Raw genomic sequence first — 114332 nt, 5'->3', positions numbered from 1 at the left:
GCAGCAGCTCCACGGCGTAGGTGAACGACTCCAGCGCCTCCGACCAGCGGCTGGCCTGCGCGCAGATCCGACCGGCCAGCGCGGCGGCCCGCAACCGCTGGTCGGCGGGGGCGTTGTTCTGCTCCGCCGCCTCCATGAGCACCTTGCGCGCCCACCGGTAGTAGCGGCGACGACCGCTGCGCTGGTACAGCGACTGCAGCGCGCGCCCCTGGTGGATCGCCGCGTTCGCGCGCTCGGGAGCGTCCAGCGGCATGGCTTCGAGCGCCTGCTCGAACAGCTCGATGGCGGTCTCGATGTCGCGCGTCCTGGCCGTCAACCGGAACCGGTGCGCCGAGACGATGCCCAGCTGCGTCCACGCGGTGTACTGCGCGGCCGGGCCGCACTTCGCGGCTTCCCGCGCCAGTTCGGCCGCGCGGTCCAGGTCGACGCTGTCGCCGCTGTGCTCGAAGCGCTCGATCAGCGTCGCGATCAGCGCGTTGAGCGCGGCGCCGCGCTGATCGGCGGCTGCCGCCTCGGTCGCCGCCTCGCCCGCGGTGACGGCGGTGTCGAGCACCTTGGCGTCGGCGCCGTGCAGGAAGTGCCTGCGCAGCAGGGTCGCGTAGCCGGTGAGCGCGATGGCCCGGTTGGTGTCGTCGGCGGACATCGCGCGCACCGCCGGGGCGATCGGGCGCAGCACCCGGCGCAGCTGGCTGGCCTCCCCGCTGGCGTCGACGTGCTCGACGGTGGTGGCGGCCAGGTTCCAGATCGCGGTGCCGAGCAGCGGGTGGCCGGTGTCGAGCACGCCGAGCACCCCGACCACCTCGCTGATCGCCGAGTTGAGGTCGGTCAGGTCGCCGTGCTCCCGGAACCGCAGCCGCAGCGCGCGCGACAGCTGGCACAGCGCCGCGCGGCGCGGATCGCCGTCAGCGAGCGCCCCGGCACCCGAGCCGAGGTGCTTGATCGCCTCGTCCAGGTCGTCCAGCGAACCGCCGCGCTCGTACCGGCGCAGCAGCGCGCCGCCGAGGTTGACCAGCAGCTCCGAGGTGGCCGCATCGTTGGCCGGGGAGATCCGCGCGGCCTCCCGGAACACCTCGACCGACTCGTCGTCGGAGGCGGCCGAGCCGGCCAGCTGGGCGTGCAGCTTGAGCGCGTTGGCCAGCCTGATCAGCGCCATCGCGCGCCGCTGGTCGCGGCGCGGGGCCTGCTCGACGGCTTGGCGCGCGACCCGCACGCTCTCCGCCGCGTGCGCGGCGCTCTCGGTCTTCGCCGCGAGATCGGCCAGCGCCAGCGCCAGGTTGCACTGGTAGAGGATCCGGTCGCGGTCGGTGTCGTGGGCGGCGGTGGTGGCCGACCGGTAGTAGCCGATGGCGTCCTCGAGATCGGCCAGCTCACCGGTGCGCAGGTGCGTCAGCTGAGTCGCGCTGCCGAGGTTGTTGAGCACGCCCGCGCGCGCGGGATCGCTCTCCCGCAGCACGCCCGCGGTCGCGCGGAACACCTCGGTGACCCAGGGCAGCTGCTCGAAGTCGAGGGTGGTGACGATCTGGTTCATCGCCGCGATCGCGTCGGCGTAGCGCTGCTCGGCGCTGCGACGCGGGTCCGGCGCCGAGATCGGGGGTTCCGGGGCCGGGGGCTCGGGAGTGGCTTCCTGTTCGTCGGTGAACCAGCTGGAGCGGGTGCCGCCGCGAGCTCCTTGCCCTCCGGTCCAACGCTGCAGCCCGCCGAAACGCTCGTTCGCGCGGTTTGCATCGTCTGTCATCGGTTGTTCTCCTGTGGCTTGCTCACCGGGGCACCGTTCGGGGAGTTCGGTGGCGTAACACGCTACCGGCGGGCGCAGCCGCCGAATAGACCATGTGCGCCACCCGAGATCGCTCCGGTGGGCGTCCGCGGCGCGATCTCCCGATCTCCGAACCTACTCGGCGAGCGCGCCCCGGGGTTCCGGTTGAGATCATTAATACTCACGGCTAACACGCAGTGCAGAGATCATTTCCCGACCGGGCCGGACCGGTCGGCGCCGCGGCGGTCGCCGGGCCGGACGCGGCGCGGAATCGGGTTGATCGGCACCGGTCACCCCGGGTGCCGATTCCGCGGCTCAGCGTGCTCGACTGCAAATCGGCCTCCCGCTCCGAGATCGCGAATTCGCAGATCGAATTCGCGGTTGTCGATGACCAGCGGTGCCGATGTGAGCACACGGGGTGAGAAGTCGAGGACGGCTTCGCCGGATTGACTCCGTTCGGCGCAGTCGCTCCCGGGAATGCGGAAGACCGGTTCCGGTGTTGAGTCCCTCGTCACCCGCACGGCCGCCCCCAGTCGATTCGCGAGGGAGTGTCAAGGGCCGTTCGGAGGGGTGTCGGGAGTGTCGGGAAGAGGTGCCCGGGGGCACCGCTCAATGGTGCTCTGACCTGCTGAAAGCAGCTCCCCGGCGGTCACGAGCGGTGATCGTGTTTTGCGCCACGAGGGTGATCGGAGCGTGATCTCTTGACTGGCGGCGCGCTGGGGTTCACTCTGGTGCTCAACGCGGGGCTGGGCCGCCATCGGTGGGCCCCCTCGACAGCTGGCGAGGTTCCGGCTAGACTGCTACTTTGCGCTGCCCTCTTTCCGTCTACTCGTGCACCGGGTCGTAGGATTGCGGGCGCCATTGCACCCTTGACAGCTGTGTTAGCGGACTGTGCGTTTAGCTGACGCGCGCTTTGATGACGCGGCTGTAGCCAGTTCAGAGTCCCGGAAGGACGCATCTTGGCAGTCTCCCGCGCGACCAAGGTCTCTGCAGCTTCCAACTACACGTCGGGGATCCCTGGGGCACCCAAGCGGGTCTCGTTCGCGAACATCCGCGAGCCGTTGAACGTGCCGAACCTGCTAGACCTGCAGATCCAGTCCTTCGAATGGCTCGTCGGCAACGAGGCCTGGTTCCAGCGCCGGGTCGACGCCGGCGAGGAAGTTCCGGTTGGCGGCCTTGAAGAGGTCCTCGGCGAGATCTCCCCGATCGAGGACTTCTCCGGATCGATGTCGCTGTCCTTCTCCGACCCACGCTTCGACGAGGTCAAGGCCTCCGTCGAGGAGTGCAAGGACAAGGACATGACCTACGCCGCGCCGCTGTTCGTCACCGCGGAGTTCACCAACCACACCACTGGCGAGATCAAGAGCCAGACGGTGTTCATGGGTGACTTCCCGATGATGACGGACAAGGGCACCTTCATCATCAACGGCACCGAGCGGGTCGTGGTCTCCCAGCTCGTGCGGTCCCCCGGCGTCTACTTCGACCAGTCGGTCGACAAGACCACGGACAAGGACGTCTTCAGCGTCAAGATCATCCCCAGCCGCGGTGCGTGGCTGGAGTTCGACGTCGACAAGCGCGACACCGTCGGCGTCCGCATCGACCGCAAGCGCCGCCAGCCGGTCACCGTGCTGCTGAAGGCGCTGGGCTGGTCGGCCGAGGCGATCCGCGAGCGGTTCGGCTTCTCCGAGACCCTGATGGCGACCCTGGAGAAGGACCACACCGCAGGCACCGACGAAGCGCTGCTGGACATCTACCGCAAGCTGCGTCCGGGCGAGCCGCCGACCAAGGAGAGCGCGCAGACCCTGCTGGAGAACCTGTTCTTCAAGGAGAAGCGCTACGACCTGGCCCGCGTCGGCCGCTACAAGGTCAACAAGAAGCTCGGCCTGGGCATGCCGTACGAGACCGGCGTGCTGACCGAGGAAGACATCGTCACCACGATCGAGTACCTGGTCCGCCTGCACGCCGGCGAGACCGAGATGCCCGCTCGCGGTGAGGGCGAGGGCGCCACCGTGCCGGTCGAGGTCGACGACATCGACCACTTCGGCAACCGGCGCCTGCGCACCGTGGGCGAGCTCATCCAGAACCAGGTCCGGGTCGGCCTCTCCCGCATGGAGCGCGTCGTCCGCGAGCGGATGACCACCCAGGACGTCGAGGCGATCACCCCGCAGACCCTGATCAACATCCGCCCGATCACGGCGGCGATCCGGGAGTTCTTCGGCACCTCGCAGCTGTCCCAGTTCATGGACCAGACCAACCCGATCGCGGGCCTGACGCACAAGCGCCGGCTCTCCGCGCTCGGCCCGGGCGGTCTGTCCCGCGAGCGCGCGGGCATGGAAGTCCGAGACGTGCACCCCTCGCACTACGGCCGGATGTGCCCGATCGAGACGCCGGAAGGCCCGAACATCGGTCTGATCGGCTCGCTGGCGACCTTCGCCCGCGTCAACCCGTTCGGCTTCATCGAGACGCCGTACCGCAAGGTCGTCGACGGCCGGGTCACCGACCAGATCGACTACCTGACCGCGGACGAGGAAGACCGCTACGTCAAGGCGCAGGCCAACGCGCCGATCGACGACGAGGGCAACTTCATCGACGACCGCGTGCTGGGTCGGCGGAAGGGCGGCGAGGTCGAGCTGCTCGCCCCGACCGAGATCGACTACATGGACGTCTCGCCGCGGCAGATGGTCTCCGCCGCGACCGCGATGATCCCGTTCCTCGAGCACGACGACGCCAACCGCGCCCTGATGGGTGCGAACATGCAGCGCCAGGCGGTGCCGCTGCTGCGCAGCGAGGCCCCGCTGGTCGGTACCGGCATGGAGCTCCGCGCCGCCGTCGACGCCGGTGACGTGATCACCGCGGAGAAGGCCGGTGTGGTCGAGGAGCTGTGCGCCGACTTCGTGACGATCATGGCCGACGACGGCACCCGCCGCTCGTACCGGATGAACAAGTTCTCGCGGTCCAACCACGGCACTTGCATCAACCAGAAGCCGATCGTCAACGAGGGCGACCGCATCGAGGTCGGTCAGGTCATCGCCGACGGCCCGTGCACCCAGAACGGCGAGATGGCGCTGGGCAAGAACCTGCTCGTCGGCATCATGCCGTGGGAGGGGCACAACTACGAGGACGCGATCATCCTGTCCCAGCGCCTGGTGCAGGACGACGTGCTCACCTCGATCCACATCGAGGAGCACGAGGTCGACGCCCGCGACACCAAGCTGGGCGCCGAGGAGATCACCCGGGACATCCCGAACGTCTCCGACGACGTGCTGGCCGACCTCGACGAGCGCGGCATCATCCGCATCGGTGCCGAGGTCCAGGGCGGCGACATCCTGGTCGGCAAGGTCACCCCGAAGGGCGAGACCGAGCTGACCCCGGAGGAGCGCCTGCTGCGCGCGATCTTCGGCGAGAAGGCCCGCGAGGTCCGCGACACCTCCCTGAAGGTGCCGCACGGCGAGACCGGCAAGGTCATCGGCGTCCGCGTGTTCAACCGCGAGGACGACGACGAGCTGCCCCCGGGCGTCAACCAGCTGGTGCGGGTCTACGTCGCGCAGAAGCGCAAGATCCAGGACGGCGACAAGCTCGCCGGCCGCCACGGCAACAAGGGCGTCATCGGCAAGATCCTGCCCGCCGAGGACATGCCGTTCCTGTCCGACGGCACCCCGCTGGACATCATCCTGAACACCCACGGTGTGCCGCGACGGATGAACATCGGCCAGGTGCTGGAGACGCACCTCGGCTGGATCGCCTCCCAGGGCTGGTCGATCGACGGCGACGCCGACTGGGCCAAGCGCCTGCCGGAGGAGCTCTACGAGGTCGAGCCGGGCACCAACACCGCGAGCCCCGTCTTCGACGGTGCTCGGGAGGAGGAGATCACCGGTCTGCTGGCCTCCACCCTGCCGAACCGCGACGGTGAGCGCATGGTCGGCGGCGATGGCAAGGCCCAGCTGTTCGACGGGCGCAGCGGCGAGCCGTACCCGTACCCGACCGCGGTCGGCTACATGTACATCCTCAAGCTGTCGCACCTGGTGGACGACAAGATCCACGCCCGGTCGACCGGTCCGTACTCGATGATCACCCAGCAGCCGCTGGGCGGTAAGGCGCAGTTCGGTGGTCAGCGCTTCGGTGAGATGGAGTGCTGGGCCATGCAGGCCTACGGCGCCGCCTACACGCTGCAGGAACTGCTCACCATCAAGTCCGACGACGTGGTGGGCCGCGTGAAGGTCTACGAAGCGATCGTCAAGGGCGAGAACATCCCGGAACCGGGCATCCCGGAGTCCTTCAAGGTGTTGCTGAAGGAGCTCCAGTCGCTGTGCCTGAACGTCGAGGTGCTCTCCAGCGACGGTGCCGCGATCGAGATGCGCGACAGCGAGGACGAGGACCTGGAGCGCGCCGCGGCCAACCTCGGCATCAACCTGTCGCGCAACGAGTCGGCCTCCGTCGACGACCTCGCGCACTGACCCTCGCCGCCGGTCCGCGGGATCGCTCCCGCGGACCGGCGTCCGACCCAACCCTGGCACTCCTGCCGCTAGCCGGCAGACCCTTTCGACCAAGGGAGAAGACCCGACGTGCTTGACGTCAACTTCTTCGATGAACTCCGCATCGGCCTGGCCACGGCCGACGACATCCGCCAGTGGTCGTACGGCGAGGTCAAGAAGCCCGAGACCATCAACTACCGCACCCTGAAGCCGGAGAAGGACGGGCTCTTCTGCGAGAAGATCTTCGGCCCGACCCGGGACTGGGAGTGCTACTGCGGCAAGTACAAGCGTGTCCGCTTCAAGGGCATCATCTGTGAGCGCTGCGGTGTCGAGGTCACCCGCGCCAAGGTGCGCCGCGAGCGGATGGGCCACATCGAGCTGGCCGCCGCCGTCACCCACATCTGGTACTTCAAGGGCGTCCCGTCCCGGTTGGGCTACCTGCTCGACCTGGCCCCCAAGGACCTCGAGAAGATCATCTACTTCGCGGCCTACGTGATCACCGGGGTGAACACCGAGCTGCGGCACAACGACCTGTCGACGCTGGAGAGCGAGATCAGCGTCGAGCGCAAGCGGGTCGCCGACCAGCGCGACTCCGACCTGGAGGCGCGCGCCCAGAAGCTCGAGGCCGACCTGGCCACCCTGGAGGCGGAGGGCGCCAAGAGCGACCAGCGCCGCAAGGTGAAGGAAGGCGCCGAGCGCGAGATGAAGCAGCTGCGCGACCGCGCGCAGCGCGAGCTCGACAAGCTCGACGAGATCTGGGACACCTTCACCAAGCTGGAACCGCGCCAGCTGATCGCCGACGAGGTCCTGTACCGCGAGCTCTACGACCGGTACGGCGAGTACTTCACCGGCGGCATGGGCGCCGAGGCGATCCAGTCGCTGCTGTCGACCTTCGACATCGGCGCCGAGGCCGAGCTGCTGCGCGAGACCATCCGCAGCGGCAAGGGCCAGAAGAAGCTGCGCGCGCTCAAGCGGCTCAAGGTCGTGGCGGCCTTCCAGGCCACCGGCAACGACCCGAGCGGCATGGTGCTCAACTGCGTGCCGGTCATCCCGCCGGACCTGCGTCCGATGGTGCAGCTGGACGGTGGCCGCTTCGCGACCTCCGACCTCAACGACCTGTACCGCCGGGTGATCAACCGGAACAACCGCCTCAAGCGGCTGATCGACCTCGGCGCGCCCGAGATCATCGTCAACAACGAGAAGCGGATGCTCCAGGAGTCCGTCGACGCGCTGTTCGACAACGGCCGTCGCGGGCGTCCGGTCACCGGCCCGGGCAACCGGCCGCTGAAGTCGCTGTCCGACCTGCTCAAGGGCAAGCAGGGCCGCTTCCGCCAGAACCTGCTGGGCAAGCGCGTCGACTACTCGGGCCGTTCGGTCATCGTGGTCGGCCCGCAGCTGAAGCTGCACCAGTGCGGTCTGCCGAAGGAGATGGCGGTCGAGCTGTTCAAGCCGTTCGTCATGAAGCGGCTGGTCGACCTCAACCACGCGCAGAACATCAAGTCCGCCAAGCGGATGGTGGAGCGCCAGCGCCCGCAGGTGTGGGACGTGCTGGAAGAGGTCATCGCCGAGCACCCGGTGCTGCTCAACCGAGCACCCACGCTGCACCGCCTCGGCATCCAGGCCTTCGAGCCGCAGCTGGTCGAGGGCAAGGCGATCCAGCTGCACCCGCTGGTCTGCGAGGCGTTCAACGCGGACTTCGACGGTGACCAGATGGCGGTGCACCTGCCGCTGTCGGCCGAGGCCCAGGCCGAGGCCCGGATCCTGATGCTGTCCAGCAACAACATCCTGTCCCCGGCGTCCGGCCGCCCGCTGGCGATGCCGCGCCTGGACATGGTGACCGGCCTGTACCACCTGACCAAGCAGGTGGACGGCGCCAAGGGCGAGGGCCTGGCGTTCTCGTCGGTCGGCGAGGCCATCATGGCCTTCGACCGCGGTGTGCTGGGGCTGCAGGCCAAGATCAAGATCCGGCTGAAGGACGTCGTGCCGCCGCGCGGGAACACCCCGGAGGGCTGGGAGCCCGGTCAGCCGTGGCTGGCCGAGACCACCCTGGGCCGGGTGTTCTTCAACGAGCTGCTGCCCGAGGACTACCCGTTCGTCGACGACCTGCTGCCGAAGAAGAAGCAGGCCGCGATCGTCAACGACCTCGCCGAGCGGTACCCGATGGTCACCGTCGCCCAGACGCTGGACAAGCTGAAGGACGCCGGCTTCCACTGGGCGACCCGTTCGGGCGTGACCGTGTCGATCACCGACGTGGTCGTGCCGCCGAACAAGACCGAGATCCTCGACAACTACGAGGCCAAGGCCGACCAGGTCGAGAAGCGGTACCGCCGCGGTGCGCTGTCCTACCAGGAGCGCAACGCCGAGCTGGTCAAGGTCTGGACGGCGGCCAAGGACGAGGTCGCCGAGGCGATGGAGACCAACTTCCCGGAGGACAACTCGATCAGCACGATCGTGAAGTCCGGGGCCGCCGGTAACATGACGCAGGTCGTGCAGCTGGCCGGTATGCGTGGTCTGGTGTCGAACCCGAAGGGTGAGTACATCCCGCGCCCGATCAAGGCGAACTTCCGCGAGGGCCTGTCCGTGCTGGAGTACTTCATCTCCAACCACGGTGCCCGCAAGGGTCTCGCCGACACGGCGCTGCGCACCGCCGACTCGGGTTACCTGACCCGTCGTCTGGTGGACGTCTCGCAGGACGTCATCGTCCGCGAGACCGACTGCGGCACCGAGCGCGGCATCAAGATGCCGATCGCGGAGCTGCTGCCGGACGGCAAGCTGCTGCGCGACCCGCACGTCGAGACCAGCGTCTACGCCCGCACCACGGCCGAGGACGTCACCGACGCCGACGGCAACATCGTGCTGGCCCGCGGTTCGGACCTGGGCGACCCGGCGATCGAGAAGCTGCTCGCCGCCAGCGTCACCAAGGTCAAGGTCCGCAGCGTCCTGACCTGCGAGTCCGGCGTGGGTGTCTGCTCGGTCTGCTACGGCCGCTCGATGGCCACCGGCAAGCTGGTGGACGTCGGCGAGGCCGTCGGCATCGTCGCCGCCCAGTCGATCGGTGAGCCGGGCACGCAGCTGACGATGCGTACCTTCCACCAGGGCGGTGTCGCGGGTGACGACATCACCACCGGTCTGCCGCGTGTCCAGGAGCTGTTCGAGGCCCGCGTCCCGAAGGGCAAGGCCCCGATCGCCGACACCTCCGGCCGGATCCGGATGGAGGACAACGACCGCTACTGGAAGATCACCATCATTCCGGACGACGGCGGCGAGGAGATCGTCTACGACAAGCTGTCCAAGCGGCAGCGGCTCGCGGCGATCTCGGTGGACGGCAGCGAGCGGCAGATCGCCGACGGCGACCACGTCGAGGTCGGTCAGCAGCTGCTCGAAGGTGCCGTCGACCCGCACGAGGTGCTGCGCGTGATGGGCCCGCGCGAGGCCCAGCTGCACCTGGTGCGCGAGGTGCAGGAGGTGTACCGGTCGCAGGGTGTGGGCATCCACGACAAGCACGTCGAGGTCATCGTCCGCCAGATGCTGCGCCGCGTCATCATCATCGACTCGGGTGCCACCGAGTTCCTGCCCGGTTCGCCGGTGGAGCGCTCGGTGTTCGAGTCGGAGAACCGCCGCGTCGTCGCCGAGGGCGGGGACCCGGCCTCCGGCCGCCCGGTGCTGATGGGCATCACCAAGGCGTCGCTGGCCACCGAGTCGTGGCTGTCGGCGGCCTCCTTCCAGGAGACGACCCGCATCCTCACCAACGCCGCTATCGAGGGCGCGAGTGACAAGCTGGTCGGCCTGAAGGAGAACGTGATCATCGGTAAGTTGATCCCGGCCGGTACGGGCATCAACCGGTACCGCAACATCCAGGTGCAGCCGACGGAGGAGGCGCGGGCCGCGGCGTACGCGATCCCGTCCTACGACGACAGCTACTACACCCCGGATGTCTTCGGCGCCGGCACCGGTGCGGCCGTCCCGCTGGACGACTACGACTTCGGGCGCGACTACCGCTGACCCGTGGTTGAGCCGAAGGGCCCCTGTCCGACTCCTCCGGACAGGGGCCCTTTGCCGTCCCGGGATTTCCCGCAGGCGAGCAGAAGTGCTGGTCAGGTGCGGCGGGACGTCCCGGCCCCAGGACGGGACGCGATCGCCTTGCGCTTCGCGCCGTTCGCCCAGCACGGTCGAGAAGAGCTCGCCGACCGCCGCGAGCTCGCCGGGAACGCCGAACGTCTGGGGATTCGATGACGAGAACATCTGACCGCTGGGTGCTGGCCTTCGACAGCTCGTGCCAGGTCTGCCGGAACACGTCCCGCGCCGTGGCCGGCGCGAGTGGTGACAAGCTCGAAGTGATCCCGCTGGCGCACCCGCACGTGCGCGAGTGGCGCGAGCGGGCGCTCGGCGCGGATCCGGTGTGGGCGCCCACGCTCATCCGCGTCGGTGCGGGCGAGGTCCGCGCCTGGGTCGGGATGCCGCTGGGGTTCGCCCTGGCCCGGCACCTGGGCCTGCGGTCCACGCTGGCGGTGGTCGGTGCGCTGGGCCGGGCGCGGCGGAAGCGGCTCGGCGCCCTGCCGCTGATCGCGGGCCTCGCGGTGGTGGCCGGTCTGACCAGGCTCCGCTCGCCCGGTGGCGGGAGTGATGACGACCCGGATGCCTGGGTGGCGGCCAACCGGGAGCAGCTCCCGCAGGCGTACGCGCAGGTCGTCGAGCACCCGATGGCCTACCGCCGGGCGATCTTCAACGCCTCGCCCGCGGCGACCAAGGCGCGGCTGTGGACCGAGCACCTCCAGCACTACGGCGAGGCGCACCCCGGTCTGTCGGACGACCAGGAACGGGTGCTGCGGCGCGCCGTGGCCGTGCTCGGCGACGAATCGCTGCACGCGCAGCCGATCTCGGACGAGCAGGAGCGGACGCTGGAGGACCTCCGGAACGAGGTGAACGCCCTCTTCGAGGGGGAGGCCAAGGCGCTCATCGCCACCCTCGGCCCGGTGGAGGTCGAAACCGCCAGGAAGACGGACTGCCAGTGCAGCACGAAGAGCGACTACTGCTGGATGGGGTGCGTTCCCAGCGACGACTGCCGCAGGGTGAGCGGATGCGGCACGGGCTGGGCCTACACGTGCAACGGGTGGTGCGAAGGCCCCTGATGCGCAGCTGAGCCGAAGGGTCCCTGTCCGCCGGGCAAGGGACCCTTCGCCGTCGCTCGAAACAATACAGGTCTGTCGTGTATTGTTTTTGGTATGAGCTCGAACGACGAAGCGCCTGCCGCCCGTTCTCCCGGGCGGCCGCGGAGTGCCGAGGTGGACGAGGCGATCCTCGACGCGGCGATCGACCTGCTGGTCGAGCAGGGCGTCGGCCAGGTCAGCATCAAGCAGGTGGCGCAGCGGGCCGGGGTGACCCGGGATGCGGTGTACCGGCGGTTCCCGGACCTGACCGCCCTGCTGGTGCGGGCGGTGGAGTGGGAGTACCGCGACGCCGAGCCGGTGGAGTGGCCGGACCTCGACAGCATGATCGCGGGCCTGGCCGGGCAGCTGAGCCGTCCTCGCGACCGGAAGCTGTTCCGCCGCCTCTACGCGGCGGTGGACGACTTCCCGGCGCTGCTGCACGCCTACGCCGAAGCGCACGGCCGACGCCGCGTGGAGGCGGCGCTCGCCGCGCTGGCGCGCGCCCAGCGGCTGGGCCAGCTGCCGCCGCACGCGGATCCCGTTGTGCTGCAACAGGTTCTGGCCGGTGCCGCGGTGCACTACGTGAGCGTCACCCCGGACGACAGCGGGGAAGAGGCGATCAGGGCCTACTTCGCCGAGGTCCTCCAGCAGGTCGGCTACCGCCCCGCGAGCGAAGGAGAGCACGGCGATGAATGACAACCCCCGGATAGCCCTGGCCGGCATGCCGGCTCACGGCCACCTCAACCCGAGCCTGCCGATCGTTCGCGAGCTGACCAGCAGGGGCATCGGGATCACGTACTACACCGGCGGCGAGTTCCGGGAACCGGTCGAGGCGGCGGGCTGCGAGTTCCGCGAGTACCCGCGCGGCGTGTTCGGCTCGGCGACCATCGCGGAGGCCACCCGGCTCGGCGGCCCGGTCCGGGTGGCGGGCGAGGTGCTGAAGGCCGCCGAGGAGTTCGTCCCGTTCCTGCTCGCCGAGTTCGAGGCCGAGCGGCCCGATGCGGTCTTGTTCGACTCCAACGCGCTCTGGGGCCGGATGGCGGCGGCGAAGCTGGGGCTGCCGATGATCTCGCTGATGACCACGGTCCTGATCGGAACCAAGGAGCTGCCCGGCATGACCTTCCGGGAGTGGAGCCGCATGCTCCGCGAGGTCATCCCGAACGTCACCGGTCCGATCGCGACGCGGCGGCGGGTGCAGCGGCGGTTCGGCAAGGAGACCTACCCGTCGGGCGGCCTGCCGATGCGCGGCGACCTGACGATCTTCCCGGTCCCGGAGTGGATGCAGCCGCCCAGCCCGAGCATCGACGAGACCTGCCACTTCGTCGGGCCCACGATCTCCGCGGCAGGCCAGCGCCTCGACCCCGAACTGGCGAGGTTCCTGGACGGCCCCGGCCCGCTGGTCCTGGTGTCGCTGGGCACGCTCCACACCGGCACCGAAGCCTTCTTCCGCACCTGCTTCGAGGCGCTGGGCGACCTGCCGATCCGCGCCCTGCTCGCGACGGGAACCCGCTCCGACCCGGCCCTGCTGGGCGAGCCGCCGGAGAACACCCTGCTCCGCCCGTCGGTGCCGCAGCTGGAGGTGCTCCGGAGGACGGCGGCCTTCGTCACGCACGGCGGGATGAACAGCGCCCTGGAAGGACTCGCGTGCGGAGTCCCGCTCGTCGTCGTCCCCCAGCAGGCGGAACAACTCCTCATCGGCAAGGCCATCGCCGACCGAGGAGCGGCCACCGTCCTCCGCCAGAGCCTCTCCGACCGCCCGGTCCCACCGGAAGAACTGCGCGCAGCGGTCCGCCGAGCCCTGACGGACGCGACGCACCGAGCCGCAGCCCGACGACTGGGCGCCACCCTCGGCGATGCAGGAGGAGCCCCGGCGGCGGCCGACCACATCCAGAACTTCCTCAAGACCACAGCGCCCCGCTGAGCGGTCGCGCACCGTGCCGTCACGTCGCGGTGGCGGGCGTGGCGGGAAGCATCCGGAGATGCCGCTAGCGCGGAGGTTCTCCCGATTCCGCGTTCCAGCGGGTGCCCAGGGGCCATTCCCGTTCGGGGCGGTGGGGGTGGATGCCGACGACCGCCAGGGGCGGCAGGTCGTCGCGCAGCTCCAGCCACTGCTCGCGGGTCAGTTCCAGGAAGCGCAGGCCTTCGAGCTCGGTCACCGCGGTGAGGTCCGCGATGGAGGCGTCCGCGATGTCCAGCGCCCAGAGGCGGGGGACTGCGCGCAGCGGGGCCAGGTCGACCGGCTGCGCGGCCGACACCGACAGCGAGCGGAGTTCCGGATGACCGGCCAGCCCGGCGAGGTCGGCGGCGCCCAGCTCGAGTTCGAGGTACTCGACCGGGCGGTCGCGCAGCGGGCTCAGGTCGAGCGGGCCGCCGCCCGACAGCGACAGCGAACGCACGTTGGGGATCGCGGCGAGGAAGGCGAGGTCGGCGACGTCGGACACCCTGACCTTCTGCACCCGGGGGCGCGCCTGCCCCGTTTCGGCGCCGACCGAAGCGGCGTCGGTGTACCAGCTGCGCTCGCGGTCGACCGCAAGACCGTTCGGCAGGTCGGCGTCGATCCAGATGCTCTTGTCGTGCACGCGGTAGTCGCCGCGTTCCAGCGCCTCCACCTGGCGGCGCAGCAACGTGGTCACGGAGTCGGCGACGTGCAGCGGCCCGTCCGAGTAGTCGACGCCGATCGCGATGACCTGCCCCGGGCGCCCCTCGGGGCCCGGGTCCATGTCCACGGCGAGCCAGTTGCCGCCGGTGTCGTCGGCGAACGGGATCCAGCCCGGTCGCAGCACCGATCGCCGGACGGCGTTCGAGGGCTCGGAGTCGAAGACCACGCGGCGCTGCGGCTCGTACTCCCAGTCCAGGACGAGCAGCCAGTCCTCCTCCTCGTCGCCGAGCTCGTCCAGCGGGTGCCACGGGTGCCCGTCGAACACGGAGTTGATGACGTCGTCGCCGTCGCCGTCGGCGACGCCGTAGAGCGCGCGGAGGTCGGGCGGGAGCGCGAAGCCCAGGCGCTCTTCCGCGGCGTCGAGGTCCTCTTCGGTCGCGGGCTCGGGAAGTTCTTCCTCGAAACCGAGTATCTCCGCCACCCGCCGCCGGTACTCGTGGAAGAGGCGCACCGCCTCGTCCGGATCACCGGCGGGCACCGCGTTCGCGGGCCCCTCCTGCTCGTCGCCCCTGTCGGGCACGAGGAATTCGTCGTCGATCTCGTAGAGCGTCGGTTCGCTCGCAGTGGGAAGTGCGGTCATGATCGGAAACTAGTGGTCACCTCCGACGCTGTTCGGCGCATCGGTGTGAGGTGGGTGGTTTTGGTGTCGATCGGGGCTTTTGCCCGTTACGGTGTGCGGCGGCAGTAATGACCGCGTCGATGGGGATTGGCCGTGGTGAACCAACAGGGCGAGATGGTGCGTCCGGCGCATCCGCCGACGGCGTTGTTGCTGGGCATCACGGCTGTGCTCGGCGTGGCCGCGGTGCTCGCGGTGGTCTGGGTGCTCGGGCCCGGGGCGAGTTCGCACGGCTCGGTGACGGCGACGCGTGCGCTGCTGGTCGCTGTCGGCGGGCTCGTCAGCGCCGGCCTGCTGATCGGGGTGTGGCTGGGCAAGAAGGGCGCGCGCAGCGCACTGTTCGGCGTCGAGGTGTTCCTCGGCTTCGTGGTGCTGCTCGCCGCGTTCGTCAGCATGGCCGCCGGAAGTGGTGTCACGGCGGCGTTCCTGCTGGGGTTGGGCACCGGCGTGCTGCTGCTCCTGTGCGCGCTGCTCGTGCGGTCGAGGCCGGTGCGGGTCTGGTGCGAAGGTGCGCCGTGGAGCCCGCAGCCGGTGCAGGGCGCCTTGGCTCGGTGGGCGCAGCAGCGCGGTTGGCAGGTTGCCTGGAACGTGCCGCGGAGCGTGCTGAACCAGCTCCGAGGACAGCCCTTCCACGAGTACCGCCGCAAGGACGTCCCGGTGCTGATGCGCGGTGTTCACCGGGGAGCTCCGGCGATGGCCCTGCAGATCGACTTCCGGCGCCTGCGCTCGGTGTCCACCGGGCCGTCGTACTACTCGCCCGGGATCGATCGGCAGCTGCAGCCCAGCAAGACGGTGGAGCGGAGGTCGACGAGCAGCATCGTCGTCGTCGAGCTGCCGGGGCCGGTGCCCGAGCTGCTGGTGGGGGCCGAGCGGGAGGTGCTGGGCGATGTCGAAGGCCTGTTGTTCTGGAACCGCTCGCACCGCCCCTTCCAGGGGCGCGCTGTCGGCCAGGTGCCGACCGAGGGCCCGGCCGTCGCGCTCCCCGAATCGGGCGGCCACGTCGGCGACTACTGCCTGTTCGACGCTGATCCCGGGTACGCGCACGCGATCCTGACGCCGCAGCGGGCGACCTGGTTGAAGGGCAACCGCTGCGGACCGGTGTTCTTCCGGCTGTCGGGGCGCAAGCTCGCGGTGTGGTGCAGCGGCGGGTTGGTCGACGTCGCGGTCGTGGACGAACTGCTCGCGGTCGCCGATGAGATCGCGAGCTGGATTCCGGCTGCGGCCTACCGGGATCCGGCGGGCGCGAAGGCCGACCAGCAGCACGTTCCGTTGGCGCAGCTCCGGATTCCCGCCGGTTGACCCGCGCGGCGCCTTCCACCGCAGGAAGGCGCCGCGCAGCGGGTCACCAGTTCAGGTTCCCGCTGATCGTCTCGTCCGCCGGGACGTCGCTGAAGCCGCCCTCCTCGGCCTGCTTCTCCAACTGGTCGGCGGCCGAGCCGAGACCTGCTGCGGTCCGGTTGAACGCGGACATGCCCAGGTCCTTCATCGTGTACTTCGGCGGGGCCGCTTCGGGAGTCTCCCGGGTGATGTCCGTGTGGCCCTGGCTGTTGACGAACGTCTGGGTGCCGTCCTCGCCCGTCGTCCAGATGTTGTCGTCGCCGTCGACGGTGTACCCGCGAGCCTCGGCCTGCTCCTTCATGCCCTTGCCGAACTGGTCGACGAGCTTGCGCTCGGTGGCGGTGTCCTTCGTCTGCTGGCCCAGTGCTCGGCTGCCGTCATCGGCGACGCTCTCGCCGCCGTCACCGCCGGACCCGGGGTCGGTGATCTGGTTGACGCTCTCGATGATGCGGATCGTGTCCAGGATCGCCTTGATCGCCGTGATGGCGTTCATGATCTGGCCGATGATCCGGGTGATCCGCTGGATCTGCTGCGCGGCCCTGGCGCAGGTGATGCCCGCCTGCGCGGTGGTCACCGCCGTGGCGGCGGCGATGGAACCGCCGAGGGTCGGGCCCGCCGAAGCCGTCGCCGTGATCCAGGTGGTGATCGCCCAGGTCAGGAAGTCGGCGAGGATGCCCTTGATGACGCCTTCGGCCGCTTCCATCATGGTGCCGCTCATCTGCAGCAGCTGCGAGATGTTGTTGGCCTGACCGCCGGTGGCCTGCACGCCTTCGATGAAGTCGGCCATCTTGGTGCGCAGCGCGTCGGCGGCTTCGCCGTCCCAGCCGGCCAGTTCGCCGTCCAGCGTCTCGGTCAGCGCGGTGGCCAGGGCGTCGAGTTCGCCCTTGATCCCGCTGAAGGCCTCCGCACCGGCGGCGAGCGCTTCGCTGTCGCCGGTGACCAGCTGGATCGCATCCCGCACCGGCGCCACGAAGTCGATGACGAACTCGACGCCGGTGCCGATGAGGAAGCTCATCGGGTCCAGCGCGAAGCTGGTGGCGCTGCCGAGGAAGCTCGCCACGTCGACCCGCACCGCTTCGACCTCGCCCTGCCCGGCATCGTCACCGGGGCCGATGAGGTCCTTGACGAAGGGCAGCTTGCCGAACGCCGAGAAGTCGACCGGCCCGGCCGACATGTTGATCGCGCTGTTGTCCATCGCGGCTTCGAGGTTGGTGGGCATCAGCGGTCACCCCCGGCGTCGACGCTGATCCGGTTCAGGCTCTCGGCCAGTTCGCGGTCGGTGTTCCGGTAGTCCCGGCCGCACGCGCTGATGTCCTCGCCCGCTCGGGTCAGGCCCTCGGCCATCTCGTCGAGGTGCTGCTGGAACTTGCTCAGGAGCTCGGTGTAAGCGCTGTAGGTGGTGGCGCTGCCGAGCAGGCCCCAGGAGATCTGCGGAACCTCCGCCGCGGTCGCCTTGTCCTTGATGGACTTCGCGTCGCCGGACAGCGCGCCGACGTTGTCGCCGCAGCTGGTGATCGCGTCCGGTCGTGCTCTGTATCCGGGCACCGGTCACCGCCCGCCGTCGAGGAACGAGTCCGGGTAGTCCTCGTCATCGACCGGTGCCGCGGACCGCGGCCGGTCCGCGTCGCGGTTGAACAGCTGCTCCTGGGTGCGGAGCACCTGCTCGCGGACGTCGCTGTCCGGCACGTACTCCTGCACGATGTCGGCCTGGCGGCGGGCCGCTTCGGCGACCGCCTGCCGGAGCGTGCTCATGACGGCGCTGGACAGCTCGCCGGGCGACTTGCGCATCGCGTCCTGGGTGAACTGGATGTCGAGCACGCCGCCCGCGTTCGCGATCACGGTGACCGAGCGGTCGGGGGCGGTGCTGCTGACCTGCAGTTCGCTGATCCGCTCCTGCATCCGGCCGAAGTCGCCCAGCTGCTCCTCGGCCCGGCGTCCGGCTTCCTTCAACGCCTCCAGCTTGCGTTGCAGACCGTCCAGATCCGCGACCATCTACGCCTCCAATGTCTCCTTTGCGGCTTTCGCGGCAATCCTGGTGCATCTGCCTTCGGCGCGTGGTCCGTTTCGGGCAGAAAGATGAAAATTGACTCATTTCGCACGTTCGGACGCCGGCGGTGGCCGCGAAGGGCGATTCCTGGGGCGGGGAGGCGGTCCGGCGGAAGGCGGCCGCGAGATTCGGCGGCGCCGCTACCCGTGGTGATCGGGCGGTCGCGCTCGGAGCGAGTTTTCGCAGGACGTCGGGGTCGTGGGGCGCTTCGGGTTGTCGATCGCGCTCTGCTGCGGGTTACGGTGGCGGCGGTCGGTTCCGGCCGGCCGAGGCAGGCTGCGGCGCGGGTGCGCCGTGTCGTCGAGGGGCCGACACGGCGCACCCGGCTGTCAGCTGATCAGCTCTCGAGCTCGGCGAGGGCCTTGCGGACCCGCTCGACCTCGGCCTCCAGCTCGGCGAGCTTGGCCTCGTGCTGCTGGCGGGCCTGGTTGATCACGCCCTCGATGGTGTCCGAGATGTCCTGGTGCAGCTCGGCGGCGGCCTTGGACACCGCGGCGGCGGCGACCGGCAGGCTCTGCACGACGCGCTTGCCGGCGTGCATCAGGTCGGCCTGCCACTCACCGTCGGCGGTGCCGGTGACCGTCAGCGTGAGCTCGACGGTGCGGGTCTTCTTCGCGGTGCTCTGCTTGCGGGCCCGCGGCTTCTTGGGGGCCTCCTCGGCCGGTGCCGCCTCCGGCTGCGGCGTGGCCGGGGCCGGGGTCGGGGCCGGGGCGTCCGCGGTCGGCTCGACCGGGGACGGCGCCGACTCGGGCTGGGTCGCGGCGTTCTCGGTGCTCGACTGTTCCTCGGTCAACTGTGTCTCCTGTGTCTCGCTGCGGGGAAGACCAGAATAGAACAGGTGTTCCCCTGGTGTGCTGTGGACATACCGGGCGTCCGCCCGATCGGGTCACCGCTGCAGGACGGCGACCAGTGCTTGCAGCGCGGGGCGGAAGGCGTGCTCCGCCGGAGCGGCGTAACCGACCACCACGCCGGGTGGGTGGTCTCCCGCGCGCACCCAGTGCGGCCCGAGTGCCTCAAGTTCCACCGAGTGCTCCCGCGCCCGGGTCAGGACTTCTCGCTCCGTCGGTCCCTCCGGGTCGAGCTGCAAGGTGACGTGCAGTCCGGCCGAGATCCCGGCCGGGTGCGGCCGGTGGTTCGCGCGCAGGTCGTCCAGCGCGGCGGTGAGCAGCTCCAGCCGCTTCCGGTACGCCGCGCGCGATCGGCGGACGTGCTGATCGTATGCGCCCGAGCGGATCAGCTCCGCCATGGCCAGCTGTTCGAACAGCGGCGCGTGCAGGCCGCTGTGGATCTTCAACCGGCGGACCGGGCCGACCAGCTGCGGAGGCAGCGCCAGCCACGCCAGCCGCAGCGCCGGGGCGAGCGTCTTGCTGGCCGTTCCCGCGTAGGCGACGTGGTTCGGCGCCATGCCCTGCAACGAGCCGATGGGCTGCCGGTCGAACCGGAACTCGCCGTCGTAGTCGTCCTCGACGACCAGCAGGTCCTCGTCCTTGGCCCGCTGCACCAGCGCCATCCGCCGCGCGGAGCTCAGCGCGACGCCGAGCGGGAACTGGTGCGCCGGGGTGACCACCACGGCCCCGCTGCGCACCTGCGCGACGTCGATGCCGTCATCGTCGACGGGCACGCCGCGCACGGCCATGCCGAGGCTGGCGGGGATGGTCCGCAGCTGCGGCGCGGACGGGTCCTCGAAGTCGATCGAGCCCACGCCCTGGTCGTGAAGGGCCTTGCTGAGCAGTGACAACGCCTGCGTGTAGCCGTTGCAGACGATGATCCGCTCCGGCGCGGTGGCCACCGCGCGAACCCGCGCGAGGTAGTCGGCGAGCGCTTCGCGCAGCAGCGGGTGCCCCTGCGGATCGCCGTAGTCGAGGTCGTCGGCGGGGATGTCCCGCATGGCCCGCCGGCTCGCGGCCAGCCAGTCCCGGCGCGGGAAGGCGCTGAGGTCCGGCCGCCCGGGGCGGAAGTCCCAGCGCGCGGCGGCCGGCGCCGGGTCCGGCGGGGGATCGACCGGGTCGGGCTCGGCGAGCCGCTCGGCCACCGTGGTCGGAGCGCCCTGCCGGGACAGCAGGAAGCCCTCGGCGATCAGCTGGTCGTAGGCCCGGGTCACGGTGCCGCGCGCGACGCCGAGCTCCTGCGCGAGCACCCGTGTCGACGGCACCCGGGAACCCGCGGGGAGCAGCCCGTCGCGGATCGCGGTGCGCAGCGCCTCGGCCAACCCGCGGCTGTCCGGCCGTCCCCGAGCCAAGCCCAGATCAGCAGGGGACCATCCAACCGTCACGCCTCCCGACCCTAGTACCCGCAGCTACCGCGGCGGACGGGTGGCGATGCCTGAAATGTCCCGGCGTGATCATTGATACACGCTTGGTCATCGAATCCGGGCCCGCGCCTCATCCGCCGTTGGTACTGTGCCCAGCTGCGGCAGATCTTGAGCCGTGATGCGGCGTGAGGTTGAGCGTTGTGGGGGAGCGGCGTGCCGGAAGATTTCGGTAGGGACATCGGCGCTACTGAGCGGATGGTCCGCGAGTGGCAGGAGAGGGCTGCGGAGAAGGCCGAGAAGTTCGGTCGGATGCAGCAGCAGATCCAGCAGATCTCGGCCACCGAGTCCTCCAAGGACGGCGCCATCCAGGTGACGGTCGGCTCCGGCGGCATGCTGGAGGCCCTGCAGCTGTCGGAGGCCGCGAGCAACCGCCCGATGGCGAAGCTGGGCGCCGAGATCATGCGGATGGTGCAGGCCGCGCAGGCGAAGATCCCGGAGCTGATGCAGCAGGCGGTCGCCGACACCGTCGGGCTGGAGGACACCGCCGCCCAGCACGTTCTCGGCCAGGCCCGCAAGTACTTCCCGGAGCCGCCCGAGGACGAGCCCGAGCCGGAGCGCACCAGCAACCTGCGCGAGATGCAGGTCCCGATGGAGGACGACTACGAGGAGCCGCAGCGCAGGCAGGCCCCGGCGCCGCCGCAGCGGCCTGTCGCGCCGCCGCGGGAGCAGCAGCCGCCCCGCCGCCCGGCCGACGACTTCGACGACGACGACTTCGGCAGCGGTTCGTTCCTGCGCTGACCCCGCCGAGCCCGACCCGAGGAAGCTTCTGCGATGCCCGACGAGATGAACGTCGTCATTGAGAACCTGCGCTCTCATGCGTCCAAAGTGGACGGTGTGGTTGACCAGCTGAACGTGGCGGTCGACGCGTCGCAGCAGGTCTCGCTGAACAACGACGCCTACGGGATCCTGTGCCGGCCGTTCGCCTGGATGATCGACCCGGTCGAGCAGTACGGCATCGAAACCCTGCAGAAATCGGTCGAAGCCATGCAGGAGGTCGCGGACAACGTGCGCGGCGCGGCCGAGGACTACCAGTCCGTCGACGACGACAACAGCGACGCCATCGGGAGCATCGAGGTATGAGCAGCCCCGCGCCGACCCCGGCCGGCCGCCTTGCGGGGGATGAGCTGGATGCAACCACCACTGCGAATGGCGGAGAGGCGGGACGGGGATGAGCAATCCGCTCGTCGCGCAGCAGAAGGAGAACCCGGACGGCCCCGGGATCTTCACCGCCGGCACCGGTGAGGCCGGGTGGGGCACCGGCATCGGCATCGCCGAGTCGATCAACGACATCAGCAGCCTCAACGAGGGCTCCAGCTGGGTAGAGGCCGGGCTGGCCTACGGCGGCGCGGCGCTGGAAGTGGTCGGCATGGCCGTCGACCCGATCGGCACCCTGCTGTCCTACGGCCTGTCCTGGCTGATCGAGCACGTCGAACCCCTCAAGGAGGCGCTGGACTGGTTCGCGGGCGACCCCGACGGCGTCAAGGCGTACGGGGAGACCTGGGCGAACGTCTCCCAGGCGGTCGCCGCGGCCGCGACCCAGTACAACGACGCGGTCAAGTCCGACACCGCGGAGTGGACGGGGCAGGCGGGTGACGCCTACCGCAAGCACGCCGCGGAGAAGGGCGAAGCCCTCGGCGCGGCCGCCGAGCTGGCCAACACGATCAGCTCCGTCGTGACCATCATGGGCGAGGTCGTCTCGTTCGTCCGCGAGTTCGTCCGCGACCTGGTGGCCGACTGCATCTCGCGGTTGATCACCTACGCGCTGGAGGCTCTGGCCCCGCCGCTGGTCTCGCTGGCGTGGGTGGTGCCGCAGGCGGTCGCGTTCATCGCCAAGACCGTGGGCAAGATCGCCGACATCGTCCAGAAGCTGGTCAAGACGATCAGCAACGTCGCACCGAAGCTGGCCAAGATGGCCGAGGTCTTCGGCGACGTGATGAAGGCCCTGGGCAAGATGGGCAAGAAGGCGTTCGACGGGGTCAGCAACCTCGCGGACAAGGTCGACATCGCGGGCAAGATGTCGGACAAGCTCGCCGAGAAGACGTGGAAGAAGGTCGACGACGTCTTCGGCACCGACGTCGTCGGCAAGCACAACGCCAAGTTCGGCGGCCCCGACGCACCGGGCGGTGGTGGAGACGACTCCGGGGACACCGGTGGGCCGGGCGACCGGCCCCGGACCGCCGGCAACGGGACCGCTTCCTCAGATCCGAGCCCGGGTTCGCCGAGCCCAGACGGACCGGACTCACCCACGGGTGGTCCGGCCTCGTCCACCGACGGGCCTGGCTCGTCGCACGGGGTTGGAACCGATGCTCCCGGGCGAGGGGATACGCCCACTGGTTCCGGTGAGCAGCCGCGTGCATCGTCCTTGGTGGACAGTGGTGGAAACGGCCACGGAACACCGGATTCGCCGCGTTCGGCGACGCCGGACGGCTCTGGCGGGCCCGGTGGTTCTGCTGGCGGTGGGCCGAACCCCGGTGGTTCGCACACGGGCGGGTCCGGTGGCACGGCTCCGGAAGGGCCGAATCCCGGAAGCTCGCCCACCGGCGGATCGAATCACGTTGGTACGACTGGCGAAGCGTCGAACCCCGGTGGCTCGAACCCGAGCGGGACTCCTGGCGGCTCGCACCCGGGCGGACCGGTTGCGGACGCGCCGAGTCCTGGCAGCTCGCACTCGGGCGGGACCACCGGTTCGCACCCCGAGAACGTGAGCTCCGGTGGGAACCCCGGCGGTTCGAATCCGGGCGGCCAGCCTCCCAGCAGTGCGAGCCCGGGCAGCGCGCCGGTCGGCGGCGGTTCGGGCTTCTCGGGCGGGAGCACCGCCGGCGGACCGCCTCCGGGTGGAGGATCCACCTCGGGCTTCGGCACGCCCGGCGGGCCTGCCGGGTACAACCCGAACACACCGGCCGCCACCTCGTCGGCGACTGTGGACGCGTCGTCCAGGGCGCCGGAGATGGGCCCTGCGGCACCTGTTGCCGGGCCACCACCCGCCCGCTCGGATCAATCGGCCCCCGGCGGAGCAGGTGCCGGGCCGGTCGGCGGCGGAGCCGCCGGAGGCCCCGGAGGTGGCGGTGCGCCGACCGCCGGAGGCAGCGGGCGCCACGGTTCCGGATCCGGTTGGACCGGTACACCGGGAAGCCCCGGCGCAGCCGGGAGGCCCGAGGCGCCGCGCCAGCGGGGGCCGGAGGGCCCGGGAGGGCGCGGAACGGCGTCGCCGGAGCGGCGTGGACCGGGAGGCGAGGCCGGACAGCGTCCGGCCGGTCCGCCGGCAGGTGCGCGGCCGCAGGCCGCCGGGCCCGGCTATCCGGGCGGCCCGGCACGGGCGGATGTTCCCGCTCGCCCCGGGCACCTGGACGGCCCGCCCAGGCAGAACACTCCGCCCGCAGGTGGCCCGCGGCCGGACGCTCCACAGCGCCCGGGCGCGCCCGGACACCCCAGCGGCCCGCCGCGTGCAGACGCACCGAGCCCTCGCCCCGGGCACCCGGACGCTCCGGCCCGCCCGAACGCACCGCACCCGGGAGGCCCGCCGCGCACTGACGCGCCGAACTCCCAGCCCCGCCAGGGGCATCCCGACAACCCGGCTCGCCCGAACACGTCAACGCACCCGAACGCCACGTCGCGCCCCGACGCGCCGTCAGGTCGCCCGGACAGCCCAGCGCGCCAGGACGCCCCGTCGCGCCCGGATGCACGCCCCGACGGCCTGCCGCGCCACGATGCGCCTCGTCCCGACGGCCCGTCGCGTCCGGACGTTCCGCCCCGCAACAACCGTCCGGACGCCGTTCCGAACGCACCACGCCAACGCCACCCGCACGACGGCGTCCGCGTGCACCCGGACGCCCCCAAGCCGCACCACGCGGGTGTCGACCGCCAGCACTCCAACATGCGCCCCGACTCGTTCTCGAACGCCCGGGGCGCCGAGGGCGAGTGGCGTCCGGGCGGGCCGCAGCGGACGCCCGAGGACGCCGGCGTCGGCCAGGAAACCCCCAAGCCCGACCAGGAGTCCCAGAAGTACTCCACTTCGGAGTCGATGGCCGCCGAGCGCCCGCCGGCGAATCCGACCGAGCACCGGTGGGACATCGGCCGCGCAGGCGAGTTCGAGCGGATCAAGGTCTCCCCGGAGCTGGAGAGCAAGCTCCGGGACCCCAACGACCCCCACGGCTACATCGGCATCCGCAACACGCCCTCCGGTCTGTCGGCGGTGCCGTATCCGAAGACGAGGATCGGCGACCGGGACTACTACGACCGGATGCCGAAACCGGCGGTGGACCCGAAGCGCTTCACGGTCGAGGTGCACGGCAGCCCGGACGGAGTGCAGTTCCGCGGCCAGCAGCTCTCCGCCAAGGAACTGGCCGAGATCATCAAGGCCGCCCCGGGCTACGACCCGGGCACACCGGTGCGCCTGCTGTCCTGCAAGACCGGTGCGGACATGCCCGACGGCTCCCCGAACTTCGCCCAGCAGCTCTCCAAGGAGCTCGGCGTCGAAGTCCTGGCGCCCAACAAGGACGCCTGGGTCGACAACTTCGGCAACATGTACGCGAGCGACTCGCGAGCGAAGTTCGAAGCGGACGCCTCCGGCACGCCCCAACCCAAGCTCGACGAACCGGGCCAATGGGTCAGCTTCGCCCCGGACGGCACGAAAGCGGTCCACGACAGCCCCTTCCCTCCAGGCCACGAACCGGAATTCGTCCGCCACGGAGTACAAGCCCACAACGCCGAACAACGCGGCTTCGGCGACTGGGTCCGCAAGATGTTCGGCAAGAACCCCAAGCCGGACACCTTCGAAATGGACCCGGTCACGGGCGAGAGGTACTCGTCCTTCTCACCACCGCCGCAGAACACGCCACACCCCTACGGCGCACTCCAGCCGAGCCAGCCACCGTACGGCGGGCCGCAGCCGAGCCAACCGTCGTTCGGCGGGCCGCAGCCCCACAACGGCCCCCAGCCCGGACAGCCGTCCTTCGGCAGCCCCCAACAGCAGTACAGCGGTCCCCAGCCTGGTCAGCAGCCCTACGGTGCGTCTCAGCAGGGCCAGCCACCGTTCGGTGGGTCCCAGCCTGGTCAGCAGCCGTACGGCGGCCCCGCACCTCAGCAGGGACTGCCGCAACAAGGCCAGCCGTACCCGCAGCCCCAGCACCAAGGAGGCATGCCCCAACAGAGCTCCGGGCAACCGAACCCTCCGGCGCCTCAGCCCCCACGCGGCTCTCAGCAGTCCGGACCGACCCCGCCGCCGCGTGGCCAGCAACAACTGCAGGGCATGCCCCAGCAGAGCGGCCGCCCGACCTTCAACAGCCCGAGTTCCCAGGGGCCGCGCACCCCAGGCGTCGGCCCGCTCCCGAACGGCCCCCGAGGTCCGCAGGGACCACAACCGCCCGGCCAACCGGCACCGAGGCCGTACGACGTTTCAGGGCCCCGTCCAAACCCGAGCGGCCCAGGACAACAAGCCCCACGCCCGAACGTAGACGGTCCGAACCCTGGTACACCTTCAACCTCCAGGAACAACGTTCCACCACTCGATGTCTCAGGCCCGCGCCAGGTGCCCGGAGGGCAGCGAGCGAACACACCACCTTTGGACGTCAGCGGCCCTCGGCAGCAGCGGCCCAGCCAACAGCCTTCGGTCGGTACCGGTCACGGAAATGCGCCGTCGCCGAGCCCCGCTCCGGTTCATCCAGGTCGCTCTCGCGAACTGGATAGTTCTCCAGCTGTTCAACACAATTCCAGGCGGCGGAGGACGGCTGTAGATTGGGACGACGCGCCAGATCCGTTCGAGAACGGTGACCACGGGGTTGATCCGTTCAACCGTACTGAGCGGCCCGACGAAGCAGTGCGCCCTGAGTCATCGGAAGAAGCGAGTCCGCACGACCGGGAAAGCGGCGATACGGGCAGTTTGGGTGACGAAAACGTCGGCGACCGGTCGTTGCGGGATCGCGACGAGCGCCCGCTAATTGGAGACCTGTTTCCTGATGGCGGGGTGCCGTTCGATGAGCAGGCTGCCTTGGCCAAGGTCAAAGGTGTTGTGGATGGCGAGTATGCAGGTTTGCGAGTTGAGGTGCACGAGGTCACCGGGGCCGAGGGTCGTGTCTCCATGAAGGCTGACATCTTCGATGATTCAGGTCAGAAGATCGGCGTTGCAACGCGTGACTTCTTCCTGGATTCGAAAACTGGTGGGCTGGTGGCTAATCACGCGAAGCTTGAGATCAAGGCAGATGCTCGAGGGAATGGATTTGCGGGCGAGTTCAACGGCATGTTGGAAAGCTGGTACCGCCAATCCGGAGTCGAGTCGATCGTCCTCCGAGCGAACATCGATGTCGGAAGCTATGCCTGGGCTCGGCAGGGCTATGAGTTCGACAACCACCAGGAAGCTGTCGAAAGGATCTTGCCGCGGCTGAAAAGCGGGATCGCTAGGACCGAACGGGAGATCGACGAGATGCGCCAGGAGGTGGCGTCCCTGCAGTCCGGGCCGGAGCGGGAATCATTGGAACGTAAAATCTCGTTCCTCGGCACTGAATTGTTTGTCGCGCACGACATCGTATCGCGCTTCCACCTTGGTTCGAAAGACTTTCCGACCCCGAAGGAGATCAGTGATCTCGGTCGTCCCGCTGGCGTGGATTCCGGAGACTTGCGGGATCAATGGTGGCTGGGCAAGCGCGTTTTCATGGAGCCGGGCAAAGTGATTGGCTGGCAGGGGAGGAAGCGGCTGTGAGGGACGAGCGCGTCGCACCGAAGGGCTGGCCGAAGGAACAGCGCTACCGGCGGAGCACGAAGGTCGGCGAGCTGCATCGTGAATGGTCGTCGCGTGTCGAGGCGCATGCCGAGTTTCGGCCACAGGGCCGGAAAGAAGGCAGCGACTACAACTTGCACTACGTCGACATCGACAGCCCGCCCGAGGTGTTGATCGACTTCGACATGCGGTCCCGCGAAATCGAAGGGCGCCACCCCGAGCGGAAACTCCGTATTCCTGACCCGGACCCGGGGGAGCGGTTCAGCGGAGCACTGCTCTCGGCAGTGGTCGGCGACGCGCTGGGACGTGCCGTCGACACTGGGGTGGCGTTCGAGCGGAGCTGGAGACCCAGCGTCATGCTGGAGAAGGACCAGGCACTGGTCGACTACTCTTTCCGCGGCGGTCCGGCTAGCAGTTCAGGCACTAGCCAGCTATTGGCCTTCACGTTGGAGGGCTTGATCCGTGCGCACACCGCTCGCCGCATGAATCCGGTGGATGCTGATCCGGTCCCCGAGGTCCATCACGCTTACCAGCGGTGGCTGTACACGCAGCGTGTTCCGTGGGGAAGTCGTGGCAGGTGGCCGGAGTGGGGAGGTCCGTTCGCCGCGCGATCGCCCGAACCCGACGGTTGGCTGGTCCACACCGAGGCCCTGTTCGGCGATCGCGAGCAGGACTCGGTGACCGTCGCTGCTTTGGAGTCGTTCGCTCGAACTGGTTTGCGCCCACAACAAGAAGGCGGCGAGACTGCCCCTGGCGGCAGTGACGCGGTCCCGAGAGCGGCGATGGCAGCGGTGTGGTCGAACGACCCAGAAGAGGTGTTTTCCACTGCTGTCAACATCGCGGCGTTGACGCACCCGAATCCCGACGACCACCTCCCGGCCGCAACGTTGGCCGTGCTTCTGCACCAGCAGATTCGCGACGTGCCGTTCTTCGACTGCATCCGCAACGCCGTGGGGGTGTTGAGGGGATGGCCAGCTCATGAGAAGAGCGAGCAGATGATGCGACGAGCTTTCAACATGATTAGGGAGGATTGGGTACCTGCACCGCGGGAACGCGTTCTCGAAGCGTTCAACGGTGGCGGCAGCGATGGTGCCGAGGCGCTTGGTTTGGCGATGTATTGCGCGATGGCCAGTGATTACGTCCGTGAGGCGGTGCTGCTGGCGATGAACTACACGGCACATCGTTCGGTCGTCGGTGCTATCAGCGGCTTGCTCATCGGTGCCGAATGCGGGGTCCAGGCAGTTCCTCGCGATTTGAGCGGAGCACTGGTGCTCGGTGATGTTGTGCGGACGCTGGCCGACGATGTGCTGGTTGAGTTCAGCCCAGGCCCGCCGACCGATGGCGCGTGGTTGCGCCGGTACCCGGCTTGGTGAGTCGGCAGTTCGCAGGGGCGCTGCAGCAGGTGGACCCGCGGACTTCGAAACCGGTCCGGGGGAGGGAGTTGCACGCCGCATCGACTGCGCGGAGCAGCGCCGCCAGTGCGCTCATCTGCGGCCTGCTCACTGGCGCGCGCTTCGGCGCGGGCGCCTTTCCGCTGTTGTGGCGGCGGAAACTGGTCGCTGCATCCGAGATCGACTTCCTCTCGGCGGGTCTGTTCCAGGAATTCGGACCGACGCGCAAAGCTGACCTGCGCTCGCAGCTGCAGTCCTCCACCACGTCTCGAGAACAAGCGGTCGACCGCGTTGGTGCTGTCGTTGAGGATTCGGCAGAGCCGCTCGACGTGGATGACATCGGTCCGGCGTTCACCGTGCAAGCCGAAAATACGCCTAGCGACGCCGGCGTGGTTCTCGACGTGCTCGAGCCGGAGACGAAGGTATTCGCTCGAGGTCGGAAGGGTGTGACGTGTTCCCTTCCGACGGCACGTTGTTCATGCGTGCGCTTCTTGAGCGCAGGCAGAGCAGCTGCTACGGATTCGTCGACGCGAGTGCGCAGGATGAGCCGGGGGACCGGCGATCTGGAGACATGGAGGGGGACATGGGCCGACCGCAGGGTGTTGAGCCGACCGCGCTGGAGCAGGCGATCGGGCGGTACGCCGCTGAGCAGGGGGCGGTTGAGGACGTCTACCGGGAGTTCCTGATCGCGGATCTCTGGGCGCTCACCGGGCCGGAGGGGACGTCGTCGCATCCGGCGGACTTCCAGATGGAGGGGCAGGAGAAGGCGCAGATCTGGGTTTGCACCGACCGGAGCGCCATGCCGGACTTGGGCGGCGCGGACTTCGTCTCCGGCACCGTCCGGGTCAACGGGTACCGGCTGCTGCCGCTGCTCGCCGAGCGGAACGTGCGGATCTTCACGCAGGGCGATCAGATGGACCTGATGATCATCGGATCGCGGGCCATCGAGATCTCCGCTCCGGAGATCACCGACGCGATGCGCGCTGCAGCCGCCCAGCAGCCGGGAAGCTGGCTCTCGGTGCCGGACCAGATGTACCGGGACGCGGCGCGGGAGGAAGTTCCGGAGCACGCCTGGATCGGCGCTTACTGGGTCGATGAGGACGGCACGCTCACGGGGCGGTACCGGCTGAACTCCGACTACCGGCCGAGCCCGACGACTTTGGGCTTTCCGCGCCCGGAATCGATGCTGGAAGGTCTCCTGCACATGTGGGCCGCCGGGTACGTATCCGACCGGTCGATGCTCATGACGGTCGCCAGGTCCGAGGTCGCGCTCCTCGCGCACGAAGACGGAACTCCCGGGACCGTCAACCTCGGTGGGAAGACTGCGTTCTTGGCCGGTACCAGCCCCAAGTACCTGCCCGAATCCCAGGCGAAGGTCAGGGCCGACGTCGCCCAGCTCAAGAGCGCCTTCGAAGAAGTCGACCTGGTCATCGACGTCGGCACTCGGCACCAGGCCGACATCCAGGGGAAGGCGCTCCTGCGGGCCTTCGAAGCCATCGCAGCCGAAGAGGCCCAGCCGGATCAGGGCGCAGAAGCCCAGGAGAACGTCGTTCCGGAGGCGCCCCCGCAGCCTCCCGCGCCGCCGCTCGATCCTCGGGAGCGGTTCATCGGGTCGATGCTGGCCGGGGCTGTGGGGGACGCTCTCGGTTACGCCATCGAGTTCCACGACATCGACATGATCCGGCGGAACCACGGGGACGCCGGGCTCACCGCTCCGGTGCTTCGGGACGGCGTTGCGCAGATCTCCGATGACACGCAGATGATGCTGTTCACGCTCGAAGGGCTCATCCGGGCTCACGTGGCAAGGCGGATCAAGCCCGTCGACAACGATCCGGTTCCCGAGGTGCAGCACGCTTATCAGCGGTGGTTCCACACGCAGAACCAGCCCTGGTCGCAGGCCGGTGGGCCTTACGCGCAGCGGATTCCGCAGCCCGACGGGTGGCTCATCACCAATCCGCAGCTGTTCGCCGCGCGGGCTCCGGGTAGCACCTGCATGTCCGCGCTCGCGCAGTTCGCGCAGACGCATCAGCACGCCAGTCCGCAGCACCGGATCAACGACTCCAAGGGCTGTGGCGGCGTCATGCGGGCCGCTCCTGTCGCCGTGTGGTCGCACGATCCCGCCGAGGTCTTCTACGCCGCCGTCGGCACCGCGGCGCTCACGCACAGCCATCCCAGCGGGTACCTCTCCGCCGGTGTGCTGGCGGTGATCGTGCACCAGCTCATCCGGGATGTGCAGCTGGAAGAGGCCGTGCGGATCGCGCGGGAGCTGCTGTTGCGGTGGCGGGGGCACGAGGAGCAGTTGGCGGTCCTCGACCGGGCCGTTGAGCTCGCGCAGCAGGGGCCGGTCGCTCCGGAGGTGATCAAGGACACGCTCGGGCAGGGGTGGGTCGGGGAGGAAGCTCTCGCGATCGGGCTCTACGCCGCGCTGGCGACGGATAACCTGCGGGACGCGCTGTTGCTGGCCGTGAACCACTCGGGGGACTCGGACTCCACGGGGATCGTGTGCGGCAACATTGCGGGGGCTCTGCACGGGGCTCGGGCCGTTCCGCCGGAATGGCTCGGTTCGCTGGAGCTGCGAGAGGTGATCGAGACGTTGGCCGGGGATGCGCTCGCCGAGTTCAGCCCGGGCCCGCCGACCGATCCGGCCTGGACCAGGCGCTACCCGGCCTGGTGAGCACGAGGGAGACATCGCGATGACCGACGCTCGACCGCCGCAGCAGTCGTGGGCGGAACGCTTCCGCGGAGCCATGCTCGGCGGGGCCGTCGGCGATGCGCTCGGCGCCGGTGTGCGGGACAGCAAGCTCAGCGAGATCGAGCAGTGGTTCGGGCCGCAGGGCGTCGTCGACTACCTGCCCGTGTTCGGGCGGCGCGGGGCGAGCACCGAGCTGACGCAGCTCACCGTGTTCACGCTGGAATCCCTGCTGCGCGCCAAGGCCGCGAACCCGAACGGCAGCGGCTGGCTGCCGACCGAGTTCATCCTCGCCAACTACCTGCGCTGGCTGCACACCCAGGGCGTGCCGTGGGACTACGCGATGTCGGCGTACCTGGCCACCGAGCCCACTCCCAACAGCTGGCTGCTGGAGCGGCCCGAGCTGTACTCGACCCGCAACCCGTGCGGCGCCGGGCTGCACGTGATCGGGTCGGCGGCGCAGCGCTCGCCGCTGGGCGCCGACGGCAGCCTGCACGCTCCGCTCAAGGCCGACGGCCTGGTCGACTTCGCGGTCTGGGCCGCGCCGACCATGGCGTGGTCGAACGTGCCGGAAGAGGTCTTCGCGGCGGGCGCGGCTGCCGCGAACCTGCTCGTCTCCGCGCCCAACTCGGTCGGTGCGGCCGGCCTGCACAGCGATGTGCTGGCGCAGCTCATCCGCGGTGTGCCGCTGTGGGACGCGGTGAACGCTTCCGACCAGAAGCGGCTCGGCGTCGCCTACTGGACGGGCCGGGGCCCGGCCGACGTCCGCCGGACGCTGCACGCCGCGATGTTCGTCGGCCAGCGCGGCTGCCCCACCCCGCGACAGCTGGAGATCGAGTTCGAGCTCGGCGAGAAGCCCGGTGAGCTGGGCATCGCGCTGGCCGCGGTCGGCAGCACCCGCACCTTCGCCGACGCGGTGCGCGTCGCGGTGAACCACTCCGGCGACAGCGCCGTCACCGGTGCGCTCGCCGGTCAGCTCGCCGGTGCGCTCTACGGGCCCGCCGGGATTCCCGGGCGGTGGCTCGACGAGCTCGAACTGCGCGAGATCCTCGAGAACCTCTGCGCCGACGCCACCGAGGCCTTCGCGCCGCGACCGCAGCCGCAGTGGGCCCAGCGCTACTCGCCGAACGCCCGCCAGCTCGGCGGCCCGCCGCAGCTCACCGGTGGCTCGCCGAACACGGTCGAGGGCTCCGCCGAGCAGACCATGCTCATGCCGGTGATCACCTCGGCGGAAGCCGTCGACACGCCGCCTGCCGGGCTGCCGGTGCAGAACCCGCGCGTGGACGGCATCGGGGCGCCGACGTTCCCGGCCGCCCGGGCCGGAGCGGCCCCGGTCGGCGACCCGTCGAGCACCGGGCCGATCCCGGTGCCGAACCTGCGCTCTCCCGAGGCGCCGGCGGAGACCACCGCGGTGTTCCCCGCCATCGTCGACGACCTGGAGCCGCCGGCCGCCGCGCCGCAGATCGGGGCCTTCCCGCCGCCGACCGCGTCCCAGCCCGTCGAGGCCGATCCCGCGCCGGAGCCCGCTGATCCGGTCGATGCGGACGCCGAGGAAACGGACGCCGACCGGGAGGTCGCGGAGCGGATCGTCCGCGAGTCGGCGGACTTCGAGCGGATGCCGGACGCCGTCACCCTGGAGCCGGTCGTCGACGAGGACCCGGCGGAGACCGCCGAACCCGAGGACGCCGCCGAACCGGAGGACGCGGACCGCGCGGAGCAGGTCGATTCCGGGCGGATCGTGGTGCCGGAAGTCGTCGTCCGCGATCAGGACGCCGAAGCGGATCGCGAGGTCGCGGAGCGCATCGCGCGGATCCCGGTGCCCGAAGTCGTTGCCGGACAAGGGGATTCCGAGCCGGACGAGGACCGCGACGAGGACGCCGAGTCAGAGCTCGTCGATGACGAACCGGCGGACGACGCCGCGGAAGACGTTGCGGACGGCGAAGTTCCGGAAGTCCAGCAGCCCGCGGCGGAGCGCGAACCGGTGGACCTGGAACCGCCCGCGCGCACCCCGATCGACCTCGAACCGGTCGACGCCGGTGCGGATGACGGACCGGCGGACGAGATGCCCGCCGACGACGACGCATCGGCGAGCGCTCCCGACGAGGCCGAGCCGTCGGACGGCGAAGACGAGCCCGCGCCCGCGGCGCCGCCGATCGCGCGCGGCGGGCACGCCAAGGCCGACGGCCCCGGCGACAGCGCTCCGTCGCTGACCGAACGCGTGCTGGGCTGCTTCCTCGGTGGTGCGCTGGGCGATTCGCTCGGCTCCGACCTGGAGTTCATCAACGCCGAGGCGATCACCGCGCGCTTCGGCCCCGACGGCCCGTCCGGGCTGCGCGAGGCCTACGGCGTGCGCGGGGCGATCACCGACGACACCCAGATGACGCTGTTCACCGCCGAAGGCCTGATCCGCGGCAGCGTGGCGAACCGGGTGCTCGGCAGCGACGATCCGCTCCCCGAGGTGCAGCTGGCCTACCAGCGCTGGCTGCACACGCAGGGCGTGGACTGGGACGCCGCGGCAGGCGCGTTCCTCGCCGACTACCCGGCGCCCGACGGCTGGCTGATCGAGGTGCCGGGCCTGTTCGCGACCCGCGCGCCGGGCAAGACCGTGTGGCGCGCGCTGGCCCGCTTCGGCGACGGCAAGCCCGCCGGCTCGTTCACCGAGCGCGTCAACGACTCCAAGGGCTGCGGCGGCGTGATGCGCGCCGCGCCTGCCGCGCTGTGGTCCACCGACCCCGCCGAGGTGTTCCGGCTCGCCGCCCGCACCGCAGCGGTGACGCACAGCCACCCCGCCGGCTACCACTCCGCCGGGGCGCTGGCGGTGATCGTCCAGCAGGCCCTGCTCGGCCGCGGCCTCGACGACGGCGTGTGGCTGGCGCTGCAGGTGCTGGAGACCTGGGAGGACCACGAGGAGACCAGCGCGGCGCTCAAGTCCGCCGTCGCGCTGGCCGAAGCGGGAGTGCCGACGCCGGAGCAGATCGCCGAGCACCTCGGCGGCGGCTGGGTCGGCGAGGAAGCGCTGGCCATCGCGGTGTGCGCGGCGCTGGTCGCCGAGGACGTCGAGCAGGCGCTGCGGATCGCCGTGCACCACGACGGCGACAGCGACTCGACCGGCGCGATCTGCGGGAACATCGTCGGCGCGCTGCACGGCGTCGCCGCGCTGCCGGTCGACTGGCTGGCCGAGCTGGAACTGCGCGACGTCGTCGAGCAGATCGCGCTGGACTGCGTGGCCGAGTTCGGGCACGGCGCGTTCCTGCCGGGCCAGGCCGCCATCGAGCCGCCCACCGGCGAGGACTGGAACGAGCGCTACCCGGTCCGGCCGCACTGGGCCGCCGCGCCCGAGCCGGTCGCGGCCGCTCCGGGACCGGAGTTCCCGGCGCCCAAGCCCGCGCCGCGGCGGATCAACGGAGTCATGCACGACGAGTTGTCCGAGGGGGAGGACGAATGATCCTGGGGGAGGCGACCGCGGGCGCGCACGTCCTGGTCGACGGGACGTGCTCGCCGCTGCGCGAGCTGAGCGAGCAGGGCGCGGTGCTGGACGGCCGCGACCGGCCCGTCCCGCTCGACCAGGTCGGCGAGGTACTGGTCGTCCAGCACGAGGCTCCCGCGCGGGTGCGGCCGGAGTTCCCGGCGCCGGCGTCCTACGGGGACTTCCCGGACCGCGCCGAGCACCAGCGCGAGCTGGAGCGAGCGCTGCGCGAAGCGGTCGTCGCCGGGCTGCCGGACGGCTGGCAGCGCGCGGTCGTCGACTGCACCGCGCTGGGCACCCGGATCGAGATCACCGCCGCGGTCACCACCGACGCCGAACACCGGTGGATTCCCACCCAGGACGTCGTCGACGCGCTGCGGCGGCACCGGAACGTCGCCTACCGGCCGGAGACCGGGGCGTGGACCTCGGCGCGCTTCCAGCTCGACCAGGACGGCGCCGACCTGCGCACCGGGCACGACGAGCCGACCTGGGTCGTCGCCCCCGAGGACGGCCGCGCGCACTACGAGGAACTGCGCTACTACCCGCGGGCCACCGCGCCGAAATGGCTGCTGGACCCGGCCTGGGAGCACTACGGACGGCACCGCGAGGCCGAGCAGCCCGAGCCGGTCCGGATGGTCCAGGTCTTCGACGGCCGCGATGCCGAGAACCGCCCGTTCGCGCACCGGCCCGCGCTGACCTCGGTCGAGGAACGACAGGTGGCGCACTACCTGCACGGCGGCGAGATCCTGCTGCGCGCGTACAGCAGCGATCCCGACGAGGTCGATCCGCAGCGCCCGCCCGCGGTGCCCAAGCAGTTCCACACCGACGGCACCTGGGTGTGGCCGCTGGCGCTGGCCTACTACCTGGACGAGCACGGCATCGCCCCGCCGCGCGACTTCCTCGACCACATCCGCAGCCGCAGCCACCAGCCGCCCGCGGAGGTGGCCGACCGCGCGGCCGCCGAGGCCAAGGCACTCGTGCTCGGCGGTGACCCGGAGGCCCTGCTGCGGCTGAGCCCGGCCAAGGCGATCGACATCGCCCGCGGCTTCATCAGCGCGATGGGCATGAGCACCCGGTTCTACAGCTTCGAGGAGCCGCTGGAGGGCGGCTGGAGCATGCTGCGCGGCGCCGACGGCTGGTGGTCGGTGTTCCGCGTGGCCGACGGCGAGATCCACAACCGCTCCCGCTTCCCCGACGCCTACGCGGCCGCGGCGCACCTGATCGGCGCGATGTCGCTCACCCGGACCGAGTTCCTGCGCGAGCCCGACGAGCCGCTGCAGGACTTCGAGTGCCCGTACGAGCCGATGCCCGGCGAGCCGCCGCTGGACGCCTACGACAACAAGTTCGTGGTGGTCCTGCGGCAGGGCGACGAGGTCGACCGGTTCGGCGAGCCGACCGGCAACACCGTGTTCGTGGCCGGGACGACGCTGCCGCAGCGCTCGGTGCCGCCGCAGCAGCAGGTCGGGGCCTACCACCGCTACCGGGTGGTCTCCGGCTTCGAGGCGATCTCCGGCGTCGTCAAGCCGGACTTCGGCCAGGTCGGCGGCGGCACGGCCTTCGTGCTGCCCAACGACGTCCAGAACCTCGTCGCGGACGGCTGGCTGGTCGAGGTCTGAAGGACGGTCCGCCGAACTCGCGGTGCGGGTGGCGGAGCGGCGGCCCGGACTCCGGGAGCGTCCGATGCACGGCGAACGGGCTGCCCTCGCCAGGCGACCGCTGAGAACCCGCGGCGGTGCGAGTTGCGGGGCTGGCCGAGCGGCTGCGCCGCTTCGAAGACAGTGAGCACCGCGTCTGATCCGGCGAACTCCGGCGGAAAGCCGGTTTCGCCGTCGTGCCCGCCGAGTACGCTGCTGTGCGATCTCGAGCGGGAACGGCGGGAGGCCGCATGGCCGGGGCGCGCAGGGCGTTGCTCATCGCGACGAGCACCTACGCCGACGCCGGGTTCGACCGGCTGCGGGCGCCGGAGACCGATGTCACCGGCCTGCGGCGGGTGCTGGCCGATCCGTCGATCGGCGGGTACCAGGTCGAGCTCCTGCGCGATCCGGCGCACCAGGACGCGATGCTGGCCGTCGAGGACCTCTACGCCGACGCGGGCCCCGACGACCTGGTGCTGCTCTACGTTTCCGGCCACGGCGTCAAGGACGACGACGGCCGCCTCTACCTGGCGATGACCAACTCCCGGCCGGACCGCCTGAGCTCCACCGCGATCCCGGTGACCTTCCTGCACGACCGGATGGCCGGCAGCCGGTCGCGCGCCGTGGTGGTGTGGCTGGACTGCTGCTTCTCGGGCGCATTCCCGCGCGGTTACCTGGTCCGGGCGGCCGACCGCCACGCCAACATCAAGGAGCAGCTGCTGCGGGGCGGCGGCGCGGCCAATGCCTTCGCCGACGACGAGTCGCGCGGCTACGCGGTGATGACCGCCTCCACCGCGCTGCAGCACTCCGCCGAAACCGACGGCGGCGCGATCGCACCATCGCTTTTCACCCGTCAGCTGATCGAGGGACTGCGCACCGGTGACGCGGACCGCGACCGGGACGGTGCGGTCGGCGTCGGCGAGCTCTACCAGTACGTCTTCGAGCGGCTGCGCGGCGGGCCCGGTCACCGGCAACCCACGCTCCACAGCCGGATCCCGGGCGAGCTACGCATCGCGAACAACCCGAACCGGCCGGCGCCCGACGAGGTCCCGGAGCCGATCGCCCGGCGATCGCGGTGGCCGATCTGGGCCGGGCTGCTCGCGGTCGTGGTCATCGGCACCGCCGCCGCGATCGCCGGGCCGCAGCTGCGGGACAGGTTCGCGGCACCGGAAGGCGACCCGCCGCAGCCCGTCGTGCTGCAGCACACCAGTGACGTCGGCGACGTCTCGATCAGCCCGGACGGCGCGCTCGTCGCCACCGCGAGCGGGCGGACCGGGGGCGCGGACCAGGGCGGCCAGGTCCAGCTGTGGGACGCGCGCTCCGGCCGCCGGGTGGCGGAGTTCACGGACCAGGACCTGGTGCAGGCCGTGCAGTTCAGCCCGGACGGTTCGCTGCTGGCCACCGGCACCTGGGAGGACGTCGTGCGGCTCTACGACGTGGCCGGGCGGCGGCAGGTCGGCGTGCTGGCCGGCCACGGGGCGCACATCACGGGTGTGGCGTTCAGCTCCGACGGCCGCCTGCTGGCGAGCACGGGCGCCGACGGGCAGGTCCGCGTCTGGGACGTCCGGGAGCAGCGCGAGATCACCACCGTCGAGCCGGGCCAGCGGTGCTCCTCGCCCGCGTTCGGCGCGGACGCCCGCCTGCTGGTCGCCAGCTGCGAATCCGGGGTGCGGGTGTGGGAGGTCCCCAGCCGCGCGCCGGTCGCGGTCATCGGCGGCGCCGAGGTGATCGCCTTCGACCGCGCGGGTTCGCTGGTGCTCGCCGACGAGCGCGGCGGCGTCCGGATCTGGGCCGACGGGGGACGGGCCGACCGACCGCTGCTGCCGTCGGGCAGCGTGGCGGGCGCCGGTGACGTGGCGCTCGATCCGTCCGACGACGCAACGCTGGCCGCCTCTACCGGCGAGGGCGAGGTGCAGATCTGGGACGTCCGGCAGCGGCGGGTGGTGAGCACCCTCACCGGCCGCACCGGAGCGATCAGGCTGATCGAGTTCAGCGCCGACGGCCGCCTGCTCGCCACCGCGAGCACCGACCGCGCGGTGCGGCTGTGGCCGGTGCCCGCGCCGTGAGCTGTGATCCATCTCGCCTGCCGGGAAGGCCTTGGCGGAGTGGGTAGAGTGGCTCCCACTACGCAGACGCGGGCTCGCACCGAGGTGGCGCGGTGGCAGCGCCGGGTGATCGAGCAGGTCAAGGGGGACCCCGTTTTGACCCTCTGAGAACGGGGCAGGTATCTTTGTTTATCGGACCCGACACCCATCGGGTCGATCCGCATGCCCGTGCATGACGTGGTCCCCTTTTCCGGGTGACCGCGCCAGCGCCGAGGATGTGTGGAACTCCTCTCGACAACCCTCCGGGGTCGTTCCCATCGGGGCGCAGCAGCGCCGCAAAGGCCGAGGAGCGGGCGACACGCCCGACCTCGTGGTGCGGGGGGAGTCCCGAAACACAGTGCCTGACAGGTGCTCGACGCCAGGGCACGCCGAAGCTCGAACGAGCGGCCGCTTGGTCGAGTACCAGAAGACGCGAACGCTGACAGAAAGCCGGTCCATGCCCACCATCCAGCAGCTGGTCCGTAAGGGCCGCCAGGACAAGGTCGCGAAGACCAAGACCGCGGCGCTCAAGGGGAGCCCGCAGCGGCGTGGCGTGTGCACCCGCGTGTACACCACCACCCCCAAGAAGCCCAACTCGGCCCTGCGCAAGGTCGCCCGTGTCAAGCTGAGCAGCGGCATCGAGGTCACGGCCTACATCCCCGGTGAGGGTCACAACCTGCAGGAGCACTCGATCGTGCTCGTTCGTGGCGGCCGTGTGAAGGACCTGCCCGGTGTGCGCTACAAGATCCTCCGCGGTTCCGCTGACACCCAGGGTGTGAAGAACCGCAAGCAGTCTCGCAGCAAGTACGGTGCGAAGAAGGAGAAGAGCTGATGCCCCGCAAGGGTCCGGCCCCGAAGCGGCCGCTGCACGCCGACCCCGTCTACGGGTCGCCGCTGGTCACGCAGCTGGTCAACAAGGTCCTGGTCGACGGCAAGCGTTCGCTGGCCGAGCGGATCGTCTACGCGGCGCTGGAAGGCTGCCGGGAGAAGACCGGCACCGACCCGGTCGTCACGCTCAAGCGCGCCCTGGACAACGTGAAGCCGACCCTGGAGGTCCGCAGCCGCCGCGTCGGTGGCGCGACCTACCAGGTGCCGATCGAGGTGCGTGCCGGTCGTTCCACGACCCTCGCGCTGCGCTGGCTGGTCAGCTACTCGCGGGCGCGCCGCGAGAAGACCATGGTCGAGCGCCTGATGAACGAGCTGCTGGACGCGAGCAACGGTCTCGGTGCGAGCGTCAAGAAGCGCGAAGACACGCACAAGATGGCGGAGTCCAACAAGGCCTTCGCGCACTACCGCTGGTGACGTCGGGTCGGCTCTTGCCCACCTTGGCCCACCGATTCAACAGCTTGCACCTGCTGTAGGGAACGGGGAAGAAACTCGTGGCACGCGACGTGCTGACTGACCTGACCAAGGTCCGCAACATCGGCATCATGGCCCACATCGATGCGGGCAAGACCACCACGACCGAGCGGATCCTGTTCTACACCGGGATCACGTACAAGATCGGCGAGGTGCACGACGGCGCCGCGACGATGGACTGGATGGAGGAGGAGCAGAAGCGGGGTATCACCATCACCTCGGCTGCTACCACCACCTTCTGGGGCGACACTCAGATCAACATCATCGACACCCCCGGGCACGTCGACTTCACCGTCGAGGTGGAGCGCTCGCTGCGCGTGCTGGACGGTGCGGTCGCGGTGTTCGACGGCAAGGAAGGTGTCGAGCCGCAGTCCGAGCAGGTCTGGCGCCAGGCGGACAAGTACGAGGTCCCGCGCATCTGCTTCGTCAACAAGATGGACAAGCTGGGTGCGGACTTCTACTTCACGGTCAAGACGATCGAGGAGCGCCTCAACGCCAAGCCGCTGGTCCTGCAGCTGCCGATCGGCGCCGAGTCCGACTTCCAGGGCGTCGTCGACCTGGTCCGCATGAAGGCGCTGACCTGGCGCGGCGAGGTCCAGAAGGGTGAGGACTACGCGGTCGAGGACATCCCGGCCGACCTCGCCGACAAGGCCGCCGAGTACCGCGAGAAGCTGATCGAGGCCGTCGCGGAGACCGACGAGTCGCTGATGGAGGCCTACTTCGGCGGCGAGGAGCTGTCCGAGGAGCAGATCAAGGCCGGCATCCGCAAGCTCACCAACAGCCGCGAGGCCTTCCCGGTCCTGTGCGGCACCGCGTTCAAGAACAAGGGCGTGCAGCCCATGCTCGACGCGGTGGTGGACTACCTGCCGTCGCCGCTGGACGTCCCGCCGGTGCAGGGCACCCTGCAGGACGGCGAGACCCCGGCGGAGCGCAAGCCGAGCGTCGACGAGCCGTTCGCCGCGCTGGTCTCGAAGATCGCGGTTCACCCGTTCTTCGGCAAGCTGACCTACGTCCGCGTCTACTCCGGCAAGGCCGCCTCCGGTGCCCAGGTCATCAACTCGACCAAGGGCAAGAAGGAGCGCATCGGGAAGATGTTCCAGATGCACTCCAACAAGGAGAACCCGGTCGAGGAGATCCAGGCGGGTCACATCTACGCGGTGATCGGTCTCAAGGACACGACCACCGGTGACACCCTGTGCGACCCGGCGAACCCGATCGTGCTGGAGTCGATGACCTTCCCGGCGCCGGTCATCGAGGTGGCCATCGAGCCCAAGACGAAGGCCGACCAGGAGAAGCTCTCCACGGCGATCCAGAAGCTCGCCGAGGAAGACCCCACGTTCCAGGTCAAGCTGGACGAGGAAACCGGTCAGACCATCATCAAGGGCATGGGCGAGCTCCACCTCGAGGTGCTGGTCAACCGGATGAAGACCGACTTCAAGGTCGAGGCGAACATCGGTAAGCCGCAGGTGGCCTACCGCGAGACGATTCGCAAGTCGATCGAGAAGCACGAGTACACGCACAAGAAGCAGACCGGTGGTTCCGGTCAGTTCGCGCGCGTGATCATCGCCGTCGACCCGATCGAGCAGACCTCCGACGCCCCGACCTACGAGTTCGCGAACAAGGTCACGGGTGGTCGGGTCCCGCGGGAGTACATCCCGTCGGTCGACCAGGGTGCGCAGGACGCGATGCAGTACGGCGTGCTGGCCGGCTACCCGCTGGTCGGCGTGAAGGTGACCTTGCTCGACGGCCAGTACCACGAGGTCGACTCCTCGGAAATGGCCTTCAAGGTCGCGGGTTCGATGGCGCTCAAGGAAGCCGCCGCCAAGGCGTCTCCCGCGCTGCTCGAACCGATGATGGCGGTCGAGGTGACCACGCCCGAGGACTACATGGGCGATGTCATCGGCGACCTGAACTCCCGCCGTGGCCAGATCCAGGCCATGGAGGAGCGCAGCGGTACCCGCGTCGTCAAGGCCCTCGTGCCGCTGTCGGAGATGTTCGGGTATGTCGGCGACCTGCGGTCCAAGACCCAGGGTCGTGCCAACTACTCGATGGTGTTCGACTCCTACGCCGAGGTTCCTTCGAACGTGGCTAAGGAGATCATCGCCAAGGCAACGGGCGAGTGACCCGCTGCCCGGCCCGCTGAGCGGGACCGGGCAACGGCGACGCCTCGCGAAGGCGACCGGGGAGCAATCCCCTCCAGTTCGGCGGCGTGCGGACCGTGATCCGCGAGGACAGCGGTCCGCACGTCACCTACCCGACAGGACTCCGCCTGGCACACCAAGTCGTACGGCGGAAAGTTAACAAGTCCAGGAGGACAATCCAGTGGCGAAGGCGAAGTTCGAGAGGGACAAGCCGCACGTCAACATCGGGACCATCGGTCACGTTGACCACGGCAAGACCACGCTCACCGCAGCCATCACCAAGGTTCTGCACGACAAGTACCCGGACCTGAACCCCTTCACGCCGTTCGACGAGATCGACAAGGCGCCGGAGGAGCGCGAGCGCGGTATCACCATTCAGATCGCGCACGTCGAGTACCAGACGGAGAAGCGTCACTACGCTCACGTCGACGCTCCGGGTCACGCCGACTACGTGAAGAACATGATCACCGGTGCCGCGCAGATGGACGGCGCGATCCTGGTGGTGGCGGCGACCGACGGCCCGATGCCGCAGACCCGCGAGCACGTGCTGCTGGCCCGCCAGGTCGGCGTGCCCTACATCCTGGTCGCGCTGAACAAGTCCGACATGGTCGACGACGAGGAGATCCTCGAGCTCGTCGAGATGGAGGTCCGCGAGCTGCTGTCCGCCCAGGAGTTCCCGGGCGACGACGTGCCGGTGATCCGCGTTTCCGCGCTGAAGGCGCTGGAGGGCGACGCCGAGTGGGGCGCCAAGATCGTTGAGCTGATGGACGCGGTCGACGAGAACGTGCCGGACCCGGTGCGCGAGGTCGAGAAGCCGTTCCTGATGCCGATCGAGGACGTCTTCTCCATCACCGGCCGCGGCACCGTGGTCACCGGCCGCATCGAGCGCGGCGTCATCAACGTCAACGAGGAGGTGGAGCTCGTCGGCATCAAGGAGAAGCCGCTGAAGACCACCGTCACCGGCGTTGAGATGTTCCGCAAGCTGCTCGACCAGGGCCAGGCGGGCGACAACGTGGGTCTGCTGATCCGCGGCATCAAGCGCGAAGAGGTCGAGCGCGGCATGGTCGTCGTGAAGCCCGGCACCACCACCCCGCACACCGAGTTCGACGCGCAGGTCTACATCCTGTCCAAGGACGAGGGCGGGCGGCACACGCCGTTCTTCAACAACTACCGTCCGCAGTTCTACTTCCGGACCACCGACGTGACCGGTGTGGTGACCCTCCCCGAGGGCACCGAGATGGTCATGCCGGGCGACGACACCGCGATGTCGGTGCAGCTGATCCAGCCCATCGCGATGGACGAGGGTCTGCGCTTCGCCATCCGCGAGGGTGGCCGCACCGTCGGTGCCGGTCGCGTCACCAAGATCCACAAGTGACGTGGCGAGGACCCGCTTCCGCTCCGGCGGAGGCGGGTCCTCTGCGTTGCGGGTGACCTCGGTCGCCTAAACGCACCCCCGATTTTGGCTGGCACAGCGGGTGTGTCATCCTGTATGGGTTGCTCGTTCAGGGCGGCTGGAAATTCGAAGCACTTCGAAGGTCCGGCCGCCTTGCTGCGAGGGCCTCGGGCCCTTGTTCCGGTTCAGGACCGCTCTCTGGCGGTGCTGATGCCACCGGTTCCCGGTAGGCGGACCGAACGGGGCGCTAGAAGGTGTACGGGCCGCAAGGCCCACCCCATCGGCGACGTTCGAGGGGACCGGTGTGCGGTAGCCGGGCGACACGCCCGACCGCGTGTACCGGGCACCAGATACCTGAACAGGGGCGGACTGAGAGCTGTGGCGGCTCCCGGATCGGGGACCACACCAGGCTGAGGCCGCGTGGGGCACCGGGTGCGGTGCACCCGCACCCAAGACCAAACCGCGGCACGAGACTAGAGGAACGGCAAGCCACTATGGCGGGACAGAAGATCCGCATCCGGCTCAAGGCCTACGACCACGAGGCGATCGACGCGTCTGCGCGCAAGATCGTCGAGACCGTGACGCGCACCGGCGCTCGGGTCGTTGGGCCGGTGCCGCTGCCCACGGAGAAGAACGTCTACTGCGTCATCCGCTCCCCGCACAAGTACAAGGACTCGCGGGAGCACTTCGAGATGCGGACGCACAAGCGGCTCATCGACATCCTCGAACCGACGCCGAAGACGGTTGACGCGCTGATGCGCATCGACCTGCCGGCCAGCGTCGACGTGAACATCCAGTAAGCGGCGACGAGGTAGCTGGAGAGAACGAGACCTATGTCTGACAGGCAGATCAAGGGGATTCTGGGCACCAAGCTCGGCATGACCCAGGTCTTCGACGACAAGAACCGGGTCGTCCCGGTGACCGTCGTGCAGGCCGGGCCGAACGTGGTCACCCAGATCCGGACCCCTGAGAAGGACGGCTACTCGGCCGTGCAGCTGGCGTTCGGCGCCATCGACCCGCGCAAGGTGAACAAGCCGCGAGGCGGCCACTTCACCAAGGCCGGTGTCACCCCGCGCCGCCACATCGTCGAGCTGCGCACCGCGGATGCCGGTGAGTACGAGCTGGGCCAGGAGATCAGCGCCGACCTCTTCGAGTCGGGCGCCGTGGTCGACGTCGTCGGCACCAGCAAGGGCAAGGGCTTCGCGGGCACCATCAAGCGTCACGGCTTCCGCAGCCAGGGCGCGAGCCACGGTACCCAGGCGGTGCACCGCAAGCCCGGTTCCATCGGTGGCTGCGCCACCCCCGGTCGCGTGTTCAAGGGCATGCGGATGGCCGGTCGCATGGGCCGGGACCGCGTCACCACCCAGAACCTGACCGTCCACAAGGTGGAGGCCGAGACCGGCCTGCTGCTGATCAAGGGCGCAGTCCCCGGCCCCAAGGGCGGACTGGTCCTGGTTAAGAGTCCTGCGAAGGGTGGTGCGTGATGAGCCTGACGCTCGATGTCCGTACCCCGGACGGTAAGACCGACGGCACCGTCGAACTGCCCGCCGAGATCTTCGACGTGCAGGCCAACGTGGCGCTGATGCACCAGGTCGTGGTGGCCCAGCTGGCCGCCGCGCGCCAGGGCACCCACGCCACGAAGACGCGCGGTCAGGTGTCCGGCGGCGGCAAGAAGCCGTACCGCCAGAAGGGCACCGGCAACGCCCGCCAGGGCTCGATCCGCGCCCCGCAGTTCACCGGTGGCGGCGTCGTCCACGGCCCGCAGCCGCGTGACTACTCCCAGCGGACCCCGAAGAAGATGAAGGTCGCCGCCCTGCGCGGTGCCCTCTCCGACCGGGTCCGCGCCGGCCAGCTGCACGTGGTGACCGGTGTGGTCGGCGGCGAGCAGCCGTCCACCAAGTCGGCCAAGACCGCGCTGCGGACCTGGACCGAGGCCAAGAAGGTTCTGGTCGTGCTCAACCGCAACGAGGAGGAGAACTCCTGGTTGAGCCTGCGGAACCTGCAGAACGTGCACCTGATCGACCCCGGCCAGCTGAACACCTACGACGTGCTGAACAGCGACGACGTCGTGTTCACCAAGGCCGCGTTCGAGCGCTTCGTCGCTGGCCCGGTCAAGGGCCGGTCGGTCAAGGCCGCCGCGTCTTCCGCAGAGGAGGCACAGCAGTGAGCGCCGACCCGCGAGACATCATCCTTGCGCCGGTGATCTCGGAGAAGAGCTACGCGCTGCTCGAGCAGGGCCAGTACACCTTCCTGGTGGACCCCCGCTCGAACAAGACCGCCATCAAGATCGCGGTCGAGAAGATCTTCGACGTCAAGGTCACCAGCGTCAACACGATCAACCGCGAGGGCAAGCGCAAGCGGAGCCGGACCGGCTTCGGCAAGCGCAAGAACACCAAGCGGGCGATCGTCACGCTCTCGCCGGAGAGCAAGCCGATCGAGATCTTCGGCGGACCGGCCGCCTGAGGGCTGATTAGGACGAGGTTGCGTTAACCATGGGCATTCGCAAGTACAAGCCGACGACGCCGGGACGTCGTGGCTCGAGCGTGTCCGACTTCGCCGAGATCACCCGGTCGGAGCCGGAGAAGTCGTTGGTGCGGCCGCTGAACCGCAAGGCGGGCCGCAACGCTCAGGGCAAGATCACCACGCGGCACAAGGGCGGCGGCCACAAGCGGGCCTACCGCCTGATCGACTTCCGCCGCAACGACAAGGACGGTGTGCCGGCCAAGGTCGCGCACATCGAGTACGACCCGAACCGCAGCGCTCGCATCGCGCTCCTGCACTACGCAGATGGCGAGAAGCGCTACATCATCGCGCCGAACAACATCAAGCAGGGCGACGCGATCGAGAGCGGTCCGCGGGCCGACATCAAGCCGGGCAACAACCTGCCGCTGCGCAACATCCCGACCGGCACCGTGATCCACGCGATCGAGCTCCGCCCCGGACAGGGTGCGAAGATCGCTCGCTCGGCCGGTGCCCGGGTGCAGCTGGTGGCCAAGGACGGTCCGTACGCCCAGCTGCGGATGCCTTCGGGCGAGATCCGCAACGTGGACGCGCGCTGCCGGGCCACCGTTGGCGAGGTCGGCAACTCGGAGCACGCCAACATCAACTGGGGCAAGGCCGGCCGCATGCGGTGGAAGGGCAAGCGCCCGACCGTCCGCGGTGTGGTCATGAACCCGGTGGACCACCCGCACGGTGGTGGTGAGGGCAAGACCTCCGGTGGTCGCCACCCGGTCAACCCGAAGGGCAAGCCGGAGGGTCGCACCCGCCGCCGCAAGCCCAGTGACAAGCTCATCGTCCGCCGCCGCCGTACCGGCAAGAAGCGCTGAGCAGGGAGGTAAGCAAACATGCCACGCAGCCTGAAGAAGGGCCCGTTCGTGGACGACCACCTGCTCAAGAAGGTGGACGCGCTGAACGAGTCGGGCAAGAAGACCGTGATCAAGACCTGGTCCCGCCGGTCCACGATCATTCCGGACATGCTGGGGCACACCTTCGCGGTGCACGATGGCCGCAAGCACGTCCCGGTGTTCGTCACCGAGGCGATGGTCGGGCACAAGCTGGGCGAGTTCGCCCCGACCCGAACCTTCAAGGGCCACGTCAAGGAAGACCGGAAGTCGCGCCGCCGCTGAGGCGGGTCTGTGACACGAACGAGTAAGAGCAAGGGGTAGCAGGATGACAGCCCGTACCGACTCCACTGCTGCGGAGTTCCCGCACGCAGTGGCGCGGGCCCGGTTCGTCCGCGTGTCGCCGATGAAGGCGCGCCGCGTGGTCGAGCTCATCAAGGGCCGGAGTGCCGCCGATGCCCTGGCCGTGCTCCAGTTCGCGCCGCAGACCGCCAGCGGTCCGGTGTCGAAGGTGCTCGCCAGCGCGATCGCCAACGCGGAGAACAACCTCTCCCTCGACCCGGAGACGCTGGTCGTGCGCCACGCGTACGTGGACGAGGGGCCGACGCTGAAGCGGTTCCAGCCGCGTGCGCAGGGTCGCGCGTACCGGATCCGCAAGCGGACCAGCCACATCACGGTCGAGGTCGAGTCCCGGCCGAAGGCGGCGGCGAAGTCCCGAAAGAGCCAGAAGGGGAGTGCCCGGTAGTGGGTCAGAAGATCAACCCGCACGGCTTCCGACTCGGCATCACCACGGACTGGAAGTCCCGCTGGTACGCCGACAAGCAGTACTCGGAGTACGTGGCGGAGGACGTCAAGATCCGCCGGCAGCTGTCTCGCGGCATGGAGCGCGCTGGGATCTCCAAGGTCGAGATCGAGCGCACCCGCGAGCGGGTCCGCGTGGACATCCACACCGCTCGGCCGGGCATCGTCATCGGCCGTCGTGGTGCTGAGGCGGACCGCATCCGCGGTGCGCTGGAGAAGCTGACCGGCAAGCAGGTCCAGCTCAACATCCTCGAGGTCAAGAACCCCGAGGCGGACGCGCAGCTGGTCGCGCAGGGCGTGGCCGAGCAGCTGTCCAACCGCGTGTCCTTCCGGCGCGCGATGCGCAAGGCCATCCAGTCGGCCATGCGCTCGCCGCAGGTCAAGGGCATCCGGGTGCAGTGCGGCGGTCGTCTGGGCGGCGCGGAGATGTCCCGCTCGGAGTTCTACCGCGAGGGCCGGGTTCCGCTGCACACGCTGCGCGCGGACATCGACTACGGCTTCTTCGAGGCCCGCACCACCTTCGGGCGCATCGGCGTCAAGGTGTGGATCTACAAGGGCGAGCTGGTCGGTGGCCTGAAGCAGAAGCAGGAGCAGTCCGAGGTTCGTCCGCCGCGCGGCGGCGACCGCGGTGAGCGCGGTGGCCGTTCCGACCGCGGCGGTCGTCGCCGGGGTGCCGGTGCGGACCGCGGCGCGGCTGACAAGTCCGCCAAGGCCGACAAGGCCGCGGAGGGCGAGCAGCAGCAGGCTCCGGCGGCTGAAGAGAAGACGGAGGGCTGAGAAGTGCTCGTCCCACGCAGGGTGAAGTGGCGCAAGAGCCACGCACCGAAGCGCAAGGGCTTCGCCAAGGGTGGCACGAAGATCAGCTTCGGTGAGTACGGCATTCAGGCGATCGAGCACGGGTACGTGACCAACCGCCAGATCGAGTCGGCCCGTATCGCGATCACCCGGCACGTCAAGCGTGGCGGCAAGGTGTGGATCAACATCTTCCCGGACCGCCCGCTGACCAAGAAGCCCGCCGAAACCCGTCAGGGTTCCGGTAAGGGTTCGCCGGAGTCCTGGGTCGCCAACGTCAAGCCCGGACGCATCATGTTCGAGCTGACCTTCCCGAACGAGAAGACGGCGGTCGAGGCGCTGACCCGTGCGGCGCACAAGCTCCCGATGAAGTGCAAGATCGTGTCCCGCGAGGGTGGTGACTTCTGATGGCAGCGGGTGTCACCGCTTCCGAGCTCCGCGAACTCAACGAGGAGGAGCTCGTCCAGCGGCTGAAGGAGGCGAAGGAGGAGCTGTTCAACCTTCGCTTCCAGATGGCCACCGGTCAGCTGAGCAACAACCGGCGGCTGCGCACGGTCCGGCAGGACATCGCCCGGATCTACACGATCATGCGCGAGCGCGAATTGGGCCTGACGGTTTCCCCCGAAGGCGCTGAGGAGGGCGCGGCATGAGCGAGAAAGAAGGACAGGGCGTGGAGCGCAACCGCCGCAAGGTGCGCGAGGGCTACGTCGTCTCGGACAAGATGGACAAGACGATCGTGGTCTCCCTCGAAGACCGCAAGAAGCACGCGCTCTACGGCAAGGTCATGCGGCAGACCAGCAAGGTCAAGGCGCACGACGAGGCCAACTCGGCCGGTGTCGGCGACCGCGTGCTGCTGATGGAGACTCGGCCGCTGTCGGCCAGCAAGCGCTGGCGCCTGGTCGAGATCCTGGAGAAGGCCAAGTAAGACGAAGGTTCGCGGCCCGGTCGGCCGCCGGGGAAACCCAGTGGCCGGCCGGGCTTCGTGCCGGAAGTTGACCGCGCGCGTCAGGTCGGCAATTTGGCGCGCCAGAGTGTGCTCGGGCAACCGAGCCCGAGTACTTAGGGTCAGGAGAAAGACGTGATCCAGCAGGAGTCGCGACTGCGCGTCGCCGACAACACCGGGGCCAAGGAGATCCTCACGATCCGTGTCCTCGGTGGGTCGGGTCGCCGCTACGCGGGCCTCGGGGACATCATCGTGGCGACCGTCAAGGAAGCCATCCCCGGTGCCAACGTGAAGAAGGGCGATGTGGTCAAGGCCGTCATCGTCCGGCAGAAGAAGGAACGCCGTCGTCCGGACGGTTCGTACATCCGGTTCGACGAGAACGCTGCGGTGCTGGTGAAGCCGGGCGGCGAGCCCCGCGGTACCCGCATCTTCGGGCCGGTGGCCCGCGAACTGCGCGACAAGAAGTTCATGAAGATCATCTCGCTCGCGCCGGAGGTCTTGTGATGAAGGTCAAGAAGGGCGACACGGTCGTCGTCATCTCCGGCAAGGACAAGGGCGCCAAGGGCAAGGTCATCAAGGCCATGCCGCAGGAGCAGCGAGTTCTGGTCGAGGGTGTCAACCGGATCAAGAAGCACACCAAGGTCTCGCGGACCGAGCGTGGCGCGCAGTCCGGCGGCATCGTCACCCAGGAAGCGCCGATCCACGTGAGCAACGTGATGGTCGTGGACTCCGACGGCAAGCCCACCCGAGTCGGCTACCGCATCGGTGAGGACGGCAAGAAGGTTCGCATCTCTCGTCGTAACGGTAAGGACATCTGATCATGACTACCGCTGAGAAGATCGTCCCGCGGCTCAAGACCCGTTACCGCGAGGAGATCCGCCAGGCGCTGAACGAGGAGTTCAACTACTCCAACGTGATGCAGACGCCGGGCGTGGTCAAGGTCGTGGTCAACATGGGTGTTGGCGACGCCGCTCGGGACAGCAAGCTGATCGAGGGCGCGGTCCGCGACCTGACGATCATCACCGGTCAGAAGCCGGAGATCCGGCGGGCCCGCAAGTCCATCGCGCAGTTCAAGCTGCGCGAGGGCATGCCGATCGGCGCGCGGGCGACCCTGCGCGGCGACCGCATGTGGGAGTTCCTGGACCGCCTGGTCACCATCGCGCTGCCGCGTATCCGCGACTTCCGCGGGCTGTCGCCGAAGCAGTTCGACGGCCGGGGCAACTACACGTTCGGCCTGAACGAGCAGTCGATGTTCCACGAGATCGACCCGGACAGCATCGACCGTCCGCGCGGCATGGACATCACCGTCGTTACCACGGCCACCAACAATGAGGAGGGCCGGGCGCTGCTGAAGCACCTGGGCTTCCCGTTCAAGGAGAACTGAGCGATGGCCAAGAAGGCGCTGGTTATCAAGGCTTCGAAGAAGCCGAAGTTCGGCGTTCGCGGCTACACCCGCTGCCAGCGCTGCGGGCGTCCGCGCGCGGTGTTCCGCAAGTTCGGCCTGTGCCGCGTGTGCTTCCGCGAGATGGCGCACGCCGGCGAGCTGCCCGGTGTGAGCAAGTCTTCCTGGTGAACTAAGAGGTTTCGGGTCGATTTGCGTGGCGGTGTCGGCAGCGGAACCTCAGACGCTTCCTCGACTGCGGGAGCCCCTCCTGATGTATGTCCGATACACGGCGGAGGGGCTGTCCTCGCGAGGAAAGCGTCTGAGAACCCGCGGCGGTGCGAGCTGCGCAGGTGGTGGAAAGCGGCTTCGCCGCTTGACACGACGACCTGGTTCTTTCAGGGTCGCCTGCTGCGGGGATGCCGGGTACCGGTACCCTCAGCAGGCGTTACCAGGGCTGATGCCCACGCTCCGCGGCGTGAGCCGTGCTTGCACGCGAAATGACAAGGGGCCGACCACCGCGGTCGGAGACCCAGAACTTCGTCCAGGCCAGGATCCAGACGCGCCGCCTCGCAGGCGGTGTCCGGTCGGGGTCCATCGGAACCAGACGAGAAAGGTTGAGCAGGTCATGACGATGACCGATCCGATCGCAGACATGCTGACGCGTCTGCGCAACGGAAACTCGGCATACCACGACGAGGTCGTGATGCCGCACTCCAAGCTGAAGGCGAACATCGCCGAGATCCTCAAGCGCGAGGGCTACGTGTCCGGTTCTCGCGTCGAAGAGGGCGAGAACTGCAAGCAGCTCGTTGTCGAGCTCAAGTACGGCCCGAACCGCGAGCGGAGCATCGCGGGCCTGCGCCGGGTCTCCAAGCCCGGTCTGCGGGTCTACGCCAAGTCCACCAACCTGCCCAAGGTGCTGGGTGGCCTGGGCGTCGCCATCATCTCGACCTCCGGCGGTCTGCTGACCGACCGGCAGGCCATGAAGAAGGGCGTGGGCGGGGAAGTCCTCGCCTACGTCTGGTAAGGGAGGAGGAGCGGCAATGTCGCGCATCGGAAAGCTGCCGATCACCGTCCCCTCCGGCGTCGAGGTGACCATCGACGGCCAGTCGGTGACGGTGAAGGGCCCCAAGGGCACGCTTGAGCACCAGGTCGCGGAACCCATCGTCGTCGAGCGGGACGAGGATGGCGCGATTCTGGTCAAGCGCCCGAACGACGAGCGGGAGAGCCGGTCGCTGCACGGGCTCACCCGGACCCTGGTGAACAACATGGTCATCGGGGTCAGCCAGGGCTACGAAAAGGGCCTGGAGATCCACGGCGTCGGTTACCGCGTGCTGCTGAAGGGATCGAACCTCGAGTTCTCCCTCGGCTACAGCCACCCCATCGTGATCGAACCGCCGCAGGGCATCCAGTTCGCGGTCGACGGCCCGACCAAGATTTCGGTCAAGGGCATCGACAAGCAGCTGGTCGGCGAGATCGCGGCCAGGATTCGCAAGCTGCGCAAGCCGGACCCGTACAAGGGCAAGGGTGTCCGCTACGCAGGTGAGAACATCCGCCGCAAGGTCGGGAAGACGGGTAAGTGACCATGAGCGAGACGACAGCTACCAAGCGCAAGCCGGTGGGCAAGGACATCTCGACCAAGCGTCGGCTTGCCCGCGCCAAGCGGCACACGCGCATCCGCAAGAAGATCCTCGGCACCGCCGAGCGCCCGCGCCTGGTCGTGACCCGGTCGCTGCGCCACATCGTTGCCCAGGTCATCGACGACACCAAGGGGCACACCCTGGCGTCGGCGACCAGCCTGGAGGCCGACGTCCGCGCGCTCGAGGGCGACAAGAAGGCCAAGGCCACCAAGGTCGGCGAACTGGTCGCAGCCCGGGCCAAGGAAGCCGGCGTGGAGAAGGTCGTCTTCGACCGCGGCGGCAACGACTACCACGGTCGGGTCGCCGCGCTGGCGGACGCCGCGCGTGACGGCGGACTGGAGTTCTGACAAGTGGGTAAGAACGAGAACGGAAGGGACGCCTGATGCCTGGACGCACTCGGCGTGAGGGCGGGGAGTCCGGCGGCAAGGACCGCCGGGACCGCCGCGACGGCGGCCGTGGCGGGGCGGCCCAAGAGAAGACCCCGCAGTTCGAACGCGTCGTGACCATCAACCGCGTCGCGAAGGTCGTCAAGGGTGGTCGGCGCTTCAGCTTCACCGCGCTGGTCGTCGTCGGCGACGGTGACGGCATGGTCGGTGTCGGCTACGGCAAGGCCAAGGAAGTTCCGGCGGCCATCGCCAAGGGCGTCGAGGAGGCGAAGAAGAACTTCTTCCGCGTCCCGCGCCTGGGCGGCACCATCACGCACCCGGTGCAGGGTGAGGAGGCGGCCGGCGTCGTGCTGCTGCGTCCGGCCAGCGCCGGTACCGGTGTCATCGCCGGTGGCCCGGTGCGCGCGGTGCTGGAGTGCGCCGGCATCCACGACGTGCTGAGCAAGTCGCTGGGCAGTGACAACCCGATCAACATCGTGCACGCCACGGTCGACGCGCTGAAGCAGCTGCAGCGGCCGGAGGAGGTCGCGGCTCGCCGTGGCCTGCCGCTCGAGGACGTCGCTCCGGCGTTCATCCTGCGTGCCCGTGCTGCGCAGCAGGGGGTCTGATCGACATGGCACAGCTGAAGATCACCCAGGTGCGTGGTCTGGTCGGCACCAAGCAGAACCAGCGCGACACCATGCGCTCCCTCGGGCTGCGCAAGATCCGTCAGTCCGTCGTGCGTCCGGATGACTCGAACGTGCGCGGCATGATCAATGCCGTCCGTCACCTGGTGACGGTCGAGGAGGTCGACTGACATGGTCATCAAACTGCACGACCTGCGTCCGGCCCCGGGTGCCAAGCGGGACAAGATCCGCGTCGGTCGCGGTGAGGGTTCCAAGGGCAAGACCGCCGGCCGCGGTACCAAGGGCACCAAGGCCCGCAAGAACGTCTCCCCGCGCTTCGAGGGCGGGCAGATGCCGATCCACATGCGGCTCCCGAAGCTCCGCGGCTTCAAGAACCGCTTCCGCACCGAGTACCAGGGTGTGAACGTGGCGCGGCTGGCCGAGGCGTTCCCGGAGGGCGGCACCGTCGGCATCGCCGAGCTGGTCGCCAAGGGCCTGGTCAAGAAGAACGAGCTGGTGAAGATCCTCGGCGACGGGGACCTCGAGGGCATCAAGCTGGACGTGACCGCGCACGCGTTCACCGGCAGCGCCCAGGAGAAGATCACCGCTGCGGGCGGCTCGGCCACCAAGCTGGACCGCTGAGCTGGCAACGACGATGAGGGCCGGTCGGCGAGAAGTCGACCGGCCCTCACCGTTTTTCCCGAACAGGTGATGTGTGAAGGGTGTCTTTTTCCCGGGCGGACCGGGGGAGAGACGCCCTTCGCGCGTTTCCGCGCGGCATCGGAACCCGTTGGGGCACATGGATTTCCCCCATTCGCGGGGTGTCCGGCGGCGATGTTCGCCGTGGGCGGACGCAGTGATCACGTGTGAGGCTTCGGTCGCCGAACGTGGCAGGGCTCAGGCCTGCTAGAGTCGCCCCGGCAGTGCCGTGATGAACGGGTGCTGCGGAAATTGCCGCATCTTTCCCCGGCCGGTTTCGACCGGCTCGCGTACAGGAGGTTCGCGTGCTCGGCGCCTTCCGCTCGGCTCTGGCGACGCCGGACCTGCGCCGCAAGATCCTGTTCACCCTCGGCATGGTGGTGCTCTACCGACTCGGCGCCACGATCCCGTCGCCGGGGGTGTCGTACCCGAACATCCAGCAGTGCATCGAGCAGATCGAGGGCAGCGGCTCGCAGAGCGTCTACTCCCTGCTCAACCTCTTCAGCGGTGGTGCGCTGCTGCAACTCTCGGTGCTGTCGCTGGGCATCATGCCCTACATCACCGCGAGCATCATCGTCCAGCTGCTGCAGGTGGTCATCCCGCGCTTCGAGCAGCTGAAGAAGGAAGGCCAGTCCGGCCAGGCGAAGCTGACCCAGTACACCCGGTACCTGACGATCGCGCTGGCGATCCTGCAGGGCACCGGCGTGGTGGCGCTCGCCGTGCGCGGCCAGCTGTTCCAGGGCTGCTCGGTCTCGCCGATCCCGGACGACTCGGTGCTGAACCTGATCACCATCGTGGTCGTGATGACCGCCGGTGCGGCCGTCCTGATGTGGATGGGCGAGCTGATCACCGAGCGCGGCATCGGCAACGGCATGTCGCTGCTGATCTTCGTCTCCATCGCGGCCCGCATCCCGGCCGAGGGCGGCGCGATCCTGCAGTCGCACGGCGGCCTGGTGTTCGCGGTGGTCTGCTGCTTCGCGGTCGTGATCATCGGCACCGTGGTCTTCATCGAGCAGGCCCAGCGCCGGATCCCGGTGCAGTACGCCAAGCGCATGATCGGCCGCCGGATGTACGGCGGCACCTCCACCTACCTGCCGCTGAAGGTGAACCAGGCGGGCGTCATCCCGGTCATCTTCGGTTCCTCGCTGCTGTACCTGCCGCAGCTGATCGGTCAGCTGGCCGGCAACCAGGACAGCTGGTGGGCGCGCTTCATCCAGACCTACATCGTCGATCCGTCCAGCTGGGTGCACATCCTGCTGTACATGGCGCTGATCGTCTTCTTCGCGTACTTCTACGTGTCGATCACGTTCAACCCCGAAGAGCGCGCGGACGACATGAAGAAGTTCGGCGGCTTCATCCCGGGCATCCGCCCGGGTCGGCCGACCGCCGAGTACCTGAACTTCGTGCTCTCCCGGATCACCCTGCCCGGTGCGCTGTACCTGGGCATCATCGCGATCCTGCCGAACTTCTTCCTCGGCATCACCGGTAGCGGCCAGAACCAGAACTTCCCGTTCGGCGGCACCGCGGTGCTGATCATGGTCAACGTCGGTCTGGACACCGTGAAGCAAATCGAGAGCCAGCTCACGCAGCGCAAGTACGAGGGATTCCTCCGGTAAGCTGTGCGGTCCGGGCACGACTTTGTCGTGCCCGGAAACCGCAGTTTCCGGCATGGCCCGGTGCCGTGCCGGCCCGTGCGCGGAGTGGAGCAGCGGTCGCTCGCATGCAGGTGGGCGCCGCACAGCGCTCGTCAGGAGTTGGCGTGCGATCGGATTGATTCGGAGGCAGACCCTTGGTGCGATTGGTTCTCGTGGGCCCGCCCGGTGCGGGCAAGGGCACCCAGGCCGCGGTGCTGAGCGAGCAGCTCGGCGTTCCGCACATCTCCACCGGAGATCTGTTCCGCGCCAACATCGGCAACGAGACCCCGCTCGGCCAGAAGGCCAAGAGCTACATGGACGCCGGCGAGCTGGTGCCCGACGAGGTCACCAACGAGATGGTGCGCGACCGCCTGGGCGACGAGGACGCCGCGAAGGGCTTCCTGCTCGACGGCTACCCGCGCAACACCGCGCAGGCCGAGGTGCTGCGCGACATGCTCGCCGCGGACGAGACCGAGCTGACCGCCGTGCTGCAGTTCGACGTGCCGGAGGAGGAGCTGGTCAAGCGCATGCTGGCGCGCGGCCGCTCGGACGACACCGAGGACGTCATCCGCCGTCGGCTGGCGGTCTACCGGTCGGAGACCGAGCCGCTGCTCGACTACTACCAGGACCGGATCATCAAGATCGACGCGGTGGGCTCGATCGAGGAGATCACCGCTCGCGCCCTGGAAGCGCTCCGCGACCGCAGCTGAACCGGGTCGAAGCCGGTCCGAAGACTCTTTGTGAAGGTGAGTGCGTTGTTGCGTCGGGGGAAGGGCATCGAGCTCAAGTCTCGTGGCGAGATCGAGGCGATGCGCGCGGCGGGACTCGTCGTCGCCCGCACGCTGGCCGCGGTGACCGCGCAGGCCAAGGCCGGGGCGAGCACCGGTGAGCTGGACGAGCTCGCCGAGCAGACGATCCGCGATGCGGGTGCGGTGCCCTCCTTCAAGGGCTACCACGGCTTCCCGGCGTCGATCTGCGCCTCGCTGAACGAGAAGGTCGTGCACGGGATCCCGTCGCGCGACGAGGTCCTGTCCGAGGGCGACCTGCTCTCGGTGGACTGCGGCGCGATCCTGGACGGCTGGCACGGCGACTCCGCGGTCACGCTGGCGATCGGCGAGGTCGGGGAGGCCGACCGCGCGCTGTCGGCCGCCACCGAGGCGTCGATGTGGGCCGGGATCGAGCAGGTCCGGGCGGGCAACAAGCTGACCGACATCTCCCACGCGGTGGAGACCGCGGCGCGGGCCGCGGCGAAGGCCGACGGCCGGGAGTACGGGATCATCGCCGAGTACGGCGGGCACGGCATCGGCACCCAGATGCACATGGAGCCGTTCCTGCCGAACCTCGGCAAGCCAGGCCGCGGCCCGAAGTTGCGCGTCGGGATGGCGATCGCGGTGGAGCCGATGCTCACCCTCGGCACGGCCGAGACCGAGGAACTCGACGACGAGTGGACCGTGGTGACGGCCGACCGCTCCCGCGCAGCGCACTGGGAGCACACGGTGGCGATCACCGACGACGGCCCCTGGGTCCTCACCGCTCCCGAGAACTGACCGAACCAGGTTTTCCAGGCTCGTTCTGCGTGGCGGTGCGAGCAGCGGAACCTCAGAGGCCGCCTGGCTGCGGGATCCCGTTCTTGTGTATGTCCGATACACGGCGAACGGGCTGTCCTCGCCAGGCGGCCTCTGAGAACCCGCGGCGGTGCGAGTTGCGGGGGCGGGTTATGCGCCTTCGGCGCATGCGACGCCTCCCAGGCGCGGTCCGCTGGACGTCGCGGCTCCGGTCATCCGGCCGTTGGAATCGGGGAGCCGTCGGTCGCGCCGTTCGGATCAGCGCGGTCGGCGGCAGGCGTAGACGCGGGCCGGCGGGATGTTGCGCCAGACCGCGGTGCGCGGCATGACCTCGTCGAAGGTGTCGTGGAGGGCGTCGAGGAACGCCCTGGTGGGCGGGCGCCACAGCGTCGTCAGGTAGGTGACGGTGGTGAACACGCCGTCCGCCGACATCACCGAGGCCGCCTCGTGCAGGAGCTCGCGCTGCTTCTCCGGCGGCAGGAGCGTCCACGGGATGCTGCTGATCACCGCGTCGACCTTGTCGACACCAGCCGCGTCGAGGATCTTGCGCAGGTGGGTGGCATCGCCCTCGATCACCTCCAGCCACGGCTTGGTGCGCTCGAGGAACCGGACCATCTTCGGATCTATCTCGACGGCCAGGTGACGGGCGCCCTCGGACAGTCTCCGCTGGATCGGCCCGCTGAGCGCGCCGGTGCCCGGACCGAGCTCCAGCACGGTCGGGGCGCCCGAGCTGGGCACCACGGCGGCCACCGCCTCCGCGACGTACCGCGAGGTCGGCAGCACGGCGCCCACCGTGGCCGGCTGACGAGCTGCGCTGTTCAGGAACGTCCAGTACTCGCGCAGCTTCTTACGCTTGCTCACGCCTACTCCTACCATCCAGTGGAACGCCGAGACGTTAACCCCTCCTGGGTCCGCGCGGTGCAACCGCGCACGGCCAGTCGCCGGGGATGGCAGAGCGGAGTCGGTTCCTCGCAGTGCGTGTTCGGCGTTCGGCGCGTGCTTCGAGCATGCGCCGATGGGTACCCGCGGACATCGGGGTCATCCCGCGTCGCACCTCCGGGACGAGCCTTCCTGGACGACGTTCACCGCAGCGGGCGACGGCAGATGTAGTGCAGGATCGGCGGCACGTTGCGCCAGGTGGTGTGGGTGAGCACCTCGTCGAAGACGTGCTCCAGGCGGTTGCGGAAGCGGCGGCCGCCGGGCGTCTGGCCGGCGGGCAGGTAGGTGAGCGCGGTGAAGGCGCCCTGCGGCGAGAGGGCCGCCGCGGCCTGGTGCAGGACGTGGTCCTGGGCGTCGCCGGGCATCAGCGACCACGGGATGCTGCTGATCACCGCGTCGACCTGGGCGATGCCGAGCTTGTCCAGCAGCGCGAGCAGGTCGCCGGCGTCGGCGTGCACGACCTCCAGCCACGGCTTGTGCTCGCGCAGATGCTCCACCATGCCCTCGCCGAGCTCGATGCCGATGTGCCGCGCTCCGTGCGGCAGGCGCTCGTGGATGCCGTTGCTCAGCGAGCCGGTGCCGGGGCCGAGCTCGACCACCACGGGCGAGCCGGTGGTGGGCACCACCTGCGCCACGGTCGCCGCGACGGCGGCCGAGGTCGGGGTGGCCGCGCCGACCATCCTGGGGTTGCGCACCGCGGTGCGGAAGAACGCCCCGTACTCGCCGAGCTTGCGGGTGGCGGTCTGCGCTGCCCGGTCCAGCCACGGTGCGGTGCGCGGGTCGTGTCGGTCCTGCTGGGGTGTCACGCTGCTCCTCGGGTCTGGGACTCGACCGCGGTGTCGTCGACTGATCGAACGTAGTGAGGCCGGGAGCGCCCCCGCAAGCCGCGAGCGTCGCGGCGCGATTACGCTCCGCGTTCGGAGCCGCGTTGAGCTGCCCCGATGTGAGGGGCGAATCGGCGGCGCGTACGATGGACTATCGGCGCGCTCCTGGCGCCGGTTCGTTGTGCCTGGGTATCCGTTCCCAAGTGTGCGGGACGGAGTCTTCTGCGGTGTGTGCGGACCGGGGGCGGGTGTGCGTCCGTCGCAGGTGCCGGGGCCTCCGGTATCGGCGGCAGGGACTTAGGTCCGCAAACCGTCACCGTCACGAAACGCGGAGGACATGGGCAAGAAAGACGGGGCCATTGAGGTCGAGGGCCGGGTGATCGAGCCACTCCCCAACGCGATGTTCCGCGTCGAGTTGGAGAACGGCCACAAGGTCCTCGCACACATCAGTGGCAAGATGCGCCAGCACTACATCCGCATCCTGCCAGAGGACCGGGTCGTGGTGGAGCTCTCGCCGTACGACCTCTCCCGTGGGCGCATCGTCTACCGCTACAAGTGACCTCCACGGTGTCCGGGGGATCCCGGACACGCGTTCGAGCAGGAGAGCACGACCGTGAAGGTCCAGCCGAGTGTGAAGCGAATCTGCGACAAGTGCCAGGTCATCCGCCGTCACGGGCGGGTGCTGGTGATCTGCGACAACGCCCGACACAAGCAGCGTCAGGGCTGAGCGCACCAGTCGCACAACGACAATCGAGGATCTCCCTCCACCTGTCGACCCGCGAGTGGGTCGGCTGACCCCCGGACCAGGCCGGGGCCCCGCTGCGCGGGGATGGGGTGGGAGCAGACCTGGACGGACAAAGGAGAAGGAGCCGCATGGCACGGCTCGTTGGAGTCGACCTCCCGCGCGACAAGCGCATGGAGATCGCGCTCACCTACATTTTCGGCATCGGCAAGACCCGCGCGAAGGAGATTCTCTCCGCGACCGGTGTTTCGCCCGACGCCAAGCCGCGCGACCTCGATGACGAGCAGCTGACCCAGCTGCGCGACTTCATCGAGAACAACTACCGGGTTGAGGGCGACCTCCGCCGCGAGGTCCAGGCCGACATCCGCCGGAAGATCGAGATCGGGTGCTACCAGGGATGGCGTCACCGCCGTCACCTGCCGGTGCACGGGCAGCGGACCAAGACCAACGCCCGCACCCGCAAGGGCCCGAAGAAGACGGTCGCCGGCAAGAAGAAGGCCAAGAAGTAAGCCTCGCTAGGAGTCAGCTAAAGCTATGCCACCCAAGCAGCGCGCTGGTGCCGTCAAGAAGGTGCGGCGCAAGGAAAAGAAGAACGTCGCTCACGGCCAGGCGCACATCAAGAGCACGTTCAACAACACGATCGTTTCGATCACCGACCCCACCGGTGCGGTGATCAGCTGGGCCTCCGCGGGCCACGTCGGGTTCAAGGGCTCCCGCAAGTCCACCCCGTTCGCCGCGCAGATGGCCGCCGAGAACGCGGCCCGCAAGGCCGCCGAGCACGGCATGAAGAAGGTCGACGTCTTCGTCAAGGGCCCGGGCTCGGGTCGCGAGACGGCGATCCGGTCGCTGCAGGCGGCCGGTCTCGAGGTCGGCACCATCCAGGACGTCACCCCGCAGCCGCACAACGGTTGCCGCCCGCCGAAGCGTCGTCGGGTCTGAGTCGCGGGAAAGGAGTAAGGAACAAAGATGGCTCGTTACACCGGTCCCGCGACCCGCAAGTCCCGCCGTCTGAAGGTTGACCTCGTCGGCGGTGACCAGGCGTTCGAACGCCGTCCGTACCCGCCGGGGCAGCACGGGCGCGCGCGCATCAAGGAAACCGAGTACCTGCTGCAGCTCCAGGAGAAGCAGAAGGCGCGGTTCACCTACGGCGTGCTGGAGCGGCAGTTCCGCAACTACTACGAGGAAGCCAACCGGCGCCCGGGCAAGACGGGTGACAACCTCCTGCAGCTGCTGGAGTCCCGGCTGGACAACGTCGTGTACCGCGCTGGACTCGCCCGCACCCGCCGGATGGCGCGGCAGCTGGTCAGCCACGGCCACTTCACGGTCAACGGCAAGCGCGTGAACGTCCCCAGCTTCCAGGTCTCGAAGTGGGACATCATCGACGTCAAGTCGAAGTCCATGGGCACCACGCCGTTCATCATCGCCAAGGAAACCCTGGGCGACCGTCCGGTCCCGGCCTGGCTGCAGGTCGTGCCCTCGAACCTGCGGATCCTGGTGCACCAGCGCCCGGAGCGCGCGCAGATCGACACCCCGGTCACCGAGCAGCTCATCGTCGAGCTCTACTCGAAGTGACGCGTCCCGCCGACGACCGCCGCTGCGGTCGTCGGCGGCTCGCAGCCAGCGGTGGCGGTGCAGGAATCCGCCACCGGCCCGCACTTCGCGGGCACGCCATTCCATCGGCGTCAAATAGCGGGCGCCGTGAGGAAAGGAAACTCAAGTGCTCATCTCCCAGCGACCCACACTGTCCGAAGAGGTGGTGTCGGAGACCCGTTCCCGGTTCGTCATCGAGCCGCTGGAGCCGGGCTTCGGTTACACCCTGGGCAACTCGTTGCGCCGCACGCTGCTCTCCTCCATCCCGGGGGCGGCGGTCACCAGCCTGCGCATCGACGGTGTGCTGCACGAGTTCACCACGATTCCGGGTGTGAAGGAGGACGTCACCGACGTCATCCTGAACATCAAGGAGCTGGTCGTCAGCTCCGAGGAAGACGAGCCGGTGACCATGTACCTGCGCAAGCAGGGGCCGGGTGAGGTCACCGCCGCGGACATCGTGCCGCCGGCGGGTGTCACGGTGCACAACCCCGATCTGCACATCGCCACGCTGAACGCGAAGGGCAAGCTGGAGATCGAGCTCGTCGTCGAGCGCGGTCGTGGCTACGTCCCCGCGATGCAGAACAAGCAGACCGGCGCCGAGATCGGCCGCATCCCGGTGGACTCGATCTACTCGCCGGTGCTGAAGGTGACCTACAAGGTCGAGGCGACCCGTGTCGAGCAGCGCACGGACTTCGACAAGCTGGTCCTCGACGTCGAGAGCAAGCCGTCCATCACCCCGCGTGACGCGGTGGCGTCGGCCGGTCGCACTCTCGTCGAGCTGTTCGGGCTCGCCCGCGAGCTCAACGTCGATGCCGAGGGCATCGAGATCGGCCCGTCGCCCGCCGAGGCGGACACGATCGCGGCCTACGCGATGCCGATCGAGGACCTCGACCTGACGGTGCGCTCCTACAACTGCCTCAAGCGGGAGGGCATCCACACCGTCGGCGAGCTGGTCTCGCGCAGCGAGGCCGACCTGCTGGACATCCGCAACTTCGGTGCGAAGTCCATCGACGAGGTCAAGATGAAGCTGGCCGGCCTTGGGCTCGCGCTCAAGGACAGCCCGCCCGGGTTCGACCCGTCCGCCGCGGCTGCCGAGTACCCGGCCGAGGGCTGGTCCTCCGAGGAGGAGACCACCATCGGTTCGGTCGGCGCCGTCGAGGACAACGGCTTCGACGACGGTCAGGACTACGCGGAGACAGAGCAGCTGTAGCTGTGTTGCGCGTCCGGGGTTCCGGCGCGCCCTGAGAGGAGCAACCGATGCCCACCCCGACCAAGGGTCCGCGTTTCGGCGGGTCGCCGGCCCACGAGCGGCTCATCATGGCCAACCTGGCCACCGCGCTGTTCGAGCACGGCCGGATCACCACCACCGAGGCGAAGGCGAAGCGGCTGCGGCCGATCGCCGAGCGGCTGATCACCAAGGCCAAGAAGGGTGACCTGCACAACCGTCGCGAGGTCCTGAAGACCGTCCGCGACAAGGACGTCGTGCACAAGCTCTTCGCCGAGATCGGCCCGCACTTCGCGGACCGCAACGGCGGTTACACCCGCATCATCAAGACGATGCCGCGCAAGGGTGACAACGCGAAGATGGCCGTCATCGCGCTGGTGACCGAGCAGCTGGTCACCACCGAGGCGGAGGCCGCTCGCGGCACGAAGTTCGCCAAGGACGAGCCGAAGGTGGAGGAGGCCCCCGCGGCCGAGACCACCGAGGCTGCCGAGGCCCCGGCGGAGACCGCCGAGACCGAGGCCAAGGCCGAGGACACCGCTGCCGAGAAGAAGGACGAGTCCTGATTCCGGCACGCAGTGCTGTGAACGAGCCCGTCGTCCCCGCTGGGGATGGCGGGCTCGTTCGCGTGCGCCTCGACGTCTCCTACGACGGCACCGACTTCTGCGGCTGGGCCAAGCAACCGGGCCAGCGCACCGTGCAGGGACTGCTGGAGGACGCGCTGGCGAAGCAGCCGCCGGGTCGGTCGGTGCCGCGCTCGGTGGTGGTGGCCGGCCGCACGGACTCCGGCGTGCACGCTTCGGGTCAGGTCGTGCACCTCGACGCGGTCCCGCACGAGCCCGGTGCCAGCCGGGTTCCCGTTGACGCGCAAGGCGTTCCGGACCTGGCGCGGATGGTGCACCGGTGGAACCGCATCCTGCCCGCGGACGTGCGAGTGCTGGGCGCTCGCGTGGTGCCGCCCGCGTTCGACGCCCGCTTCTCGGCGCTGCGCCGCCACTACCGCTACCAGGTGTCGGACGCGCCCTGGGGCGTCGACCCGCTGCGCCGCCGCGACACCCTCGCCTGGAACCGTCCGCTGGAGGTCGCGGCCCTCAACGCGGCGTCCCGGGAACTGCTGGGCCTCAACGACTTCGCGGCGTACTGCAAGCCCCGCGAAGGCGCGACCACGGTGCGCGAGCTGCAGCGCTTCGAGTGGGAGCGCGTCGACGACCACCTGATCGTCGCGAAGGTGAGCGCGGACGCCTTCTGCCACTCGATGGTCCGAAGCCTGGTGGGCACCCTCCTGATGGTCGGTGACGGCCGCCGGAGAACCCCGTGGCCCGCCGAGGTCCTCGGCTCGGAAACCCGGACCACAGCGGTGGCCCCGGCCCACGGCCTGACCCTCACGGCGGTCGACTACCCCCCGGACGAAGACCTCGAGGCCCGAGCCACCCAAACCCGGGCCGTCCGCACCCGCCCCTGACCGCTTCCCGACTCGCGTCGAGCCGTGGACGGACGCAATTTCAATGGAAATTGGACGTCTGATTTCAATTGAAGTTGCGGTGCCGTCGGCGTGTTGGGCACCCGACACGCCGACGACGTGTGCAACTTCAATTGAAATTGCGTTCTTTGGTTCCGGGGGTGGGGGCCGGTGGTCAGGGTTTGGGGCGCAGGACTGGTTCTGCTTCCAGGTAGGTGAGGACTGCCATCACCCTGCGGTTCTGGTCCTCTGACGGGGGTAGGGCGAGCTTGGTGAAGATGTTGTTGGTGTGCTTGCCGATCGCTTTGTCCGTCACCGACATGCGGGTTGCTATTGCGGCGTTGGAGAGGCCTTCGGCCATCAGGGCGAGGACCTGGCGCTCCTTCGGGGTCAGGGCGGCCAGCGGTTCGTGGCGTTGCTGGCGGGTCAGCAGCTGGTTGATCACCTCGGTGTCCATCGCCGTTCCGCCCGCCGCCACGCGACGCACCGATTCGACGAACTGGTCGACCTCGCCGACCCGGTCCTTGAGCAGGTAGCCGACCGCTCCGGCGCGGTCGGACAGCAGCTCGCGGGCGTAGAGCTGGTCCACGTACTCGGAGAGGATCAGCACCGGCAGCCCCGGGTGCTGCTCGCGGACCTCCAGCGCGACGCGCAAGCCCTCGTCGGCCAGCGTGGGCGGCAGGCGGACGTCCACCACGGCCACGTCGGGGAGGTGGCGGAGCAGGGCCTCGCGCAGCATCGGGCCGTTGCCGACGGCCTCGACGACGTCGAAGCCGTGCGCTGTGAGCAGCCTGATCAGGCCGTCTCTCAGGAGTGCGAGATCTTCGGCGATGACAACGCGCACGGCAGCTCCATGGTGAGTTCGGTCGGACCGCCCGCCGGGCTGCGCACCGCGAGGGTTCCGTCGAAGGCGGACAGCCGGCGCCGCATTCCGGCGAGGCCGGTGCCGGCGGCCGGATCGGCTCCGCCGCGTCCATCATCGCCCACCCGCAGCCGCAGCACGCCCGACGAGTGGCGCAGCCTGATCCAGGCGCGGCTCGCGTCGCTGTGCTTGGCGATGTTGGTGAGCGCTTCGGCGGCGGCGAAGTACATCGCCGATTCCACCGGTGCTTCCGGGCGGGCGGGCAGCTCCACGTCCACGTCGACCGGCACCGGGCAGAGCAGGGCGGCGGCTTGGATCGCGCCGGGCAGTCCGCGGTCGGAGAGCACCGGTGGGTGGATGCCGCGCACCAGTGCGCGGAGGTCCTGCAGCGCCAGCCCTGCCGAGTCCCACGCTTCCTGCAGCAGTTCGCGCACCTGGTCGGGATCGGTGGAGTTCTTGGCCAGGCCCAGGCTCATCCGGACGGCGATCAGCCGGGCCTGCGCGCCGTCGTGCAGGTCGCGTTCGATCCGGCGCAGCTCGGTGGCCTGGGCGTCGACGGCGGCCGCGCGGGACCGGGCGAGCTCCGTGACCCGTGCTCGCAGCGAAGAAGCCGGCTGCAGCAGGCGTTCGGCCAGGCGGGCTTGCATTCCGTTCAGCAGCGGGATGGAAGCCGCTCCGATCGCGATCAAGGCCACGATGGCAGCGGACAGGGTGATCGTCACCAGCCGGGTGGGCTCCACCACGCGCAGGTGGAGGACCGAGTTGGCGAAGTAGGGCAGCCCCGCCGGAACGATCAGGCAGGCGGGTCCGACGACGGCGTGCACCGCCAGCCAGGTCAGTTCGCGGTCGCGCCGATCCGACGCGCCGATCTCGCGTCCCAGCACCCGACCTGCCCATGTGCGCTGGAACGCGGTCAGCTCGCGGAAGACGCGCGGCCGGTCGAGGCCCAGCTTCAGCACCGCACGACCGGCCAGCACGACGAGCAGCGGCCACGCGAGCAGCCCGGTGGCCGCGTTCAGGAGCAGACCGGTGGGGTGTCGGAGCAACCAGCGCACACGAGCAGTCTGCCGGGCCGGTGCGGCGAGCGCGGTAGGTCCAGGCCTACCCCGGGCGGCGCAGAATTCCACCCCGAGGCGGGGCTCAGGCGGATGGTCCGGGGAGAGCCGTCGCCCGAGCCTGGACGCATGATCGAAATAGCCGGACTGACGAAGCGCTACGGCGGCGCGACCGCGGTGGACGACGTGTCATTCGCGGTGGAACCGGGCGTCGTGACCGGTTTCCTCGGCCCCAACGGTGCGGGCAAGTCGACCACGATGCGGATGGTGCTGGGGCTGGAGGAACCCGACGCCGGCACCGCGCTGGTGGGCGGCCGCCCGTACAGCTCGCTGAAGGCGCCCATGCGCGAAGTCGGCGCGCTGCTCGACGCCGGAGACGTCCACGGTGGACGCCGCGCCGCCGCGCACCTGCGGTGCATCGCCCGCAGCAACGGGATCCACGCCCGTCGGGTGGGCGAGGTGCTGGCGGAGGTGGGACTGACCGACGTCGCCGACCGGCGGATCGCCGGGTTCTCGCTGGGAATGCGCCAGCGCCTCGGGATCGCCGCCGCGCTGCTCGGCGATCCCGGGGTGCTGATGTTCGACGAGCCGATCAACGGGCTCGACCCGGAGGGCATCCGCTGGATCCGCGAGCTGTTCCGCGGCATGGCCGCCGAAGGGCGCGCTGTGCTGGTGTCCAGCCACGTGATGGCGGAGATGGCGCTGACCGCGGATCGCGTGGTGGTCATCGGTCGCGGCAGGCTCGTCGCCGACGCCACCACCGACGAGGTCCTGAAGCGCTTCGAGCGCGGCGTGCTGGTCAAAGCAGCGGATCAGCGGAGGCTCGAAGCGGTGTTGCGCGCCGGCGGCGCCGACGTGCGCGCTGAGGACGGCGGGCTGGCGGTGCGCGGCTTGGACGCCGGGCGGATCGGCGAGCTCGCTCTGGCGAACGGGATCGCGCTGAGCGAGCTGACGCCGCGCACCGCTTCGCTGGAGGACGCCTTCATGGAGCTGACCGGCGGAAGCGTCGAGTTCAGCGCGGGGAGGGCCGCCTGATGCGTGATGCGATCGCCGCCGAATGGCTCAAGTTCCGCTCCTTGCGGTCGAATTCGCAGTTGCTGGCGGCTTCGGCGCTGTCCGTGCTGCTGTGCGCCGGGATCGCCTTCGTGATGGCCAAGGGCTTGGACGGTCAGTCGGCGCAGGAGCAGCTGCGGTTCAGCAGCATCGGCGCCGGGCTCGGCACCGGATTTCCGGTCGCCTGTTTCGTGATGGGTGCGCTCGGCGCGCTGTCGATCACCTCGGAGCACGCCACCGGGCTCATCCGCACGAGCCTGGTGTCCGTGCCCAGCCGGCAGTTGTTCCTGTTCGCCAAGGTTCCGCCGCTCGCGGTGATCTCGCTGGTGGCCGGCCAGGTGCTGGTGTTCGGCATGCACTTCGCCGCGATGGCCGTGCTGGGCGACCGGGCTGGGCTGGTGCTCCTCGACGGCCGGACGCTGGGCGCGTCCCTCGCCGATCCCGGTGTCCTGCCAGGGCTGCTGGTGGCCGGTGCGGTGATGCCGGTCGTGGCGGTGATCGGGCTCGGGCTGGGCGCGGTGATCCGCTCCACCGCTGCGACTCTGGTCACGCTGATCGTGCTGCTGTTCGTGCTGCCGATGGGCGCGCAGGTGGTCGCCGATCCGTGGCGCTCCCGGATCGGCTCGCTGATGATCCAGAACCTGCCGGACCAGATCGTCGGCGGCGAAGCACCGGGCATCCTCGCCCCGTGGGCGGCGCTGGCGCTGCTGATCGCCTACCCGGTGGCCGCGCTGACCGGCGCGGCGGTGGTGATCGGCCGTCGCCGACGCCGACCCTTGGCGATCGGTGGCTTGGTGACCGCGCTGCTGGCCGCGGTGGTGGCCGTTCCGCCCGGTGCGGCGGCGATCACGCTGAAGTGGCAACCGTGCGGCGGCGAGCTGGAGTGCTCCGCCATCGAGGTGCCGGTGGACTGGTCGAAGCCGGACGGCCGCAAGATCTCCATCGACCTGGCCCGGCTTCCGGCCACCGGCACGCACCGCCGGATCGGCACTGCGTTCGCGCTTCCCGGCGGGCCGGGCGGGTCGGGCATCGATGACCTCGAGAAGTCGGCGGGCAACTTCGCCGACCTGCGGGAGCGCTTCGACGTGGTCAGCTTCGCGCCGCGCAACACCACGGATCTCGGCGTGATCCCGTTCGACTGCCTCGCCGGCGGGCCGTGGTTGACCGTGCCCGAGAACCCCGCGGAGTTCGAGGAGCTGGGCGAGCGGAACTGGGCTGCCGTCGAGCGCTGTCGCAGCGCGGATCCCGAGTTCTTCGACAACCTCGACGCGGCCTCCGTGGCGCGCGATGCGGAGGCGGCTCGGAAGGCGCTGGGCGAGGAACAGCTGAGCTTCATCGCGACGTCGTACGGAGGGACGACCGCGGTCTCCTACGCGCGGTTGTACCCCGACCGCGTCCGGGCGATGTACCTGGACGGAACCTCCAGCCACATCGACGGTGTGGAGACGGCGATCCGGAACAAGGACCGGGTGATCGAGTCCCAGTTCGCCGAGTTCACCACCTGGTGCGCGACGAGCACCGATTGCGCGTTGCGCGGGCGGGACGCCGGTGCGGTCTGGCGCGATCTGGTCGCCGCGGCCGACCGCTCGCCGATCCCGGTGCGCGGCGAGCGGGCGGCTTTCACCGGCTTCGACCTCAAGGTCGCTGCGGCACCGGACCTGATCAGCCCCGGGCAGGCTCCCGACTTCCCGAACTGGCAGCGGTTCGCCCGTGCCGTCGACCGCGCCGCTGCCGGTGATGCGGCCGGTTTCTCCCGGTACGTCCAGGACGTCACCGGCAGCCCGAAGGTGCCCGCCTTCGTCGGGATGTCGGCGACGCACTGCGCGGACGGCCGCGGTTTCGCCGACTTCGCGGAGTTCCAGCGGCTGAAGGAGCTCGACGAGCGCTTGTCGCCGAACTTCGCGGGCAACTCGCTGTGGCACCCGCTGGCCTGCGTGGGCTGGCGGAACCCGGTACGCAACCCGCCGGCGCCGCTGCCCGCCGATCAGCTCCCGCCGCTGCTCGGCGTCGGCACCTTGGTCGACTTCGACGGCCCCGCGAGCGCGGCCCGGGCCGTGCCCGGTTCGGCAGCGGTGCAGTTCAAGGGCTTCGGTCACGCCCTCTACCTGACCGGTGATGCGTGCACCATCGCGCACGCCAACAGGTACCTGGCCTTCGGGCGCACACCGCCTCCGGGAACCACCTGCGAGCCACCTGAGTCCACTTAGGACGTCTTCGGAGCGGCCATCGCGGTCAGCCGCTGGGCCAGGCGTTGCGCCGCTTCGCGGAGTTCCGGCGGGTCGAGGACTTCGGTTTCGAGGTCGAGGGCGGCGATGTGCATGGCCAGCCAGTGGAGGTCGTTGCCGCCCGCGGTGAGGGTGCACCAGCCGTCCTCGGCGTCCTCGACCTTCGCCACCTGGGGCGGCACCCGTTCGCGGACCTGGGCGGCGGTGGCGCGCAGGCGCACCCGGGCCAGGTGGCGGTACGGCGCTTCGGAGGTGGAGTGCTGTACGTAGGCCGCCGGGTCCGGGTGCTCTCGCGGGCGGAAGCGCCAGGTCGTCACCGCCACGTCGCGCATCCGGTCGAGGCGGAACGTGCGCCAGTCGTCGCGGTCGACGTCGAAGGCCATCAGGTACCAGCGGTGACGCGTGGCGACCATCCGCACCGGCTCCACCGTTCGCTCGCGCTCCTCGCCGCCGCGACCGGCGTAGCGGAACCGCACGCGGACCGCGTCGCGGCAGGCGCGAGCGAGGGACACCAGCAGTTCCGCGTCGATCTCGACACCGGGGCCGACGAGCGTGTCGGTCGCGCCGTGCACCGCTCGGACCTCGGCGCGCAGCCGAGGCGGCATGACCTGGTCGAGCTTGGCCAGCGCGCTCAGCGCGGCCTCGCCGGTTCCCGCGACCGTGCCGCCGGAGGCGAGCCGGAGCGAGACCGCCGTCGCGATGGCCTCCTCGTCGTCGAAGAGCAGCGGTGGCAGCCGGGTTCCCGCGCCGAGCTGGTAGCCGCCGCCGACGCCCGCCGTCGCGTGCACGGGGTAGCCGAGCGTCCGCAGCCGCTCCACGTCGCGCCGGACCGAGCGGTCGGTGACGCCGAGCTCGGCGGCCAGCTCGGTGGCGGTCCAGGACGGCCGCCGCTGGAGCAGCGCCAGCAGCCGCAACACCCGCTCGGTGGTCACTGTCCCGCCTCTCCGCGATTTTCAGTGGTGGTTGCGTCTGGATTGATCTCGCGTTGTGCGGTTTCTTGTGGCTGGGCTGCGTCACGGTCCCCTGGGGTGCGGTCGAGCAGGACTCGGGCTGACAAGGGGTGTCATGCGCAGATCTTCGCACGAATCACGGAAGGCACCTGTCCGCTATTTCCGCGACGATGTCCGCATGACCGACTGGAATTCCATGCTCCGCGACCAGCTCACCTCGCACTGGAACGGGCAGCTGCGCCCGCGCCTCGAAGGCCTCACCGACGAGGAGTACTTCTGGGAGCCCGTGACCGACTGCTGGAACGTGCGCCCGCGCGGCACCGGCACCGCGCAGATGCAGGCCGGCACGGGCGCGGTGACCATCGACTTCGCGTTCCCGGAACCGGAGCCGGTGCCGTTCACCACCATCTCCTGGCGCCTCGGGCACGTGATCGTCGGCGTCCTGGCGGTGCGGAACGCCTCGCACTTCGGCCGCACGCCCACCGACTACGAGTCGTTCGAGTACGCGACGACCGCCGCCGAAGCGCTGGAGCAGCTCGACGCGGAACTGGCCACCTGGCTCTCCGGAGTCGAATCGCTCGGTGACGAAGGACTCGCCAAGCCGTGCGGACCGGCGGAGGGACCGTACGCGGAGCGCTCGATGGCGGAACTCGTGCTGCACATCCACCGCGAGCTCATCCACCACCTGTCCGAAGTGTCGCTGCTGCGCGACCTCTACCTGCACGCGAACGGATCCCTGCGATGAGCCACGAGTTCCAGGTCACCTTCGACGCGCGCGATCCGCGGGCGCTGTCGGTGTTCTGGCGCGATGCGCTGCACTACGTCCTCCCCGGTCCGCCCGGCGTCGAGCTGGCCGAGGGCGCGGACCCGCTGGCCGCGTGGGACGAGTTCCTCGAGCGGATCGGTGTGCCTGCCGAGCAGCGCAACACGCGATCGGCGGTCGAGGACCCGGCCGGGCGCGGCCCGCGGCTGTTCTTCCAGCAGGTGCCGGAGGACAAGATCGCGAAGAACCGCGTGCACCTCGACGTCCGCGCGGCGCCCGGTCTGCAGGGCGAGGAGCGGATGGCGGCGCTGGAAGCCGAGTGCGAGCGCCTCGTCGCGCTGGGTGCGAGCCGGGTGAGCCGCCACGAGCCGGTTCCGCCGCTCGAAGGCGGCCACATCATGATGGCCGACCCCGAGGGCAACGAGTTCTGCCTCGACTGACCACGGCCCTCCGCTGGAGGAACCACCGGTGTGTCGGGCCCCGACACACCGGTGCACGTCGCGAACTTCCGCAATTTCAATTGAAATCAGACGTCTGATTTCAATTGAAATTGCGTCACGACTGGTGACGGAGGGTGTCGGTGGCGGGGTTCGAGGGGTCGGTGTGGTGCGGTGAAGAAGCGGGGAGCCCCGGCCGGTGCGGCCGGGGCTCCCCGTCGTTCGGTGCTGGAGGTCAGTCGCCGCGGCGGATCGGGCCGAGGATCTCCTGCTCCTTCTTGTTCGTCACCAGGCGGATCAGCGTCCAGGTCATGTTGCCCAGGGCGATCACCTGGTCGTCCTTGAGCTGGGTCATCTGCTGGACCTGGTTGTTCATCAGGCTCCAGATGCGCTGGGCCAGCTGCGCCTGGTTCAGCGGGAGGCGCTGCAGCAGCACCAGGTCCGCCGTGTTCGCCGCCGTGCCGCTGCTCACCTGCGGGTGCAGGTAGGGCAGCACGTACATGGTGGTCTGCCACGGCGCGCGCGGCGGGAACAGCTCCTGCGGCACCGCACCGCCGTCGTGGATCACCAGCAGCGGAGTGTCCTCAGAGGACCGCGGCAGGTCGAACGGGGCCAGCCGGCGGATCTGCACCAGCGGCACCGGCTTGCCGTCCGGCGTCTGCCCGGCGGCCCGCTCCAGCGTCTTCCACGCGCCCGGACGCCCGGTGGCCACGATCACCCACGCGCCGGTGGCCATCGCGCGCAGCGCCAGCTGCCGCGCGAGGTACAGGCCGCCGACGGTGACCATGCGGGTCGGGTGCGGGCGGAGGATCGACGCCGCTTCCGCCTCGTTCTGCGGGTTGGAGCCGATGATCACCCCGCCCCGGTCGCCGGACGGGCTGATGGCGTCCAGAGTTTCCGGGGTGACCAGGAATTCCGGTGCCGCCGCCTTGTTCCCGGGAACATCGATCGTTCTGCTTCGGCTCATGCCGCACCTCCGAGCGGCAGCGTCGCTGCGTAACCGGCCAGTTGCGAACCGCGCAGCGGGGTCAGGGTCAGCCCGAGGCGGTTGCTGATCGCCTTCAGCCGCTCATCGGCGGTGTCCAGCTCGGCGGGCGTGCGGGCGCTGACCCGGACCAGACCGCGCAGCCCGACCTCGTTCTCCTCGCCGACCGGCGAGATGGACAGCGCGATGCTGGTGGACAGCGCGCGGATGCCGGTCAGCGCGTTGAGGCTGTCGTTCATCTGGTTCGGCCAACCGGTGATCGCGTAGCTGGAGTGGCCGACGCCACCGGCGGTCACGCCGTCCCAGCGCTCCTTGAGGCCCACCGGGCGTTGCGAGCCGAGCACGTTGTGCAGCTCCGCCGAGGAGATCCCGGCCTGCAGCAGCTCGTCCGGGTCCAGCGGGCGGCTCGGGATTCCCTGCCGCTCCAACGCGTTGCGCACGCGGGACATCGCACCGATGAGCGCGCGCTGCGCACCCAGGATGCCGCCGCCGCGCTCGCCGATCGCCTTGGCGCAGCGCTGCGGGTCCAGCCGCACCGCGATCCAGGTGGTGCGCCGCGCCGCCGCGGGCAGCCGACCGAGGACCTCCAGGTAGGAGTTCAGCGCGGGCGAGTTCGACGGCAGCGCCGCGCTGCCCGGGTAGCAGTGCCAGATGACCTGGATCGCGTCGAGCACGACGCCGCGGTCCTCCAGGCACGGCGCGAGCACGCCCAGCGGCAGGTTCGGCGCGCTGTCAACGGGGTTCAGCAGCGACGGCGGCGGCTCGACCATCAGCACGCCGGTCCACTTGCCGTTGTGCCAGGACATGCCGACCGGGTTGCGGTCGTGGTCCTGGCTGCGGGCGATCACCAGGTCCTCGACGACCAGCCGCAGCAGCGCCACGCGGTGGTTCTCGTCGGGGCCGATGATGCCGTCGCCGTTCTTGTCCTCCGCCGGCTCCATCGCGTCGACGTCGGCCGGGTGCGAGACCCGGGTGTGGTTGCGCCCGCGGTACTCGAGCACCAGCCCGAACCACTGGGTGAACCAGCGGCCGCGCCGCCGCAGCAGCGCGATGATGAGGCACAGCAGCGCGAATCCGCCGCCGACCGGGAGCAGCACCTGCACCAGGTTCAGCTTCGCGCCGACGATCGTCAGGATGAGCCCGACGGCTAGGCCCACCTCGATGAGCACGATGTTGGCCGCAGGGATGCCGCCGAGCGTTACGCCGTTGATGCGCCGCCGCCGCGCGCGGATGCGAGCGCGGGGCGGATTGGCGGGCCCGGGAGCTTTCGGCTGGGCCGGATGTTGCGTGGTCACGGACATCCGTTCGGTCTCTCCCCCTCGCAGGTAGGTGCGGCACTCGGCGCGCTGGGACGCGAATCTTCGATCAGCCGCGTGAAGAGAATACTGACGGACTCGGTCGAACCGCACCCATTCGGCATCTCTCTGCGACTATCCTGCGAAACCGTACCTCGGACGGGAGAGCTGTAGGCGAAGAATGGCATCAACACCCACAACGAAGTCACAGGTTCAGGCGTATCGGTTCGTGCTGCGCCGCATGGAGTCGGCGCTTGTCCGAAAAGACGCGGTGATGCTCCACGATCCGATGGGTTCGCACAAGCGGGCCACGGTCGCCGGAGCCGTGCTCGCCGCCATCGGCTGCATCGGGTTCCTGGTGTGGGGCCTGTTCGGCGGCAAGGGCTCGGTGCCGGAGCCGGGTTCCATCATCATCGGCAAGGAGACCGGTGCCGTCTTCGTCGTCACCTCCGACGAGCAGGCGGACAAGCGGCTCATCCCGATGCTCAACGTGGCATCGGCGAAGCTGCTGGTGATGGCCCAGGGCGGTGCGCAGGGCGGTGGTGCGGTCCCGACCACGGTGGTGAAGGAATCGGCGCTGGGCGACTTCCCGCGCGGTTCGCTCACCGGTCTGGTCAACGCGCCGACCTACCTGCCGGACGCGAAGAACATCGCCGAGGCGTCGTGGGCGATCTGCGACGTCGGCCAGGTCAAGGACACCATCAACGACGCCCGCGTCGAGGCGGAGACGAAGGTCCAGACGACGGTGATCGGCGGTGACGGCAACCACGGCACCGAGCTGGGCCTGGACCAGTCGCTGTACGTCAAGGACCAGACCTCCCAGCGGGAGTACCTGATCTACCGGGTGGAGAACCTGCCCGGCCAGCTGCACACGCACGTGGTCAAGTCGCGGATCGACAAGACCGATCCCACCGTGACCACCGTGCTCGACATGTACGGGCTGCGGGGCGCGACGCCGCGGAGCATCAGCACCAACATGCTCAACGCGGTCCCGGAGGTGCCCGCCCTGCAGGTGCCGGACGTTCCCAACGACCGCCAGCCGCTGAGCTACATGGGCAACCGCAAGGTCGGTGACGTGGTCGCCCGGACCGTGCCGGGTCAGCCCGACGAGTTCTACCTGCTGCTGCCCAGCGGCAAGCAGAAGATCAGCGAGGGCGCGGCGGCGGTGCTGCACGCCAGCAAGACCAGCAGCCGGGACATCCCGAACATGACCGGTGCGATCACCGACGCCGCCGAAGCCGACTCGAGCGAGCAGCTCAACCTCACGGGCTTCCCGGTGGCGGTGCCCACCCCGGTCACCTTCCAGCAGTCCGACACCTCGTGCCTGAGCTGGAAGAACGTCAACGGAAACCACAACATCACGGCGACCCTGAACAAGGGCACGCCGGCTGCCAAGGCGGCCGTCAAGCTCGCGCAGTACGACGGCACCGGCCCGCAGGTCGACTACTTCTACATGCCCGCGGGCAAGGCGGCCGTGGTGCGCGGTGCCTCGAACGAGGCCGGTGCGGACAGCGGCCCGATCTTCCTGGTCGCCGACCAGGGCGTGCAGTACGGCATCAAGGACGTCGGCACCGCGCAGGGGCTCGGCGTCATCGGCGGTGCCGGGGACATCAAGGCGGGGCCGTCCTGGCTGACGCGGGTGCTGCCGAAGGGCGACTTCCTCGACCCGGCCAACGCGAGCATGACCTACGACGCGGTTCCGGTCGGTCCGGGCGTCAACCGCCCGCTGCAGAAGCCGCAGCAGCAACAAGCAGGAGTGGCCCAGGCCGGTAGCTGATCCTCCGGCGCCACCGGAGGAAGGGAACCGAACAGGCACGCTCCAACGTCCGAGAGAACAAGCGATCCGCCCGCAGCAACGGTAGGTGCTGCGGGCGGATTGCTTTAAGGAGCGGTTCCAGTGGCTGGTTTGCGTGGCGGTGCCGGTGGCGGAACCTCAGCGCTCGCCTGGACTGCGGGTGCCCGACCTCGTGCATGACCAATGCACGGCGGTCGGGCCGTCCTCGCCAGGAGAACGCCGAGAACCCGCGGCGGTGCCGGGTGACTGCCCGCTCACCAGAAAGAGCATGCGGCTCGCGCCGCATCTTCAAGGACCCCATAGCAGCGAGTGAGCGGGAGGTACCGGATGGCGGGGATCCGGGTCGATGTCGAATGGTTGGCGACGTACGCGCGGGAAGTGCGCACGGCCGGTGAGGAGATCGCCACCGCACCGCAGAAGCTGGCCGCCGCGGAGCTGGCCCCGGAGACGTTCGGCGAGCTCGGCCGCAACGCCGGGGCCGCGGAGTCCTACCAGCGGTTGTTCCAGCTGCTGGTGGACGAGAGCCGCCGCGCGGGCGAGGCGCTGACCCGCGCGGGCGACGAGCTGCGCGAGGTCGTGGACTTCCACTCCGGTGGCGATGACGACGGCGCCGTCGAGATTCGGAAGCAGGGGAGCTGAGCATGGTGCGCGACAAGAACGCGGTGGCCGAGCACCTCGACTACCTGGCGCGCATCGCGCGCGAGCTGGAGTTCGCCAACTCGATCCCAGCCGATCTGGCGGATCTGGTCGGACGCCACGAGGATCTGCGCGAAGCGGCCCGCGTCTGGCGGGAGAACGCCGACGCGGTGGAGCGGGCGTCCGCTGACGTGCAGGGCAAGCTCGGCGGGATCGACTCGTCCTGGCAGGGCGCGGACGCCGACGCGTTCCTCGGTCACATGCGCGAGGTCGGCTTGGCGGGCAACGACCTGATCGACGCCATGCGCGCGCTGGCCGAGGTGATGGAGCACACCGCCGATGCCGTGCAGGAGCAGGTGGACGACCTCGGTGAGCTGATCGCGGAGGCGGCGGATTCGGTGACCTCGGCTCTCCTGGCGCCCGAGGACGGCCCGGAGCGCGCCCGCAAGCACCTGGGCGAGCTGGCCCGGCCCGCGCTGGAGCTGACAGAGTCCATTTCGGACACTTATCGGGCTTTCGCCCGGTTCTGCGAGGACCTGGAGGCCGGTCGCTCGACGGGATCGGTCCAGTTCGACAAGCGGATGCCCGCGCAGGCCTGGGACTTCAACGCACCCGCCGCACCGGAGCAGCCGGCGAAGACCGACCCGTCATCGGCGGGCGGCTCCGGCGGCGGCTCCGGCGATGCCGGCGGTGGCGGCGGTGGTGCCGGAGCCGGTGCGGTTGGCGGAGCCGGTTCGGTTGGCGGCGGTGCTGGAACCGCTGCCGCCGAAGCGCCGCTGGAACCGGGTGGCCGGACCGCCGCCGGAGAGCCCTCGATGGCGTCTCCGCCCGCCGCAGCCGCCGCTGCCGGTGGTGCGGTCGCCGCGGGCGGTGCGGTCGCCGCTGGCGGCGGGATGATGGGCGGCATGATGCCCATGGGCATGATGGGCGGGATGATGGGCGGCGCTCAGGGCGGTGGCCAGGAGCGCAAGAACCAGTCTCGCCTCAAGTCGAACCCGGAGGAGCTGTTCGGCACGCCGCCGACGACGGCCCCGGCGGTCTTCGGCGCGCCCCCGGCGGACCAGAAGCCCGCGGAACCGGTGGCCCGCAAGGGCAAGCTGGACATCCCGTCGATCTTCGAGAAGGACAAGCCGCGCAAGTCCATCGACGACGCCCTCCACCCGAAGTCGCCCGGCGTGGAGAAGCCGAAGTCGGCAGCGGTCGGCGACGCCCCGCCGCCCAAGCCCAGGACGGCCTCGGTCGGCGATGCACCACCGTCGAAGCCGAAGACCGGTACGGCATCTGTGGGCGATGCTCCGCCGCCGAAGCCGAAGACCGGTACGGCATCCGTGGGCGATGCACCGCCGCCGAAGCCGAAGACCGGCACGGCATCCGTCGGTGACGCACCGCCGCCCAAGCGGCGCAGCTGACCAGGAACGCAGAACGGCCCGGCGTCCACATCGGACGCCGGGCCGTTCTGGTCGGTACTGCTAGCGGTTGCCGCGGGTGCGGGCTCGGACGTTGCGGACCGCGTTGGTCAGGAACGCCGTGAACACGATCGCCGCGATTCCCGCGCCCGCACCGCCGATCGCGATGATCAGCGCCGGGTAGTCCTTCTGCGGGATCACGTCGGCGCCCAGCCGCGCCTGCTTCTGCGGCGGGTCCTTCCGGTCCCACTCGGACGGAACCACTTCGCCCAGCGCCGCCGCCGCATCGACGGTGCCGTAGCCGACGATGTCGTTGCGCCCGCCGGAACCGCCGGCGGGCAGCGCGGTCTCCTTGATCCGGTCCATGATCTGCTGGGCGGTGAGGTTCTTGCCCTCCGCCGCGAACTTCTGCTTGATCAGCACCGCCAGCCCGGCCACGTACGGGGCGGCGAAGCTGGTGCCCTCGATCGGGCCCATCTGGCCGTCCTGGCCGTGCGCGATCTGGCTGGCCAGGCCGGTGCCGCTCTGGCCGGGGTCGAGCGTGATCAGGTTCTCGCCCGGCGCGGCCACGTCCACCCACGGACCCGGCACGGTGAACTCCGAGGGCGCGCCCTGCTCGTTCACCGAGGCGACGGTGAGCACGTAGTCGTCGAACCAGGCGGGCAGCACCGCGGTCGTCGGGCTGCCGGTCGGGTTCTTCTGGCACGTGCCACCGACGTTGCCCGCCGCGACCACGATCACGATGCCCGCGTCGTAGGCCTCCTTGACCGCCGTCTGCAACTGCTGGTTGCCGGTGTTGCGGGGGTCGGCGGCCTGCGCGATCGGCTGGCAGGACGACTGCGAGATGTTGATGACGTCGACGCCGTCGGCAGCTGCCCGGTTGATGGCCTGCGCCATCGTCTCGGTGTTGCCGATCGTCTTGTTCGTCTCGTCCTCGATGAACAGGCTGGAGGACTGCCGGAGGGACAGGATCGACGCCTCCGGCGCGACCCCGACGTAGGCGGTCTGGTTCGTCGGGTCCGGCGCGGCCGCGATGATGCCCGCCACGATGGTGCCGTGCCCGTCGCAGTCGGTGAGCGGCCCGCCCTTGGGAATGCTGGTGTCGCCCGCGATCAGGCGGCCCTGCAGCCGAGGGTGGTTGTTCACGCCGGTGTCGATGACCGCGACGGACATGTTCTGGCCCTTGAAGCCCTGTTCATGAGCCCGCTCGTAGCCGAGCACCCGCTGGCTCCACGGCTTCTCCTCGATCATGCCGCCGCCGGGATTGCCCTGCATGCAGGCCTGCTTCTGCGGGTAGCCGAACGTTTCCAGCTTGGTGCCGGTCCGCTTGGACGTGTCCAGAGGTGGCGGTATGAGGGACTGCGCCGCGGCAGGTGCTGTCGGCCCGCTGAACGCGAACACACCGACCGCGGCGAGCAGCGCGGAGGTGCGCAGCGTGCCGCGGGAGAACCTTGAGCGCATCGAGCCGTCCCTCAGAAGTTGATGTTGAGGTCGCGGATGTACATGTAGAGGTCCATCGCGGCCAGCGCCAGCGGCAGCACCAGGGCGATCAGGACCGCCTCCAGGATGTCCACCATGCGGCGCTGCACCGGCGAGAACCGGCGGTTCGGGAACACCACGCCGAAGATGATCGACAGCACGCCCAGCAGCAGCAGCGGCGGGAACACCCAGGCCACCGCGATCGGCATCGTGCCGACCTGCGCCAGCAGGCCGATGGTGACGCCCAGCGAGGACAGCAGACCGCTGAACAGCAGGGCGATCGCCTGGCTGCCGTTGGCGTAGTTGCGGCCGCGCAGCAGCAGCACCGCGGAGACCACGACGGCGAACGCCGCGCCCCAGACCGGGCTGAACACCGCGGCCACCACCGCGCCGAGCGCCGCGACGATGCCGCAGCCGACGATCAGGCCGGTCATGTACTGGTGCGCCAGGCCGGTCTGCCGCTCGATCATCCGGTAGTCCGGGAACCCGGTGTCTTCCTTCAGGTCCTCCGCGCTGCCCGGCACGTGCGGCAGCGGCAGCTTCGCGAGCTGGATGGTGATGCGCGGGAGCAGCGAGATGCCGGCCAGGCCGACGGCCGCGACACCGGCGGCGATGCCCGCGGTGTTGGCCTGCGGCACCAGGGTGCCGATGATGAACGCCACGGTGCCGAAGGCGCCCGCGGTGGCCGCCGCGATGAACGTGACGATGCCCGCGCCGATCACCATGATCGCCACCGAGGCGAAGATCAGCATCAGCGCGCTGGCCAGCAGCAGCCTCGGCTCCAGCGCGTTGCCGGGCACCATGTTGAAACCGGCGACGAAGGCGAACGGCAGACCGCCCGCCGCCGCGATGACGGTTCCGGTGGTCGGCGCGGCGTACGCGCGGGTCACGATGGAACCGACGCCGGTCGCGAAGATCGCCACGACCATGCCGAGCACGGCGGCCACGATCTGGTACACGACTCCGGTCGTGAGGTCCATGTTGGCGTGCAGCAGCCCGGCCGGGCCGGCCAGCCCGATGGCCGCGGCCGCGCCGATCAGCGCCAGCGCACCCGCGGTGTGGCCGATCTTCGCCGCGGTTTCCTTGGTCCAGGGCCGGTAGCTGCCGGGCTCGGCCTCGGCGAGCGCGTCCACCACGTCGTCGTACAGCGGCGGCGGCGGGTTGTCCGCACCGCGCCGCAGCTGGAGCATGTCGCCGTCCACGATGCCCTGCGCGGCCAGCGACTGGTTCGGTTCGAGCGGCTCGCTGTCGCCAAGCCGTGCCAGGACCCAGCCCCCGTGCCGCGAACCGCCGTCCGGCGTCGTCTCGCGGGCCATATCCAGCAGCATCGGCAGCTGGTCTGCCACCGACACGTCGGAAGGCAGCGCCAGGTCGATGCGAGTTGTAGGTGCCACCACCGTCACGCGGCTGAACACCGTGGTCCCGGTCGCCACTTGGGCCCCCTACTCCCTGAAGGTTGATTGCCTTGCATTCATTTGTCGTCTGGGGCTCGATCCAACCAAGGCGAGTTTTTCTTTGCGAAACCGACCCGCCTGGCCGGAGAGCGCCCCTAGTATGGCCACACCGACCGTCGAGGGGTGACGGGTTTGGCGGAACTCGTGCCAACGACTTGATATCTGCTTGGTCACGTCCGACTCCCACCCCGCCGCCGGTGGCGCCGCAGCTGTGCAGAATGCTGGGCGCGACATCGAGAGCACGTTTGACACGGAAAGGTTGTTGCGTCCGGTGAGCACGCTGCAGTTCAAGCGAACGCCACGCCTGGCCGCTCCCAGGCCACCGGGCGGGGAGGTGCACCTCGAACCACCGCCGGAGATCCCGCGGACCATTCCGGGCAACATCGTCCAGAAGGTCCTGCCGGCCGTCATGATCGTCGCTTCGCTGGGAATGATGGTCTTCATGCTCCAGCGGGCGCAGAACAACCCGATGATGATGATGATGCCGATGATGATGCTCATCTCAACGTTCGGGATGATGGCCGGGGGTGGCAAGGAAGGCGGCCAGAAGAAGGCCGAGATGAACGAGGACCGCAAGGACTACCTGCGGTACCTCGGTCAGATGCGCGACCGCGCCAGGGAGGCCGCCGACGAGCAGCGGCTGGCGCGGGAGTGGGTGCACCCCGACCCGCAGACACTGTGGTCGCTGGCGGTCGGCCCGAGCCGGCGCATGTGGGAGCGACGCCCGAACGACAACGACTTCTGCCAGGTGCGCGTGGGCCGCGGTTCGCAGCGGCTGGAAACCCGCCTGGTGCCGCCGCAGACCGGCCCGGTCGACGAGCTGGAGCCGATCACCACGCTGGCCCTGCGGCGCTTCGTCCGCGCGCACTCGCTGGTCCCGGACCTGCCGATCGCCACCTCGCTGCGCGGTTTCGCCGCGGTCGGCCTGCAGGGCGACAAGGAGCTCGTGCGCTCGCTGGCCCGCGCGATGGTGTGCCAGCTGGCCACCTTCCACACCCCCGACGACGTGATGATCGCGGTCGCCAGCAGCGGCCGCGCGCGCACCGAGTGGGAGTGGGTGAAGTGGCTGCCGCACGCCCAGCACCCGACCGAGACCGACGGCATCGGCCAGATGCGGCTGATGGCCGGTTCGCTGGCCGCGCTGGAGCAGATGCTCTCCGAGCAGCTCGCCGAGCGGCCGCGCTTCCAGCGCAACGCGGCGCCGCCGGACGGCCAGCCGCACATCGTGATCATCATCGACGACGCCGAGATCAGCCGCGAGGAGGCGCTCTACGTCGAGGGCGGCCTGGCAGGCGTCACCATGATCGACCTGTCCGACCTGCTCGGCCAGCTCACCGCGCGCCGCGGCATGCGGATGGTCGTCGAGGAGGACCGGATCGGTGCTCGCGGCGGCAGCGGTGTGGAGTGGTTCGGCAAGCCGGACTCGCTGACCATGGAGGAAGCCGCCGCGCTGGCCCGCCAGATGGCCCCGTACCGGGTCGCCGGTGGCGCGGGTGCTTCGGCCGACGCCGACAGCGGTGGCTACGAGCCGCTGACCACGCCGCTGAACTACATCGAGCAGCTGGGCCTGGCGGGCGACGTCGTCACCTTCGACCTCAACGAGGCCTGGCGGCCGCGGTCCCGCGACGACCTCTACCGCGTCGCGATCGGCCCCGGCGAGCACGGCGAGATCGTCCACCTGGACATCAAGGAGACCGCCTCCGGCGGTATGGGCCCGCACGGTCTGTGCGTCGGTTCGACCGGTTCCGGTAAGTCCGAGTTCCTGCGCACCATCGTGCTCGGCCTGATCGCCACCCACTCGTCGTCGATGCTCAACTTCGTGGTCGTCGACTTCAAGGGTGGTGCGACCTTCAACGGGTTCGACCCGGCGCCGCACGTGTCGGCGAACATCTCGAACCTCGAGGGCGACGGCTCGCTGATCGACCGCATGCAGGACGCGCTCGCCGGTGAGATGAACCGCCGTCAGGAGGTCCTGAACAAGGCGGGCGCGAAGAACGTCTGGGACTACCGGAAGATGGGCGAGGCGGGCGACGCCCGCTGCCAGGAGCCGCTGCCCGCGCTGTTCGTGGTCATCGACGAGTTCTCCGAGCTGCTGTCCAAGCAGCCGGAGTTCGCCGACCTCTTCAACGAGATCGGTCGACTGGGTCGTTCGCTGCAGGTCCACCTGCTGCTCGCGTCCCAGCGGCTGGAAGAGGGCAAGCTGCGCGGCCTGGACTCGCACCTGTCCTACCGGATCGGTCTGAAGACCTTCAACGCGGCGGACTCCCGCGCGGCGATCGGTGTCCCGGACGCCGCCGACCTGCCCACCACCGGTGGTCACGGCTACCTGAAGCACCCCAACGGCATGGAGCGGTTCCGCGCCGCGTACGTGTCCGGGCACGTGAACCAGACCAGCGGTCGCCGCCCGGCGCTCAAGGGCGGTTCGTCGCCGGTCACCGGTGAGAAGATGCCGCGCCGCTTCATCCCGGACTACGTGGAGAAGCCGAAGGAGCCGGAGAAGCCGGCCGTCGAAGAGGTCAAGGAAGAGAAGAAGAGCGACCTCGACCCGACCGACTTCCAGATCATCATCAACAAGGTCCACGGCCAGGGCCCGCCCGCCCACCAGGTGTGGCTGCCGCCGCTGGACACCCCGCCGACGCTGGACAGCCTGCTGCCGCCGCTGCAGCAGACCGACGACCGCGGTTACACCGCGGCGGGCTACGCGGGCAGCGGTCGGCTCCAGGTGCCGATCGGCCTGATCGACGTGCCGTACCACCAGCGCCAGGACCCGTACATCCTCGACCTGAGCGGTCAGGGCGGTCACGGCGCGATCGTCGGCGGTGTCGGCGCCGGCAAGTCGAACACGGTCCGCGCGATGATCGCTTCGATGGCGCTGACCCACACCCCGCAGGAGGTGCAGTTCTACTGCATCGACCTCGGTGGTGGTTCGATCGCGGCGCTGCGCGGCCTGCCGCACATGGGTGGTTACGGCACCCGGCGCGACCAGGACGCCGTCCGCCGGACGATCGCCGAGCTGAAGACGATGCTCAGCGAGCGGGAAGCCCGCTTCCAGCAGCACGGCATCGAGGGCATGAACGACTACCGCAACCGGCGTCGGCGCGGTGAGTTCGACGACGACCCGTTCGGCGACGCGTTCCTGATCATCGACGGCTGGCGGACCTTCCGCGAGGAGTTCGAGACCCTCGAGCAGGACGTGCTGAACCTGGCGGCCAACGGTCTCGCCTACGGCGTGCACGTGTTCGTGACCGCGGCGCGCTGGGCGGAGATCCGCCCGGCGATGAAGGACCTGATGCAGACCCGCGTCGAGCTGCGGCTGGGTGACACGAGCGAGTCGGAGATCGACCGCAAGTTCGCGGTGAAGGTGCCGCAGGGCCGGCCGGGTCGCGGTATGCACGGCTCCAAGCTGCACTTCCTCACCGCGCTGCCCCGCGTGGACAGCGAGACCATCGGCGACCGCGTCGAGGCGGAGATCGAGCTGGTCAAGCGGGAGATCGACGAGGGCAAGCCGGTCCGCGCGCCGCGGATGGGCTGGGAGCTGTACAACGAGGACGTTTCCGACGGTGTCGCTGACCTGGTGAACCGGGTCAAGAGCTCCTGGAAGGGCCGCCCGGCGCCGCAGGTCCGGCTGCTGCCCGACCTGCTGCCGCACCAGCAGCTGCCGCGCCCGGAGCAGCAGCCGAACCCGAAGCTGGTGCCGATCGGCATCAACGAGGACGGCCTGCACCCGGTCTACCTGGACTTCGCCGCCGAGCCGAACTTCTACGCGTTCGGCGAGCGGGAGTCGGGCAAGACGGCCCTGCTGCGCACGATCGTGCGGGGCATCACCGAGCGGTACACGCCGAAGGAAGCGCTCATCCTGCTGGTCGACTACCGGCGCACGATGCTGGGCTTCCTGAACACCGGCCACCTGCTGGAGTACTCGGTGGGTGCGGACCAGCTCAAGGGCAACGTCAAGGACGTGGTGGGCTCGCTGAAGAAGCGCCTGCCCGGCCCGGACGTGACGCAGGAGCAGCTGAAGAACCGCTCCTGGTGGAAGGGCCCGGAGCTGTTCGTCATCGTCGACGACTACGAGCTGGTGGCACCGCAGGGCAACAACCCGCTGGCGCCGCTGGCGGAGTTCATCCCGACGGCCAGCGACGTGGGTCTGCACATCGTGCTGGCCCGCAACTCCGGTGGTGCGGGACGTGCGCTGTACGAACCGCTGATCGGCAAGATGCGCGAGACGTCGGCCCCGGGTCTGGCGATGAGCGCGAACAAGGACGACGGCCAGCTGGTGGCCAACATCAAGTCCCGCCAGCTCCCGCCGGGCCGAGGCACCCTGGTGTCCCGCAGCCTGCGCGGTGGCCCGCAGATGATCCAGACGGCGTTCATCCCGCCGGAGTGATCGTCACGGTCTGATCAGTAGAAGCCCTCCTCGGCCTCGGCCGAGGAGGGCTTCTCCCGTTCCCCGGCAAGTTCTCCCGCTGCCACCCCGGTACCCAGGCCCCGACACCCGAAGGCCCAATGCCCCGGAGCCCCGGAGCCCCGTGTCCTAGGGCGGGTGCCCCGGGGATCCGGTGCCCCAGGGTGGGTGTCCCGGTGCCCTGGTGCCTCGGTGCCCAGGGGATCCGGTGCCCGGTGCCCGGTGCCCTGGTGCCTCGGTGCCCTGGGGATCCGGTGCCCGGTGCCCGGTGCCCCGGTGTCTGGGGACCCGGTGTCCCGGTGTCCGGTGTCCGGTGTCCGGTGTCCCGGGGATCCGGTGTCCGGTGTCCCGGGGTCCCCGGGGGCCGGGGGCCGGGGACCCCGGGGTCCGCAATTTCAATGGAAATCAGCCCTTCGATTTCAATGGAAGTTGCGCGCGCCGTCGGCGCGTCGGGCACCCGACACGCCGACGGCACGTCCGATTTCGTGCGATTTCAATTGAAATTTGACGTCAAATTTCAATTGAAATTGCGTCTCGAGGGGTCAGGAGGGGCGGTGTTCGAAGGCGGTGAGGACCGCTTCGAGCAGGCCGGGGAAGCGGGCTGACAGGTCCTCGCGGCGCAGCTCCACCCAGCGGTTTCGGCCGTTGACGAAGGTCGTGGTCAGACCGGCTTCGCGCAGCACCCGCCAGTGGTGGGAGAGCGTCGGCGCGCTGACGTCGACGTCGTAGGCGTCCAGCGAGCAGACCGACGGCTCGGTCTCGCGGCTGAGGGTGTGGAGCAGTTCGAGCCGCACCGGATCCGCCAGTGCGTGCAGCACCTTCAGGATGTCCAGATCGTTGCGGCCGGGTTGCGGGAGCGTGCGGGTCACGAGCGCCGAGCCTACTTCCCTTCGATTGTTTGACAAGCATCGAATGGTTCAGCATGATCATGCCCCGTGACGATTCGACGTTCATCGAATGATCGGTTGCGGTTCAGCACGCTGCTCGTTCTCGCCGTGGGCACCTTCGCGGTCGGCGCCGACGGCTTCATCCTCAACGGGCTGCTGCCCGAAATCGCCCGGGATCTCCGGGTTTCCGAATCGGTGGCGGGTCAGCTGACGACGCTGTTCGCGGTGACCTACGCGGTGGGCTCGCCGGTCATCGCGTCGGTGACCGGGAGCTGGGACCGGCGGGTGCTGCTCGGCGGCGGGCTCGCGCTGTTCACGGTCGGCATGGCGGGGCAGGCGCTCGGCACGACGTTCGCGGTGGTGGCGGTGGCCAGGGTGCTGGCGGCGCTCGGCGCGGCGGCGTTCCAGGCGAACGCCTACGCGGTGGCCGGAGCGCTCGCCGCTCCGGAGCAGCGCGGCCGAGCGCTGGCGACGGTGGCCGCCGGGATGACCGCGTCGACGGTGCTCGGCGTGCCGCTCGGCGTGCTGGGCGGGCAGTGGTTCGGCTGGCGCGCGGTGATGTGGGCGATCGGCGTGGTCGGAGTGCTGGTGGCGGCCGCGATCCCGGTGCTGCCGCAGGTGCGGCTGCCAGTGGTCGGGCTGCGGGACCGGCTCGCGGTCCTGGTGCGCCCGGCGGTGGTGAAGGTCCTGCTGATCACGGTCGTGGGCATGTTCGCCAGCTTCACCGTCTTCGCCTACCTGCCGCTGCTGCTCGGATCGGCCGCGCCGGGAGCGATGCTGTCGTGGGTGCTGGTGGCCTTCGGCGTCGGTCAGGTGGCGGGCAACTCGCTGGCGGGCCGCGGCACCGACGGCTTCGGCCCGAAGCGGGTCCTGCTGCTCTCGCTGGCCGGCATGGCCCTGGTGTTCGCCCTGCTCAACTGGGCTGCGCTGACGCTCCCGACGACCCTGCTGATCGGCTTCGGAGCGGGCGCCTTCAGCGGAATGCTGATGGTGCCGCAGCAGCACCGCCTGTTCGAGCTGGCCGCGGACGCCCCGACGGTGGCGCTCGGCCTGAACGGCTCGGCGATCTACGTCGGAGCGGGCCTCGGCTCGGCGATCGGCGGAACGGTCCTGGCAGCAGCGGGCACGCCCTGGCTGGCCCCAACGGCGGCGGTGATCGCTCTCCTGGGCCTGCTCCTCGCAGTCAAAACCACCAGTTCAGCGGCAAAAACCCCGATTCCGGCGTAGCAGGAACTCTTCCGAACAGGACGACCTGCGGGGGCGGCGGCCGGGCGCGGGGAGGGGTTCGCGCCCGGCCGCCGGGGTGGGGCGGTGCGGCGGTGGCCGGGGGATGTCGTGCCGCACCGACCCGGCTTCGGGGGTCGGGTTCTTACGACGCTTTACGTGCGGAGGTGGTGGCGTCCGGTGGGCTGGTCGTCGGGGTCAAGTTCGGGGAACCGCAGTTCAGGTCCGTTTTCGGGCTGTGCTGGAGGGTCTAGCGCTATGGGTGGTCGCTCGCGGCGGCGCGCATGAGCACCGGCGTCGGCGGCGTCGCGATGGCGTTCGGCTTCGACATCGGCGATGAGATGCCACACCGTGTACTCGCCGTCTCCTGTTCCGGCATGCTGGCCTGTCGCGAATCTCAAGCCTCCGAACGGAACCTGTGTGGCGATCAACGCGACCAGGAGAACGTTGAACAGGACGAACGTGCTGAGCTGGATCCAGAACATGACGGGGTGTCCTTTCGCAGGCGGTTGTGGCGCGATGTCGCGCGAAATCAGCAATCGGTAGGCGGACGGCGTCACGGGCCCTTGTCGGCGAGATGCCGCCAGCACTTCATGCACGAGCTCTCACGCACCCAGTCCACTTCGGACCGGTCATGCAGCTCGGACGCGGGAGCCGTGACTCCGCAGTAGGCCTCGACCTCCTCGCCGTGAGGAGTTTTCGTTGCTGCGATGGGGAAAGCGTGGCGACCGCCGGTGACCGGACGCCACACGTACTTCAAGTAGGTCGACATTTCGACTCCCGTCTTTCTCGATGCAGGCAAGCTTGCCCGTGTCGGGCAAACTGGGCAATTACACGAAAGAGCGAGATCAAACGGGTGCCCGGCCGCTCGTAAGCTGTGTTCATGTCTGACACCCCACGGGCACGTGCCCTGGCGAAGGAGCTCCGGGCTGCGCGCAATGCGGCAGGCATTACGGCGCGGGACCTCGCGCGCGTACTTGGCTGGTCCGAGGCGAAGGTCAGTCGCATCGAGACCGCGCGCCGCGGAATCCTGATGCACAACGTCGAGGCCATCCTCGACGTGCTCCGTGTGAAGGGTGTAGAGCGCGAACGCCTGTTGAAGATGGCCCGCGAGATCCGCGAGCCGGCTTGGTGGGAGCTGGGTGGCGAACTTCCTCAACAGTTGACGGCGCTGATCGATGCAGAGCAACGGGCCGTGTCGATCACTGATGTAACCCTCAACGTCGTACCCGGCTTGTTGCAGACCAGGGCGTACACGCGAACGGTGATGGAAGCGTCCGGCGTTCCAGAGGACAGAATCGATGACCACGTCTCTATTCGCCAAGTCAGGCAAGGGATCCTGACCAAGCGCAACCCTGTAGCGCTGCGTTGCTTCATCGATGAAACCGCTCTGACAAGGCCTATTGGCGGAGCCAAGGTGATGGCTGATCAGCTGCGCCAGCTCATCTCCACCTCGGAGGAACCGAACATCACCGTCCGAGTGATCCCTCTGTCCGTTGGTGCGCATGCAGGGTTGAGCGGCACGTTCGTGCTCTTTGAGTTCGGCAAGCCGCGCCCGGTCGTCTACCTGGAAGCGCGGAGGTCGGGCGCCTTCATCGATGAGCCGGACGACGTGACCTTCTTCTTCGATGCAGTGGAGAGGTTGGACGATCAAGCTTCCAGCTCGGCGACCTCGCGGGAGATACTGCAGAAGTACCTGAAGGAGTACGAGAGCGAGGCGAGATGACGCCTGAGTTAGGCGGCTGGCGGAAGTCGAGCAGGTCGGGCTCGACCTCGAACTGCGTCGAGGTGGCGTGGTTGAAGTCCTCGTACAGCGCTGCCGAGGGGAACTGCGTCGAGGTGGCTGCTGGGGTTGAGGTGGTCGGGGTTCGGGACTCGAAGGATCCCGGTGGGGCCGTGTTGGCCTTCCCTCGGAGGCAGTGGGCGACGTTCGTCTCAGGGTTGCGGGATCGTCGCTGGTAGGCAGGGCCGTCCGGGCGGTCTGTGGAAGAAGTTTCGCGAATGTTGTCCCGCTCCGCAGGCGGGCTCTTGTACTCTCTGCTGTCGTGATCACACCAGCGTGTGACCTGTACTGATCACGAACGGGTAGGGGGACTCCGTGACAACGGGGATGGAAGGCTTCGCCGCCGGCGCCAGCGCGCTCGCCGGACAGGCCGCAGGCCTGCGCGCTGCAGTCGACAGCGGCAAGGTCAGGATGACGCCGGACGCTGCCGAGGAACTGGGCCGGTTCTACGAGGAAAAGGCTGACAAGGTGCAGGCCTTGTCCTCGCGGACGGACCGACTGATCGCTACTGGCGCGTTTGGAGACTGCTTCATCGGTCGTCAGCTGGAGAAGAAGTTCGACGACAAGGTGAACGCGCCGGAGGTTGGCATTCTCGCGATCCTGGACAGGACGCAGCAGATCTTGCGGGACATGGCCCAGGCCTACAGGGACTCGGCTCGCGACATGCAGAACACTGACGACGACCACTCGCGCAACCTGAACCGAAGCGTCTGATCTGATGGTGGCTATGTCTAGGACTTTCTTCGTCATCGCAAGCACTCTCGCTGGAGCCGCGCTTCTTGCTGCGTGCGGCGGTCCTGGAGGCACTCAGGATCCGACAACGGACCCGTCGCAGTCAGCGGGCGGTTCGTCGTTGGCTGGGTTTGATCCGTGCACCGCTCTCTCGGAGAGCGACCTCCAGTCGTACGGGGTTACCAAGCCGGGCGAGCCCGTCGATCAGGGCATCGGCGAGACCGGGTGTGACTTCAAGACGGATGACTTCTTGCTGACGGTCTATAAGTCCGACGAGAGCGATATGGCCTACTGGGAGGGCCGGAAGGACAGGTTCGGCATTTTCGAGACGAACCGGGTTGGCTCTCACGAAGGCATCAAGACTGCAACAAAGGGCTCGGCGGGCCTGGGGATGTGCACGCAGATCGTTCTAGCCGGTAGCGGCTCGATTTCCGTGCAGATCAACTACTCGTCTGACAAAAATCAGGGCAATGACGTCGCCTGTGCCAAGGCGATGGAGATCGCTCAGGTCGTCGAGCCGAAGTTGCCGAAGTAGGGGTTAGCCGAGGGGGATGGCATGGTTGACTTCGGGGCGGTTGGGGATGCGTTCTCCAGAGTCACGGGGATAGGTGAGACGCGGGCCGAGGAGCAGCGTCGTCTCATGTCGGAGGCTGCTACTGCTGCCAGCCAGAAGCGCGGACAGCAGTTGGCGCAGCAGCAGGCAGGCCTGGACATTCAGGGCACTGACCCGGCTTCGATCGCTCAGCGCGACAACTGGAACGACTGGGATCACGCTCGGCTGTACAACCAGCTCGGGCAGTCGCTCCAGCCGCAGGAGATCAACGAATCCGGCCAGGCCTGGATCGCGCTTGGCGAGGAGTTCGCTGAAGTCTTCGCAGATCTTGAATCAGACTCACGCAGAATCGCGGGTGACCGACTGCAGGGTGAGGCTGCTGAGGCGGGCCTGAACGCTGCGAAACCGCTGCAGGACTGGGGACAGCAGCTTGGCGACGCTGTTCGTGGCACCGGGCTGAAGATCCAGGAAGCCGGGAATGCTGCTGGGCAGACGAAGGCGACGCTGGAGCCTCCGAAGGAGTTCGACGGGCTGCGGAACGGGTTCCGGACCGTCATCTCGCCCGGCGGCGGCATGATCGATGGTGCGCAGCAGCTCATGGAGCAGCGGGAGGCCACGCAGCAGGCTCGGCAGCTCGTGCAGAACGTCTACGCCTCCGGCTACGAGTCCGTCGACTCCAGCACTCCGACGTTCCCTCCACCGGTCGATCCGCTGAACCCTCCTCCGCCACCGGACCAGGGGCGGAGCAACCAGCAGGCGATTTCCTCCACGCCCTCCGGGATTTCCGGGCAGCCCTCCGGGAGCGTTCCCGGCGGTGGCGGCGTGCCGGGTGGCGGCAGCATTCCCGGCGGCGGTGGCCTGCCGGGCGGCGGCTACACGCCTCCGGCGCAGAGCAGTTCGCAGTGGGCCGGGCAGCCGAACCTCCCCGGGCCGGGCCTGGGCGCTCCGCCGCCCGGTAGCACTCCGCCCGGTGGTGGCGGCGGTGGTTTCCTCGGCGCGATGCCGCCCGGCGGCGGTCCCGGCGGGCCGGGTGGTCGCGGGCCTGGCGGCCTCGGTGCGGGCGGTCGCGGTCCCGGCGGTGCCGGTGGCATGGGCGCCGGTGGTCGTGCCGGTGCCGGTGGCCCCGGCATGGGCGCCGGCGGCCGCGCGGGCATGGGCGGGCTCGGTACCGGAGCCGGTGCGGGCGGTGTCGGTGGTGCCGCCGCCGGTGGCGCCGGTGCTCGCGGTGGTGCCGGTGGCGGGATGGGCGCCGGTGCCGGTCAGCGCGGGCAGGGCAGCGAGGACCAGGAGCACGACCGGCCGAGCTGGCTCGAGGAGCAGGACGACATCTGGCTGGACGACATGCCCAGGACCGCTCCGCCGGTCTTCGGCGACTGGGGCAACTGACGGGGGTAAAGCGTGTCCGAGCGTTGGCTGCTGCCACCGCTGTGGTTCGACTTCTGCTGGGAGATCGGGCGTTTCGACGAGTACCCGTTCCCGATCGCGGTGCGCTCGCACGGCGCGACGCTGGAAGAGCGCGCCGTGCTGCGCCAGCGCGCGCTGCCCGAGATGCAGGCGGCGGGGCTGCTCGCCGGAACGGGCCTCGCGCCGCGTTTCGGGCAGGTGCTGGCGCAGCTGGCCAAGCCGGGGCTGTGGATCGAAGGGCTCTGGCTGCCCGACGAGACCACCGATTCGCCCGTCCGGCTGATGTCGGTGGCCGCCGAGGACGGCGCGCTGCTGCTCGTCCAGGACTCCGGCGAGTCCGCGAGCTACGGCGGTGACCTGCGCATCTCCGTGCACCCGCGCACTTCGCTGGTCGCGGCGGCGCTCCAGGGCATGCCGCCGGCTCCGCCCGGGAAGCGCCCGCGCCTGGCGGTCCCGTGCGCCGAGCTCGCGCAGGAGAAAGCCGCGCCGGAGGAGAGCTTCGACGAGGTCGACATGATGCAGTCGGCGGCACCGACCAGGCGGAATCCGTCGGCCGCCGACGCGCTGCGCTCGCTCCTCGCGGAACAGCACCTCCGGGACGGGCAGTTCACCGTGAACATGCGGGACCGCAACGGCCGCATGCGCCGCTCGCAGGTGCTCAAGTGGTTCGACGCGCGCGAGCCCGACGGCCGCTACGGCATGACCCAGCAGCAGCGGCCCGGCGTCGGGCCCGAGCTGGTGCTGGCCCCGCTCGCGCCGCCGGATCTGGGCAAGGCGCTGGAGAACCGCGTCGCGGAGGTCCGCACCGCGGCCTGACACCTGCACCTCGTCCGTATTGTCCGGTAAGTTTCGGGCGAAACCGTGCTCGGCCGCGCCGCATCCGGTGGCGCACTGTTGGTGCGTCCGCACCCTTAACCTCTAGGGTGATCTGGGGGAGTCGGCGCGCCGAGCGATCGGCGGTCGGACGACGACGTCGGCGGGGCGGCGCTCCGGCGACGGTGAAGGAGTTCTGGGTGTCCCTGCACGTCTCGATCGACTTCGGCACGTCGAGCACATGCACGGTGGTCTCGGTCGGCGGCGCTGAACCACAGGTCGTGGTCATCGACGGTCAACCGCTGGTCCCGTCCGCGGTGTTCGCCGCGGCCGACGGCACGCTGTTCGTCGGTCACGAGGCCGAGCGCCAGGCGGCGGTCGACCCGGCCCGCTTCGAACCGCACCCGAAGCGCCGCATCGACGAGGGCGAGCTGCTGCTGGGCAGCACCGTGCTCAAGGTCGGCGACGTGATCCGCTCGGTGCTGCAGCGCGCGGTGAACGAAGCCCGCCGCTTCGCCGGTGGCGCCGTCGTCGACCTGCTGGTCCTGACCCACCCCGCGGACTGGGGCTCGGTGCGCACCGCCGAATTGCGGCAGGCCGCAACCGGTCTCGGCAAGGAGATCGTGCTCGTGCCGGAGCCGGTGGCCGCCGCGGTCTTCCACTCCGCCGGCCACGGCCTCCCCGACGGCGGCGCGCTCGCCGTGCTCGACCTCGGCGGCGGCACCGTGGACGCCAGCGTGGTGCGCAAGCAGGGCGCGTCCTTCCAGGTGCTGGCCACCCGCGGCGATCCCAACTTCGGCGGCGCGGACATCGACCAGGCGCTGCTGGAGCACATCGGCCACCTCGTCTCCGGCACCGACCCGGAGGCCTGGGCCAAGCTCGTCGAAGGCCGCGAGATGGCCGACCGGCGGCGCCGCCGCGTGGTCCGCCAGGACGTGCGCGGCGCGAAGGAGACGCTGTCCCGGCACACCTACACCGACGTGCCGATGCCGCCGCCGTTCTCCGACGCGCACGTCACCCGCGTCGACCTCGAATCCCTGATCGCCGCCCCGCTGGGCAAGGCCGCCGACCTGGTGCTCACCACGCTTCGCGAGGGCCAGGTGCAGCGCCAGCAGCTGGCCGGGGTGTTCCTCGTCGGCGGATCGAGCCGGATCCCGTTGGTGTCGAGGCTGATCCACGAGCGCACCGGCGTCGTTCCGACCACATTGGACCAGCCGGAGACCGTCGTCGCGCGCGGTGCGCTGCGCGCGGTGCGGCTCGACCCGGAGCGCACCGGAGGCCTGGCGCCCGCCGGTGCCTGGGCCGGGACGACGACGGTCCGCTCGATGCCGATGCACCCCGCGGCCCCCGGCGTCGTCACCACGAGCGACTCGCTCAGCCGCGCCCGCACCGTGGTGATCGGCGGCAGCGACACCACGCTGCCGGTGGCCAAGCCGCGCTCCGCCAAGAGCAAGCTGCCGTGGCTGATCGGCGCCGGCGCCGCGGCGGTGCTCGCCGTCGGCGTGGTCGTCACCCTGCTGCTCACCAGCAACGGGACGGACGCGGTGGCCGCGCAGAAGGTGGCCGCTTACGACTACGCGTTCACCTATCCGGGGCACTGGGAGCAGGCGGGCGGCGACGAGGCGAAGTTCCAGACGCTGCTGCAGCCCACCGACGGCCCGCAGGGCTCGATGATCGCGGTCGAGGAGGGCCGCCTCGGCTTCGACACCGACACCGACCGCGCCCGCGCGGTGCAGATGCTGCGCACCGAGTACGAGCAGTCCGTCGCGCAGGGCAAGCCGTTCGCCAAATTCACCGCAACCGCCAGTTTCGGCGGCCAGGAAGTGGTGTACTACCAGGAAAACCTGCCGGAGACGACCGTCGAGTGGTTCACGCTCTACCGCGGGCAGTACAAGATGAGCGTCGGCTGCAAGTACAGCCCGGCGGGCCGGGACGACGTGCGCCGCGCGTGCGAGCAGGTCGTCCGAACGCTGGCGGTCGGCTGAACAGAAGCTGAAATCGCGGCGGAAATTCGCCGCTCGCTTTCCAGCCCGTCCCCGGCGCGCAAAAAGAATTCGCTCGCGCAAAGCCGGGCGGGGAAGGCGCATTGACATGGACGCAGCAGCAGAATCCGTTCGCAAATTCCGAACCGAGCTCGCCGCCGCGGTGGGTCGCGGGCAGCGCGCCCGCGCCGATGCGCAGCGCCGCACCGCCGATTTCCGTCGGAACACCGAAGAACTCGCCGAGCGCGCCGGGCGGACCGGCGACGGCGAGCAGCGCGCGGAGGCATTGGCGCACCGCAACCGCATGGGGCTGGAAGTCCCGGAGCTGACCGGACCGATTCCGGCCGCCGGTTCCACCGAGGACACCGGTGTTGCCGACGAGAAGGCGCCGAAGGCCGGGAAATCGCAAGAGCAAACGCCGTCCGACGGTAGCGATCTGGACTTTTCACAAGCGCAAATCATGCGATGACCTGCGGGTTCCGCGTGCAGCGTTTACATCAGCAACGGGTTCGGCAGAAATCCAGGACAACGTGGAACCGATCGTGGCAATGTCTGCGTCGTAGGTTCATCCGAACTTGCTGTCGAGTTTGAAGGGGGTCATCCAGAGATGGCTGGAATTGGTGCAGACGTCGAGGCGATCCAGCAGGCGTCCGTTGACATCGACGAGGCTCGCAACGCTGTCGAGCAGGCGCTCCAGCAGCTGCAGGGCCAGCTCGAGGGCCCGGTCGCGAACTGGAAGGGCGCGGCCGCGGACGTCTTCCGCAAGCTGATGGAGCAGTACGAGGCCAGCGGCAAGAAGATCATCCAGAAGCTGGACGAGCTGGGCCAGAACGTGCAGTCCTCGGGTCAGGACTACGCGGCCACCCAGGAAGACCAGGCCCAGGAGATCTCCAAGATCGCCAGCCTGCTCGACGGCTGATTTGCCGACAGTCGCACACTCCACTTTCTTCAGAGGTTCTTGAGGGGATAACGCAATGAGCGAGATCAACGTCAACTTCGCGGAGCTGCAGCAGGCTTCCGACGACCTGCAGGCCGCCGCGCAGAAGATCCAGGGCGAGCTGGACGACCTGGAGGGCAAGATCCAGAAGCTGATCGCCACCTGGGAGGGCGAGGCTCAGGAGTCCTACCACACCGCGCAGCGCGAGTGGGACGCCGAGGCGGCCAAGATGCAGGAGACCGCCGCCAAGATGGGCATGGCCGTTGGCGCCGCCAACGAGGCCTTCCAGGCCGGTGAGAAGAAGAACGCCGGCCGCTTCGGTGGCTGAGTTCACGCGTTGAGCGTTTCCGCGGCCCCGGCCATTCGCCGGGGCCGCGTGCTGTGTCCGGGGCCTGCTGCGGCGGGCTGACGGGCATTGCTATCCTGTAGTCGGCGATCTGCCAGGTCAGCATCCTCGTCCCCCGCTACCGAGGACCCGTTTTGACCGGGCCAGAAGCCACCAAGTACCCTCATTCTTTGTTGTGCGGTGCGCGGCTGCAGCTCGCGCAAGAGGATCGGATCCGCGGATCACGGTCCCGGCGCCGGTGCTGACGGACGTGCCGGTTCCCCGACAAGGGACCGACCGACGTGATCGAGACGGGCTCCGCACTGACGATTCCGACGCGAACGACGACGAGGTAGACCCGTGCGCACGTACAGCCCGAAGCCCGGCGAGGTGACCCGCGCCTGGCACGTGATCGACGCCGAGGATGTTGTGCTCGGCCGGTTGGCAACTCAGGCCGCGACGCTGCTGCGCGGCAAGCACAAGCCGACCTACGCACCGCACGTGGACACCGGCGACTTCGTCGTCGTCATCAATGCGGAGAAGGTTGCCCTCACCGGGAACAAGCGGGACCAGGCGTTCCACTACCGGCACAGCGGCTACCCCGGTGGTCTGCGCAAGCAGTCCTTCGGTGAGGTGCTGGAGAAGCACCCCGAGCGGCTGTTGGAAAAGGCGATCAAGGGCATGCTCCCGAAGAACAAGCTCGGCCGCGCCATGGGCAAGAAGCTCAAGGTCTACGCCGGCTCGGAGCACCCGCACCAGGCCCAGAACCCGCAGCCGTTCGAGATTAAGGCGAAGGTCCAGAAGTGACTGACGAACTTCAGCAGGAAGAGGCAGTGAACGCCCCGGAGGAGACCGCTGCGGAGGAAACCGCGGAGGTCGCCGAGGTCGAGGTCGAGGAAGCCGCTCCGGCCCCGCTGCCGGTGCCGACCGGTCGCCCCGTGCAGACCGTCGGTCGCCGCAAGGAGGCCGTGGTCCGCGTCCGGCTGGTGCCGGGCAACGGCGGCTTCAAGCTCAACGGCAAGGCCCTTGAGCAGTACTTCCCGAACAAGGTCCACCAGCAGATCGTCAAGGAACCGCTGGTGACCGTCGAGCGCCTGGAGAGCTTCGACGTGCTGGCCACCCTGCGCGGTGGCGGCCCGTCCGGCCAGGCCGGTGCGCTGCGCATGGCGATCGCCCGTGCGCTGGTCGCCTACGACGGCGACGACCGCCCGGCGCTGAAGAAGGCCGGCATGCTCACCCGTGACGCGCGGGAGAAGGAGCGCAAGAAGTACGGCCTCAAGAAGGCCCGTAAGGCGCCGCAGTTCAGCAAGCGCTGACGCGAACCTCACACGATTTGCGGGAGCAGTCGAGTCCACACTGGACGAGGCTGCTCCCGCAGTCGTTTCAGGGGGTGTGTGATGCCAGGCTCGTCTTGCGTGGCGGTGCGGGTGGCGGAACCTCAGACGCCGCCTGGACTGCGGGATCCCGTTCTTATGTATGTCCGATACACGGCGAACGGGCTGTCCTCGCCAGGCGACGTCTGAGAACCCGCGGCGGTGCGAGTTGCGGGGGTGGGTTATGCGCCTGCGGCGCATGCGACACCTTCCGCGGTGCGGCCCGTTCGGCGTCGCGGCGGCGGTTGCCACCAAGATGAAGATGTTCGAGGAAACTGCGCTGACTCTCGTGGAGAGTTCGGTTCTCGTGAACCTGCTCACCTGAACGTGATGACGGTCCCCGGCTTGGGCTCAGGGCCACGCCGATGTACGAGGAGGACTTGCTGCTGATGTCTCGGTTGTTCGGCACCGACGGGGTGCGTGGACTGGCCAACGCCGACCTGACCCCGGAACTGGCGATGTCGGTGGCCGCTGCGGCGGCCCGGGTGCTCTACGACCGGGACGATTCGAAACGCCGCGTGGCGCTGGTCGGCCGCGACCCGCGGGCCAGCGGCGAGATGCTGGAGGCGGCCGTCACCGCGGGCCTGACCTCGGCCGGTGCCGACGTGCTGCGGGTCGGCGTGCTGCCCACCCCGGCGGTGGCGCACCTGGTGGCCGAGCTCGGCGCGGACCTCGGCGTGATGATCTCCGCCTCGCACAACCCGATGCCCGACAACGGGATCAAGCTCTTCGCGGCCGGCGGGCAGAAGCTGCCGGACGTGGTGGAGGACGAGATCGAGGCCCGCCTCGCCGAGCAGGTCGAGCGCCCGACCGGCGTGCACGTGGGCCGGGTCCGGGACGTTCCCGACGCTGTGCATCGCTACGTCGACCACCTGCTCGAAGCGGCCCCGCAGCCGCTGAACGGGCTGAAGGTCGTGGTGGACTGCGCGAACGGCGCGGCCTCGACGGCGGCGCCGGAGGCCTACCGCCGCGCGGGCGCGGACGTGGTGGCGATCAACGCCGAGCCGGACGGCCTCAACATCAACGACGGCGTCGGCTCGACCCACCTCGACGTGCTGCAGGCCGCGGTGGTCGAGCACGGCGCGGACCTGGGCGTGGCGCACGACGGTGACGCCGACCGCTGCCTGGCGGTGGACGCCGCGGGCGCGGTGGTGGACGGCGACCAGATCATGGCCGTCCTCGCGGTGGCCATGCACGAGGCCGGCGAGCTCACCGAGAACACGCTGGTCGCGACGGTCATGAGCAACCTCGGCCTGCACCTGGCGATGCGCGAGCACGGCGTGTCCCTGCGCACCACGGCGGTCGGCGACCGGTACGTCCTGGAGGAGCTGCGCTCCGGCGGCTTCGCGCTCGGCGGCGAGCAGTCGGGCCACCTGGTGCTGCCCGCGCACGCCACCACCGGCGACGGCCTGCTCACCGCGCTGCGCCTGATGGGCCGGGTGGCGGCGACCGGCACTCCGCTGTCGTCGCTGGCCAAGGTGATGCGGCGGCTGCCGCAGGTGCTGATCAACGTCCGCGTCGCGGACAAGGCCGCGGCGGTGGCGGCGCCCGAGGTGGTCGCGGCGGTGGCCCGGACCGAGGCCGAGCTGGGCGAGTCCGGCCGCGTCCTGCTGCGCCAGTCCGGCACCGAGCAGCTGGTGCGGGTGATGGTGGAGGCCCAAACGGAGCAGAGCGCGCAGGCCGCTGCTGAGCGTTTGGCCGAAATCGTTGCCTCGTTCCGGTGATCTTTGTGATGTAGATCTCTCGGGATTGGCCCGATTGTGAGACCATGCTCACATGGGTGCCATCGTTGTCGCCATGATCGTCGGGCTCGTCGCAGTCGGGCTCGTTGCTGCTCTCGTGATCTTCTCCGCGCTCGCGGTAGCCGGCCTCAAGGCCGTGAACGCCGCGCACGAGGGCAGGTCCTGGTTCGTGAACCGGCGGAACCGGAGCTGACCCGGCCATGCGAGGGCAGTTCTTCGGCGACCTCCTGATGGTGCTGATCACCCCGCTGGTCGGCGTGCTCATCGCCGCCCTGCTGGCCGTCGTGCTGTCCCAGAGCTGGGGCTTGCACTACCTCCTGCCCGGCGCGGGCTACTGACCGCTGCGAACCCGCCCCGCCACCGCTCCCGGTGCGCGGGGCGGTTCCGCACGCGCGGAATCGGATCGATCCAGTGCGCCGAGAGCGGGACACCGCGAGGCCGGTCTCCGATAGGTTCGGTGCTCGAACTCGACGAGGGGAGGCTTCGGTGGTCGAGTGGATCGTGCCCGCGCTCCTGTCCATCGCGGTCGGCGCCGGCACCGGTACCGGCGTGGCATTCCTGATGACCAGGAAGATCGCCGCGCAACCGCAGCGGCAGGCGGTGCCGCCGCACCCGCCGCAGGGCCTCGGGAACCCCTACCAGCAGTGACCGTCTCGGAGGAGGAAGTCGTGAGCTACTTCTGGATGGGGGTCCTGGTCGTGGCGCTCCTCGGAGCCGTCGCGGGTGGGCTCGCGGCCTTCGTCGTGGTGAAGGTGAGGCTCCGCGGCCTGAACGTCCAGCAGGCGCCGCAGCCGGGATTCCAGCAACAGGGGTTCCAGCAGCAGCCGCAGCAGTTCCAGCAGCAGTACCCGCCGCAGCAGGGCTACCCGCAGCAGGGCTATCCGCAGCAGCCACCGCAGCAGGGCTACGGCCAGCCGCCGTACCCGCCGCAGTGATCTGCGCAGTTCCGCGGGATTCGCGGGGCTCCCGGCTGGCATCATCTTGCGCATGCTCCTGATGCTGATTCTCTTCCTGGGACTGCTGCTGGTCGCCGGTGTGGTGGTCGTGGTGGTCGTCGTCGCGGCGAAGAGCGGGAAGCGACCGGTGCAGCCGCCGCAGCAGTACGGCTACCCGGCTCAGCCCGGCTACCCCGCTCAGCCCGGCTACCCGCAGCAGCAGGGCTATCCGCAGCAGCCACCGCAGCAGGGCTACGGCCAGCCGCGGTGAACTTCGGCGTTCCGCTGATCCGGGGCTGAACCGCCTGGCATCATCCGGGCCGTGCCAGGTGGATGGGAAATCATGGTCATCGCCCTGCCCCTCGTCCTGCTGCTGGTCATCGGTGGTGTGGTCACGACGATCGTGATCACCTCCGATCGCCGGAAGCGGAGGCGGCAGCAGTCGCAGTCCGGCTCCCCGCACCAGCGGTGAAGCGGGGTTCTTCGCGGATGCAAGCAGCTCGCCGGTTTTCGGTCTTTCGCGCAGCTGGACCTGTCAAGATGGGGAACCGGTGAGCGAATCAAGGCGTCCCAGTCGAGGTTGGGACGTCTGGGCCGTTGAAGGGGGCGCTGATGAGCGGGACGGCAACCTCGGGCAGCGATATCGGGAAGGCGGCGTCCGCCTTCTCCGACAGCTCCGAGGAGATCAAGGGGCAGGCCAAAGCGGTCAGCGAGGCGAAGGCGACGCCGGAGAAGGCCGGCCGCAAGTTCCAGGAAGCGGGCCAGGCCTACAAGCAAGCGCTGGAAAAACTGGGGAAGAACATCGAGTCCTTCGCCTCTCACGGCACCAAGCTGTCCGAGGACTTCACGGCGTCTGCCAAGGAGTACACCTCCAGCGATGAGACGGGTGCCAACGAGGTCGGGAAGGTCCAGGTCTGATGGCGGGTCCGTTCGAGACTGTGGGCAGGGCGCTCGACGACGGCGTCGAGTGGGTCGGCGACAAGGCCAGCGACGTCGGTGAGACGGTGTCCGACGGCGTCGAGGCGGTCGGCGACGGTGCCGAGTGGGTCGGCGACCGGGTCGTGGACGGCGCCCAGGCGGTGGGCGATGGTGCCGAGTGGGTCGGCGACCGCGTTGTGGACGGCGCCCAGGCGGTGGGCGATGGCGTCGGGTGGGTCGGCGACCGGGCCGTGGACGGCGCGAAGGCGGTCGGTGAGGGCGTCTCGGCCGTGGGCGAAGGCATCGTCGACGGCGTTTCCGCTGTCGGTGAAGGCATCGTCGACGGTGTCGCGGCTGTTGGCGAGGGCATCGTCGACGGTGTGAAGGCCGTCGGCGAGGGCGCCAAGTGGCTCGACGACAAGATCGATGACGGTGCCAGCTGGCTCGTCGACAACGCGGGCAGCATCGCCGACGGCGCGATGAAGGTGGTCAACCCCATCGGCAGCGCCATCTTCGAGGAGGTCACCGGCGGTGGCTTCTCCGAGCTGCAGAAGAAGATCGAGGAAGCCGAGAAGCGCAAGGGCGCGATCGAGGACGGCAAGAAGGCGCTGGAGAGCAGCGGCCCGGTCGGCACCTCCGACGAGCTGCTCGACCACGGCAAGGTCGGGCTGGACTTCTTCGAGAAGTTCCTGCCGCTGTACAAGGACTGGACGGGCGGCGGCCCGGACTTCCAGGGCGAGATCGTCAAGGAGTTCGACCAGCTCCGCGAGATCGACTTCGGCGCGTTCCGGCAGGACGCCGAGATGCTCGGCGGCGTGTCCGGGAAGCTGCAGGACCAGAGCAGCTCGATGGGGCAGGCGTTCAACACCGCCAAGCAGACCTGGCAGGGCGAGGCCTCGGAGGCGGCCTCGGCGAAGGTCGGCAACTTCAGCTCGGCGGGCGGCACCGTCGCCAGCGAGACCGAGAAGTTCGCCGGTGCCATCACGCCGGCCGTCGACGGCATCCAGAACGTCGTCCGCGAGTACAGCAAGTTCGTGCTGGAGCTCGGCGAGAACCTGAAGTGCGCGGACAAGACTCCGGACGAGACCAAGGACGAGATCCGCAAGGCGCGCGGCGACATCCAGCCCAGCGACCTCGCCGACGTCGGCATCGACGACATCTTCTCCGGCATCTGGTCGACGGTGAAGGGCTCCGCCATCGGGTTCATCTGCGGTGGACCCATCGGCGGGCTGATCGGCCAGTTCGTCGGCGGGCAGGACGCCGCCAAGGAGATCCGCCAGGGCCTGATCGACGACGCCAAGAAGTGGCTCGACGAGGCGTTCAAGCCCGAGATGGACCAGAAGGTCAGCTCCTTCAAGGACCAGAGCAAGAGCACGCAGGACGCCGTGCAGCAGAGCTACGACCAGATGATCAACGGTGCTCCGATCAGCGACGACCCGTTCAAGAGCATGGAGGGGCAGGGCTCCGACCAGGGCGGCAACGGCGACACCGGCGGTGGCGGTGGTGGCGGCGGCAACACCGGCGGTGGTGGCGGCGGTGGCACCCCCGGTGGTGGCGGTGGCGGCGGCACGCCCGGTGGCGGCGGCGGTGCTCCGGGCGGCGGTGGCGCTCCGGAGATGCCGGAAACCCCGGAGATGCCCGAGACCCCGGAGATGCCGGAGATGCCCGGCCAGGGCGGTGCCGGCGGCGACGGCGAGAAGGTGACCCTCGGCGAGGGCGACGACGCGGTCACCGTCCACAAGCCCGGCGAAGACGGCAAGATGCAGGTCGAGCTGATGGGCCCGGACGGCAAGCCGAAGACCTACGAGGTCGACTTCGGCGGCGAGGGCGGCGCCGGGCAGCCCGGTGGCCCCGGTGTGCCGCAGCCCGGTCAGGGCCCCGGCAGCGCGACCGGCAGCGGCGGCCAGGGCCCGGAGCAGGTGCAGGTCGGCCCGGACGGCAAGGCCGTCATCGAGGAGGGCGGTCGCACGCTCACCTTCGAGCGCACGCCCGACGGCGAGATCAAGGTCAACGTGGACAACGGCGACGGCAAGCCGCCGCTGAACCAGACGATCGAGTTCGCCAAGAACACCCCGGGCATGCCCGGCCCCGCCGGAACCGTCCCGGAGGCGTCCACGATGCCCGCGCCGGACAACGGCCCCGGAATTCCGGGCCAGGCGGGCCCGGCTCCGGCGCCCGACATCGTGGGCGGACCGACTCCTGCCCCGGCTCCGGACTTCATCGGTGGCCCGGCCCCGGCTCCCGACATCGTCGGTGGCCCGACGCCCGCGCCCGCTCCCGACTTCATCGGCAGCCCGGCTCCGGCTCCCGGCTTCGTCGGCGGTCCCGCTCCGGCTCCGGACCTCGGCGTCGGCGCGGTTCCGGGCGGCGGCTTCGGTCCAGCGCCCGGCGGCGGTTCCGCTGACGCCGGGTTCGGCGGCGGTTCGGCGGGCGGCTTCACCACGATGCCCGCGTTCAACCCCGAGGGCGCGCCGGACGTGCCTGCGTCCACCACGCCGCAGGCCGCGGGCGCCAGCACGTTCAGCCCGATGGGCGAGGGCGTGCAGAACTCCTTCGGCAGCAGCTCCGGGCAGCTGTTCGGCGGCGATTCCGCTGCTTCGCAGCCCGCCGGTGCGACCGGGATGTCCTCGTTCGGCGACTCCTCCAGCGGTAGCTCCACCAGCGGCAGCGCGCAGGGCTCCACCGGACTGTCCTCGTTCGGCCCCGACCCGGCGGCCGGCCCGCCGCAGTCCGGCCAGCCCAGCGGCCAGAACCCGAGCGCCGCGGTCGGCGGCGGCGGCAGCGCGGGCGGCGGCATGATGGGCGGGATGATGGGTGGCATGGGCGGTGCTCACGGTGCCCAGCAGGGCGGTGAGCAGGAGCGCTCCAACTCCAGCCCGTGGCGCACCCAGGGCCAGCTGTTCGACGACGGCGTGGAGAAGTCGAACGTGGCGTTCCGCTCGGTGCTCGGCGAAGACCGGGAGAGGTGAGTCAGGTGGTTGTGGTCAACCAGCGGGTCGCGGACGAGATCGCGACCCTGACCGCGCGGCACCGCTACGGGATCGCGGACAACGTGGACGCGGTCCGCGCGGCGGAAGCGGCCTCGGCCAAGAAGAGCGAGGAGATCAAGGAAGCCGCCGCCGCCCGCAAGCAGGAGCTCGTGGAACGGGCCGAGAAGGAGCGGGAACAGGCGGGCAAACCGCGCAACGACTGGTCGAACAAGTCGCAGCAGGACGACAACGTGATCGGCTTCGGCGGCGAGGACGATTACGAGGAAGAGCCGCCGCAGCAACCGGTTTCGGCTCGCCCGGCACCGCCGCCACCGCCGCCGCCCGCGCCTCCGGCCCCGTCGCCGAGGGCACGTCGTCAGCCCGCCTTCGACGATGACGACGACTACGAGAACCAGAACTGGCTGAGGTGACGAGAAGAGGCCGGCCCCGCACCGGGACCGGCCTCTTCCGCTGCGGCTTGGCGGATTCGCCGGTCGCGCGCGGTCGCGTCGCGTAGCCTGCTGCGCGTGCATCCTCAGCAGCCGGGCTCCTGGGGGCCTCCGCCTGGCGGCCAGTACCCCCAGCAGCCCTTTTCCCAAGCACCGCAGGGATATCCGCCGGCTCAGCCGGGATTTCCGCAGCCACCGCAGAAGAGGCGCGGGAAGCGCGTCGGGCTGATCGCGGGCATCTGCCTCGGCGCGCTGATCCTGCTCGGCGCCGGTGGATTCCTCGTGGTGGCGTACCTGAACTACTCGAAGCCCGCCGGGGATCCGCCGACGAACGCCGCGCTGCCCGAGGACTGCGATCTCGTCAGCGACGCGACCCTGAAGCGCCTGCACGTCACCAACCCCGAACCGATCATCATCGGCGAGGACCCGTCCGCCGGGCGCTCCACCTGCGGGTGGGGCCCGACGCGGGGGCAGGACGGCAACAACCAGCGGACGCTGCGGATCGACGTCCGCGACCTCACGAAGGTCGACGGCGGCGACGCGAAGGACACTTTCGGGACGTACCGGGAGAATTCCTCGGGCGAGCTCCGGGAGGTCGCCGGGGTCGGCGAGGAAGCCTTCCTCGTCTCCCGGGGCGAGGGCTCGCCGGGCGAGCTGAACTTCCGCGAGGGCCAGAAGATCGTGACCGTCGTGTACAGCGGCTGGAACCGGAACTTCCTCGGCGACAGCACCGAGATGTCGTCGGCCGAAGGCGAGCAGGCCGTGCTGGGAGTGGCCAAGGAGATCGTTTCCGGGCTGTGAGTGGCGATGGTCGCGCGCCCGGCCATCGCCACCGGCCACATCGGACGTCTACGATCCGGTGGTGCAACCGCAACAACCCGGGCAGTGGGGGCCGCAGCCCCCGCAAGCTCCTCAGCAAGCCCAGCCGTGGCAACCGGTTCCGAAGAAGAAGAGCCGAGCCGGGTGCATCACGCTCCTGATCCTCGGCCTCGTCGCGCTGCTGGTCGTCGGCGGGATCGCCGGTGTGTACTTCTACTGGCGGCACGGCATCGTCACCGAACCCGCGGGCGAGGAACCCTCCGGGCAGCCGGTGATCGCGCCGTGCGACCTCGTCAGCGCGGAGACCCTGCGGAATCTGCACACCACGAACCTGATCCACGGCTACTCCGATGAGGAGACCGGCTCGGCGACCTGCACGTGGCGGGCGACCAAGGGCCAGGACGGCACCAACGAGCGCTACCTGGACATCACGGTTTCCACTTCGGTGGCGGAGGATCCCGCCGACGCCCTGGCCGAAGCCGAGGAGACCTTCGAGCACTACCGGCAGACCGACGGCAAGCGCGCGTCGCGCGTGACCGACGACCTGGAAGGCCCGTGGGACGAGGCGTTCATGGCCACCGGGACCGAGGTCAAGGCGGCCACGGTGTTCTTCCGCAAGGGCCGCACGACGGTCTCGGTCGGTTACGACGGCTACGACAAGACCTACTGGTTCGAGGACCAGCGGATGCCAGCCCCCGACGCCGAGCGGGCCGCCAAGACCGCCGCCGAGGAGTTCGCCGCGGGGCTCTGAGCCATCACGCGGCGGTGAGCACGCCCCTGGTGTGCTCCTGGTCGACGTGGGTGCCCTTGACGTCGGTGGACAGGAGGGCGTCACCTCGGCGGTCGCCTGCCAGCGTGCTCAGGAAGTAGGCGGTCAGCAGGGCCTTGGTCGCGCGCTGGGTCGCGTACTCGGACTTGCCGTGCAGGACGAGCTGGGTCCAGTGCCTGCCCTCGGTGAACCCGAGGTGGCTGGCCTTGGGCACGGTGCGCAGCTGCACCGCGCCGCCCCAGGCGCGGGCGATCGGCTCGGCGTTGGCCACCGGCGGGGCCAGCAGGTCGTTGCCCGCCGCGATGTGCAGGCCGGGAACGCCGACCTTGCCCGCGGCCTCCAGCGCGGACGGGTGAGTCTCGGCGGCGGCCAGCGTGGCCACCGCCCGGATCCGCTCGTCCGCGGCGGCGGCGAGGACCGCGCACCCGCCGCCCATGGCGTGCCCGGCGACGCCCAGCTTCTTCTCGTCGACGCTGATCTCGCCCTCGCCGAGCCGGACGCCGACGCAGACGTCCAGCGCGGTGCGCAGGTCGCCGGCGAACATCCGGTGCGAGGCGAGCACGCCGCGCTGCGTGGCGGGCGCGGCGACCACGATGCCCCACGAGGCGAGGTGCCGGAGCAGGCTCAGGTAGCGGCGCGGCGGCTGCAGCCAGCCGTGGCCGAACGCGATCGCGGGCAGTCCCAGCCCGCTGCGCGGGGTGCAGACGATGCCCGGGAGCCCGACGAGAGCCAGATCACCGTGCAGCACGTCGTGCGGTCCGCGCCGGGACAGCTCTTCGAACGCGTTCTTCGCGGAGGGGGCCTTCTTGGCAGTGCGCGCCATGGTCAGCACGGTAGCGGACTCGCGCGTGCGCGCGCGGTAGCCGCTGCGCGGGCGGTTCCACCGCGAACAGGTTCAGACCAAATGGAGTAGCTACGCTGGTTCGAGTGTGCGGCATCGTTGGTTACGTAGGACATCGCCAGGCGCTTGACGTGGTGCTCAACGGGCTCCGGCGGCTCGAGTACCGAGGCTACGACTCGGCGGGCGTGGCAATGCTCGACGGTGCGGGCGGCCTCGCCGTGGAGCGCGCCGCGGGCGCGCTGTCGAACCTGGAGAAGCGGCTCGCCGAGGTCGACGGCAGCCGGTTCGCCGGGAACAGCGGCATGGGTCACACCAGGTGGGCGACGCACGGCGCGCCGACCGACCGCAACGCCCACCCGCACCGCGACGCCACCGGGCAGGTGGCCGTGGTGCACAACGGCATCATCGAGAACTTCGCCGCGCTGCGCGCCGAGCTCGAAGCCGCGGGCATCGAGATGGCCAGCGACACCGACACCGAGACGGCAGCGCACCTGGTCGCCGCCGCCTACGCCGCGGGACCGACCGCCGGTGACCTCAGCGCCAGCGTCTGCGCGATCGCCCGCCGGCTGGAGGGCGCCTTCACCCTGGTCGTCACGCACGCCGCGGAGCCGGGCAAGGTCGTCGCGGCGCGCCGGTCCTCGCCGCTGGTCGTCGGCGTCGGCGACGGCGAGCACTTCCTCGCCTCCGACGTCGCCGCGTTCATCGAGCACACCCGCGACGCGGTGGAGCTCGGCCAGGACCAGGTGGTCACCATCACCCGCGACGGTTACCGGGTGACCGACTTCGACGACGTCGAGGTCGAGACCAACCCGTTCAGCGTGGACTGGGACCTGTCGGCCGCCGAGAAGGGCGGTCACGACTACTTCATGCTCAAGGAGATCGAGGAGCAGCCCGAGGCGCTGGAGAACACGCTGCGCGGGCACTTCGCCAACGGCAGCATCGTGCTCGACGAGCTGCGCCTCACCGAGCAGGACCTGCGCGACGTCGACAAGGTCTTCGTGGTCGCCTGCGGCACCGCCTACCACTCCGGGCTGCTCGCCAAGTACGCCATCGAGCACTGGTGCCGGGTGCCGGTCGAGGTCGAGCTGGCCAGCGAGTTCCGCTACCGCGACCCGGTGCTGGGCCGCGACACGCTGGTGGTGGCGATCTCCCAGTCCGGCGAGACCGCCGACACCCTGGAAGCGGTCCGGCACGCCCGCACCCAGCGGGCGCGCGTGCTGGCGATCTGCAACACCAACGGCGCGCAGATCCCGCGCGAGTCCGACGCGGTGCTCTACACCCACGCCGGGCCGGAGATCGGCGTCGCGGCCACCAAGACCTTCCTCGCCCAGGTGGCGGCGAACTACCTGGTCGGGCTGGCCCTGGCGCAGGCGCGCGGCACGAAGTACTCCGACGAGGTGGCGCGCGAGTACTCCGAGCTGGCCGCGATGCCCGACGCGGTGCGCGCCACGCTGTCCACCGTGGACCAGGTGCGCGAGCTCGGCAAGGAGCTGGCCGACTCCAAGGCGGTGCTGTTCCTGGGCCGCCACGTCGGGTACCCGGTGGCGCTGGAAGGCGCGCTCAAGCTCAAGGAGCTCGCCTACATGCACGCCGAGGGCTTCGCCGCGGGCGAGCTCAAGCACGGCCCGATCGCGCTGATCGAGGAGGGCCTGCCGGTGGTCGTGGTGATGCCGTCGCCGACCGGCCGCGCGCTGCTGCACGCGAAGATGGTGTCCAACATCCGCGAGATCCAGGCGCGCGGCGCCCGCACCATCGTGATCGCCGAGGAGGGCGACGAGACGGTGCGGCCCTTCGCCGACGAGCTGATCACCATCCCGGCGGTGCCGACCCTGCTCCAGCCGCTGGTCTCCACGATCCCGCTCCAGGTGCTGGCGGCGGAGATCGCCCGCGCCCGCGGCTACGACGTGGACAAGCCGCGCAACCTCGCGAAGTCCGTCACCGTCGAGTGATCTTCTGCTGGTGAAGGGCACTTCCGGCGCTCGCCGGAGGTGCCCTTCACCGTCTTCCGCGCTGTTCTGGTGCGATTTCAATGGAAATCGCACGTCTGATTTCCATTGAAATCGCAGAGGTTCCCCGGGGGCGCTGCCGACGCGCTCCGGTGTGTCGTGCGGCCGGGGCGCTGCGCGGGCGGTTTCAATTGACCGTGCTCCCGGGGAATTGCCCGGGATGAGTGGTGTTGTTCGTCGGCGCGCCGGCGGGTTCGAGGGAGGACGCGATGCTCGGAGTGTGGACACCGGACCAGATCCGCGCCGCGGAGCAGCAGCTCTTCGCGCGGACGCCGGAGCCGGTCGTGATGCGCCGGGCCGCCCACGCGGTGGCCGTCCACACCGCGCGCGTGCTCACCGAGGTCACCGACGGCGTCGCGGGCCGTCGGGTCGCGCTGCTCGTCGGGGCCGGGAACAACGGCGGCGATGCGCTGTGGGCCGGGGCTTTCCTGCGCCGGCGCGGAGTCGGCGTCACCGCGGTGCTGCTCGCGCCGGAGAAGGCGCACCCCGCCGGGCTCGCCGCGTTGCGGCGCGCAGGTGGCCGGGCGGTTCCCGCCGAGGGCGCCAGCGCGGACACCTCGGGGATTGGTGCCGAGGCGGCGGATGCCGTCGAGCGGGCCGACGTGGTGATCGACGGGATCGTCGGGCTGTCCGCGCGCGGATCGCTGCGGCCGACGGCGGCCGAGCTGGTGCGCCGGGTGGCGGTGCCGGTGGTCGCCGTCGACCTGCCCAGCGGCGTCGATCCGGTGACCGGCGCGGTCGACGGGCCGGTCGTCCAGGCCGACCTCACGGTGACCTTCGGCGGCCGGAAGCCGTGCCACGTGCTGGGCGCTGGCGCGGTGTGCTCGGGCGAGGTCGAGGTGGTCGACATCGGGCTCGACGACCACCTGCCCGCGCCGGAGCTCCGCGTGCTGCAGCCTGCCGAGATCGGTGCCGACTGGCCGGTGCCGGGCCCGACCGACGACAAGTACAGCCAGGGCGTGGTCGGCGTCGCCGCCGGCTCGGCCACCTATCCCGGCGCCGCCGTGCTGGCCAGCGGCGCCGCGGTGCAGGCGACCGCGGGCATGGTCCGCTACGCGGGCCCGGCCGCCGACGTGGTGCGCTCGCGCTGGCCGGAGGTGGTGGCGACCGGCTCGGTCGGCGATGCCGGGCGGGTGCAGGCGTGGGCGGTCGGGCCGGGGATCGGCCTCGGCGCCAGCGGCCGCGACGTCCTGCAGCACGTCCTGGAATCCGGGCGACCGGTCTGCGCCGACGCCGACTCGATCACCCTCCTCGCCAACGACCCGACGCTCTGGGACGCGCGGGATCCCGACGTGCCGCTGGTGCTGACGCCGCACGCGGGCGAGTTCGCCCGGCTGACCGGGCAGGAGCTGGGCCCGGACCGGGTCGCGGCGGCTCGCGAGGTGGCCGCGCGCTTCGACGCGGTGGTGCTGCTGAAGGGCAACACGACGATCATCGCCGCGCCGGACGGCCGCGTGCTGGTCAACGACGCGCAGCACGCCTGGCTCGCCACGGCGGGCTCCGGCGACGTCCTGACGGGCTTGATCGGAGCGCTCCTGGCCAGCGGTGTGGAGCCCTGGCTGGCCTGCGGTTACGCGGCCCACGTGCACTCCCTGGCGGGGGATCTGGCCGCGCACGGCGAAACCGACGACCCGGCCGAGCCAGGTGCCCCGATCGGGGCGTCCGCGCTGCTCGAAGCGGTCCCCCTGGCGATCCGCAAGATCCGCCGAGCAGCCCTGGCCTGACCGCTCCGCGTCACCCGGGGCGCCCGCTCGGGGCGGGCAGTGCGCGGATGGGGGCGGGCGGCTGTGTGCGACGATGACCGTGCCATGAGTGACCAGCCCGTGCACCGCGCCGACCTGCGCATCGACGTCGGCGCGATCCGCCACAACGTGAGGGTGCTCTCGGCGCGTGCCCGCGAGTCGGGTGCCCGCACGATGACCATCGTGAAGTCCGACGGCTACGGCCACGGCGCGGTGACCGTCGGGCGCGCCGCGCTCGAATCCGGCGCCGACTGCCTCGGCGTCGCTTCCCCCGGCGAGGCGCTGCAGCTGCGCGCCGCCGGCATCACCGCTCCGGTGTTCTGCTGGCTCTACGTCGTGGACGAGGACTTCGCGCCCATGATCGCCGAGGACGTCGAGCTGTCCGCGTCGTCGCTGGAAGTGCTCCAGCGGATCGAGGCGGCGGCGACGGCCCAGGACCGCATCGCGCGGGTGCACCTCAAGATCGACACCGGGTTGTCCCGCAGCGGCTGCCCGGCCGAGCTCTGGCCCGCGCTGGTGGAAGCCGCCGCGAAGGCCGAGGCGGACGGGCACGTCGAGGTCGTGGCGGTGTGGTCGCACCTGGCCTGCGCCGATGAGCTCGACCACCCCTCCATCGAGGAGCAGGCCGAGCGGTTCCGGCGCGCGCACGAGCAGGCGCGCGCGGCGGGCCTGAACCCGATCCGCCACCTGGCCAACTCCGCTGCCGTGCTCACCCGGCCCGACCTGCACTTCGAGCTGGTCCGCCCGGGCATCGCCGTGTACGGGCTGGACCCGGTGCCGCAGGACGGCGACCACGGCCTGCGCCCGGCCATGACGTTCCGCTCCTCGGTGGCGCTGACCAAGCGCATCGCGGCGGGCGAGAGCGTCTCGTACGGGCACACCTGGACGGCGGAGCGCGCGACCGGGCTCGCGCTGGTGCCGGTCGGCTACGCCGACGGCGTGCCGCGCACGCTGTCCGGCCGGATGTCGGTGTGGCTGGCGGGCCGGCGGCGTCCGGTCGTCGGCCGCGTCTGCATGGACCAGCTGGTGGTGGACTGCGGCGACGACGAGGTCCGCGAGGGCGACGAGGTCCTGCTGTTCGGGCCCGGCGATCGCGGGGAGCCGACGGCGGCGGAGTGGGCCGAGGAGATCGGCACCATCCACTACGAGATCGTCACCGGCATGTACCGGCCGCGGGTGACGCGCACGGTCGAGGACGACCTGGAGGCACCATGAGCCTCCGCCCGGCCGCCGACTTCGCGCGGAATCGGCTCCGTTTCCACTGCTCAGGCACCGTGAGCGTTTCGAGGGGCTATAGCACCCCGAAGTACTCACGAGCCGTCACCTGCGGAAGCGGCGCCGATCTCGTGCCGTCCGGCGCCGGGCCTTCGCGGCTGGAGGCGGTGTGAAACCCGTTTGGCAGGCGCTGGCCTGGACGAGCGGTGTGCTGGGTGCCGCGATCACGGGCGCCGCGGTCGGCGTCGTCGCGCACAGCACCAGAGCCGCCGCGAAGCGCAACCCGGACGATCCGCACGCCGATGAGCCGCTGGGCAGGCTCCGCGCGGACCGGCAGTCCACCGTGGCCGCCGATGACGGAGTTCCACTGGCGGTGCAGGAGATCGAGCCCGCCGGCGGTGGTGCTCCGGAGCTGACCGTGGTGCTGGTGCACGGTTTCGCGCTGGACTCCCGCTGCTGGCACTTCCAGCGCCGCGACCTGCCCGAGCTCACCGACCCGCGGGTCCGGCTGGTGCTGTTCGACCAGCGCAGCCACGGCCGTTCCGGGCACTCCTCCAAGCGCAACAGCACGATCGAGCAGCTCGGCCGGGACCTCGACGCGGTGCTGCGGGCGACGGCGCCGAAGGGGCCGATCGCGCTGGTGGGGCATTCGATGGGCGGCATGACGATCATGGCGCTGGCCGAGCAGCGCCCGGAGCTGTTCCGCGACCGGGTGCGCGCGGTGGGGCTGATCGGGACGGCGGCCGATTCGGTCGGCGCGGCCGGACTGCCCCGCACCTGGCTGTCGCGGATCAACCCGGTGCCGCGCGGGCTGGCGCTGCTGACCAGCGTCCAGCCCGACCTGGTGGAGCGCACCCGGCGGGTCGGCGACAAGATCACCTGGAGCCTGATCCGCTCGCTGGCGTTCGGCGACCGCGCGATCTCGCCCGCGGTGGTGGACCTGATGGCGGAGATGATCGGGGCCACCTCGGTCGAGGTCGTCACCGACTTCCTGGAGACGATCGGCCTGCACGACCGCAAGACCGCGCTCGCCGCGCTGCGGACCTGCGAGGTGCTGGTGCTCAGCGGCGACGCCGACCGGGTCACCCCGTTCTCGCCGCACGCCGAGGTGCTGGCCGCCGAGCTGCCGGACGCGGTGCTGGTGCGCGTCGAGGGCGCCGGGCACCCGGTGATGCTGGAGCGGCCGGAATTGGTCACCGAGCAGTTGACCGCACTGCTGCGCAGGGCGGTCGGGAAGTGAGTGCTGCGTTGCGGACTGCGGAGTTCTCGAAGGAATCCGACACGCTGGAGTTCGGTCGGCGGCTGGGCGCGGTGCTGCGCGCCGGTGACCTGGTCCTGCTGGACGGACCGCTCGGTGCGGGCAAGACGGTGCTCGCGCGGGGGATCGCGGCGGGCATGGGCGTCACCGGCAGGGTGACCTCGCCGACGTTCGTGATCGCGCGGGTGCACCGGCCGGAGTCCGGTGACGGCCCGGTCCTGGTGCACGTCGACGCCTACCGGCTCGGCGGGCTGGAGGACATCGACGACCTGGACCTGGACACCGACCTCACCGAAGCCGCGGTCGTGGTGGAGTGGGGCGAGGGCTTGGCCGAACGGCTCGCCGACAGCCACCTGATGCTGCGCATCCGCCGTCGTCCCGACGACGTCCGCGAGATCACCGTGGAGCCGTACGGCGAATCCTGGGACGCGCGGGTCGCGGAGTTGCTCGGCCGGTGACCGAGTTACTCGCGGGCATCCCCGGGCCGCTCGCGCTGATCGCCGCGATGGCCGTGCTGTTCGCCGAATCCGGCCTGCTGATCGGGGTTTTCCTGCCCGGCACGGGCACCGTCCTGGCGATCGGCCTGCTGGCGGGCAGCGGTGTCGTCGAGGTGTGGCTGGCCGCGGCCTGCGCCTCCGCCGCGACGGCGCTGGGCTGCCAGCACAGCTTCTACCGCGGTCGCCGCGGCGGCCTGCTGCGCCGGGAAGTGGTGAAGCGGCTGGGCGAGCAGCGGATGGCGCTCCTTGAGTCCTCTTTGGATGGACGCGCCGAGGTGACCGTGGCCGTGTCGCAGTGCTTCGCGGCGGTGCGCACCCTGGTGCCCAGGCTGGCCGCCCGCACGGAGATGTCCCAGCTCCGCTTCACCCTCTGCAACCTGCCGGTCGCCATCGCCTGGGCGACGACCCTGGTCCTCCTCGGCGCCTGGTCCGGCGAGGCCTACGACCGGGTGGAGACAATCGCGGGCCTGGCCGGACTCCCGGTGCTGCTCCTGGCCGCAGCGGTAGCGGTGACGATCTGGTGGCTCCGCCGCAGAAACCGCCTCCGTGCCTGACCCCGGCCCGTGAGTGCTTTGAGGGGCTATAGCACCCCAAAGCACTCACGGGTTCTGAACAGCGGAAACGTTACCGGATGCGGGTGGCGGTGCCGGTGACGCGGATCCGGTCGTGGTCGGCTGCGACCTCGACGTCGAGGATGCTGGGGCGTCCCATGTCGAAGCCCTGGTGGATGCGGAAGGCCGTCGGCGGGGCGATCAGGCCGAGGTGCTTGAGGTAGCCGCCGAACGCCGCCGCGGCCGCGCCGGTCGCCGCGTCCTCGACGACACCGCCCGGCGGGAACGGGTCGCGGGCGTGGAAGAGCTCGGGGCTCTCGCGCCAGACCAGCTGCAGCGTCGTCCAGTCCTGGTCGGCCATCAGCTTGCCGAGGCGGTCGAAGTCGTAGGACAGCGCCGCCAGCTTCTCCCTCGTGGACACCGCCAGGACGAGGTGGTCGTTGCCGCCGAAGGCGATGCGCGGCGGCAGTTCCGGGTCGAGGTCGTCGCTGCTCCAGCCGAGCGCCGCCAGCGCCTCGTCGAGGATCGCGGGTTCGACGTCGCGGACCGAGGTGGGCACGCTGGTCAAAGTCGCGGTGGGCCGGCCCGAGTCGTCGACCTGGGTGTCCACTGTGATCAGTCCGGCCCGGGTGTGCAGGTCGATCCGGCCGGTGCCGTCGCGCTCGGCGAGCGCGACGGCGGTCGCGATCGTGGCGTGCCCGCAGAACGAGACCTCCGCCTTCGGGCTGAAGAAGCGGATGTCGTGCTCGCGCTCACCGCGCGGGAACACGAACGCGGTCTCGGAGTACCCGACGTCCGCGGCGATCCGCAGCATCTCCGCATCGGACAGGCCCACCGCGTCGAGCACCACTCCTGCGGGGTTGCCACCGTTCGGGTCGCTGCTGAACCCCACCAACCGCTGGATCTCGGTCTGCGTCGTCTCGTTGCTCATGCCGCATCCAGCGCCGGTGCACAGTGGAATATTCCCCGGCTGATTTCCCGGTATTCCCAGTGGGATCAGGCGCTGTTGCTGACGCTGAGCTCCGCGGCGAGGTCC

Annotated in this window: 111 protein-coding genes (2 of these 111 only partly in view); 89 read left to right on the top strand and 22 right to left on the bottom strand. The window is 69.9% G+C overall.

What is annotated here, in order from left to right; translation table 11 throughout:
* Positions 1 to 1735, bottom strand: the 5' portion of a protein-coding gene (locus C4T78_RS31185) for a CHAT domain-containing protein (RefSeq protein ID WP_093352186.1). Its footprint begins 1394 nt before the window's first position; 1735 of the gene's 3129 nt are visible here — the first part of the coding sequence; its start codon is at positions 1733 to 1735; its stop codon lies beyond the left edge, outside the window.
* A 977-nt stretch (positions 1736 to 2712) separates the two neighbouring features.
* On the opposite strand from C4T78_RS31185, the gene rpoB reads away from it, so the two are divergent.
* From rpoB to C4T78_RS31160, 5 genes are all read left to right on the top strand, one after another.
* Entirely contained in the window at positions 2713 to 6207 is a 3495-nt protein-coding gene (gene rpoB, locus C4T78_RS31180) for a DNA-directed RNA polymerase subunit beta (RefSeq protein WP_093352188.1), read from the top strand.
* A 108-nt stretch (positions 6208 to 6315) separates the two neighbouring features.
* The gene (locus tag C4T78_RS31175) at positions 6316 to 10227 is read left to right on the top strand and encodes a DNA-directed RNA polymerase subunit beta' (protein WP_093352191.1); all 3912 of its coding nucleotides are present in this window, start codon (positions 6316 to 6318) and stop codon (positions 10225 to 10227) included.
* Between the two features lie 227 nt (positions 10228 to 10454).
* A complete protein-coding gene (locus tag C4T78_RS31170) occupies positions 10455 to 11354 on the top strand; it encodes a bacteriocin fulvocin C-related protein (protein WP_143185840.1) in 900 nt (299 codons plus the stop codon).
* 93 nt (positions 11355 to 11447) lie between these two features.
* On the top strand, positions 11448 to 12068 hold the full coding sequence (locus C4T78_RS31165; protein WP_093352196.1) for a TetR/AcrR family transcriptional regulator: 621 nt from the start codon (positions 11448 to 11450) through the stop codon (positions 12066 to 12068).
* The gene (locus C4T78_RS31160) at positions 12061 to 13293 is read left to right on the top strand and encodes a macrolide family glycosyltransferase (protein WP_235863513.1); all 1233 of its coding nucleotides are present in this window, start codon (positions 12061 to 12063) and stop codon (positions 13291 to 13293) included. The genes C4T78_RS31165 and C4T78_RS31160 overlap by 8 nt, the downstream gene beginning before the upstream one ends.
* A 64-nt stretch (positions 13294 to 13357) precedes the next feature.
* Here C4T78_RS31160 and C4T78_RS31155 read toward each other — a convergent pair whose 3' ends face one another.
* Positions 13358 to 14611 (bottom strand): SMI1/KNR4 family protein, encoded by a 1254-nt coding sequence (locus C4T78_RS31155; RefSeq protein WP_093352202.1) that lies wholly within the window; start codon positions 14609 to 14611, stop codon positions 13358 to 13360.
* A gap of 132 nt (positions 14612 to 14743) precedes the next feature.
* Between C4T78_RS31155 and C4T78_RS31150 the strand changes: the two genes are divergently transcribed.
* Positions 14744 to 15946 carry a hypothetical protein gene (locus C4T78_RS31150; RefSeq protein ID WP_143185842.1) on the top strand — a complete coding sequence of 401 codons (1203 nt, stop codon included), beginning with the start codon at positions 14744 to 14746 and terminating at the stop codon, positions 15944 to 15946.
* A 43-nt stretch (positions 15947 to 15989) separates the two neighbouring features.
* Here the strand turns inward: C4T78_RS31150 and C4T78_RS31145 are convergent, their stop codons facing one another.
* From C4T78_RS31145 to pdxR, 5 genes are all read right to left on the bottom strand, one after another.
* The gene (locus C4T78_RS31145; RefSeq protein WP_093352208.1) at positions 15990 to 17204 is read right to left on the bottom strand and encodes a WXG100 family type VII secretion target; all 1215 of its coding nucleotides are present in this window, start codon (positions 17202 to 17204) and stop codon (positions 15990 to 15992) included.
* Positions 17204 to 17530, bottom strand: coding sequence for a WXG100 family type VII secretion target (locus tag C4T78_RS31140; RefSeq protein ID WP_093352211.1), 327 nt, complete (start codon positions 17528 to 17530; stop codon positions 17204 to 17206). Before C4T78_RS31140 ends, C4T78_RS31145 begins: the two co-directional genes overlap by 1 nt.
* 3 nt (positions 17531 to 17533) lie before the next feature.
* Entirely contained in the window at positions 17534 to 17977 is a 444-nt protein-coding gene (locus tag C4T78_RS31135) for a YbaB/EbfC family nucleoid-associated protein (RefSeq protein ID WP_093352214.1), read from the bottom strand.
* Between the two features lie 392 nt (positions 17978 to 18369).
* Positions 18370 to 18825 carry a DUF6319 family protein gene (locus tag C4T78_RS31130; RefSeq protein ID WP_093352216.1) on the bottom strand — a complete coding sequence of 152 codons (456 nt, stop codon included), beginning with the start codon at positions 18823 to 18825 and terminating at the stop codon, positions 18370 to 18372.
* Positions 18826 to 18918: 93 nt separating this feature from the next.
* Positions 18919 to 20304 (bottom strand): MocR-like pyridoxine biosynthesis transcription factor PdxR, encoded by a 1386-nt coding sequence (pdxR, locus tag C4T78_RS31125; RefSeq protein ID WP_093352218.1) that lies wholly within the window; start codon positions 20302 to 20304, stop codon positions 18919 to 18921.
* Between the two features lie 192 nt (positions 20305 to 20496).
* On the opposite strand from pdxR, the gene C4T78_RS31120 reads away from it, so the two are divergent.
* The 36 genes from C4T78_RS31120 (at position 20497) to map (ending at position 56981) form a co-directional block, all read left to right on the top strand.
* Positions 20497 to 21081, top strand: a complete 585-nt coding sequence (locus C4T78_RS31120; protein ID WP_177247580.1) for a YbaB/EbfC family nucleoid-associated protein — start codon at positions 20497 to 20499, stop codon at positions 21079 to 21081.
* Positions 21082 to 21114: 33 nt separating this feature from the next.
* Complete coding sequence (locus C4T78_RS31115) at positions 21115 to 21423, top strand: ESX-1 secretion-associated protein (protein ID WP_093352223.1); 309 nt, start codon at positions 21115 to 21117, stop codon at positions 21421 to 21423.
* Positions 21424 to 21511: 88 nt separating this feature from the next.
* Positions 21512 to 27037: a DUF8616 domain-containing protein gene (locus C4T78_RS36650; RefSeq protein WP_177247581.1), complete on the top strand. Its 5526-nt coding sequence runs from the start codon at positions 21512 to 21514 to the stop codon at positions 27035 to 27037.
* Complete coding sequence (locus tag C4T78_RS31085) at positions 27034 to 28428, top strand: ADP-ribosylglycohydrolase family protein (RefSeq protein WP_235863514.1); 1395 nt, start codon at positions 27034 to 27036, stop codon at positions 28426 to 28428. The genes C4T78_RS36650 and C4T78_RS31085 overlap by 4 nt, the downstream gene beginning before the upstream one ends.
* A gap of 601 nt (positions 28429 to 29029) precedes the next feature.
* Positions 29030 to 31120, top strand: coding sequence for an ADP-ribosylglycohydrolase family protein (locus C4T78_RS31080; protein ID WP_235863515.1), 2091 nt, complete (start codon positions 29030 to 29032; stop codon positions 31118 to 31120).
* Positions 31121 to 31139: 19 nt separating this feature from the next.
* Entirely contained in the window at positions 31140 to 34580 is a 3441-nt protein-coding gene (locus C4T78_RS31075) for an ADP-ribosylglycohydrolase family protein (RefSeq protein ID WP_093352236.1), read from the top strand.
* Entirely contained in the window at positions 34577 to 36217 is a 1641-nt protein-coding gene (locus C4T78_RS31070) for a TNT domain-containing protein (RefSeq protein WP_093352238.1), read from the top strand. The genes C4T78_RS31075 and C4T78_RS31070 overlap by 4 nt, the downstream gene beginning before the upstream one ends.
* 269 nt (positions 36218 to 36486) lie before the next feature.
* Entirely contained in the window at positions 36487 to 38301 is a 1815-nt protein-coding gene (locus tag C4T78_RS31065; RefSeq protein ID WP_093352241.1) for a caspase, EACC1-associated type, read from the top strand.
* Between the two features lie 475 nt (positions 38302 to 38776).
* Complete coding sequence (gene rpsL / locus C4T78_RS31060; protein ID WP_093155402.1) at positions 38777 to 39151, top strand: 30S ribosomal protein S12; 375 nt, start codon at positions 38777 to 38779, stop codon at positions 39149 to 39151.
* Positions 39151 to 39621 carry a 30S ribosomal protein S7 gene (rpsG, locus tag C4T78_RS31055; RefSeq protein ID WP_093155232.1) on the top strand — a complete coding sequence of 157 codons (471 nt, stop codon included), beginning with the start codon at positions 39151 to 39153 and terminating at the stop codon, positions 39619 to 39621. Before rpsL ends, rpsG begins: the two co-directional genes overlap by 1 nt.
* Before the next feature lie 77 nt (positions 39622 to 39698).
* Positions 39699 to 41801, top strand: coding sequence for an elongation factor G (gene fusA / locus C4T78_RS31050; RefSeq protein ID WP_093352243.1), 2103 nt, complete (start codon positions 39699 to 39701; stop codon positions 41799 to 41801).
* A gap of 199 nt (positions 41802 to 42000) precedes the next feature.
* A complete protein-coding gene (gene tuf / locus C4T78_RS31045; RefSeq protein WP_093155229.1) occupies positions 42001 to 43194 on the top strand; it encodes an elongation factor Tu in 1194 nt (397 codons plus the stop codon).
* 512 nt (positions 43195 to 43706) lie between these two features.
* Complete coding sequence (rpsJ, locus tag C4T78_RS31040) at positions 43707 to 44012, top strand: 30S ribosomal protein S10 (protein WP_009948626.1); 306 nt, start codon at positions 43707 to 43709, stop codon at positions 44010 to 44012.
* A gap of 33 nt (positions 44013 to 44045) precedes the next feature.
* On the top strand, positions 44046 to 44696 hold the full coding sequence (rplC, locus tag C4T78_RS31035) for a 50S ribosomal protein L3 (RefSeq protein WP_093155228.1): 651 nt from the start codon (positions 44046 to 44048) through the stop codon (positions 44694 to 44696).
* Positions 44696 to 45379 carry a 50S ribosomal protein L4 gene (gene rplD / locus C4T78_RS31030; RefSeq protein WP_093155226.1) on the top strand — a complete coding sequence of 228 codons (684 nt, stop codon included), beginning with the start codon at positions 44696 to 44698 and terminating at the stop codon, positions 45377 to 45379. The genes rplC and rplD overlap by 1 nt, the downstream gene beginning before the upstream one ends.
* A complete protein-coding gene (gene rplW, locus C4T78_RS31025; RefSeq protein WP_093352246.1) occupies positions 45376 to 45675 on the top strand; it encodes a 50S ribosomal protein L23 in 300 nt (99 codons plus the stop codon). Before rplD ends, rplW begins: the two co-directional genes overlap by 4 nt.
* A gap of 29 nt (positions 45676 to 45704) precedes the next feature.
* Positions 45705 to 46538: a 50S ribosomal protein L2 gene (rplB, locus tag C4T78_RS31020; RefSeq protein WP_093352248.1), complete on the top strand. Its 834-nt coding sequence runs from the start codon at positions 45705 to 45707 to the stop codon at positions 46536 to 46538.
* Positions 46539 to 46556: 18 nt separating this feature from the next.
* The gene (gene rpsS, locus C4T78_RS31015) at positions 46557 to 46838 is read left to right on the top strand and encodes a 30S ribosomal protein S19 (RefSeq protein ID WP_093155222.1); all 282 of its coding nucleotides are present in this window, start codon (positions 46557 to 46559) and stop codon (positions 46836 to 46838) included.
* A 43-nt stretch (positions 46839 to 46881) separates the two neighbouring features.
* Entirely contained in the window at positions 46882 to 47298 is a 417-nt protein-coding gene (gene rplV / locus C4T78_RS31010) for a 50S ribosomal protein L22 (RefSeq protein ID WP_177242009.1), read from the top strand.
* On the top strand, positions 47298 to 48131 hold the full coding sequence (gene rpsC / locus C4T78_RS31005) for a 30S ribosomal protein S3 (protein WP_093352251.1): 834 nt from the start codon (positions 47298 to 47300) through the stop codon (positions 48129 to 48131). Before rplV ends, rpsC begins: the two co-directional genes overlap by 1 nt.
* A 3-nt stretch (positions 48132 to 48134) precedes the next feature.
* Positions 48135 to 48554: a 50S ribosomal protein L16 gene (gene rplP / locus C4T78_RS31000; protein WP_093155217.1), complete on the top strand. Its 420-nt coding sequence runs from the start codon at positions 48135 to 48137 to the stop codon at positions 48552 to 48554.
* Entirely contained in the window at positions 48554 to 48796 is a 243-nt protein-coding gene (rpmC, locus tag C4T78_RS30995; protein ID WP_093155216.1) for a 50S ribosomal protein L29, read from the top strand. Before rplP ends, rpmC begins: the two co-directional genes overlap by 1 nt.
* Positions 48793 to 49071 carry a 30S ribosomal protein S17 gene (rpsQ, locus tag C4T78_RS30990; protein ID WP_093155214.1) on the top strand — a complete coding sequence of 93 codons (279 nt, stop codon included), beginning with the start codon at positions 48793 to 48795 and terminating at the stop codon, positions 49069 to 49071. The genes rpmC and rpsQ overlap by 4 nt, the downstream gene beginning before the upstream one ends.
* A 153-nt stretch (positions 49072 to 49224) precedes the next feature.
* Positions 49225 to 49593, top strand: coding sequence for a 50S ribosomal protein L14 (gene rplN / locus C4T78_RS30985; protein ID WP_093155213.1), 369 nt, complete (start codon positions 49225 to 49227; stop codon positions 49591 to 49593).
* Complete coding sequence (gene rplX, locus C4T78_RS30980; protein ID WP_093155211.1) at positions 49593 to 49907, top strand: 50S ribosomal protein L24; 315 nt, start codon at positions 49593 to 49595, stop codon at positions 49905 to 49907. The genes rplN and rplX overlap by 1 nt, the downstream gene beginning before the upstream one ends.
* A gap of 2 nt (positions 49908 to 49909) precedes the next feature.
* Entirely contained in the window at positions 49910 to 50473 is a 564-nt protein-coding gene (gene rplE / locus C4T78_RS30975; protein ID WP_093155210.1) for a 50S ribosomal protein L5, read from the top strand.
* Positions 50474 to 50476: 3 nt separating this feature from the next.
* Positions 50477 to 50662, top strand: a complete 186-nt coding sequence (locus C4T78_RS30970; protein WP_093155208.1) for a type Z 30S ribosomal protein S14 — start codon at positions 50477 to 50479, stop codon at positions 50660 to 50662.
* Between the two features lie 436 nt (positions 50663 to 51098).
* Complete coding sequence (rpsH, locus tag C4T78_RS30965) at positions 51099 to 51497, top strand: 30S ribosomal protein S8 (RefSeq protein ID WP_010315396.1); 399 nt, start codon at positions 51099 to 51101, stop codon at positions 51495 to 51497.
* Positions 51498 to 51513: 16 nt separating this feature from the next.
* Positions 51514 to 52053, top strand: coding sequence for a 50S ribosomal protein L6 (gene rplF, locus C4T78_RS30960; RefSeq protein ID WP_093155207.1), 540 nt, complete (start codon positions 51514 to 51516; stop codon positions 52051 to 52053).
* Positions 52054 to 52055: 2 nt separating this feature from the next.
* Positions 52056 to 52457: a 50S ribosomal protein L18 gene (gene rplR / locus C4T78_RS30955; RefSeq protein WP_235863516.1), complete on the top strand. Its 402-nt coding sequence runs from the start codon at positions 52056 to 52058 to the stop codon at positions 52455 to 52457.
* Between the two features lie 35 nt (positions 52458 to 52492).
* Complete coding sequence (rpsE, locus tag C4T78_RS30950; protein WP_093155204.1) at positions 52493 to 53104, top strand: 30S ribosomal protein S5; 612 nt, start codon at positions 52493 to 52495, stop codon at positions 53102 to 53104.
* A gap of 5 nt (positions 53105 to 53109) precedes the next feature.
* Positions 53110 to 53292, top strand: a complete 183-nt coding sequence (rpmD, locus tag C4T78_RS30945) for a 50S ribosomal protein L30 (RefSeq protein ID WP_010315387.1) — start codon at positions 53110 to 53112, stop codon at positions 53290 to 53292.
* Position 53293: 1 nt separating this feature from the next.
* Positions 53294 to 53743: a 50S ribosomal protein L15 gene (rplO, locus tag C4T78_RS30940; RefSeq protein WP_093155202.1), complete on the top strand. Its 450-nt coding sequence runs from the start codon at positions 53294 to 53296 to the stop codon at positions 53741 to 53743.
* A 362-nt stretch (positions 53744 to 54105) separates the two neighbouring features.
* Positions 54106 to 55416 (top strand): preprotein translocase subunit SecY, encoded by a 1311-nt coding sequence (gene secY, locus C4T78_RS30935; RefSeq protein ID WP_093352253.1) that lies wholly within the window; start codon positions 54106 to 54108, stop codon positions 55414 to 55416.
* 173 nt (positions 55417 to 55589) lie between these two features.
* Positions 55590 to 56144 (top strand): adenylate kinase, encoded by a 555-nt coding sequence (locus C4T78_RS30930; protein ID WP_093352256.1) that lies wholly within the window; start codon positions 55590 to 55592, stop codon positions 56142 to 56144.
* A 45-nt stretch (positions 56145 to 56189) separates the two neighbouring features.
* A complete protein-coding gene (map, locus tag C4T78_RS30925) occupies positions 56190 to 56981 on the top strand; it encodes a type I methionyl aminopeptidase (RefSeq protein WP_093352258.1) in 792 nt (263 codons plus the stop codon).
* A 276-nt stretch (positions 56982 to 57257) separates the two neighbouring features.
* Here map and C4T78_RS30920 read toward each other — a convergent pair whose 3' ends face one another.
* Complete coding sequence (locus C4T78_RS30920) at positions 57258 to 57860, bottom strand: class I SAM-dependent methyltransferase (RefSeq protein WP_093352260.1); 603 nt, start codon at positions 57858 to 57860, stop codon at positions 57258 to 57260.
* A 221-nt stretch (positions 57861 to 58081) separates the two neighbouring features.
* A complete protein-coding gene (locus C4T78_RS30915; protein WP_235863517.1) occupies positions 58082 to 58744 on the bottom strand; it encodes a class I SAM-dependent methyltransferase in 663 nt (220 codons plus the stop codon).
* A 355-nt stretch (positions 58745 to 59099) separates the two neighbouring features.
* On the opposite strand from C4T78_RS30915, the gene infA reads away from it, so the two are divergent.
* The 8 genes from infA to truA all read left to right on the top strand — a co-directional run bounded on the left by infA (position 59100) and on the right by truA (position 63778).
* Positions 59100 to 59321 carry a translation initiation factor IF-1 gene (gene infA / locus C4T78_RS30910; RefSeq protein ID WP_009948665.1) on the top strand — a complete coding sequence of 74 codons (222 nt, stop codon included), beginning with the start codon at positions 59100 to 59102 and terminating at the stop codon, positions 59319 to 59321.
* A 54-nt stretch (positions 59322 to 59375) separates the two neighbouring features.
* Positions 59376 to 59489 (top strand): 50S ribosomal protein L36, encoded by a 114-nt coding sequence (gene rpmJ / locus C4T78_RS30905; RefSeq protein ID WP_010315372.1) that lies wholly within the window; start codon positions 59376 to 59378, stop codon positions 59487 to 59489.
* 146 nt (positions 59490 to 59635) lie between these two features.
* Positions 59636 to 60013, top strand: coding sequence for a 30S ribosomal protein S13 (gene rpsM, locus C4T78_RS30900; RefSeq protein ID WP_093155195.1), 378 nt, complete (start codon positions 59636 to 59638; stop codon positions 60011 to 60013).
* Positions 60014 to 60038: 25 nt separating this feature from the next.
* Positions 60039 to 60443, top strand: a complete 405-nt coding sequence (rpsK, locus tag C4T78_RS30895; RefSeq protein WP_093155193.1) for a 30S ribosomal protein S11 — start codon at positions 60039 to 60041, stop codon at positions 60441 to 60443.
* Between the two features lie 27 nt (positions 60444 to 60470).
* Complete coding sequence (gene rpsD / locus C4T78_RS30890; protein WP_093155192.1) at positions 60471 to 61076, top strand: 30S ribosomal protein S4; 606 nt, start codon at positions 60471 to 60473, stop codon at positions 61074 to 61076.
* A 145-nt stretch (positions 61077 to 61221) separates the two neighbouring features.
* Positions 61222 to 62304, top strand: a complete 1083-nt coding sequence (locus C4T78_RS30885) for a DNA-directed RNA polymerase subunit alpha (protein WP_093352262.1) — start codon at positions 61222 to 61224, stop codon at positions 62302 to 62304.
* A 47-nt stretch (positions 62305 to 62351) separates the two neighbouring features.
* Positions 62352 to 62882, top strand: a complete 531-nt coding sequence (gene rplQ, locus C4T78_RS30880) for a 50S ribosomal protein L17 (RefSeq protein ID WP_093352265.1) — start codon at positions 62352 to 62354, stop codon at positions 62880 to 62882.
* A gap of 17 nt (positions 62883 to 62899) precedes the next feature.
* Positions 62900 to 63778, top strand: coding sequence for a tRNA pseudouridine(38-40) synthase TruA (gene truA, locus C4T78_RS30875; protein WP_093352267.1), 879 nt, complete (start codon positions 62900 to 62902; stop codon positions 63776 to 63778).
* 172 nt (positions 63779 to 63950) lie between these two features.
* Here truA and C4T78_RS30870 read toward each other — a convergent pair whose 3' ends face one another.
* Both C4T78_RS30870 and C4T78_RS36830 read right to left on the bottom strand, forming a co-directional pair.
* A complete protein-coding gene (locus C4T78_RS30870; RefSeq protein WP_093352269.1) occupies positions 63951 to 64619 on the bottom strand; it encodes a response regulator transcription factor in 669 nt (222 codons plus the stop codon).
* The gene (locus C4T78_RS36830; RefSeq protein ID WP_218161582.1) at positions 64583 to 65692 is read right to left on the bottom strand and encodes a sensor histidine kinase; all 1110 of its coding nucleotides are present in this window, start codon (positions 65690 to 65692) and stop codon (positions 64583 to 64585) included. The genes C4T78_RS30870 and C4T78_RS36830 overlap by 37 nt, the downstream gene beginning before the upstream one ends.
* Before the next feature lie 129 nt (positions 65693 to 65821).
* Between C4T78_RS36830 and C4T78_RS30860 the strand changes: the two genes are divergently transcribed.
* Both C4T78_RS30860 and C4T78_RS30855 read left to right on the top strand, forming a co-directional pair.
* Positions 65822 to 66727, top strand: coding sequence for an ABC transporter ATP-binding protein (locus tag C4T78_RS30860; RefSeq protein WP_093352272.1), 906 nt, complete (start codon positions 65822 to 65824; stop codon positions 66725 to 66727).
* The gene (locus tag C4T78_RS30855) at positions 66727 to 68952 is read left to right on the top strand and encodes an alpha/beta fold hydrolase (RefSeq protein WP_093352274.1); all 2226 of its coding nucleotides are present in this window, start codon (positions 66727 to 66729) and stop codon (positions 68950 to 68952) included. Before C4T78_RS30860 ends, C4T78_RS30855 begins: the two co-directional genes overlap by 1 nt.
* On the opposite strand, the gene C4T78_RS30850 is transcribed toward C4T78_RS30855, so the two are convergent.
* Complete coding sequence (locus tag C4T78_RS30850; protein WP_093352277.1) at positions 68949 to 69902, bottom strand: helix-turn-helix transcriptional regulator; 954 nt, start codon at positions 69900 to 69902, stop codon at positions 68949 to 68951. The genes C4T78_RS30855 and C4T78_RS30850 overlap by 4 nt on opposite strands.
* 196 nt (positions 69903 to 70098) lie before the next feature.
* Between C4T78_RS30850 and C4T78_RS30845 the strand changes: the two genes are divergently transcribed.
* Together C4T78_RS30845 and C4T78_RS30840 are read left to right on the top strand one after the other, a co-directional pair.
* A complete protein-coding gene (locus tag C4T78_RS30845) occupies positions 70099 to 70665 on the top strand; it encodes a DinB family protein (RefSeq protein ID WP_093352279.1) in 567 nt (188 codons plus the stop codon).
* Positions 70662 to 71123 (top strand): VOC family protein, encoded by a 462-nt coding sequence (locus C4T78_RS30840; RefSeq protein ID WP_093352282.1) that lies wholly within the window; start codon positions 70662 to 70664, stop codon positions 71121 to 71123. The genes C4T78_RS30845 and C4T78_RS30840 overlap by 4 nt, the downstream gene beginning before the upstream one ends.
* A gap of 232 nt (positions 71124 to 71355) precedes the next feature.
* Here the strand turns inward: C4T78_RS30840 and C4T78_RS30835 are convergent, their stop codons facing one another.
* Positions 71356 to 72087 carry a hypothetical protein gene (locus C4T78_RS30835; RefSeq protein ID WP_093352284.1) on the bottom strand — a complete coding sequence of 244 codons (732 nt, stop codon included), beginning with the start codon at positions 72085 to 72087 and terminating at the stop codon, positions 71356 to 71358.
* Positions 72084 to 73406, bottom strand: a complete 1323-nt coding sequence (eccE, locus tag C4T78_RS30830) for a type VII secretion protein EccE (protein ID WP_093352287.1) — start codon at positions 73404 to 73406, stop codon at positions 72084 to 72086. Before eccE ends, C4T78_RS30835 begins: the two co-directional genes overlap by 4 nt.
* A gap of 175 nt (positions 73407 to 73581) precedes the next feature.
* On the opposite strand from eccE, the gene eccB reads away from it, so the two are divergent.
* From eccB to C4T78_RS30815, 3 genes are all read left to right on the top strand, one after another.
* A complete protein-coding gene (eccB, locus tag C4T78_RS30825; protein ID WP_093352289.1) occupies positions 73582 to 75177 on the top strand; it encodes a type VII secretion protein EccB in 1596 nt (531 codons plus the stop codon).
* Between the two features lie 345 nt (positions 75178 to 75522).
* A complete protein-coding gene (locus C4T78_RS30820) occupies positions 75523 to 75834 on the top strand; it encodes a DUF2563 family protein (RefSeq protein WP_093352291.1) in 312 nt (103 codons plus the stop codon).
* 2 nt (positions 75835 to 75836) lie between these two features.
* Complete coding sequence (locus tag C4T78_RS30815) at positions 75837 to 77240, top strand: WXG100 family type VII secretion target (RefSeq protein WP_093352294.1); 1404 nt, start codon at positions 75837 to 75839, stop codon at positions 77238 to 77240.
* 60 nt (positions 77241 to 77300) lie between these two features.
* Here the strand turns inward: C4T78_RS30815 and mycP are convergent, their stop codons facing one another.
* Together mycP and eccD are read right to left on the bottom strand one after the other, a co-directional pair.
* On the bottom strand, positions 77301 to 78698 hold the full coding sequence (gene mycP / locus C4T78_RS30810; RefSeq protein WP_093352297.1) for a type VII secretion-associated serine protease mycosin: 1398 nt from the start codon (positions 78696 to 78698) through the stop codon (positions 77301 to 77303).
* An 11-nt stretch (positions 78699 to 78709) separates the two neighbouring features.
* Positions 78710 to 80149, bottom strand: coding sequence for a type VII secretion integral membrane protein EccD (gene eccD, locus C4T78_RS30805; protein WP_093352300.1), 1440 nt, complete (start codon positions 80147 to 80149; stop codon positions 78710 to 78712).
* A gap of 292 nt (positions 80150 to 80441) precedes the next feature.
* Here eccD and eccCa point away from each other — a divergent pair, with 292 nt between their 5' ends.
* Positions 80442 to 84554 (top strand): type VII secretion protein EccCa, encoded by a 4113-nt coding sequence (eccCa, locus tag C4T78_RS30800; RefSeq protein ID WP_093352302.1) that lies wholly within the window; start codon positions 80442 to 80444, stop codon positions 84552 to 84554.
* Positions 84555 to 85114: 560 nt separating this feature from the next.
* On the opposite strand, the gene C4T78_RS30795 is transcribed toward eccCa, so the two are convergent.
* Positions 85115 to 85441 carry an ArsR/SmtB family transcription factor gene (locus C4T78_RS30795; protein ID WP_093352305.1) on the bottom strand — a complete coding sequence of 109 codons (327 nt, stop codon included), beginning with the start codon at positions 85439 to 85441 and terminating at the stop codon, positions 85115 to 85117.
* A 96-nt stretch (positions 85442 to 85537) separates the two neighbouring features.
* Here C4T78_RS30795 and C4T78_RS30790 point away from each other — a divergent pair, with 96 nt between their 5' ends.
* The gene (locus C4T78_RS30790; RefSeq protein WP_235863519.1) at positions 85538 to 86686 is read left to right on the top strand and encodes an MFS transporter; all 1149 of its coding nucleotides are present in this window, start codon (positions 85538 to 85540) and stop codon (positions 86684 to 86686) included.
* A 152-nt stretch (positions 86687 to 86838) separates the two neighbouring features.
* Here C4T78_RS30790 and C4T78_RS36645 read toward each other — a convergent pair whose 3' ends face one another.
* Entirely contained in the window at positions 86839 to 87168 is a 330-nt protein-coding gene (locus tag C4T78_RS36645) for a hypothetical protein (protein WP_177247582.1), read from the bottom strand.
* 71 nt (positions 87169 to 87239) lie between these two features.
* Positions 87240 to 87455, bottom strand: coding sequence for an HC3 family zinc finger protein (locus C4T78_RS30780; RefSeq protein ID WP_093352307.1), 216 nt, complete (start codon positions 87453 to 87455; stop codon positions 87240 to 87242).
* A 111-nt stretch (positions 87456 to 87566) separates the two neighbouring features.
* On the opposite strand from C4T78_RS30780, the gene C4T78_RS30775 reads away from it, so the two are divergent.
* From C4T78_RS30775 to C4T78_RS30675, 24 genes are all read left to right on the top strand, one after another.
* Positions 87567 to 88409: a helix-turn-helix domain-containing protein gene (locus C4T78_RS30775; protein ID WP_143185846.1), complete on the top strand. Its 843-nt coding sequence runs from the start codon at positions 87567 to 87569 to the stop codon at positions 88407 to 88409.
* Positions 88406 to 88645 (top strand): DUF397 domain-containing protein, encoded by a 240-nt coding sequence (locus C4T78_RS30770; RefSeq protein WP_093352312.1) that lies wholly within the window; start codon positions 88406 to 88408, stop codon positions 88643 to 88645. The genes C4T78_RS30775 and C4T78_RS30770 overlap by 4 nt, the downstream gene beginning before the upstream one ends.
* A gap of 136 nt (positions 88646 to 88781) precedes the next feature.
* Complete coding sequence (locus C4T78_RS30765) at positions 88782 to 89180, top strand: hypothetical protein (RefSeq protein ID WP_235863520.1); 399 nt, start codon at positions 88782 to 88784, stop codon at positions 89178 to 89180.
* 13 nt (positions 89181 to 89193) lie between these two features.
* A complete protein-coding gene (locus C4T78_RS30760; RefSeq protein ID WP_093352877.1) occupies positions 89194 to 89733 on the top strand; it encodes a DUF3558 family protein in 540 nt (179 codons plus the stop codon).
* 105 nt (positions 89734 to 89838) lie between these two features.
* Positions 89839 to 91137: a hypothetical protein gene (locus C4T78_RS37345; protein ID WP_177247583.1), complete on the top strand. Its 1299-nt coding sequence runs from the start codon at positions 89839 to 89841 to the stop codon at positions 91135 to 91137.
* A 12-nt stretch (positions 91138 to 91149) separates the two neighbouring features.
* Positions 91150 to 91971, top strand: coding sequence for an ESX secretion-associated protein EspG (locus C4T78_RS30745; protein WP_093352320.1), 822 nt, complete (start codon positions 91150 to 91152; stop codon positions 91969 to 91971).
* A gap of 197 nt (positions 91972 to 92168) precedes the next feature.
* Positions 92169 to 93953, top strand: coding sequence for a type VII secretion-associated protein (locus C4T78_RS30740; RefSeq protein ID WP_177247584.1), 1785 nt, complete (start codon positions 92169 to 92171; stop codon positions 93951 to 93953).
* Between the two features lie 106 nt (positions 93954 to 94059).
* A complete protein-coding gene (locus C4T78_RS30735; protein ID WP_093352324.1) occupies positions 94060 to 94419 on the top strand; it encodes a hypothetical protein in 360 nt (119 codons plus the stop codon).
* Between the two features lie 138 nt (positions 94420 to 94557).
* Positions 94558 to 94869 carry a WXG100 family type VII secretion target gene (locus tag C4T78_RS30730; RefSeq protein ID WP_093155154.1) on the top strand — a complete coding sequence of 104 codons (312 nt, stop codon included), beginning with the start codon at positions 94558 to 94560 and terminating at the stop codon, positions 94867 to 94869.
* A gap of 55 nt (positions 94870 to 94924) precedes the next feature.
* A complete protein-coding gene (locus tag C4T78_RS30725) occupies positions 94925 to 95215 on the top strand; it encodes a WXG100 family type VII secretion target (protein ID WP_093352326.1) in 291 nt (96 codons plus the stop codon).
* Between the two features lie 357 nt (positions 95216 to 95572).
* Positions 95573 to 96019 carry a 50S ribosomal protein L13 gene (gene rplM, locus C4T78_RS30720; RefSeq protein WP_093155151.1) on the top strand — a complete coding sequence of 149 codons (447 nt, stop codon included), beginning with the start codon at positions 95573 to 95575 and terminating at the stop codon, positions 96017 to 96019.
* Positions 96016 to 96528, top strand: coding sequence for a 30S ribosomal protein S9 (gene rpsI / locus C4T78_RS30715; protein ID WP_374703915.1), 513 nt, complete (start codon positions 96016 to 96018; stop codon positions 96526 to 96528). The genes rplM and rpsI overlap by 4 nt, the downstream gene beginning before the upstream one ends.
* Positions 96529 to 96974: 446 nt before the next feature.
* Positions 96975 to 98309: a phosphoglucosamine mutase gene (glmM, locus tag C4T78_RS30710; protein ID WP_093352880.1), complete on the top strand. Its 1335-nt coding sequence runs from the start codon at positions 96975 to 96977 to the stop codon at positions 98307 to 98309.
* Positions 98310 to 98361: 52 nt separating this feature from the next.
* Entirely contained in the window at positions 98362 to 98520 is a 159-nt protein-coding gene (locus C4T78_RS36635; RefSeq protein ID WP_177247585.1) for a hypothetical protein, read from the top strand.
* 7 nt (positions 98521 to 98527) lie between these two features.
* On the top strand, positions 98528 to 98665 hold the full coding sequence (locus tag C4T78_RS36630) for a hypothetical protein (RefSeq protein ID WP_177247586.1): 138 nt from the start codon (positions 98528 to 98530) through the stop codon (positions 98663 to 98665).
* A 148-nt stretch (positions 98666 to 98813) separates the two neighbouring features.
* Positions 98814 to 98975: a hypothetical protein gene (locus tag C4T78_RS36625; protein WP_177247587.1), complete on the top strand. Its 162-nt coding sequence runs from the start codon at positions 98814 to 98816 to the stop codon at positions 98973 to 98975.
* A gap of 20 nt (positions 98976 to 98995) precedes the next feature.
* A complete protein-coding gene (locus C4T78_RS30705) occupies positions 98996 to 99262 on the top strand; it encodes a hypothetical protein (protein WP_177247588.1) in 267 nt (88 codons plus the stop codon).
* Between the two features lie 52 nt (positions 99263 to 99314).
* Positions 99315 to 99533 (top strand): hypothetical protein, encoded by a 219-nt coding sequence (locus tag C4T78_RS36195; protein ID WP_093352331.1) that lies wholly within the window; start codon positions 99315 to 99317, stop codon positions 99531 to 99533.
* 51 nt (positions 99534 to 99584) lie between these two features.
* Complete coding sequence (locus C4T78_RS36620) at positions 99585 to 99734, top strand: hypothetical protein (protein ID WP_177247589.1); 150 nt, start codon at positions 99585 to 99587, stop codon at positions 99732 to 99734.
* Between the two features lie 140 nt (positions 99735 to 99874).
* Complete coding sequence (locus tag C4T78_RS30695; RefSeq protein WP_093352333.1) at positions 99875 to 100180, top strand: type VII secretion target; 306 nt, start codon at positions 99875 to 99877, stop codon at positions 100178 to 100180.
* The gene (locus C4T78_RS37340) at positions 100180 to 103149 is read left to right on the top strand and encodes a WXG100 family type VII secretion target (protein ID WP_093352336.1); all 2970 of its coding nucleotides are present in this window, start codon (positions 100180 to 100182) and stop codon (positions 103147 to 103149) included. Before C4T78_RS30695 ends, C4T78_RS37340 begins: the two co-directional genes overlap by 1 nt.
* The gene (locus C4T78_RS30685; protein WP_143185850.1) at positions 103146 to 103580 is read left to right on the top strand and encodes a hypothetical protein; all 435 of its coding nucleotides are present in this window, start codon (positions 103146 to 103148) and stop codon (positions 103578 to 103580) included. The genes C4T78_RS37340 and C4T78_RS30685 overlap by 4 nt, the downstream gene beginning before the upstream one ends.
* A gap of 96 nt (positions 103581 to 103676) precedes the next feature.
* Positions 103677 to 104399 carry a hypothetical protein gene (locus C4T78_RS30680; RefSeq protein WP_143185851.1) on the top strand — a complete coding sequence of 241 codons (723 nt, stop codon included), beginning with the start codon at positions 103677 to 103679 and terminating at the stop codon, positions 104397 to 104399.
* A 61-nt stretch (positions 104400 to 104460) separates the two neighbouring features.
* A complete protein-coding gene (locus C4T78_RS30675) occupies positions 104461 to 105168 on the top strand; it encodes a hypothetical protein (RefSeq protein WP_143185853.1) in 708 nt (235 codons plus the stop codon).
* Between the two features lie 4 nt (positions 105169 to 105172).
* On the opposite strand, the gene C4T78_RS30670 is transcribed toward C4T78_RS30675, so the two are convergent.
* Positions 105173 to 106009 (bottom strand): dienelactone hydrolase family protein, encoded by an 837-nt coding sequence (locus C4T78_RS30670; protein ID WP_177247590.1) that lies wholly within the window; start codon positions 106007 to 106009, stop codon positions 105173 to 105175.
* Positions 106010 to 106113: 104 nt separating this feature from the next.
* Between C4T78_RS30670 and glmS the strand changes: the two genes are divergently transcribed.
* From glmS to C4T78_RS30640, 6 genes are all read left to right on the top strand, one after another.
* Positions 106114 to 107976, top strand: coding sequence for a glutamine--fructose-6-phosphate transaminase (isomerizing) (gene glmS / locus C4T78_RS30665; RefSeq protein WP_093352348.1), 1863 nt, complete (start codon positions 106114 to 106116; stop codon positions 107974 to 107976).
* A gap of 266 nt (positions 107977 to 108242) precedes the next feature.
* Positions 108243 to 109757: an NAD(P)H-hydrate dehydratase gene (locus C4T78_RS30660; protein WP_093352885.1), complete on the top strand. Its 1515-nt coding sequence runs from the start codon at positions 108243 to 108245 to the stop codon at positions 109755 to 109757.
* A gap of 84 nt (positions 109758 to 109841) precedes the next feature.
* Positions 109842 to 110990, top strand: a complete 1149-nt coding sequence (gene alr, locus C4T78_RS30655) for an alanine racemase (protein WP_093352351.1) — start codon at positions 109842 to 109844, stop codon at positions 110988 to 110990.
* A gap of 169 nt (positions 110991 to 111159) precedes the next feature.
* The gene (locus C4T78_RS30650) at positions 111160 to 112230 is read left to right on the top strand and encodes an alpha/beta fold hydrolase (RefSeq protein ID WP_093352354.1); all 1071 of its coding nucleotides are present in this window, start codon (positions 111160 to 111162) and stop codon (positions 112228 to 112230) included.
* Positions 112227 to 112706 (top strand): tRNA (adenosine(37)-N6)-threonylcarbamoyltransferase complex ATPase subunit type 1 TsaE, encoded by a 480-nt coding sequence (gene tsaE / locus C4T78_RS30645; protein ID WP_235863521.1) that lies wholly within the window; start codon positions 112227 to 112229, stop codon positions 112704 to 112706. The genes C4T78_RS30650 and tsaE overlap by 4 nt, the downstream gene beginning before the upstream one ends.
* Positions 112703 to 113299 carry a DedA family protein gene (locus C4T78_RS30640; protein ID WP_093352359.1) on the top strand — a complete coding sequence of 199 codons (597 nt, stop codon included), beginning with the start codon at positions 112703 to 112705 and terminating at the stop codon, positions 113297 to 113299. The genes tsaE and C4T78_RS30640 overlap by 4 nt, the downstream gene beginning before the upstream one ends.
* Positions 113300 to 113369: 70 nt before the next feature.
* Here the strand turns inward: C4T78_RS30640 and C4T78_RS30635 are convergent, their stop codons facing one another.
* Both C4T78_RS30635 and C4T78_RS30630 read right to left on the bottom strand, forming a co-directional pair.
* Positions 113370 to 114227: a PhzF family phenazine biosynthesis protein gene (locus C4T78_RS30635; protein ID WP_093352362.1), complete on the bottom strand. Its 858-nt coding sequence runs from the start codon at positions 114225 to 114227 to the stop codon at positions 113370 to 113372.
* Positions 114228 to 114292: 65 nt separating this feature from the next.
* Positions 114293 to 114332: the final stretch of an IclR family transcriptional regulator gene (locus C4T78_RS30630; RefSeq protein ID WP_093352364.1), read on the bottom strand. 740 nt of this gene lie beyond the right edge of the window; 40 of the gene's 780 nt are visible here — the last part of the coding sequence; its start codon lies off the right edge, out of view — the gene reads right to left on this strand; it ends in the stop codon at positions 114293 to 114295.

Source organism: Saccharopolyspora kobensis (assembly GCF_900108315.1).
GTDB lineage: Bacteria > Actinomycetota > Actinomycetes > Mycobacteriales > Pseudonocardiaceae > Saccharopolyspora > Saccharopolyspora kobensis.
This window is presented reverse-complemented; position numbering and strand designations above follow the sequence as displayed.

Excerpts from the sequence above, each read along its gene's own strand:
- C4T78_RS36650 (WP_177247581.1), top strand. The coding sequence starts at position 21,512 with ATGAGCAATCCGCTCGTCGCGCAGCAGAAGGAGAACCCGGACGGCCCC.
- rplR (WP_235863516.1), top strand. The coding sequence starts at position 52,056 with ATGAGCGAGACGACAGCTACCAAGCGCAAGCCGGTGGGCAAGGACATC.
- rplC (WP_093155228.1), top strand. The coding sequence starts at position 44,046 with ATGTCTGACAGGCAGATCAAGGGGATTCTGGGCACCAAGCTCGGCATG.
- C4T78_RS31075 (WP_093352236.1), top strand. The coding sequence starts at position 31,140 with ATGACCGACGCTCGACCGCCGCAGCAGTCGTGGGCGGAACGCTTCCGC.
- C4T78_RS31160 (WP_235863513.1), top strand. The coding sequence starts at position 12,061 with ATGAATGACAACCCCCGGATAGCCCTGGCCGGCATGCCGGCTCACGGC.
- rpsJ (WP_009948626.1), top strand. The coding sequence starts at position 43,707 with ATGGCGGGACAGAAGATCCGCATCCGGCTCAAGGCCTACGACCACGAG.
- rplD (WP_093155226.1), top strand. The coding sequence starts at position 44,696 with ATGAGCCTGACGCTCGATGTCCGTACCCCGGACGGTAAGACCGACGGC.
- C4T78_RS31065 (WP_093352241.1), top strand. The coding sequence starts at position 36,487 with ATGGCCGGGGCGCGCAGGGCGTTGCTCATCGCGACGAGCACCTACGCC.
- C4T78_RS30840 (WP_093352282.1), top strand. The coding sequence starts at position 70,662 with ATGAGCCACGAGTTCCAGGTCACCTTCGACGCGCGCGATCCGCGGGCG.
- C4T78_RS30725 (WP_093352326.1), top strand. The coding sequence starts at position 94,925 with ATGAGCGAGATCAACGTCAACTTCGCGGAGCTGCAGCAGGCTTCCGAC.
- C4T78_RS30635 (WP_093352362.1), bottom strand. The coding sequence starts at position 114,227 with ATGAGCAACGAGACGACGCAGACCGAGATCCAGCGGTTGGTGGGGTTC.
- mycP (WP_093352297.1), bottom strand. The coding sequence starts at position 78,698 with ATGCGCTCAAGGTTCTCCCGCGGCACGCTGCGCACCTCCGCGCTGCTC.
- C4T78_RS36645 (WP_177247582.1), bottom strand. The coding sequence starts at position 87,168 with ATGTTCTGGATCCAGCTCAGCACGTTCGTCCTGTTCAACGTTCTCCTG.
- rpsG (WP_093155232.1), top strand. The coding sequence starts at position 39,151 with ATGCCCCGCAAGGGTCCGGCCCCGAAGCGGCCGCTGCACGCCGACCCC.
- C4T78_RS30845 (WP_093352279.1), top strand. The coding sequence starts at position 70,099 with ATGACCGACTGGAATTCCATGCTCCGCGACCAGCTCACCTCGCACTGG.
- C4T78_RS36630 (WP_177247586.1), top strand. The coding sequence starts at position 98,528 with ATGCGAGGGCAGTTCTTCGGCGACCTCCTGATGGTGCTGATCACCCCG.
- rpsD (WP_093155192.1), top strand. The coding sequence starts at position 60,471 with ATGGCTCGTTACACCGGTCCCGCGACCCGCAAGTCCCGCCGTCTGAAG.
- rpsK (WP_093155193.1), top strand. The coding sequence starts at position 60,039 with ATGCCACCCAAGCAGCGCGCTGGTGCCGTCAAGAAGGTGCGGCGCAAG.
- C4T78_RS36635 (WP_177247585.1), top strand. The coding sequence starts at position 98,362 with ATGGGTGCCATCGTTGTCGCCATGATCGTCGGGCTCGTCGCAGTCGGG.
- rplQ (WP_093352265.1), top strand. The coding sequence starts at position 62,352 with ATGCCCACCCCGACCAAGGGTCCGCGTTTCGGCGGGTCGCCGGCCCAC.
- rplE (WP_093155210.1), top strand. The coding sequence starts at position 49,910 with ATGACTACCGCTGAGAAGATCGTCCCGCGGCTCAAGACCCGTTACCGC.
- rpsL (WP_093155402.1), top strand. The coding sequence starts at position 38,777 with ATGCCCACCATCCAGCAGCTGGTCCGTAAGGGCCGCCAGGACAAGGTC.
- C4T78_RS30780 (WP_093352307.1), bottom strand. The coding sequence starts at position 87,455 with ATGTCGACCTACTTGAAGTACGTGTGGCGTCCGGTCACCGGCGGTCGC.
- rplO (WP_093155202.1), top strand. The coding sequence starts at position 53,294 with ATGGTCATCAAACTGCACGACCTGCGTCCGGCCCCGGGTGCCAAGCGG.
- C4T78_RS37345 (WP_177247583.1), top strand. The coding sequence starts at position 89,839 with ATGTCGGAGGCTGCTACTGCTGCCAGCCAGAAGCGCGGACAGCAGTTG.
- alr (WP_093352351.1), top strand. The coding sequence starts at position 109,842 with ATGAGTGACCAGCCCGTGCACCGCGCCGACCTGCGCATCGACGTCGGC.
- C4T78_RS30815 (WP_093352294.1), top strand. The coding sequence starts at position 75,837 with ATGGTGCGCGACAAGAACGCGGTGGCCGAGCACCTCGACTACCTGGCG.
- C4T78_RS30970 (WP_093155208.1), top strand. The coding sequence starts at position 50,477 with ATGGCCAAGAAGGCGCTGGTTATCAAGGCTTCGAAGAAGCCGAAGTTC.
- C4T78_RS31165 (WP_093352196.1), top strand. The coding sequence starts at position 11,448 with ATGAGCTCGAACGACGAAGCGCCTGCCGCCCGTTCTCCCGGGCGGCCG.
- C4T78_RS30760 (WP_093352877.1), top strand. The coding sequence starts at position 89,194 with ATGTCTAGGACTTTCTTCGTCATCGCAAGCACTCTCGCTGGAGCCGCG.
- C4T78_RS30735 (WP_093352324.1), top strand. The coding sequence starts at position 94,060 with ATGGACGCAGCAGCAGAATCCGTTCGCAAATTCCGAACCGAGCTCGCC.
- C4T78_RS31135 (WP_093352214.1), bottom strand. The coding sequence starts at position 17,977 with ATGGTCGCGGATCTGGACGGTCTGCAACGCAAGCTGGAGGCGTTGAAG.
- rpsS (WP_093155222.1), top strand. The coding sequence starts at position 46,557 with ATGCCACGCAGCCTGAAGAAGGGCCCGTTCGTGGACGACCACCTGCTC.
- rplV (WP_177242009.1), top strand. The coding sequence starts at position 46,882 with ATGACAGCCCGTACCGACTCCACTGCTGCGGAGTTCCCGCACGCAGTG.
- rplB (WP_093352248.1), top strand. The coding sequence starts at position 45,705 with ATGGGCATTCGCAAGTACAAGCCGACGACGCCGGGACGTCGTGGCTCG.
- C4T78_RS30820 (WP_093352291.1), top strand. The coding sequence starts at position 75,523 with ATGGCGGGGATCCGGGTCGATGTCGAATGGTTGGCGACGTACGCGCGG.
- C4T78_RS30660 (WP_093352885.1), top strand. The coding sequence starts at position 108,243 with ATGCTCGGAGTGTGGACACCGGACCAGATCCGCGCCGCGGAGCAGCAG.
- C4T78_RS36195 (WP_093352331.1), top strand. The coding sequence starts at position 99,315 with ATGCTCCTGATGCTGATTCTCTTCCTGGGACTGCTGCTGGTCGCCGGT.
- rpsH (WP_010315396.1), top strand. The coding sequence starts at position 51,099 with ATGACGATGACCGATCCGATCGCAGACATGCTGACGCGTCTGCGCAAC.
- C4T78_RS31115 (WP_093352223.1), top strand. The coding sequence starts at position 21,115 with ATGCCCGACGAGATGAACGTCGTCATTGAGAACCTGCGCTCTCATGCG.
- C4T78_RS31070 (WP_093352238.1), top strand. The coding sequence starts at position 34,577 with ATGATCCTGGGGGAGGCGACCGCGGGCGCGCACGTCCTGGTCGACGGG.
- rpsQ (WP_093155214.1), top strand. The coding sequence starts at position 48,793 with ATGAGCGAGAAAGAAGGACAGGGCGTGGAGCGCAACCGCCGCAAGGTG.
- rpmC (WP_093155216.1), top strand. The coding sequence starts at position 48,554 with ATGGCAGCGGGTGTCACCGCTTCCGAGCTCCGCGAACTCAACGAGGAG.
- C4T78_RS30835 (WP_093352284.1), bottom strand. The coding sequence starts at position 72,087 with ATGAGCCGAAGCAGAACGATCGATGTTCCCGGGAACAAGGCGGCGGCA.
- rpsM (WP_093155195.1), top strand. The coding sequence starts at position 59,636 with ATGGCACGGCTCGTTGGAGTCGACCTCCCGCGCGACAAGCGCATGGAG.
- C4T78_RS30695 (WP_093352333.1), top strand. The coding sequence starts at position 99,875 with ATGAGCGGGACGGCAACCTCGGGCAGCGATATCGGGAAGGCGGCGTCC.
- C4T78_RS30730 (WP_093155154.1), top strand. The coding sequence starts at position 94,558 with ATGGCTGGAATTGGTGCAGACGTCGAGGCGATCCAGCAGGCGTCCGTT.
- C4T78_RS30670 (WP_177247590.1), bottom strand. The coding sequence starts at position 106,009 with ATGGCGCGCACTGCCAAGAAGGCCCCCTCCGCGAAGAACGCGTTCGAA.
- glmM (WP_093352880.1), top strand. The coding sequence starts at position 96,975 with ATGTCTCGGTTGTTCGGCACCGACGGGGTGCGTGGACTGGCCAACGCC.
- infA (WP_009948665.1), top strand. The coding sequence starts at position 59,100 with ATGGGCAAGAAAGACGGGGCCATTGAGGTCGAGGGCCGGGTGATCGAG.
- rplX (WP_093155211.1), top strand. The coding sequence starts at position 49,593 with ATGAAGGTCAAGAAGGGCGACACGGTCGTCGTCATCTCCGGCAAGGAC.
- C4T78_RS31080 (WP_235863515.1), top strand. The coding sequence starts at position 29,030 with ATGGGCCGACCGCAGGGTGTTGAGCCGACCGCGCTGGAGCAGGCGATC.
- eccE (WP_093352287.1), bottom strand. The coding sequence starts at position 73,406 with ATGTCCGTGACCACGCAACATCCGGCCCAGCCGAAAGCTCCCGGGCCC.
- C4T78_RS30775 (WP_143185846.1), top strand. The coding sequence starts at position 87,567 with ATGTCTGACACCCCACGGGCACGTGCCCTGGCGAAGGAGCTCCGGGCT.
- eccB (WP_093352289.1), top strand. The coding sequence starts at position 73,582 with ATGGCATCAACACCCACAACGAAGTCACAGGTTCAGGCGTATCGGTTC.
- rpmD (WP_010315387.1), top strand. The coding sequence starts at position 53,110 with ATGGCACAGCTGAAGATCACCCAGGTGCGTGGTCTGGTCGGCACCAAG.
- rpsE (WP_093155204.1), top strand. The coding sequence starts at position 52,493 with ATGCCTGGACGCACTCGGCGTGAGGGCGGGGAGTCCGGCGGCAAGGAC.
- C4T78_RS30860 (WP_093352272.1), top strand. The coding sequence starts at position 65,822 with ATGATCGAAATAGCCGGACTGACGAAGCGCTACGGCGGCGCGACCGCG.
- C4T78_RS31145 (WP_093352208.1), bottom strand. The coding sequence starts at position 17,204 with ATGCCCACCAACCTCGAAGCCGCGATGGACAACAGCGCGATCAACATG.
- rplF (WP_093155207.1), top strand. The coding sequence starts at position 51,514 with ATGTCGCGCATCGGAAAGCTGCCGATCACCGTCCCCTCCGGCGTCGAG.
- C4T78_RS30770 (WP_093352312.1), top strand. The coding sequence starts at position 88,406 with ATGACGCCTGAGTTAGGCGGCTGGCGGAAGTCGAGCAGGTCGGGCTCG.
- C4T78_RS37340 (WP_093352336.1), top strand. The coding sequence starts at position 100,180 with ATGGCGGGTCCGTTCGAGACTGTGGGCAGGGCGCTCGACGACGGCGTC.
- C4T78_RS31155 (WP_093352202.1), bottom strand. The coding sequence starts at position 14,611 with ATGACCGCACTTCCCACTGCGAGCGAACCGACGCTCTACGAGATCGAC.
- C4T78_RS30855 (WP_093352274.1), top strand. The coding sequence starts at position 66,727 with ATGCGTGATGCGATCGCCGCCGAATGGCTCAAGTTCCGCTCCTTGCGG.
- C4T78_RS31170 (WP_143185840.1), top strand. The coding sequence starts at position 10,455 with ATGACGAGAACATCTGACCGCTGGGTGCTGGCCTTCGACAGCTCGTGC.